Origin of the sequence: Paenibacillus sanfengchensis, from assembly GCF_036864765.1 — a bacterium.
Taxonomy (GTDB): Bacteria; Bacillota; Bacilli; order Paenibacillales; family Paenibacillaceae; genus Fontibacillus; species Fontibacillus sanfengchensis.
Genome location: NZ_JBAGJC010000002.1, coordinates 1 through 115,343 on the forward strand (window position 1 = coordinate 1; position 115,343 = coordinate 115,343).

Sequence of the window (115,343 nt, forward strand, 5' to 3'; positions counted from 1 at the left end):
CAGTGTGGCCGTTCACCCTCTCAGGTCGGCTACGCATCGTCGCCTTGGTGAGCCGTTACCCCACCAACTAGCTAATGCGCCGCAGGCCCATCCGTAAGTGACAGATTGCTCCGCCTTTCATTATCCCGCCATGCGGCAAGATAAATTATCCGGTATTAGCTACCGTTTCCGGTAGTTATCCCAGTCTTACGGGCAGGTTGCCTACGTGTTACTCACCCGTCCGCCGCTAACCATCAGAAGTGCAAGCACTCCATCAAGTCCGCTCGACTTGCATGTATTAGGCACGCCGCCAGCGTTCGTCCTGAGCCAGGATCAAACTCTCCAATAAAGTTGAAACTCATTGAATAAGCTGATAGCTCATTTTGAATCTGACGATTTTAAAAATCATCTAAATTGACGTGTTCCATTTGTTCAGTTTTCAAAGAACTTGACTGGTTCGCTAAAAGCGATTTAATGATCAATCAACTTTTGTCGAACAGTTACCTATTATATCAAAGATTAACTTCGCTGTCAACTTCTTTTTTTAAATCGCAAGCTGTTCAGCAAGCATTCTCTCGAAGCGACAAATAATAATTTATCACGACCTCGCCAGTTTGGCAACAGGTATATTTTACCACATAAATAAAAGAAGGCCGATCCCGCAACTCCCCCGGGACCAACCTTCCGATAATGCTCTTTCAACTTATTTTACTTTGTGCCTTCTCCTGCGCCAGCCGCGCCTTCTTTGTCTTTCTTCGCTTCTTTATCTTTGACCGCCTTGTCCAGTGTGACTTGGGCTTCCTGTTGCGCAGCCTTCAAGGCGTCATCCAGCGACTTTTTCTTGTCTTGAACCAAGCCAAGTTCACGCTGCATGATCGAATCAAATTGTTGGTAGAACTCAGTCGGAACTTTTTCCGACAAAGAATAGTCATCGTCCGAAACTTTCGGTTTCAACTTATAGAAAACATCAAGGCTATGTCCATCGAATTCCTTGCTGAAACCCATACGGGAGAGCAGCCCGTTATTTAAAGATCTCGATTTCACCTTCGCGTAATCTTCCCCGTTGATAAACTTGATAAAATCCCAGGCTGCATCCGCATTCGGCGAGCCGGCGCGGATACCTAAAATTTCGTTGAAGTAAATGCTCCGGGTCGTTTCCGGGTTGGCCGGATCAACCGGTCCTGCCACCATTCCGAGCTCAAATGGCTTATAATCCTTCAATGCCCCTTTGACTTCTTTAATGCTTTGAAGGATATACGTGTTGCCCACCGTGAGCGCGATGCGACCCATCAAGAACATTTGGCTCTTATAGTACTCTTCCATAGATCCACCTTGGAAACCGCCGTCTTTCGGGTTATATACCGCCCCCGAATTCGTGGCGTCCAAAGCAGTCTGATAAGCCTTTTTCCAGGAATCCGTGTCGATCGTCACTTTTAATGTATCCTTATTAAAGACTGACAATCCTTCCGCAGCCGCGATCTGCTGACCCAATTGGACAAACGTTGTGGCATAATCCGCACCGTAACCGTAAACCCGGGTCTTCTCATCTCCCTCCGCAGGGAAACGGCGCGCAAGCTCAAGTACTTCTTGCCAAGTCATCCCATCGTGAGGTGGCTCAACCCCATATTTTTTGAAAAGATCGGCATTATAAAAAATGGCATTTCCACTAAATGTCGGACTCAAGCCGTACAGCTTACCGTTGCCCTTTTCCTTCAGCATCTCGAGCAGCGCGGGATAAATCGTTTCGGTATTATATTTGTCCCGGTCGATCAGCGTGTCCAGTTCCATTAATTTGCCTTCATTGGCCATCTTGCCATAGGTTTCAGGATTCAACATCACCACGTCAGGTTGCTCTTTTTCGATGAAGTCCATAAGTGCCTTGTTATAATCCTTAACTTCCTCGCCGCTGTAAATGGATTGCGTATTAACCACTTCAATATCAACATTAGGATGCTCCATCGTAAACAGATCCCCATACTGCTGAAAAAAATAGCTCTCATCATAATACATCACTTTGATCACACGCTGGGTTTCCGCCTGTTTGCTCGGCCCCGGATTACAACCACTCACCAGCACCATTACAGCACTCAAAGCCAGCAGCAGAAGCTTGTTAAATTTTTTACCTTTCAAGTTACACCCTCCTTATATTTAACTTAATTGCCTTCTTTGTTCTTCTTGTTCTGCTTATCCTTGAGCGCTTTGTCCAACTGAACCTGACCTTCCTGCTCAATGGTTTTCAGCACGTCATCCACGGATTTGCTCTTCTTCTCAAGCAGTCCGATCTCCCGTGAAAGGATAGAATAGTATTGCTCGTAGAACTCCGAAGGAATCTCATCTTCCGACGACAGCGGCGTGCTCTCGGCGCTTGGCTTCAGCTTATAAAAAGCATCCAGGCTGACACCGTCAAATTCTTTCGTATACCCCATCCGGGTGAGCATCCCCTCATTCAATGTTCGCGACTTAATTTTGGCAAATTCCTCGCCATGGACGAACCCCATAAAATCCCAGGCCGCTTCGACATTTGGTGTGTTCGCCCGGATCGATAAAATGCGGTTGAAATAGACCCCCCGCGTTTCATCCGGTCTGGCCGGATCCACCGGTCCCGCAACGATGCCAAGCTGGAACGGTTTATAACCCTTTATCCGGCCTTTGGCTTCTTTTAAGTTTTGAAGAAAATTAGAGCTGTCCGTGGTCATTGCCATGCGTCCCATGAGAAAAGGTTGGCTCTGATAGAACTCTTCCATGGTTCCGCCTTGAAAGCCTCCATCCTGCGGATTGTATATCGCTTTGGATTCCACGGCATCCAGCGCGAGTTGATAGGCTTTCTTCCAGCCTTCCGTATTCACGGTGACTTTCTTGGTTTTCGGGTCCACTTCCTTGATTCCATGGGTACGCGCGATCATGCCGACCATGTCTTGGAGCTGAAAGCCATAATCGCCTCCGAAACCATAGACCCGGCTTTTCTCGTCCCCATCGGTCGGGAACCGGCGGGCGGTATCGATAATATCCTGCCAGGTCATGCCATCATGCGGCACTTCAACACCGTATTTCGCAAACAGGTCCGCATTGTAGTAAATCACATTCGCACGAAAGGAAGGGGACAGGCCATAAAGCTTACCGCCGCCTTGTTCCCTCAACGTCTCCACCATCCCCGGGAAGAACGATGCCGTGTCAAATTTTTCACGGTCTATCAACGTCTCTAAATCCATCAAAAGCCCCTCGGAAGCCAGGGTACTGTAACTGTCGTTGTCGAGCATTAAAATATCGGGCTGCTCCTTTTCCACGAGCTCCTTCAGAGCCTTTTTCGGATCTTTCTCTTCGCCGTTATAGAGACTTTGCATGCTTACAACTTCTATGTTCACATTCGGATATCTCATGGCAAACAAATCGCCGTAGGTTTGATAGAAATAGCCTTCATCCCCGAACATGACTTTGAGCGTTCGCTGCTCACTTTTCGCCTGATTCCCCGTGTTCGCACAACCCGCCGCCAACAAGCACACGATGAACAGGATCAGCGGCTTATGTAGCTTTCTAAAAATTATCATTACCCCCTGTAAAATAGATTCGAAATGATAGCATTCCAACCTTATAACGCTTGAAAGGAAATGAAAGTTACACTTTTCGTAATATTTTTCCAATACTAAATAAAAAAATCCCCTGCCGCGAAGGCAGAGGATGCTGAGCAGTAAGAAGGGACATCAGCTCAAATTTCCCGGTACCGACTTCGATACACGGCCCGTTTTTACAAGCGCAGGCTGGGCTGCGGGACGGATAACTTTCATGGCTCTCACCTCCTTTTATTAGATGCTGGCGGCTTACTTCATGAAGCTCGCCTGCTTGCTTTCGTTTTGCAGCCAGATCGTGCGCAGCGTCTGTTTGATCTGCCTTTTCTCGTAAGAACAGGGACGCTGACCGGTACGCATTCGATAGAGCGGACAATGATTCCCCTGGCAAGCAGGTCGGAAAAAGCACGCACGGCAGGCTTCATCCGTTTCCTCCCCCGAGGTCGTCCACAGGGCCAGCTTGTCGTAATCCAGTTCAAGCGCGCCGTCCCGGTAAATCCGGCCAAGCTGATTGTTGTCCTGATCCAGCGCAACGGAGCATTTGTACAGCACACCATCGGAACCGACAATTAAAGAGTTCGGTTTCGCCGCGTAGCAAATGGCCCCGGTCGGCAGCAAAATATCCGAGATAAACGAACTGACTTCCAGCCCTTCGGCAAGGGCTATTTCGTTGAACTCCCATATCTTTTGGTCCTTGGTACGCTCGTCGCATACCGGAAGATTAAGATCGTTCTCTCCCCCCATACAGCCGACGGGACGAAAATAAACTTTAAACCGCGAATCGTCCGCAAACAGATCGCGCAGTACGGGGATAAAGCTGGAAACCGCTTCGAGATTGCTGTTATCAAAATTAACGCGGAGATTGATTTCAAAGGGGCGGTCAACGTCCTTCAGCGAGAGCAGGTTGTTCACAATTGTGCGGTATGTTCCGCCGCCGCCATGAAGCCCCCTGCGACGATCATGGACCTCCTCTTCCCCGTCCAGCGTGACCATAAAACGCCCAACATGCAAATCCAGCATCTGTCTCAGCCGTTCACGCGTGAGGAAGTACCCGTTGGTGGACATTTCCGCCTCATAAACGGCGCCGTTCGCTTCACAGGATGCGATAAAGGAACGCGACAGCCTCTCGATGAGATGCGGGACCAACAGCGGTTCGCCGCCATGCCAGCTGATCGTCAGCCGGCTTAACGTTTTGCTCCGGTTCGCGATATAAGCCTCCAAGCCTTCCAACACTTCCTGGCGCATCGCTCCCCGCGGGAAGGATTCATAGCAATAGGTGCAGCGGAAGTTGCACGCCTCGGTGGCCAAAAGAACCAGGTGCATCGCATCCGCCGCATGCAGGGATTGATGCAGAAACAAGGCTCTGCGCTGCTCATCCGTGTCCTCCCTGACCAAAAAGCCCTGCTCGACGAGCAACGCGTGCAGCTCCGGAACCGGGCCGGATGGCGGCTCCCCCGGCCGAAGGCATGCCAATACCCCGCCGCGTTCCTCCGCGGAGAAGGAGGCTACCGCCCCGGTATAACTGTTGTACAGCACCAATCCTCCGTCATCGCATTCGCTTTGCGCATTAAACCGTGAAGGCTTCCATCCGAGACCGATTTCCATCAACAACATCCCATCCTTCTTCATCTTCATTTCGAGAGAAAGACTCGCTAACTCCCCGATCTAATCATCATGAAAGGAAAAGGGCCGATAGTTCAATGACCAGTATCACTATAAGGCAACAAACTTTAGCAAAAAAAATCCCGGGCGGTCGGCACATATGACATGCACCGTCTCCCGGGATTTATCCCCACACTTCGATATGGAGTTATTCGCTCTGTCCGTTCAATAGCTTGATAAATTCATTCTCGTCTTCGATCACGGGAATGCCCAGTTCCTGGGCTTTGGCCAGCTTGCTGCCGGCCTTCTCCCCGGCGATGACCAGGTCCGTCTTCTTCGATACGCTGCCGGTCACTTTGGCGCCTAGCGCTTCAAGCCGCGCCGTGGCTTCGTCCCGGCCGAGCTGATGAAGCGTACCTGTGAGTACGACGGTTTTGCCGGTGAAGAACGAATCCGTCACCGGAGCCGCCTGTTTCGGAGGTTTCGCCTCTACGCCAAGGGACAGCATCTTATGGATACCGGCCTGCATAAACGGATCGGCAAAAAAGGACACAATGCTCTCGGCCACAATCCCGCCGATATCCGGCAGCTCCGTCAGTTCCTCTACCGTGGCGTTCATAATTTTGGTCAGATCCCGGTAATGATCGGCCAATACTTTGGTCGTCGATTTTCCGGTGTTCGGGATGCCGAGCGCATACAAGAACGAAGCCAGGTCCCGTCCCTTGCTCTCCTCAATCGCCTTCAGCAGGTTGTTAGCTTTCTTCTCGCCGAACCGCTCCAGCTTGATCAAATCCTCAAATGCAAGCGTGTAAAGCTCGGCGGGCTCGTGGACGTTCAGCTCATCGTGAAGTTGTTCGGCGGTTTTCTCACTGAACGTTTCGATGTCCATCGCGTCGCGGGACGCGAAGTGCGTAATCCGGCTGACGATCTGCGGCTTGCAGTCCAGCCGGTTGTTGCAGAACAGGTGGGCGCCGCGCTGTTCCAGCGGGAAGCCGCAGGCCGGGCAGTTTACCGGGTAGACGATCTCCCCGCCGTCCTGTTCTTCGGTCACCTTTCCGAGGATCTCCGGAATGACATCGTTCGAGCGGCGGATAAATACCCGGGTGCCCAGGGCAAATTTCAAGTTTTTGCGCTCGATATCGCCGACGTTGTTGAGCGTGCAATTTTGCACGGTAACCCCCGCGAGTTCGACCGGTTCGACTCTGGCCAGCGGCGTGATTTTGCCGGTGCGGCCGACGTTCCAGGTCACGGACTCCAGCACCGTGGTCGTCTCCTCCGCCTCAAACTTGAAGGCGACCGCCCAGCGCGGGAATTTATCCGTATAGCCGAGCACTTCGCGGGTGCGCATGTCGGTGATTTTGATGACGGCCCCGTCGATCAGGTAATCCAGCGAGGAACGTTTTTCCACAATGGTATGGAGGATGTCGATGACCTCTTGAAAGCTGTCGTGATACGTGACATGCGGGTTGACCTTGAATCGGTTCTCCTTGAGGAAGGCCACCATTTCCTGATGACTGGCAAACCGAATCCCATCGGAATAACCGACGTTATAGAAAAAAGCGTTCAGCTTCCGCTCCGCCGTCGTCCGCGGATTCAAATTGCGCAGCGCCCCGGCTGCGGCGTTCCGCGCATTCTTTAAAGGCTCGGCGGCCGTCTCGTTATATTTGGCGAGCACGGACAAATTCATAATGCCTTCGCCCTGAACTTCGATCGTCCCCGTGGTGAATGGAATGGTCAACGGTACCGATTTTATCGTTTTGACCTGGGCCAGAATGCCTTCCCCGACCACCCCGTTGCCCCGGGTCGAGGCTTGAACCAGCTTGCCGTCCGTGTAAGTGAGATTCAACGTCAGGCCGTCGAATTTAAGCTCCACGACATAGGTTGGCGCCGGCAACGGCGTATCGGGGTTCTTGCTGTTGTAGTCGGCAATCAACCGCTGCACCCGATTGTTCCAGTTGATCAGCTGCTCCTCGTTCTGCGCTTTATCCAGACTCCACAGCGGGGCCAGATGGCGATGGGGCTTAAAGCCCTGCAGCAAATCGCCGCCGACCCGTCCCGTGGGCGAATCGGGAAGCGTTATCCCGGTTTCTGCCTCCAGCGCGGTCAATTCGTCGTACAGCAGATCGTACTCCTTGTCGCTGACGAGCGGCTGGTCCAGGGTGTAGTAATGATAGTTATACTGGCTTAACTGCTCTACAAGCTGTTCCATTCTTTGCATTTTATCCATGCAGGGACAACCCTCCTTATATGTAGGACGGAGGGACCGACCTGAAATTCGGTTCAGGGGCCCTCCGCGTATTGATGATGGCTCCTTAGCCCTCGGTCACCTTCGTGATCGGGGCAAAGCTGGCGAGCAGGCGCTTCAAGCCGATCGGCGCCGGAAAAGCGATCGTCAGCTCCGTATTATTGCCGGAGCCGTTGATCGAAACGATGGTGCCGATGCCCCATTTGCCGTGCGACACTTTGTCGCCGGCCTGGAATTCGCCGGGATCGGTTGACCCCGGCGGCTTAGCCATGGCGGACGACCCGGAGGCGCCCACCGTCATGGTGACGCCGCTGCGGCCGCCCGCCGCCGGCCGCGAGGCGGGAGCTTCGGCCGCGCCGCGGTGGCCGAAGTTGCTTCCGCCGCCGCCGCCGAAGCCGCGGCCGCTGTACGCGCCGCCGATCCCCGCCCCCCGGCGGTACCGATCGCGCGCGATGCCCGTATCTTCCTTGAGTTCCTCCGGAATCTCATCCAGAAACCGCGAAGGCGGGTTGGCGGTGGTCCGGCCGAACAGGGTGCGCATCTGGGCGCAGGACAGGAACAGCTTCTCCTCGGCCCGGGTAATACCGACATAAGCCAGCCTGCGCTCCTCCTCCAGCTCCTCGTTGTCGAGGAACGCCCGGCTGTGCGGGAACACGCCTTCTTCCATCCCGACGATGAACACGACCGGGAACTCCAGGCCCTTGGCGCTGTGCATCGTCATGAGCACGACCGCGTCGTCGTTCTGCTTCTCGGCGTCACTGTTATCGTTCATGCTGTCGATATCGGCGATCAGCGCGAGGTCGGTCAGGAAGGAAACGAGCGACTTATCTTCATTATTATTCTCAAATTCCATGGTTACCGACAGGAATTCATCAATATTTTCGAGGCGGGACCGCGATTCGATCGTATTCTCGTTCTGCAGCTCCAGCCGATACTGCGTCATCTCCAGCAATTTCTCGGTCAGCTCGGTGACGGAGAGATACTCCACCATTTGATGCAGCGCCGCGATCATATCGTAAAACTCGACCAGCGCGTTGCGCGTACGCCCCGCGATGCCGAGATCGTCGACCGTCTCCAGCACGCGGAAAATGGATACTCCCCGCTGTGCCGCCGCGTCGGCCAGTTTGCCGACCGTCGTATCGCCGATGCCTCTTTTGGGCACATTAATGATCCGGATTAAGCTGATATCGTCGTCAGGGTTGGACAACAGCCGCAGGTAAGCGAGCAGGTCCTTGATTTCTTTGCGATCGTAGAACTTGATGCCCCCGACAATCTGGTACGGGATATCCGATTTGATGAGAATTTCCTCGATGACCCGGGATTGCGCGTTGGTCCGGTAGAGGATGGCGTGATCGCGGTATTTTTTGCCCGCCTTGATGTTGTTGGATATCTCCGATGTGACAAAATACCCCTCATCATGCTCCGAATCCGCCCGGTACACCTTGATCTTGTCGCCTTCACCTTTGTCGGTCCACAGCTTCTTCGGCTTCCGTCCCGTGTTTCGCCCGATCACCCCGTTGGCCGCGTTCAGAATCGTCGCGGTGGAACGGTAGTTCTGCTCGAGCATGATCGTCGTCGCTTCCGGATAATCCTGCTCGAAATTGAGGATATTGGTGATATCCGCCCCGCGCCAGCGGTAAATCGACTGGTCGCTGTCCCCGACGACGCAGATGCGGTGATGTTTGTCGGCCAGCATCCGGCACAGCATATATTGCGCCCGGTTGGTGTCCTGGTATTCGTCGACGTGGATGTACTGAAATTTTTTCTGGTAAAAATCCAGCACCTCCGGCGTTTCCTTGAACAGCTCGATCGTCTTCATGATCAAATCGTCGAAATCGAGCGAGTTGTTGCTGCGGAGCCGCTTTTGATACATCGTGTAGACTTTGGCGACGATCCCTTCGAAAAAGTCTCCGATCTTCTGTTCATACTGCTGCGGTGTGATCAGTTCGTTCTTGGCGGTGCTGATCATCGACTGAACGGCCTTCGGCTCGAATTTCTTCGTGTCGATGTTCAGCTCCTTCATAATATTGCGGATCACGGAGAGCTGGTCGGTTGAGTCCAGGATGGAAAAATTCGACGTAAAACCGATGCGCTCGATATCGCGCCGCAAGATCCGCACGCACATGGAGTGGAAGGTGGACACCCAAATGTCCCGGCCATCCGAGCCGCCGACGAGGCGGGATACGCGGTCCTGCATCTCGCGCGCGGCCTTGTTGGTAAAGGTGATCGCCAGAATGGCCCAAGGCGGCGCCTTGCGGGTGGCGATCAGGTAAGCGATGCGGTGCGTCAGCACGCGCGTCTTGCCGCTGCCCGCGCCGGCCATGATCAGCAGCGGCCCTTCCGTCGTGATGACGGCTTCCCGCTGCTGCGGGTTCAGACGGGCGACCGCCTCTTGTATATTAACAGGTTGCATAGAAATAATGCTCCTTTCTTGATTTGCGTTCCGACTGCCGGAACAGCCGGGAAGTTGAATACGATCCCGCGTGAATTTTAACGGAAGCAGTAGCCGCTATTTTGTATTAAAACGCCTTTTCTAAATTTTAACGGAAATAATAGCGCCTAATTACCTTCATCCGTGTCAGAGTAACCCAGTTTCAAACAAATAGCGGCTGTTATGTCCGTTAGAGTGGGAAAAAGCCCTTTTGAGGGGGAATAGCAGCTATTATGTCCGTTGCTAGAAAGCCTCAGCGTTGCTTTGCACCGCCCGCACCGTTTCAAGCGCCCGGTCTAGATCGGTGTACACCGCGTTGCCGACGACGATCGTGTCGCTGACGGCGGCCGCCCTCCGAGCCGACTCCGCATCCGCAATGCCGCCGCCGTAAAACAGGCGGGCTTCATCCAGCGAGCGGCGGACGTCCGCCACCAGCTCAAGATCGCCGAACGTCCCGCTGTACTCCACGTACACGATCGGCAGGTGGAGCAGCTTGTCCGCGACCTGCGCGTAAGCGGCGGCTTGCGCGGCCTCCAGCCGCGTATCCGCGGACGTGATCCGGGCGACGGTGGAATCGGGATTCAGCACGATGTAGCCTTCCGGCACGAGCATGTCCCACGGGATCATGTAACCGTATTGCTCCACCGCCCGGGCATGCTGTCCGACCAGCCAGTCGCTTTGCCCGGTGTTCAGGACCATCGGAATCAGGTACAGATCGAATCCCGGCACGACGGCCTCCAGGTCGGACACCTCAAGCACGCAGGGGATCTCGTATTGACGAATCCGGGACAAAAGATCCACGGTATTCTCATAGGTGACCCCGCTGGATCCACCCACCATGATCGCATCGCTTCCGGACAAGCATACGGCTTCCAACGCTTCGTCCGTCAGTATGCGATCCGGATCCAATTTAAAAACATGCCGCCAGAATGGCCGGCTTTGCTGCTGTTTTAACACCCCATCCACCAAGCCTTTCCAACCGATTCAGCTCCCTATATGGTCGCGAAAAACGGGGCCTCTTTCCCGCCCCGCATGCAGTTTATGCCGCTTTTTTCACAGTGCTGTATATCATAACATTTCTAGTCTAAGTTACCCCAGGGGGACTGTCAATGTTCGCATCGGAGGCGAACAAAAAAAGATGCGCCCCTCGCGGCAGCGCACTCTTAAAATCCAAGATAAGCGGTCCACCCGGCACGGGCGGCATCCTGCTCGCTCAAAAAATCGGAATAGAATCCATACACGCCCATCCGCTTAAATTGGGCAATGCTTCGGGGGTCATTCACGGTGTGCACATAGGATGGGACCCCGATGCTGTTCAGAGCGGAGACGAGTTTTTCGGTGGCCCGGGTTTCCGACATCGTGACGGCGGCGAGCCGCTTTTCCTTGGCAAATTCGACGACCTGCTCATCCGTATCCTCGGATTGATAGAGCGTATAAATCACCTGCTCAAAAGAATGCAGCCGCTCCACCTCCTCCCACATCGCCCGACTGTAAATTTGCGGTACAATGCGATCCAGCAGGGATGCATCCCGTTTTTTGGCGCTTTGGACAATTTTGCTGTATATCCGCTCAAACTCCTCCGGTTCAATCTGTTTGGTATCGGTGACCACGTATATATCGGGATAGCGCTCCATCAAATCGAGAATATCTTTCCAGCCCAAAGGTTCATATCGGCCCAGGATTTTGGCCTCCTTGAATTCATGGTAACTCCACACCGCCCCGCGGTCGGAGGGATCGACTATTTCCTCCTGGCCCAGCATCTCCGTAAATTTCTCGCCCCATTCATGCCGGGCAATCAGTTGGTCATCCTTGCTGATCAGAAGGTCCGCTTCGAAGACGCGGGTGCCCTTTTCATAGTTGGCAATAAAAGCTTCATAGCTGTTCGTATACGTCAGCCCCTCGATTCCGCCCATGGCGTGCGCCACCACCCGATGCGCCTGAAACCCCGGGGTCGACGGTGTCGGTGTTGCAGCCTGCGGCCGGGAGAGGGTGAAAAGCAAGAGTATAGCGAGGCCCGCAAATAATAACGCGTAATGCAGGGGTTTTCGGGTCATGTTGTGTTGCCCCCTTTTATGGTGATATTGTCCGGGATTGGGCTTGAGCCTTATTAACTAATAAACGTAAAAAAGCCCGCAGACTCAGGGGAGAGTCTTGCAGGCTTTTAAAGTGCGGTCGGTTATTCAATAAGCTCCCGTACCTTTAATGACGATCGGCAGGGTTTTAAAGAGGATTTTCATTTCCAAGCCAAAGCTCCAGTGTTCAATATAGTATAAGTCCAGCTTCACCCATTCTTCAAAAGGCAGGTCGCTTCTGCCGTTAATTTGCCAAAGCCCCGTAATTCCGGGTCGGATATCCAGACGGCGCCATTCGTAGTCCGTATATTTCTCCACTTCCTTCGGAAGCGGGGGACGCGGGCCGACCAGACTCATATGGCCGAGTACGACATTGAGGAGTTGCGGCAACTCATCAATGGAATATTTGCGGATAACTCGCCCCACTCTTGTCACGCGAGGATCGTTTTTTATTTTAAACACCGGGCCATCCGCCTCATTTTGCGTTATCAACTCTACCTGGAGCTGCTCGGCATTCTCCACCATGGATCTGAATTTATACATGTTGAACGGAGCACCATTTTTACCGATACGCCGCTGTTTAATAATCACAGGTCCCTTACTGTCCAGCTTGATACATATAGCTACAACGAGCAGTAAAGGAGAAATCAGAATCAGGCCTAATGCGGAAAGTACCAAATCCGAAGCTCTTTTTAAAATCAGATTAAGCCCCCGCAAAGGTGTCTTAACGATCTCAATGCAGGGATACTCATAGGCTTGGTCAAACACGACACCCGACGTAACCATTTCGAACATTTCCGGAATGATTTTGATGCGAACATCATACTTGCGGATTCTTGTGATCATATTGTTAATGACATTTCGTTCGGAGGGAATCGTAATGTAAATTTCATGGATTTCGTACTGCTGAAGCAGCCTCTCCACCTGATCAATCGCTCCGATAACCTGTTCCGAATCCTTTTTATAATCATCCAAAAAACCAATAAACCGGTATCCGTTCGTCTTCCCGCTAAACAGGTTATCTCTGATTTCCTCGCCTATCCGCCCGGCGCCGATAATCAACACATTCTTGCTGTAAATATTATTGCGGGTTAAGAGTATCATAACTCCCTGGCGCAACAGGCGCGAAATAAAGGCGCTGACCACGATCAAGACCGCAAAAGAGAAAATAACCAAGCGAGAGTAGTTGACCCCTGTTTTCAAGAAAAAGATGAGGCCGAGGGCAATTAAGAAGGAAAAGAAGACGGCTTTTCCCGCTTGGATGGTGTCATCGATAATTCTGATATCCCGATCCCACTTGTAAAGCCCGTGATGGGTCGTATAAATGGCGTAGATGGTAAAGATTACACCCAACAAAAGCAGATAGTCTCTTCCCACCGGCAGGGTTTCCCAGTGATTGAACAGATCAGTGATGCTGTCGATTTTATAATCGGGAAGAACCCGGATAAAGAACAGCAGCAAAAAACTGCAGATATAGAAGAGGTATTCCAGTCCAATCAAGACCACATTGAGAAACATCTCCAAACGAAGGGTCCGTTTTTTGTACATTGAAATATTCTCCGCAATTAACAGGTTGGTTGAATTTATTTTATTATTCATGGATACCGACGAACTCATTTCTACACTCCCCAAAAAGCATTGCTAAACAAATGGATTGCCTGAAGGCGTTAGTTCATCCCCACCCCTGAATCCTTATCCGATCTTGTCGCCAGGGATTCCGGTTTCTTGCTTCCCTTGAGCGGGAATGAAAGCGCGGATTTGACAACCGCCATCATAAATTGTACACCAATCCCCGCGTAGATGGTTGCACTTACCAAAGGATTGTATTTCTTCCTATAATGTTTATTATAGAACAACACCATGGATCGATGAAATTCGTAAATGATTTTTAACGGTCTGCGAGGCGCGCTGCCTCCCTTGTAGTGAACGATCGTGGTTCGCGGATAGTAATAATTGACCCATCCGGCCTCCTTGATCCGATAACACCAGTCCGTATCCTCCGCATACATAAAAAAATCCTCGTCCAACATGCCCACTTGCTCGATCGCCTCCCGGCGTACCATCATAAAGGCGCCGACCAGACAATCGATAGGATATTCCTGATCCGGATCCAAATAAGCTAGTTGGTATTGGTTGAATCTGGGGTTATCCGGGAACCATTTCGAAAACCCGAAGGCATAATAAAATGAGGCGGATGGCGTAGGAAAGCCTCGTTTGCAGGCCTTATCCAACGACCCGTCGGGCAAAATCACCTTGCAGCCCGATGCCCCCACTTCCGGGTGGCTGTCCATAAACTCCAGCATGATCTGTAACGTGTCCTTTTGAATAATCGTATCGGAGTTGAGCAGCAAAATATAACGTCCGCCGGAGATTTTCATCGCTTGATTGTTCGCATAAGAGAAACCCGTATTTTCCTGATTAACGATAAGGTTGACCTGAGGAAACTGCTCGCGAATCTGCTCCACCGAATCATCATGCGAGTGGTTGTCCACCACAATAACCTCAAAGCGATACCCCGTTTCAGAGGCATATACGGATTGCAGACAATCCAACGTCAATCGGCACGTGTTGTAATTGACAATAACTATGGATAAATCCACCAGCAACGCTCCTGACAAAAATAGTAATCTATCGACATTATAGCATAATGTGAGAGGGGGAGGGGAATTATGGAGTGGGAAATGGTGGTTGAGGCTTAATAATAACGAAAAGGAACCGGTTCAACCAGTTCCTTACTTCGAAGTCTCATAAGCCTTGTTTTTTTCCCGTTCAGACACTTTCTCCTTAAGTTTCTTTCGCTTCGCCTTCAGATTCGGCAGTTGCCGCCAAAAATCGATCCAGGCACCAAGCACTTTAGGCTCTCGCAGCAGCATATATCCGTGTACCATAATTTCATAGGCAAATAATTGAGGGATGTTTTTCATCCAACTTGCGCCGGAAAGGTTTTTATAGATCATTTTATACCGGTTTATGAATGAGCGTTGGCGTATAAACAACGGTCTGGAGCCTCTGCCGCCTTTCTTCCAGCCCCGCTTGTGAATGCCGAGCGCCTCGGCGCAATAATAGGCCTTCCAACCAAGCAGCCCGGCGCGCCAGGCCACATCTACATCTTCTTTGTATGCAAAAAAATCCTCATCAAAGAACTGTCCCTGTATCGAAATGTCATCGATCATGTTTCGCGAGTAGATCGCCGCTGCCCCGGAGACGCCGAATACCTCTCCCGGATCGCTCCATTGCTGTCTCGGTTCCCCCGCCCCTCGGTCAAACGCTCTCCAGATCCGGTTCATCACAAGACCTGTACTGTCGATGATGTCCTGATGATCCTGAAAAACGAGCATTCCCGTGGCACTACCTACATCCGGTTTTTCTTCCATGACCTCTACCAACAGCGTAATGTAATCGGGAGCTAACACGACATCCGGATTTAGTACCAAAATGTAGTCGGATTGGGAAAGCCGGATTCCCTGGTTATGGGCAGGAGCAAAACCGGTGTTAAGTTCGTTTTGGACCAATCGAATTCGGGATTCACTCTTTGATAAAAATGCCTTTACTACCTCTACCGTATTGTCCGAGGAGGCATTATCCACGACGATTATTTCATCAACAGGATGCGTTTGACGGATCACCGCATTCAGGCACATCTCTATGTCATGAGAACTGTTATAGGTGACGATTTGGACAGTAACTTTGGGTGGCATAAAAGCACGCTTCCTTTATCAAAAATAAAAAAGAACACTATCACTTAGATAATGTTCTTTTAGCATACCATGTATTTATATAATCGTCAGTTTATACTAACTATTTCTGGGGATGATGTTGCAAGTACTGGGTCAAAAAATCCCGAAGCCCTTCCTTCCACGGCCGCAAATCCTCGAATCCATTGGTGCGAATCGCCAAATGCTCCATAACCGAATTCATCGGGCGAGGCGCCGGACGCGGAAAATCCGCCGTTGTACACGGATGAACCTGCACCGGAAAAGCCCCCGGATGCATTTTTTCAGCCTCTGCGAAAATTTCTTTGGCGAATTCATACCAGGTACAAGCCTCCGCATTGGATGCATGATAAATCCCGTATTTCTCTGTCTGAACCAGCTGTAAGAGAAAACCAGCCAAATCCACCGTATATGTCGGTGATCCCTTCTGATCATTAACCACCTTAATTTCAGGTCTTTCCTTCCCCAGCTTAAGCATGGTTTTGACAAAGTTATTGCTCTGCAGGCCATAAACCCAAGAAGTACGCACAATAAAAAAAGCGGATGACAAGCTCTGAACCAACACCTCACCAGCACGCTTCGATTTTCCATAAATGCTCTGAGGATTTGTATTATCGTACTCATGATAAGGACTTAGCGAGGTTCCATCAAACACGTAGTCGGTGCTGATATAGCAAAACTTCGCCCCTACCCGCTCGCTGGCCAAAACCATATTTCGGGTGCCCACAGCGTTAACGGAATATGCGGCCTCCACTTGTTGCTCTGCTTGGTCGACCGCCGTATAAGCCGCACAATGAATCACCGCGTCCGGTTTCGATTTATTTAATCTCATGAAACAAGCGTCCAGATCCGTAATATCGAGCGAGTCTCGATCATAAGGTTGAACCGTATGACCCGCCTTCTGAAATAGAGCCACCACGTCTTTACCTAACTGTCCGGCTGCTCCCGTCACCAGGATGTTCATGCTTGATCACCCAGACGTTCGCCATATTGCCTTGCATAGTACTCCTGGTAAGCTCCCGACTGAATCCGTGTCCACCATTCTTTATTGTCCAAATACCAAGAAATCGTTTCTTTGATCCCCGTCTCAAAAGAGTGCTTCGGCTTCCATCCCAACTCGTTCATCGTCTTCGTAGGATCAATGCCGTAGCGACGGTCATGACCAGGACGGTCTTGGACATGGGTAATTAGAGACTCAGGCTTCCCTAACTGCTGTAAAATCGTTTTAACGATTTGCAAATTTGTTCGCTCGTTATTACCACCGATATTGTAAACCTCGCCGTTACGGCCTTGATGGATCACCAGATCTATCGCGCTGCAATGATCCTCAACGTATAGCCAATCGCGAATATTCAGCCCGTCTCCGTAAACCGGAAGAGCCTCATTGTTCAAAGCCTTGGAGATCATTAACGGAATTAATTTTTCCGGGAACTGATAAGGTCCGTAGTTGTTGGAGCAGCGCGTAATATTGACAGGCAAACCGAATGTTTCATGGTAAGCCCGGACTAACAGATCTCCGCCTGCTTTACTTGCAGAGTATGGGCTGTTCGGAGCAAGTGGCGTCTCTTCCGTGAACAGGCCGGTTTCCCCAAGTGTGCCGTATACCTCATCTGTGGAAACTTGAACAAACTTGGTAATGTTATGCTTTCTTGCCGCTTCCAGCAGCACCTGAGTTCCGAGCACATTCGTCTTCACAAAAATATCCGGCTCCAGAATACTCCGGTCCACATGCGATTCCGCCGCAAAATTGATTACGACATCGACGCCTTGCCCAATCAACTCGTTCATTTTCTCGGCATCCGTAATGTCCGCCTTAACAAATACGTGATTCGGGTTATTCTCAACGGATTTCAAGTTCTCCAAATTCCCAGCGTAAGTAAGCGCATCAACGTTGATGATTTGGTATTCCGGATACTTTTGAAGCATATATAGCACAAAGTTGCTGCCGATAAATCCGGCGCCCCCGGTAACGAGCAGTTTCATGACTTAAATCCTCCTAATTGAAGTTCATCTCGGCATCTGCAAATAACGGATGACGTCGGTCCTTGTCCGACAGCTGCGGTTCACTCACAGGCCAGTCAATCTGCAACGCCGGATCATTCCATAATATGCCGCGATCATGCTCAGGGGAATAATATTCATCCACTTTATATAAAACTTGGGTGTTCGGAACAAGGGTACAGAAGCCGTGCGCAAATCCTTTTGGTACCAACAATTGCCGTTTGTTGTATTCACTCAGGATCACTCCAACCCATTGTCCAAACGTTGGCGAACTGCGCCGGATATCCAGAATCACATCATAAATCGCCCCTGACAAAACCCGAACCAGTTTGGTTTGCGCTTTGGGATTTAATTGATAATGCAGCCCTCTTAGCACCCCTGGCTCCGCCGAAAGGGAGTGATTGTCTTGAATAAATTTATAATTTACTCCTAAACCATGCATTACAGCTTCATTATAACTTTCCATAAAAAAACCCCGGTGATCCCCATGTACCACCGGTTCAAGCAATGCCGCGCCTTCCAACTTAATTGAGGTGAGTTTCATCTCAGTGCATCCTCCCTATCTATTTAAAGCTTAAGATTCCCAAACTCTTCCAAAACACTAGATCCTTGGCGAATTCACTAAACGCACCAGCGACGCGTGGGTTCCCCGCATCCGTCCACCAGCCTCGCAAGACATCAAAAGAAAGCTCTCCACGTTAAATATATGCATTATTGACATCAGTGATTTCCAGTTCGCCCCGGCGGACGGTTTTAGAGTCTGAATAATTCTCGAAAACATGATGATCGTACATGTACATCCCGGTTACAGCATAGTCTGATTTAGACTGCTTTGGTTTTTCCTCGGTAGAAACAATTCGGTTCGCTCGAAATTCGGGGACGTCAAAACGAGGCGGATCATGTACTTATGAATAAAAATTTTACACCAGTTTGTTGATTTCTGAAATTAACAAGGTATGAAGTAATATCATCAGAAAACACATAAGCACTTGCTCGCTTCCTAAAAACTACTCGCCCAGGCCCAGCCGCCTGCGCAATCCCCCCTGCTTCGTCCTGAACCTTGTAAGTGAAGCCCCCCATGTCGATGCCAAGTAGGCTCACGACATCGCCCATGTGCTATTGTCGGTGACTACGAGAACAGCGGTAAGCCCTTGCTTACTTCAGCTTATGAACGACATGAAAAACCATAGGGTATTTTCCGAGGAGATGCTTGTCAGTTACTTTAGTTAAAGGATAAAGGCGTGAGCCGGTACCGCCGAACAGGATTATGGCTTTTTTTGGGCACGCCCTTTAGGAACGTTTGATATCATCTTCGTGATTCACAAAATTTATTCGCTCTTTCTCAACTACTAAAGGACGTTTAAGGACTTGAGTATGAATGGAACCAATATATTCTCCCAATATACCAATAAAAAAAAGCTGAACTGACGAAAACAAAAAAAGTCCGATAATCAAAGGCGCCATTCCCATGGTAAAGGAATTCCAAAAAAACAACTTTGCTATTAAGTACCCTAAAGCTACGACCAGACTTAACGCAGACATCACAAATCCAAGCATGGCAGCTAGCCGCAAAGGAATTTTGGAGTGATTCGTAATCCCTAACATCGCCATGTCATACAAGGTATAGAAATTATTTTTTGTTATGCCTCTTTTTCTAGCTGGCTGCACATAATTAATTTTGTAGCTCTCAAAGCCGATGTCGGAAATCAGCCCTCTAAAATAAGGGTAAGGATCGTCAATTTCCCTAAGTATTTCAATAATTTTTTTATCGTACAGGCCAAATCCGGTGTTGTTTTTCGTCAATTCAATTTCAGAAACTCTGTTGATAAAATTGTAGTACATTTTTCGAATCGCGAACATAGCCGGACTTTCTTGACTTTCATTCTTAACGCCTAGGACAACCTTATAGCCCTCTTTCCATTTTTCAATAAAATCTTTGATCAAGCCAGGAGGATCTTGTAGGTCTGCAACCAGCAAAATAACCGCATCCCCTTCAGCCTGCAGCAGTGCATGGTAAGGAGAGCGGATATGTCCAAAGTTGCGCGAATTAAGGATAACCTTAACATTGTTGTCATTTTTGGCCATTTTTTTCAAGATAGAAACAGTGTTGTCTTTGGAGGCATTGTCAATAAATACATGCTCATAAAAACAATCATCGATTTGGCTAAAAACTTTTTTTACCTGTTTGTATAACTCCTCCACGTTTTCTTCTTCATTATAGCAAGGAGTTACAATACTTATCTTATGCATTTGATTTCCCCGTTTTCAATAGGTTAACAACATCAGCAATACATTGCATTGAACTGTAATTTGGTGTATATCCTATCTCTGCCGCACTTTTGTTAATCGAGTAGTAATTGTTTTTTGCCCCAGTAACCGATTGCGATTGGCTGGGTTCATCATGTCGATATTGGACATGCAGATTATGTTCTGAAATAAAGTAGTCCAAAAGCTCGAACTTAGTAACAGGTTCTAACGAGTAGGCATCATACGCTGCATTGATTGAATGCTTATGAATGCAAAGTTCCATCAATTCTTTCAAATCAGATGGGTGCACATAATCACGAACCATGTCTTGCGAGTTGGTCATCAATGCTTTATTATCATTCAAGCTATTAACGACATCGGTCAGAAAAAAACGGGATCCCATATCGATGTATCTGCTAAAGAAGCCAAAAATTCTGATATCGACAATATAATGATCCGGCAAACTACGGTGTTTGGCTTCCATATGCAGTTTGGAAATTCCATAATAATCTTTGATTCCCAATTGATTAACATCGATGGAAGCACATTTTGTTTGTGAGGCTGCTTCTGCAAAGTCAGTACCGTAAATAGCTCCGCTACTGAAATTAATATACAGCGTTTTGGGATGCTTTCGAATATAGTCGAGAACTAGATTATCAAATTCCTCCGTCACCTGAAAGATACGGTATGGCTCTAAAGTTAGTTCGTTCGGATTACCGATACCTACGCAATTAATGACCACATCATATAACCCGTTCCTGAAGTCCTCAAACGGCAATACTTTAAGGTTGCTTCTCGGGAAAGACCCATTATTTCGCAAATAATCGACCATTTTTCCCCGAGATCTAACGAATAAATACAATTGATACTCAGGGTCTTCTCTAAGAAACTCCGTAACATTCTTTCCAATATGCCCTGAAGCTCCTAAAACGGCTACTTTTTTAGGCAAATCATTCATCATTGCTTACAGCTCTCCTACTTTGGAATCTCCATTTCCTCGACTAAATCGATCTGCATTAGCTTTTTAAGTTCGTCACGTTCCAAATAAGGAAACATATCCTCAATCGGTCTATTCACTACTAGTTTAGGATGGACCTCCGTATTCTTCTTTAGTATGACTTCCAAGAACGAGGGGCCTTGTATAGAAAGAAAGTCATCGATCACAGTCAGATCCTCTTTAGAATCGACCCGATAGGAAGGAATGCCGTAGGCCCTTGCAATGTCAATAAACGACGGATTTTTGTTCACTGTCGATTGTTGCCTTCCATCCATATATAAATCTTGGAACTGTCTTACCATCCCTAAAGAGCTATTGTTAAGGACGACAATCTTCACGGGAAGATTCAATCGCGTAATTGTATCCAGCTCCTGAATGTTCAATTGAATTCCGCCGTCTCCAGCAATAACCAATACTTCCCGTTTATCCGCCAAAGCAGCTCCGATGGCCGCAGGTAAGGCAAACCCCATCGCACCCATGCCTCCGGAATTTAACAACCGCTGTCCTTTGGAGATTTTATAAGATTGCGACGCCCACATTTGATGTTGACCTACATCCAAACAAATGGATCCAAAATCCTTGCATTTCGAAGAAAGCAATTGCATAAACCGATTAGGCTCAATCTCATTAGCGATCGGGTCAAAAGAATATGTTGGATATCTTTCTTTTAAAACATTAATTTTTCCATACCATTCACTGATATCCGCTCTCTCATAGCTGTCCAATGCATCGTTAAGACTGGTTAAAAAGCTTCGCAAATCGGCCTGGATTGAAACATCGACCTGGACCTTACTATTAAGTTCCAAGGAATCTATATCAACATGGATTTTCTTAGCGGCACGCGCAAACGTATCAGGCCTGGTTCCGGTCTGTCTGCTATCTAAACGGGATCCCAGGATGATCAATAAATCGGAATTTGCTAGAACCAGGTTGCTGTATCGATTTCCATACGATCCGATCAACCCGACGTATTGCGGATTGTCGTGAGGAATCACATCAAGGCCCATTAATGAACTTGCCAGCGGCAAGCCTGTCTTATCCAGGAATTGCTCCAGTTGTTCACAGGCATTGCTCAGACGAATTCCGCCACCGACAAGAACCAGCGGCCTCTTAGCATCTTTGATTAAAGAAATGATATACTCAAGTTGCTCGAAAACTACCGGCTCTTCGTTCATCTGATTAAGATATTCCTGACTATCAAAAAAGCTTTCCAGCTCATCTGGATTAATATTCGCTCTTTGAATATTCATGGGAATATCCAATAAAACAGGACCTGGCCTTCCATTTTGGGCCAAGTATACCGCCTTTTCCAGATAAAATCTAATTTTTTCGGGATCGGTCACAAGTTCGGCGTATTTGGTTAAAGACTTTGCAACGCTTACTATATCCGTCTCCTGAAAGCCAATTTGTCTAATAGGCCTATCAAATTTGTATTCATAGGTGTTAACTTGACCTGTAATAAATAGACATGGAACCGAATCAAAATAACAGCTTCCGATCCCAGTCAATAAGTTTAAGGCACCGGGACCGCTTGTTGCCATAGCGACCCCTAATTCCCCATTCATTCTAGCATATGCTTCCGCGGCAAATGCGCCAGCTTGCTCGTGTCTTACCGAAACGCATTCAATATCATCTCTCAAGGAAACCGAATCCAGCAGATGAACGATCGCTCCACCTATGAACTCGAAGACATGAGAGACGCCTTTTTTTTGAATAAACTCGATCACGTAGTCCGAAAGCTTCATTCAATGTTGCCTCCTTCTATGAGTTCTGGTAGTCATTGATCTGTTTAAGGCATATTTTTTTGATATCGGCAGCATTTCTCTCATAGGCCGAAGTAAAATCAATAATTTTATCAATCGCTTGTTCCAGACTCCATCTTGGTTGCCACCTTAAATAAGTTATTGCTTTCGAGCAATCTAACTTTAAATAATTGGCTTCGTGCGGCTGAGGGCTCGTATCGACTTGGTAAGATGCTCCTTCGCCCCACTTCTCGCAAATTTTCTTCACGATCCACTCAACGGATTTCGCATCTTCATCACGTGGACCAAAGTTCCAAGCACTTGAATACTCTCTTCCGTGATGATATAAATTTTGAGCCAGCAGTAGATAGCCGCTTAACGGTTCAAGGACATGCTGCCACGGCCTGATGGAATTCGGATTTCTAATGACGATCGACTCTCCCGACAAAATAGAACGTATACAATCAGGAACCAGACGATCTTCCGCCCAATCCCCTCCTCCAATGACATTTCCTGCTCGGGCCGAGGCTACGGCTACAAATCTATCCCCATGATTGAAAAACGAATTGCGGTAAGCACTGGTCACCAGTTCCGAACAAGCCTTGCTGCTTGAATAAGGATCATAGCCGCCAAGCGGCTCATCTTCTCTATATCCCCAAACCCATTCCTTATTGTCGTAGCATTTATCCGTGGTTACATTCACGACAACAGAAACACTGGTACAGGTTCTAACGGACTCAAAAAGGTTGACTGTCCCCATCACATTGGTAGCATAAGTATCAACGGGATTTTTGTAGGATTCCCTAACCAGAGGTTGGGCAGCCATATGGATGACTATATCGGGTTCCGCCTCCTGCAATGCTAATTGGAGCGAAACTCCGTCTCTAATATCCCCGATCACATGTTTTGCAATTAGTCTGTCTATATTCAGCAACTCAAAAAGACTAGGCTTTGTGTTTGGTTCTAAAGAATAACCGATGACATACGCGCCCATTGACGTTAGCCATAGAGAAAGCCATGAACCTTTAAAACCAGTGTGTCCAGTTAGAAATACCTTTTTGTTTTTCCAAAAATCCACATCGATCATAGCGCATCCACCGATTCTTTCCCCCATGTCTTCCACGGAGCTTTCCCGGTTTTCCACAGCTCTTCAAGGTAATTTTTATCCCTCAAAGTATCCATCGGCTGCCAAAAACCATCATGTTTAAATCCCATTAATTCGTTATCTTTTGCCAGGTTCTCCAAAGGCTCTTTCTCAAGAACTGTTTCGTCAGAGGAAATATAATTGAAGATCGTCGGTTCTAATACGAAGAAACCAGCGTTAATCCATGATCCATCCCCTTTTGGTTTTTCCTGGAACCCTCGAACCTCATCGTTTAAAGTAATATCTAGAGCCCCAAATCTCCCACTTGGTTGAACTGTAGTCACAGTGGCAAGTCGGCCATGCAGCTTATGGTGCTTAACTAATTCAGTAATGTTAACATCTGATACTCCATCCCCGTAAGTCAGCATAAATGGCTCATTACCAATGTAATCCTGCACCCTTTTCACCCTACCGCCAGTCATGGTATCGACACCGGTGTTGACCAGAGTTACTCTCCAAGGCTCAGCCGTATGCTGATGAGTAATTAATTGGTTGTCGTTCCTGAAGTCAAACGTCACATCAGATTCATGAAGAAAATAATGGGCGAAATATTCCTTGATATAGAATCCTTTATAACCTAGACAAATAATAAAGTCATTGAAGCCGTGATGAGAGTACAGCTTCATAATATGCCATAATATCGGCTTCTGACCGATTTCAATCATTGGCTTTGGTCTGAGATGAGACTCTTCGCTTATACGGGTGCCGTAACCACCGGCAAGAATAACAACTTTCAATGCAGGACCCTCCTGTAGACTATTTTCCTAGCACAAACCCTCTAATCTTCTCCACTACATAATCGATCATTGAATCGGTTAGTCCTGGATAAACACCTACCAAGAAGGTGTCATTTAAAATTTTGTCGGTGTTCGTTAGCTCTCCATGTACCCGATAATTCACGCCTTGAAAGGCTGGCTGACGAGTCAAGTTACCGGCAAACAACATTCTTGTCTGAATTCTTTGAGACTCCAGGTAACCGACAATTTCATTTTTCGTAAAAGGTGCTCCATCTTTAACCGTTAAGATGAAACCAAACCAGCTTGGATCGGAATTTCTAGTCGCTCTAGGTAAAACAAAAAATGGTTCCAAGTCTTTAAGCCCCTCATAAAGTCGCTGGAAATTGTATTTTCTGGCTTGCACAAAACCCGGAACTTTTTTTATTTGTTCCACGCCAACCGCCGCCTGCATATCGGTAACCCGAAGATTGTAGCCGATATGCGAGTAAGTATATTTATGGTCATATCCGTAAGGTAAAGAGCCCAATTCCCAGCCAAAACGTTTATTGCAAGTGTTATCGCAGCCGGAAGGACACCAGCAATCCCTGCCCCAATCCCGGAATGATTCAATAATCGTCTTAAGAAGCGCATTATTGGTATAGACAGCGCCGCCTTCCCCCATGGTCATATGGTGAGGAGGATAAAAGCTGGAGGTTCCAATGTGTCCATGCGTCCCTGTCAATTTCCCGTTGAAAGTAGAACCTAGCGCATCGCAATTATCTTCAACAACCCAAAGACCGTACTTTTCGGCGATTTCCATAACCTTATCCAATTCAAAGGGGTTCCCCATCGTATGGGCAACCATAATGGCTTTCGTCTTGGGCGTTATGGCACTCTCGATCTGATCCGCCAGGATATTGTAAGTGCCCAATTCCACATCGATAAATACCGGAATTGCCCCATTTTGGACAATGGGTGCAACCGTTGTCGGAAAACCCGCAGCCACCGTGATTACTTCATCCCCCGGGAAAATCCGTTTTTCTTTCAACTTCGGCGATGTTAATGCGGAGAAAGCCAGCAAGTTAGCAGATGATCCGGAGTTCGTCAGCAGAGCATATCTAACACCAAGATATTCGGCGAATTCCTTTTCAAATTGTTTATTATATCTTCCGGCAGTTAGCCAGAAATCTAAAGACGAATCTACCAAGCTTCTCATTTCTTTTTCGTCGTATACACGTCCACCGTATACGACAGGGGATTTCTCAGAGTCGAAATTTTTGCCACGATCGGAATGGAATAAGTCATAATACTCTTCGACTTGGGACAGAATTTCGAGTCTTTTAATTCTCTCTAGATTCTTGTGCTGTAACTTTGATACCGTCTCTACTTCTTTTAAATCTATGTTTATCTTCATGCGAATATCAAGATAAAAGCGGGTGTTAAGGTTAATATCAATTATCTCGACATGATATTTTTCTACAAAATTCTCCTGCAACTTTTGGCTCAGCTCATATCCCTGCGTTTGATCTTGTCCGTTGCTAATTAATGCATAACTTTGTCTAGCCTTATTAAAGACAATATCTCCTTGCTTTAGCATTACCGCACCCCTCTTGAACTTGCTTTATTTTGAAAACTCCAATACTTATGAGCAAAAAAACTGATTAAAGTTGTGATAACCAAGGCAATTCCTTGAGCAATCAACTTATTTGTACCCATTGTATCAACTAATATGAATAATAGGAACAAATTCACCAAAAACGTAAATATATAAACCAACACAAATTTCACAGCACTCTTAGCTTGATGTTTTTTTTGACTGAAAGTCCATTTATTATTCCAAAGATAACTATGGACAACTCCGACAATATGGGAGAAAACAAGCGCAACAAAATAATTGCGGTTTACAAATTGAATAAATCCCGCATAGGTTATAAAACCTACTATAGTGTTTAACACTCCAACTATAATAAACTTCATTGATTGGTTCATTTCCCACCTATAATCTTCCATCTATTCGCAATTGCTTCTTGCGACAAAATTTCATTACTTATCACTGCCTCCCTGATCTCACCACCACTAAATGCTCTATCTTGATTCGCCCAATTACCAATCGATAGCGGCGTCTCACTATTTTCAATAATGATAAACTGCTATTCAATTGCTCTTGTAATACTCCATTTTTAAATAAGTGTACATTTCCCTGGTCGTAAGTACCCCGTTAGGTAATTCCATTTAGCAGTGTCTAGCTGGACACTTACTGAATGTGATCCATCCTTTTCATCGGGGTAGCTATAGAGAACGCATTAAGAATAAAATTCTATCAATAAGCGATCAATAGTTTCCATCGGATGCTTATTGATTCGCTTCATAAACTGGTCGAATTACATAACTATCCAAAATTCAGACTATACGTCGGCAGGAAGACTAAGTGAAGGCGTAGATGTTTCTTCAGAAAAGGCTGCAACCCGGTGGTCTGATGAATCCGACTGTTATCTAAAATCTTGGGAATTTTTCCGTTCGGATACGCCGTCAGAAGATCCTCGAGGAAGCGAATAAAGGCGTCCACATCAGCCTTTTCCTCTTCACGATGATGTACCTGTCCGGTTTCATCTTTCTCCAGTTTCCACCTACTTTTTCAACTGTACAAAGATGTGCTTACGGAAAAATGCCTGGGCCTCTCATCGGCTTGGGCAAATGTATAGTTGCTTTGGTTAAACTAAAGTTCATTCGTCCCCGCATCGCACTGATTCCGCACTTACTGATCGTGACGCCAATCTCTCGCTTAATCCATTCCGCCACAAACGGGAGCGGCCAAGTATATCACCGATCTCTGCAAACGTATGTCCTTCCCATCGGGGCCGCACGTGACTCATCTAAACCCTTGTTGCTTTTGGACTTTTGATTTTTCAGCAAGCCATTTTTATTTATAATTATTCAACTGTAATTGTATCCTTAATATTCTTTAATGTTCTGCCATTGGGGGTATCAAATATTAAAACAACATCATACTTTCCCTTTTCAAGGGTACCCGTAGGAAGAGACAGAACACGGTAACCAGATTTTAAATTCAAAATTTCTTCATCATTGTCCTCTTTTCTTGAATCTGTTGTTAATAAATACTGCCGTTTGTCACTTACTAGAGCAACTTTAATTATAGTATCTTTTGGGCTAACCCCATCTATACTTCCCCATCCACCTATACTAAGAATATTATTTTGATAAGCAAACCAATCTATTGTATATTCTATGTTGAAATCACTAGTATTGAATTTCTTATAAAATTCTTGGCGAGAAAGTTCACTTATCTCATAAGGAGTTGGTCCTAATTTAACTAACAAATAATCTCCAAAATCCTTTACATATCCCTCTTTAGGGTAATAACTCATAGCCCCTGCTCTCGCAATAATCTCCTTATCATCAAAATTTTCAAATTCTTTGACATCGTAACCATGTAAATTCATAAAGCGAAAGATTCTACTGGAATTTCTCAATTCACTTTCAAGCCCCCAAGTTCGATCCCATTGGAACATAGAATAGCCTTCTGTATCCCCAAGTTTTAAATTGAAGCTTGGAGGTGCACCAATAAACACCAATTTTTTCCGAACACCATCATCTGTCTGATACTTATCGATCTCTGTAACAATTGAATTCATTTTAGCGATATCTATCTGATACCGTAAATAATCCGTGTAAAAAACTTGGTTCATTGACTTCGTCTGAATTAGTATAACAAAAATGATTAACAAAATGGTTGCGCCGCGAAACTTAATTTTCAGATAATGTTTATGATAAAAAAACATGTACAGTAAAGCAGCGACAAATCCAACAAATACACTATTTGTTATGAAAATCCGATTTACGAGGTAAACATTACCAGTTAAAAAATACATAGAATATGCTGCCAAAATACATCCCAAACCTAAGAACATATACATGAATCGTTTATATTTTATTGAAACGCCTACACTATATATAAATAAAAATATACTCGCACTAAAAGCCATAAGTGAGCCGATTTTTTTTATTAGAAAAGATGGATGAGCAAAATTCGAAATAAACTCAAGTAGAGAGCCCAAAAGACTTTTAAAACTACTTAAATCATATTTAATATAGTTGGCTGTATAACCTGAAGGTTCAACGGAAAAAAACAGTTGTAAAAGCAATACTACATTACTATTCAAAAATATAACAAAAGCAATAAGGCCTAATGCTTTTAATAACACCAAGAAAACACCCTGAAATTTATTTAAATCTTTATTTTCTGTATACAGTGCTGTAACAAAGCAAGAAATAAAAATTCCTATTAAAAAATAAACCACTGCAAGTTCAGAAAAGGAGAGTGCATACAGTAACGAAACTATCGAAATAAAAATATATTTAAGTGATTTTTTATTAAAGGCATATTCATAAAAACTATTAAGTGAAATTGGAACTAGACACAACACTAGCCCAGTTTCTACTGTCGTCGTCATAAAAATAAAAATATCTGCTATATAAGGAGCACTAACCGCAACGCAAGAGAAAACTATTATAGATGCATTATTAAAAAAATTCCCTGAAAATTTTTGAATAATGTACCCCCAAAGAGTTACCCCTGTAGTAATAAGCAAAACTCCTATAAAATCACGCCAAAAAGGTAAAAATTCATAAGTATTGAATATAAATTTCGTGATATGAGCGCCCCATCTTCCTTGAGCCAAAAGCATGCCTTCAAAAAAATATCTCTCAAAACTCTCATCATCGACGCCCATGGAGAAATTTGTTAATGTAAAACCATATGCTAACAAAACAGTTAATGTGATTGCTATCCAATAATATTTATTCCGGCTAAAAGCTTCTTTAAACATCAAGAGATTTCCCCTTAAAATTATTATCCTTCTTTAAATCATTTGCTCCTTACATACTTAATAGCCTTTCTAAAGAAAGTTCTGTATCCATAAGTACGGATAACTTCTTTACTTTTCAAAAAAAGACTACCTAATTCACCAAGAAATTTGGATTTTTTTAACTTTTTATAAAAAAACTTATTACTCATTTCAAAAGGATTCTCTAGACTAAACATAACATCGTAATCTTTTCGATATGCTATTCTAATCGAATCATCAATCTTTTCATTTGAATCATATCTGCCATAAGACCAGGGAGTTTTGGATATATTATCTGAGTCGTTACTATCATGGATTTTTGAATATTCAGCGTATAAATTTCGAAAAGGATGTGAGCCCTCCGGCAGCCAATCTCTCATACATTTTTCAGCGGAATCTCCATAACCAGAAAAATGGATAAATCGCAAGGGATCTCCCTTAACAAAGTAGTTCCTATTTTGTTCTGTCATTCCACAGTCCAGCAGTGACCAAGGAGCAAAATCATAGCCTCTATGCCTAAATATTTCAACATCAAAGAAACAAGGAGCCAAATCAATCCACTTTTGATCAGTAAAAATTCCATTAACAATGTCATCATAACAAAAAAGGTAGAGCCTTTCAGCCCACCAATCAATAAATTTTCGGGCTTCCTCACTACGATTAACTCCTAAAAAGCCAAGATTATACACGCCATGAGCTGTACTAGAGAGCTCCATATCAATATTCCCAGGATCAAGTAGGTGAGGACATAATATGATCGGACGTGTATCTAAAATAGAGCGTAATTCTGTAAAATCTGAGTAAACATACACATCTGGATCCAGATAAATAATTTTATTTTCGTTTGGATATTCCGTATATAAGTATCGAAAAAATTGGCCTTTAACAGCAGTCGAGGCTTCGACTATAGTATGTTTAAAGATAAAACGATCAAAATTACCCTCCCAAGCATCCTTGGATAAAACAATTCGATCAAAATAAGGAGATTCATACTGAGGCAATAATTCTTTTTCTGTTAAACAAATTATAAAAGTAGCATCAGGAATATTATCTTTTACCGATTTTGCAAGAGTTCTAGCCTTGTGTAGATAATTTGCACAAATAGATGTAAAAATGATCATAAATATACCTCTATTATTTAATAATATATTTTTTTATGATGGATTTTAGTAAAGGAATTCTTTTGATCTTCTCTAAAATTGTAATACTATCTTGGAGCGCCCTGTTCAAAAATATCTGTTCTATTAGAGCATCTCTTATGATTAGTGGATATAAATGTTTATATTTTTCATAAAGGGCCGGATGTTGAGAAAAAATATCACTATAGGTTTTTTTAACAACATTGATATTTGTTAAGAATTCGGTTGTACGTGAACTAGCTTTAATTCTGTAATGAAATAAAACTTCGGGAATTTGATATATTTCCCGGCCTAATTCTAACAGAGATAGCCAGAAATCGTAATCTTCCATTCCATGCTCCATATTAGTATTGAATCCGCCAACCTTCTCCCAGTCTTCTTTATAGAACATTGCGGTAACAAAAACAATGTTATCTAGAAGCATTTTTTCTAGTGAATAATTCGGGAGGTCCCATCTACCACTCCTTTCCCCGAATAAATCCGCGTAACAATAAACTACACCAACATGATTATTTGTATTTAATATGTTAACCGCTTTCTCCACATAATCCGGCTCAATAGTATCATCTGAATCCAAGGGTAATATGTATTTTCCCGTGGCTTCCGCAATTCCGGCATTTCTTGCCCCTGCCGGCCTAAGGCGAGTGGTACGTATAAGTTTAATATCCGAATCAGTTACTTTGTCATTTAACACCTTCAGAGTGTGATCATCATTAGAGCCGTCGTCAACAACAATTAATTCTATATCCTTATATGTCTGTGCTTTTACAGAAGCAATGGCCTCTTCAATATAGGCACCATCATTGTAGCAAGGCATGATAATACTTACTTTACTCATCAAGCGTCCCCCTAGTTATCTCACCATGAAACAGAATATTCTTAACAGCTTTAAACTTATGATCTCTCGCAAAATTAGTTAAATGACCAAGGTGTCTTTGTGTATTTTCTAGGGTGTGTTCAACAAATTCCAGTTTATCTTGGGTACTATTTAAAGTGGCTCTAGTATCCCCTAGTTCTATTTCAGCATTTTTTTGAGCAGAAATAGCCTCATCAAGATTAGCTTTAGTTGATATAAGTTCATTTGCTGTTGAAGCTAATTGATTTTCCGTTTCCTCATGGTTCTGCTGAATTGTAATAATCCTGCTTTGTAAATCAGTAACAAGTTCTCTTAATTGACTCATTTCTAATGTTAATTGACGATTAACCATAAATTGCTCATTTAATTGATCTCTAAAATGATAAACTTCTTTTTCTCGTTCTTGATACCCCTCTGTCCAGTCGATAATACTACAGAAAAAATCAATCGTTAAAAACGTTGCATTTGTAAAATCTCCAAAAATTTCAAACTGTGGATCGAAGGTAAAGAACTTAGCCCCCTTTTCCTCTGTGTTCTCTTCAGCATTAATTGGCTTAATATCTGAGACGATTCCATCTGTCTCAATACTTTTTATTTTTATCCAACTAGCATTTCCTTCTAGAGGATCCCATCTTAACAATTTTGCTTTCTGTAATGCATCCTCTTGAAAAGACACTCTGAAAGAACCAGAAACAGGAACTGCGTATTTACTTTCAATATTAGAATCGGTATAACCCTCACCAACGTCAAAAAACAAAGTGGTTTTCAATCTGCTTTCCTTCAAGTAATGAGTTACAGCTCTCTCGATATTTAGCGGAATAACATCCTTTGAAAGTCTATAAAGCTCTTTTATTCCGACATACTGACTTGCAAAATAAGTTTCCCAGCTAATAAAACACTCCTCAGTTTGCTTATTGATATGAATTAAGTCATTTATTATAGATGGTGTCAGGGACGAATCCAGAGAATGATCCGTCATAAATTGTCTAAGCATTCTCCAGATTATAAACTCTAGCGGTAATTTGCAGCCAATGTGCCACTCGTAGTCAATTACCTTATAACTATCTCCGTCTACAAACACATTGCCAGATATCATGTCAAGGTTTTGATTTGAAGCCCAATGAAGTTCCTGTTGACAACGTAATTCTCCAAAAATCTCTTTAAATTCCGAAGAATGTGGTTGATGTTCTTTAGGAACATTTTCGAACAAAATATCTCTAAAACGAGAAACTTCTTTAAAGAAAAGGTCTCGATCAGCCCCATAAGATTCAATCAAACATTCTTCTAAACTTATCTCTGAAAGAAAGGGATATGAAAGGCCCATGGATTCTTTATTACAAGTAATATTCTTCATAGTTTCATCATAGGAATATACAAACCCACTGTACCGTTCCATATTGCTCAAGTGCTTTAATGCCTCAGAGTTCAAAGCATTCTTATATACACAATTCATAGCATCATCAAAAATTGTGCAAATGCGAAATTGTTCTTTCCTATTCGCGCTTAATTTTGCATAAGAAATATTTGCTGCTTCTTCATTTGGTGTTAAAGCTATCTCAACAAGAAAAGAATTGGCGAAATTATCAACAATATTTTGCTTCATAAAGGACTGATAGACTTTTTGTTCTTCAAACAATGTAACTCTGGACATATCCATAGGATAATTGGGAACCGAAGGTACCATCTTATTCACTGTTTTATCTGTAAAAATTTCTGCAGGGAACTTGTAATCAGGATAAGGGTAATAGTATTTCAAAACATGAAGATTTGTTTGTTTAACTAATTCACCAAGTTCTACCTTAGAAAAAGTCTTTACCTTCTCGCCATACATGTACCCGTTAATTCCAGAAAAATACTCACCAGTATGATCTTCCTTGGCACCTGAAAAATATTTAAGTCCTATTCTGTTCTCAATAGAGAGCAGTATTCTCCCCTTTTCATTCAAGTGAGAACTAGATATCTCCAAAAATTTTTTATATGGATTCGCACTATCAAACATATAAGCAGCATATTCCAATACACCATTCACAATAACGTAATCAAACTTCCAATCTGAAGGAATACTTTGAATATCACCCACTACAATTTCTAAATTTTCATAATGTTTGTGACGTTGATAATTTATCTCTGCTCGCCGTTTTGTTAACTCAACTGCAACTACTTTCTTTGCCTTTTCACAAAACAACCCTGTTATTGCCCCGCAGCCCGCTCCAATTTCTAGAATGCTGCAATTTTGCTTAAATGGAAACCAGTTTAATATATTTTGCCGGAGATGAGAAAAATGATAAACCACTGGCCATCTCCCATCCTGAAACCAATCGTATTCATTTATTGATTGAGAAATCTCAAATAGCTCTTGTTCGATATCTCCATCAGAGTAGAGGTTGTCATTACTCGATATATAGTAATCAAGATTTAACTTTGCCATTTTAATCCCCCCAACTCATAATTTAAAACCTTACTTAAGATCTCGTCTATTTAACGAATACATATCAGGGCGGCCTACATCAAAATGCACCTGGATATCAGTAATTTCACCCTCTATTACCCTAAAGGATTTAATTGTTGAATACGAGTCAATTTCTGTCAAAAAAATTCGATCATCTAGGCTAGTCAAGCCATAAGGTATTCCTCTTACGTCCAATAATCCCATAATATCCTCATAGGATTCTTCTATATTGTGTAGGTCTTTGACTCTGATTAATCCTGGCGTAATATCGCCAGCACCATTTTGGTAAATACTAATATAAAAAAATGAACCCATTTTTATAATTTCGTTCATTCCTTGAAAATCAAAAGGAACGGTGTATTCATTAACCAAATCAAATGATAAATCCTTATGGTTGACCACAGTTATCTTACCAGGTCCTGAAACTATATAAAGACTGTCATCTATTAAGCTTATGGATCTAACATACGATGATTTCAGAAAATCCAGCTTAACTACTTTTTCAACTTCAACAACATTATCAACATTCCTTAATACGAATATTTGCTGCGATGACGCAGATATTCCATAAAATCGATTTGTGTTGCAGTCATAAACAATTTTATTAGGTTGTCGACCAATCCCGGAAATTGTCTGTGTTTCCACAACATCTCCGGATCCTAGTATCTTTAAAACTTTTACCGCGTCATTCCCAGTATCTTCAATTAAAGTCACCGAACCATCTGATGCAATGGAATGAGGATTATTTAAATCTACAGGTAGAGTGTCCCAATACTCGATTTCATCTAATAAATTATCATTGTGAATTACACGATGGTGCCAGCAATCTACAATAAAATAACGTTCGTCGATTTTAGTTATGCACGTTGGTGAATATAGTTTAGATTTGTAATTATTAAAATCACTTGTAACCCCTGATTGGGAAGCCACAAGTTCCCTTGTATAGCTTTGATATGCTTTGCAAACTTCATTGGCGTTACCAATCATTTTGACCTCACCATGGTCAAGCCATATAACTCGAGAGCACATTTGTCTTATTTGTTCTATGCTATGAGAAACCATTATAACCGTTGTGCCTCCGCTCATTAACTCGCGCATTCTCCGCGCGCTCTTCTTCTGAAAGCTAGCGTCACCGACTGATAGTATCTCATCTACAATTAAAATATCTGGATCAACGAGTGTTGCAATCGAAAATGCCAATCTCATCGTCATACCAGAAGAAAAATTACGGACAGGGACATTCATAAACTCATGCAATTCTGAAAATTCAACTATCTCATTATATTTTTCTGTTAAATATTTTTTTGAATACCCGAGTACAGCTCCATTAAGAAAAACATTCTCTTTAGCGGTTAGATCAATATCAAATCCAGCCCCAAGTTCTAACATTGGTGCAATGTTACCCATGACTTTTACGTTTCCCTCAGTAGGGGCCAATATTCCCGAAATAATTTTAAGTAATGTGCTTTTCCCTGCACCATTATTGCCAATAATTCCTACAACTTCCCCTTTTTTAATAGAAAACGAAACGTTGTTTAATGCGACGAATTCTTTGTATTCAATTTTACCCGATACCTTTTTAATAACATATTCTTTAAGACTCATAATACGATCATTTGCCATCCGGAACTTCATGGAAACATTATCTACTGAAATCAAATTGATCTCCTCACAAATTAAGAATAAATTTATTTTGTGTCCGTTTAAACACTATTATTCCGATAACCAAAGAGCATACAGCAATAATCCCACAATTTATCCATGCTTTCGCAACCGGTATACCACCTTCTAAAATTATAAATCTAATGAATCTTATAAAGTGATACATGGGATTTAATTTCAGCACGGTCGTCATTGAAGATGGAAGTATGCTTTCAGGATAAAATATTGGTGTTAAATAGGTCCAAATCGTTAGCACAATACTATATAAAAACTGAGTATCTCTGAAAAACACCATTACTGACGCAAGCAAAAAAGATACTCCGCAAATAAATATGAATAGGCATAAAATTCCGTACAAGATCGCGAAGTGAGTCCACGTAATAGTCATTCCGCTAGCTATAATTACGACATAAAGGGCTACTAAAGAAAACAAGAAATTAACGCCAGAAGAAACGACACGAGAAAAGGGGTAGATATATTTGGGAATATAAACCTTATTAATAAGTGATGCATTCTGAATAATACAGGTCATCGATTGTGTTGTTGCATCAGACATATAGTTAAACATAACAATCCCGCTCAACAAATAAACTGCATAGTTGGGTATATCGAATCGGAATACAGTAGAAAAAACCATATATTGCACAACCATTATCAACAATGGATTTAACAGGCTCCACAAAATACCCAAAACCGATCTTCGATACTTTGTTTTAAAATCCCGTTCAACTAACTGAGAGAGCAAAAAACCATATTTTCCATATAGAGTAAATACTTTATTAATCATCGAACAACCCCACAATTATTTCTTAATATTTTCAACTCACAATTGACCGTTAACAATTTCAGTTAAATAAACCCCGTAATCGGTTTTAAGCAACGGGGCTGCCAATCTTTCCAACTCTGTTAACGTTATATATCCCATTCTGTAAGCAATTTCCTCGATGCAAGCAATGTATAACCCCTGCCTTTTCTGTACTGCCTCAACATAGTTACTTGCTTCCAGTAGCCCCTGATGGGTCCCGGTATCAAGCCATGCCATACCTCGACCAAAAAGTTCCACTTTTAAGTTATTCATTTTAAGATACTCTTGATTTATAGAAGTGATTTCGAGCTCACCTCTTGGAGACGGAGTTACAGACTTCGCTATTTCCACCACCTTATTGTCATAGAAATAAAGCCCTGGGATAGCGTAATTAGATTTAGGCTTTTTGGGTTTTTCTTCAATTGATATCACATTATTTCGCTCATCAAACTCAACTACACCATAATCCACAGGATTTTTTACGTAATAACCGAAGATTAATGCACCGTTTTTGATACAAGAGCCCTTTTTAAGTATTTCACTAAACCTTTGACCGTAAAAAATGTTATCTCCTAACACTAAAGAAACATTTCGGGATCCGATAAATCCCTCACCAAGTATAAATGCCTCGGCTAAACCTTTTGGTTCACTTTGAACTTGATATGAAAAACTCATGCCGAGTTGACTACCATCACCAAGTAACTCCTTAAATATAGGCAAGTCACGAGGAGTTGAGATAATAAGAATTTCCCTAATACCAGCTAACATAAGCACTGAGAGTGGATAATAAATCATCGGTTTATCATAAATCGGCAATATTTGTTTAGATACTGCTTTGGTTAGAGGATATAACCTCGTACCAGATCCACCAGCCAAAATAATTCCCTTCAAAAAACTCACCCTAACTGAAATAAGATAAAAGCAACCCCTATGAGTGGAAATCTAGCTCCATTCCACTTCCTATGCTAAAATACTAACGTATCTATTAGCAAAGGAGAAAAAAACGTGTCGAATCCAGTATACGGGAAAAAAACCGCGACGTCGAGAAATGGGGAAAAATTGCCTGCGGCGTTGTGGGTGTTGTTGATTGGACTGATTGTATTTCTGGTTTGGGCGCCGTTCCAAGCCGGGGTCTTCAACGGACTTGCGCTTAACTTTGAAAAACCGATGTTTTGGTCCGTATTCATCGGAAGCTTGCTCATGCTGGCATGGGTCGCAGCCTACTTCAAGCAGATAAAACTGAATGAGCAGCGGGATTGGTTGGCGGTTTGGGTCCTGCTCATTCCGATCACCTATTGTCTGGCGCTGATCTCGGCGGCCAGTCATTATTTTGCCATGAATATGGTGCTGATTCAGTGCCTTTATGCGATGGTCTTCATTATTGGTCTTTATCTACTGCAAAATAGACAGGCTAATTCTATAATAGAGACTTCCATCGTTACAGTGGCTTACCTCATCGTAATGTTCGGCTTGTTGAATTGGCTGGGCCAAGGGAGAACCGTATCGGCCATGGTAGGCTGGTTTACGAAGTGGGTCATTAATGGCCAATATAAACAAGCCGTCTGGGTGGACTCCAACGGTCCTCGTTTGGCCTCGGTGTTCCAGTATCCGAATACGTATGCCGCCTTCTTGATGGCGTTCTTCTTCGTGGCGGTTTTTGCGATTACACGTTCGAAAAAATGGTACAGCCAGGCGATTCACGCCTTTATGCTCGTACCGATCGTGCTTTCGATCCTACTGACGCTATCGCGGGGCGGTTTGGTGTTCCTGCCGGTCGTTTTCGTTATCCTGCTGCTGTTCCTGAAGCCGGCTAAGCAGATTTTGTGGATCATGTACTGTCTGATCGCCGGTGTTGCGACGATTGCCATCGCCAAACCGGTCACGGACCTGGGGCAGCAGTTCCACCTCGGGCAGATCGGAGATCCTGCCAAGGGCTGGGGGTATATCCTCGTCGTCTCGGCTTTGGTGGCCGTCATCGCCTGGCTTATCCAACGCTTCGTCGCTCCCAAGCTTGAGCAGGTAACAGAGCGCTGGTCAGCAAAAAAACTGGCGAGTCTCTGGCTTCCGCTCATCTCCGTGGTGGCTGTCGTAGTACTAGCCGTGCTTTTGCTCGGAACAAACCTTAAAAATGTACTGCCTGGGAATATTGGGCAGCGCCTCGAAAATATCAATATGCAGCAGCATAGTTTGCTGGAACGTCTCACGTTTTACAAAGACGCTGTGAAGGTCATCAAAGATTATCCGGTAGTCGGAGCCGGTGGCGGAGCATGGGCTAATATTTTCGAAAAATATCAAAACAACCCGTACTCCAGCCGGCAGGCGCACAGCTTTATTATGCAGTATCTCGTGGAAACCGGCATTCTCGGATTTATAGTTCTGGTCGCGTTCCTCGCCTATATTTTCTACAAGTATATTCGAGGTTATATACGTGCCGACGAGACGAAGCGAAACGATTATTTCGTTTACTTTATTGTCGTTCTCTCCTTATTAATTCACAGCTTAATGGACTTTAATATGAGCTATATCTATATCAGCATGCTCGTCTTTCTGGGCCTCGGCGGTATGGCCGCGGCGATGGACAGTAAACCGGTCAAGCGGTTGACCATCAAACCTTCGGGAATCCGCGCGCTCTATAGTGCCGTGATGGTGGTCGGCTCGCTGATTCTGATTTTTGTCTCTGCCATTTACATCCAGGCTAGCGGCGCTGCCGAGAAAGGTATCACTTTAATCAGAACCAGCTCCGACTTCCAGGCCATTCAAGCTCCATTCGTAGAGGCTCTGAAGAAACGCGCTGACCAACCGGACGCGGTGCTCAATTACAACGTTGTCCTGCGTGCCGGCTATGAACAAACCAAAGACGAGGCTTTCTATGAACAAGATCTCAAGCTGTTGACAGACGCTTTGAAAAAGGACTCTTTCAACAAGAGCATGTATAACCAGTTGATCACCCTCTATGAGTCAAAAGGGGAATATGATAAGGCCTATGAAGTATTGAAGGACAACGCTCACCGTTATGTATATGACCAGGATTGGTACGAAAAGCTGATTGCGCAATCCTTTGAGCTCGGGCACCAGGCCTTGGGCAAAGCGGCGGCGGACCAAAAGGACAAATACTTCAGAAGCGGTCTGGCGGCTTATCAACACGTCGTGGACGGCGTAGAGCATTTGAAGACCCTTCCAAAGGGGCAAATGCAGGGCGGTGCGTTCGCAGTGACACCGACCATGGCCCTCAATGCCGGGAAAATGCAGTATATGATGAATCAACCGGCCGAGGCCGCAGCCATCTTGAAGCAGGGACTCGGTCCTGATCTGAACGATTCGACGAACAAGGAAATCGCCAGCTGGTATTTGGCCGCGCTGCAGAAATCCGGCGGCAACGATCAAGCACTTTACGATCAGCTCATCCAACTTGATCCGAGCGAAAAAGAAACGATCGACAACTTGGTAATGTTGAATTTTTAAAAGAAAAAATCGGCTTCTCCGTTAAGAGAGGCCGATTTTTTTATCTGTCAGCAGATCCGCCATGTAAGCCAGCAAATCTTCCCGCAGTTCTTGATTTTGCAGTGCGTAATGAATCGTCGTCTTGATAAATCCGAGCTTCTCCCCAACGTCATGACGCACTCCATCGAAGTGATAGGCAACAATGCGCTCGGTCTCCTTCAGGCGTGAAATCGCGTCGGTTAGTTGAATTTCCCCGCCTACCCCCTCATCCTGTCCTTCCAGAATGTCAAAAATCGTCGGAGTTAAAATGTATCTTCCCATAATGGCCAAATTGGACGGAGCTTGGTCGGCCGGCGGTTTCTCCACCAACTGTTTCGCCTGATAAACGCGATCCCCGATCTCCGTTCCGTCAACAATCCCGTATCTGGACACTTCCTCCCAAGGTACCGGTTGAACACCCACGACCGAGGCTTTTTGAAAATTGTAAACATCGATCATCTGCTTCAAGCAAGGCACTCTCGATTCCACAATATCATCGCCGAGCAGCACCGCAAACGGTTCATTGCCGATAAACTTGCGGGCGCACCATATTGCATGGCCCAGACCCCTCGGCTCCTTCTGACGGATATAATGAATATCGGCCATCTCCGAAGACTTGCGAACCTCATTCAGCAGGTCCCATTTGCCCTTTTCGGACAGGTTTTGCTCGAGTTCAAACGAATTGTCGAAATGATCCTCAATCGCCCGCTTGCCTTTCCCGGTGACGATGATAATATCCTCAATTCCCGAAGCTACGGCTTCCTCCACGATATACTGAATCGTCGGCTTATCCACGATCGGCAGCATTTCCTTCGGCATCGCTTTGGTCGCGGGCAGGAAGCGGGTTCCCAGTCCAGCCGCGGGGATGATCGCTTTGCGAATTTTCATGAAGGTCAGTCTTCCTTTCCAAATACGTAAGATGGTGCCATTATAACATAATCGAACTAAAAAAAAGACAGGCAGATATGCAGTATGACAAAGTATCTCCTGACTTGTTAGAGCAAAGGATATCTAAGACTGATAATCAACAAGAAAGGCCTCCCAGGCAAGCATGCCTCGAGAAGCCTTCAATTCATCCACGATCAATGCATCCAGAATTTAAAGCGCGATGCGAGCGACTGCGGGGTTTCTTCGTACCGTTTCCAGGCGTCCGGGTCCGGTGTATGAAGATGGCGTTCGGTGCCGTACTCGATCTTCCGGTACTCTTGGTCACCGCCGATTTCCAGCCGATTATGAACCTTGGTAACCACCGACTGCATTTCGAGGAATCCTTCAAACATCACTTTCACCCTCCTGAAAATAAATGAATTTCGATTGAACCTTCATTATTTTGGTTACGCTTTCATTATACCACATCACCGATTTTTTGCGTGCTGATAAATCTCGTTTATCGGCCATTTTTTTTGAGTTTTCACAACCTCGTCACAAGCAAAAAAAACTGTAGTGATGCGGCTTCACGGCTTTGTTTGCCTACCGAATACAGCTGTCCTCTCGTAGTGAACTGCTCTTTAACTAGTGGGAATTCTTCCCGTTAATTTGGTGCAATAGATTAGCGGGAGGATTTCCCGTTAATAAGGTGTACTAAAGCAAAAAGATGCCCTCCGAGCACGCAGGCAAATGCGCCGGAGGGCCATCCAAACCGATTTTTGTTTACTTCACCAACTGTCCCCGGGTTACGCCGAGCTGGTTGGTGGCTTTCAGTGTTTTCCAAACCTGGGTGCCGCTGATTTCTCCGCGCAGCGCACGGTTGTACAGGTCAATCACCTGGTGAACCTGCTCCGGTGTTTCCTCCAGGAATTCCACCCGATAGTTCGGTACCCCGAGCTCCAAGAAATGACTCAGGTATTCCGCCCCGGATTGTTCAATCGCATTGTAGACCGTGTTGCGGCAGCCCTCGTCGACCCGCACCGGATGGCTCATACCGATCCGGTCCTGCAGCGAGGCGCGGTGCTCTTCGCACGGGCGGCCGCAGTTGGTGTAGTCGGTGCCTTCGCTCAGGAAGGTACAGTACACACAGTGTTCGGTATGGAACATCGGCAGATGCTGATGGATGACGATTTCCATTTGGGCCGTCCGGCTGCGCCGCAGCAGATCGACCATCTGCTGGACGTTCAGATCGTAGGACGGCGTGACGAGGTCGCAGCCCGCCTCGAGGAACAGTTCCACCGTCTTGTGGTTGGCGATGTTCAGCGAAAAATCGCCGATCAGCCGCGGATGCGAGGCGGACGGGTTTTCCATCCGGTGGCGCAAGTAAAAATACAGCGCGCCGGTATTGCGCACCAGCACCGCGTCCGGCTGGAGGCGCAGAATGTTGTTGTGGTAGCCGTTCTCGCCCGGCATATGAATGCGCGGCGTCGCCAGCGCGATCTGCTTGCCGGCGGCCCGAACGGCCTCCACCGCTGCCGGGAACTGCTTGATAAACTCGAAGTCGGCGTAGATCATGCCGACGCCCGCCTCCAGCGCAGCCTCCACTTGCGGGAGGCTGCGGCACAGCGCGGTGAGCTGTGCCCCACCGCGCGCCACGGGCGCGCCGCCCTGCTTCGCCGGGGTGGCCGCCGGAGCCGCAGCCCGCGTGTACACGGGCGGCTTCGGCCGCGCGCCGGCGAGCAGTTCCACCGCGCGCCGGCGCACCCCGTTCAGCTCTCGCATAGGCAGGATCACGTCGCCTTCCAGCGACGTGTCCAGCCGCTCGAGCTGGAACACCGTGCCGCCGAGACGCCCGAACTGCTCTTCTAGCAGCGCGGCGTCCATCGGCCGTTTTTGCGCGACCTCGAGCGTGAGCTCCGAGTCGACGCGCACGGTCGTGCCCTTCTGGACATCGGTCCAGAAGGTCGTCAGCGGCTCGCCGGCGCGGCCGACCGCCCGCACATGTACCGGGAACACCCGGTACGGCTTGTCGGTCTCGAATGTCTGGCGCAGCCGCTTGTCCATCGCCGGATCACTCGTCTTCCAGATCCGGTCGCCCACATGCACCCGGCGCAAATCCACGTCGTTGCGTCCGGGGACGATGTCGACGATCCACGATTCGCCGGCTTCGCCTTCCAGCTTCACACCCTTGCGCCGCAAATCATAGACGCGGCCGCCTTCTTCCTTCTTCGTCGGATCGCCCGCGTCGAACACGATGCCGTCGCCGCGCTTCAGCGGCGCTTCGAGCTTGCAGACGACCCCGTCGCGAAGCACCTGCTCCACCCGGCCGAGATAAACGCCGCGGCTTTTCGGAAACGTGCCTTCCACCAGCTTCTTGTTGTTCGTTCCTTCCAGGAAGCCATGCGTAAAGCCGCGCGAAAAGCTTTGTTGAAGTTCGCGAACTTCCTCTTTAGAGGGACGGGTATTGTCCCCGTCAAAATATCGGTCAATCGCCTTCCGGTACTTGCTCACCACATTGGCCACATATTCCGGGCTCTTCAAGCGCCCTTCAATCTTAAACGAGGTGACGCCGGCTTCGATCAGCTCCGGCATGATATCGATGGCCGCCAAATCCTTGGGCGACAGCAGATAGGCGATATCCCCCATCGGCTTCGGCTCTCCGTCCACGATCAGATCATAAGGCAATCGGCAGGCCTGCGCGCACTCGCCGCGATTGGCCGAACGGCCGCCCCACATTTCCGAGGTCAGGCACTGGCCCGAATAGGAGACGCACAGAGCACCGTGCACAAACACTTCCATCGGAAGCTTCGCCTGCTCCCCGATCTTTTGGATCTGTTTCAAGTTGTTTTCCCGTCCGAGCACCACTCGTTCCATGTTCCAAGGCTTCGTAAACTCCACCGCTTCGGGCGACGTAATCGTCATTTGCGTCGATCCGTGAATCGGAAAGTCCGGCGACAGTTCCCGGATCAGTTTCACCAGGCCGAGATCTTGTACGATTACCGCGTCGACGCCGGCTTCAATGCAGCGCTCGATCAAGTCCTGCGCATCGGCCAGTTCATTTTCAAACACGAGAATATTGAACGTCAAAAATCCTTTAACCCCATAGCTATGCAAAAAAGCCATAATTTCAGGCAGCTCGTCCATTCGAAAATTATTGGCGCGCGCCCGGGCATTAAACTTCTCTACGCCGAAAAATACCGCGTCCGCCCCGTTCGCCACCGCCGCCCGCATGCAGTCCCAATCCCCCGCCGGAGCGAGCAGCTCCACATCTTGTCTAGTCAATGCCTTCTGGCTCATGATTTCCTCCCGGATGACAGAGAACCCGGTCAGCCGCCGGATCATCTTCATCTATATTGATAATTTCAGGTGCATGCTGCAACCTGAGATGATAAACGCCATAACTAAACCATTTTAACAGACATCGGCCCTACTCTCTAGCCACCTGGCAACGGAAAGCGTTGGTCCCCTTCCCAAATCGCGCATAGCCGCACATAAAAAGACACCCCATCCCGCCCCCGGAATAAAGTGCCTTCCCTTCTTTGTCCCCCGCTTGTCTGCTTAACCGATTAACTAAACCAGGATTTAATCATGATGGCGTCGGATGCCAAAAAGATCAGCAAGCTGAGCAGGCCGAATCCGATCGCAAACAAATTCTTCTTCGGGCGCTCTCTCAGCAAACGAACCACCCCGATAAAAATCACGATCGTAAACAGAATCATAAAAATATCAAAGCCGTTAAAGGTCGTCGTTACTTCCCCCGCTGCAGCGAGTAACATACGCTAGCCCTCCTTGAGAATGTTCACGAAATTTCCATCTTCTTATATGTTAGCTTCTCATGAATGCGGATGCAAGAGAAATGACAAAAAAAATCTACATTTACTTCATTCCGCGTACAGATATCTCATTGACCTTTCATTTCTTCCATTATGAACAGTTTTCAGTTCAAATATAATGTACTCTCCTCAAGGACAAAATCTAAATATGTCTTTCCAAAAGTGGACTAACAGGGTTACCTCCTCTTCGACATTCTCCTTACTCCCCGGATAAAAATAAGACCGCCCCATCAGGTTCATTCAACCTGCCTGGGAACGGTCCTTCAAATTCGAATTACTCGGTTCGATTCAACTTCGATTCAAGGCTTGGTTCCGCTCCGCTTAAGAGTGGACCTTGATTTCTTCCGTACGTTTTCTGTCGCGCTCCAGGATCGGAGCCAGATAACGCCCGGTATAGGATTGCTCGACTTGGACGAGGTCCTCCGGCGTTCCCGTGGCGACGATCGTACCGCCGCCGCTGCCGCCTTCCGGACCGAGATCGATCAGGTAATCGGCGGTTTTGATGACATCCAGGTTGTGCTCGATCACCAGCACCGTTTCGCCGGAATCCACCAAGCGGTGCAGCACCGTAAGCAGGCGGTCGATATCGTCGACATGGAGGCCGGTGGTCGGCTCGTCCAAGATATAAATCGTCTTGCCTGTACTCCGGCGGTACAGTTCGGAGGCCAGCTTCACGCGCTGCGCTTCACCGCCGGACAAGGTCGTGGCAGGTTGCCCCAAGTTAACGTATCCGAGGCCGACATCCAGCAGCGTTTGAAGCTTGCGGTGGATCTTCGGAATGTTCTCGAAAAATTTCGTCGCATCCTCGACCGTCATATCCAGCACATCGGCAATACTCTTGTTCTTGTACTTGACCTCCAGCGTCTCCCGGTTGTACCGCTTGCCTTTGCATACCTCGCAAGGCACATAAACATCGGGAAGGAAGTGCATCTCGATCTTGATAATCCCGTCGCCCCGGCAGGCTTCACAGCGGCCACCCTTGATGTTGAAGCTGAACCGCCCTTTCTTGTATCCGCGAACCTTCGCTTCATTCGTCTGCGAGTACAGATCGCGGATATCATCGAAAACGCCGGTATATGTCGCCGGATTGGAGCGAGGTGTACGGCCGATTGGGGACTGGTCGATGTCAATCACCTTGTCGACATGCTCCAGGCCTTTGATTTCACGGTATTGTCCCGGACGAACCCTGGCCTTGTTCAGATCCCGTGCCAAGGTTTTGTACAAAATCTCATTCACCAGCGTAGATTTGCCGGATCCCGATACCCCGGTGACCGCCGTAAATACGCCGATCGGGAATTTGACATTGATGTTCTTCAAGTTGTTCTCCTTCGCGCCCTTCACTTCCAGCCAGCGTCCGTCCGGTTTGCGGCGCTCCTCGGGAACCTGAATGAACTTCTTGCCGCTCAAATACTGTCCGGTCAAGGAGTTCGGATCGGCCATCACTTCCTGCGGAGTCCCCTGGGCGATAACCTGACCTCCATGCTTGCCCGCGCCGGGACCGATGTCGATAATATAGTCCGCCGCCATCATCGTATCTTCGTCGTGCTCGACGACGATCAGCGTATTGCCCAAATCCCGCATATGCGCAAGCGTGGAGATCAAACGGTCGTTATCCCGCTGATGCAGCCCGATGCTGGGCTCGTCCAAAATATACAGGACGCCCATCAGGCTGGAACCGATCTGCGTCGCCAAACGGATCCGCTGCGCCTCTCCGCCGGAGAGCGTGCCCGCCGCCCGGCTCAGCGTCAGGTATTCCAGACCCACATTGACAAGGAAACCCAATCGGCTGTTGATTTCCTTGAGGATCAGGTGGGCGATCGCTTTTTCCTTCTCGCTCAACTGCAGCCCCTGAAAGAATTCCATGGCTTCGCCGATAGACAGCGAGGTAACGTGGGCCATATTCTGGTCATTAACCGTAACGGCGAGAATCTCTTTCTTCAGGCGGTGCCCCTTACAGGTTCCGCAAGGCTTCGTTCCCATGAACTCCTCGATAAATTCGCGAATGCCTTCCGAGGCGGTGTCCCGGTAGCGGCGCTCCAGGTTGTGCACGATCCCTTCAAAAGTCACATAAGCATCCTTGCTCATGCCGAAATCGTTCTGATAGCGGAACCGGACTTTGGTGTCCCCCGTACCGTACAGCAGCCTATCCATTTGTTCCTTGCTGAGCTCGGAAACAGGCACATTCTGCGGAATGTCGAAATGCTCGCAGACCGACCGTAAAAATTGCGGATAATAGTTCGATGTGCTGCCGGCCCACGCCTCAAACGCGCCTTCTTCGATCGACTTGGATTTGTCGGGAACGAGCAATTCGGGATCGATAATCATCTTGACGCCGAGACCGTCGCATTCCGGACAAGCCCCGAAGGGACTGTTGAACGAGAACATGCGCGGGGACAGTTCCTCCATGCTGAATCCGCAGATCGGGCAGGCATAGTTGGAACTGAAGCGCAGTTCCTCCTGTCCGATAATATCCACCAGAAGCTGTCCGCCGGACATTTTCAGCGCCGTTTCGATCGAATCGGCCAGCCGGCTGCGGACATCTTCCTTTATGACGATCCGGTCCACAATGACTTCGATGGAGTGTTTCTTATTCTTCTCCAGCTCGATGTTCTCCGAGAGGTCGCGCTGTTCCCCGTCCACCCGGACGCGGACAAATCCCTGTTTGGCAATCTCGCTGAACAGACTCTTATGCTCGCCCTTCTTGCCGGAGACGACCGGCGCGAGAATTTGCAGCCGGGTTTTCTCGGGATACTGCATAATCCGGTCCACCATTTGTTCCACCGATTGGGACGTGATCTCGATCCCGTGCTCGGGACAATGCGGATGGCCTACCCGTGCAAATAGCAGGCGAAGATAGTCGTATATCTCGGTGACCGTGCCGACGGTAGACCGAGGGTTGCGGCTCGTCGTCTTCTGGTCGATCGAAATCGCCGGGGATAAGCCCTCGATGGAATCGACATCCGGCTTCTCCATCTGACCTAGAAACTGCCGGGCGTAAGCGGAAAGGGACTCCACGTATCTGCGCTGTCCCTCCGCGTAAATCGTGTCAAACGCCAGCGACGACTTGCCGGAACCGCTCAATCCCGTCAAAACGACGAAGCGGTCGCGCGGGATGGTGATATTGATATTTTTTAAATTGTGCGCTCTCGCGCCTTTGATGACGATATTCTCACTAGCCAAGGTTTCATCTCCCCACTCTTATTCCGCCTTTAGTTCCATAATGGCGTCACGCAGCTCCGCAGCCCGTTCGAACTGCAGGTTTTTGGCGGCTTCTTTCATTTCTTTCTCCATGCGGCCAATCAATGCCTCGCGATCGCGCTTGGACATCTTGCCCTTCGTCGCGCCGGCCAGATAATCGCTCTTGCTTTCGGCCACCCGGGTCGCCTCGATGACGTCACGCACTTTCTTGCGGATCGTCTGCGGCGTGATCCCGTGCTTTTCGTTGTAAGCCATCTGAATGGAACGGCGCCGCTCGGTCTCCTTGATCGCTTTGTCCATCGATTCCGTAATCTGGTCGCCGTACATCAGCACGCGCCCTTCCGAGTTCCGCGCCGCGCGTCCGATCGTCTGAATCAGCGACCGCTCCGAGCGCAAGAAACCTTCTTTATCCGCATCCAGGATCGCCACCAGCGAAACCTCCGGCAAATCCAGGCCTTCCCGCAGCAGGTTGATCCCGATCAGAACATGAAACGTCCCCAGGCGCAAGTCGCGCAGGATGCTCATCCGCTCCAGCGTTTTGATATCCGAGTGCAAATAGCGGACCTTAATGCCGATTTCTTTCAGATAATCCGTGAGGTCCTCCGACATCTTCTTCGTCAGCGTCGTCACCAGCACCCGCTCATCCCGGTCGATCCGTTCCCGGATTTCCCCGATCAAATCATCGATCTGACCCTTCGTCGGACGCACTTCGATGATCGGATCCAACAAGCCTGTCGGCCGGATAATCTGTTCTACCATCGTATTGCAATGCTCGATTTCATAAGGCCCCGGCGTCGCCGAAACATAAATAAGCTGCCCGGCCTTCTCCTCAAACTCTTCAAATTTGAGCGGCCGGTTATCGAGCGCCGAAGGCAGGCGGAAGCCGTGGTCGACGAGCACGTTTTTGCGGGCCTGGTCACCGTTGTACATCGCGCGGATTTGCGGCAGCGTCACATGGGATTCGTCGATCACGATCAGAAAGTCGTCCGGAAAATAATCCAGCAGCGTGTAAGGCGTAGCTCCGCGTTCGCGGAACGTGAGCGGTCCGGAATAGTTCTCGATGCCCGAGCAGAACCCGACTTCCTTCATCATTTCGATATCATAGCGGGTCCGCTGCTCCAGCCGCTGCGCCTCCAGCAGCTTGCCCTGGGACCGGAACAGCTCTAGCCGTTCCTCCAACTCGCGTTCGATATTTATCAGAGCGATCCGCATCGTCTCTTCCTGGGTCACAAAGTGCGAAGCCGGGAAGATGGCGATATGATCGCGTTCCGCGACCAATTCTCCGGTCAGGACGTCGATTTCGGTAATCCGTTCGATTTCGTCGCCGAAAAACTCGACCCGCACCGCCTGCTCGCCCTTCGAAGCCGGGAAGACTTCCAACACGTCGCCGCGGACACGGAACGTCCCGCGCACGAAGTTAATATCGTTCCGCTGATACTGGATATCCACCAGGCGGCTCAAAATCTGGTTCCGCGATTTCTCCATCCCCACACGCAGCGAAAGAACAAGGTTGCGGTACTCCATCGGCGAACCGAGGCCGTAAATGCAGGACACGCTGGCCACAATAATGACGTCCCGCCGCTCAAACAGCGAGCTGGTCGCGGAGTGTCTTAGCTTATCGATCTCTTCGTTAATGCTGGAATCTTTCTCGATATAGGTGTCGGAGGATGGAATGTAGGCTTCCGGCTGGTAGTAGTCATAGTAACTTACGAAGTAGTCTACGGAGTTGTTCGGGAAAAACTCTTTGAATTCGCTGGCCAATTGGGCCGCCAGCGTTTTGTTATGGGCGATGACCAGAGTGGGCCTTCCGAGCTTGGCGATCGTTTGGGCGATCGTGAAGGTTTTTCCTGTACCCGTGGCTCCCAACAGCGTCTGGTGCTTTTTACCCATTTTTACACCCTCGACCAATTCCTCGATGGCCCCCGGTTGGTCGCCCTGTGGCGAAAATTCCGAAATCAGCTCGAATTTATTGTTGCTTAAGACAATTTCACTCATTGTCCACATCACCCTTATCGTCTAAAATGGAAAATGTACTTCTTATATGCAGTAGATTTGGACCAGGCACTTTATATTAACCTGTATTCTCATCTCTTAATTGAAGATATACAGGGAAGTCTCATTTTTTATTGGCTCATCCCCAAAAATAAGAATGAGTGTTCCCATTGATTATACCTTGTTTAGAAATGGGATGCAATCGATAAGTCATGGAATAGGAGTTGTTTAACAGTCGATGGATATTGCAACGATTCTGGGCCTCATTATTGGACTTGCCGCGCTGATCGGCGGATTTATGTGGGAAGGAGGAGAACTCGGCGGGCTCATGCAGATCGCCTCGGCCGTCATCGTGCTTGGCGGTACGCTGGCCGCCGTCATGGTCAGTTACCCGCTCGCCAAACTGAAAACCGTCCCGCGCGCCTTGGCCTTGGCCTTCACCTCACGCAACGAGGACACGACGGAGCTGATCGAGAATCTTGTCGGCATGTCGACGATCGCACGGCGCGAAGGCGTGCTGGCTTTGGAGCAAAAAGCGGCGGAACACCCGAACCCCTTTTTGAAGGAAAGCATTCAACTCGTCGTGGATGGTACGGAGCAGAGCATGGTTAAGCAAATTATGGATTTGGAAATCGACGCCATTCAGCATAAATATGAAGGGTATGCGAAAATCTTTGAATCCGCCGGAGGCTATGCCCCTACAATGGGGATCATCGGGACGGTTATGGGCCTCATTCACGTCCTCGGCAGTCTGAGCGAGCCGACCGCGCTCGGCCCGTCCATCGCCCTCGCGTTTACGGCCACGCTGTACGGGGTAGCCTGCGCGAATCTGATCTTCCTCCCGATCGCTTCCAAACTCAAAGACCGGGGCGAGGAGGAAGTAGCCCGAATGGAAATGATGCTCGAAGGCGTGCTTTCGCTGCAAAACGGGGATCATCCGGTCCTCGTCCGGCGCAAGCTGGAATCCTACATAGCGGGTGCGCGCCACGATGTGGCGAAATCCGGGGAGACGAAAAGCGTATGAGCCGCACTCCGAGACCGCAGCGCCGGGGCCGGCGGGACGGCAAGGAAAATCATGACCGCTGGTTGATCACTTATGCCGATCTGATTACGCTGCTGCTTATTTTTTTCGTTGTCATGTATGCGATGAGCCGCCTGGACGTGGAGAAATACGGTATCGTCACGCAATCCCTGCAGCTCACGTTCAGCAATGGGGACTCGCTGATTGAGAAAGGCACCGGTGTCCTCGGGAGCGAGGATCGCCACGCTTTTAAAAATCCCCCTACGGACTCCGCCGGGCAAGGAGAGCAAGGTCCGGGGCAAGGCGGTCCGAACGGGCAAAACGGGAAGAGTACCTCCGGCCAACCGGAGCAGAACGGCGGCGATCTGTCGCAGAAACCGCTGACCGACCGCGAGCTCGCCTTCCGTAAACAGGAGGAGGAACTGCAAAACTTGATGGGTCTTATCGAAGCCTATGTGAAGGAGAACCAGTTAGAGGATCAAATTCAGGTAGCGGATTTGCCCAAGGGGATCTCCATTACCCTGAGCGACCGCTTCCTGTTTGATATCGGCAAAGCCGCGCTGAAGCCCGACTCCGCCAAAACGCTAACCAAACTGGCCAGCCTGTTCAGCCAGCTCGACACGATGATCAGCATCGAAGGCCATACGGATAACCTCCCGATCGGCAAAGGCTCCGATTTCAAGGACAACTGGGAGTTGTCGGGAGAGCGGGCTTTGTCGGTGCTGCGGTTTTTCCTCGACCGGGAGAAGCTCGACCCGGAAGACTTCCAATACGCCGGGTACGCGGATACCCGCCCGGCCGCCGACAACGCCACCGCGGCGGGCCGGCAAAAAAACCGCCGCGTCGAAATCACCGTACTGCGGCAGCTGCAGCAGTAACGAATATGACCCCCCGTCCAGTTTGGACGGGGGGTTCTAGTTTGGGCAGAATTAACGGGAAAAACTCCCGTTAATTCATGTGTAAGCCGCCTGCGGGGCAGGAATAACTGGAATACCTCCAGTTATTTTTCCGCCGTAAGGCGAAATTCCTTGCCACTGCCCAAATTAGCGGGAGGTTTTCCAGCTAGTTTGGGCAGTGACGCAAAAAACGCCGAATTAGCGGGAGAAATTCCAGCTAATTCGGCGTGAGCGCCCGCGACGCGCGCTAGCGGGCGGCGTCGCTCACGCCCGCCTCGCCTTCGGCGGCGGGCGCCTCCCCGCGCCGGGCGGCGGGCGCGCCGCGGCGCGGCTTCACCAGCTGCAGCAGCGAGAGCAGCTGCAGCCGAACCGTCGCCGGCGCTTGCTCGTCCGGCGCCAGAATCGCGCCGAGCTGGTGATGCTCGCCGGCGTAGATCGCGCGCTGGAGGAACTTGCTCTCGCCCGCGAGATTGCGGACCTCCAGCTTGCAAAAGGCCGACTGGATGCGCAACGCCGCGTGCAGCTCCTCTTTCGTGGGAACCGGCACGCCGTTCACACGCACGATCGTCTCCCCGGCCTGGATGCCGAGCTCCTCCGCCGGACTGCCCGGCAGCACGGCCAGCACTTTCAGCCCGCCCTGCGGGTGCACGAACAGCGGGCTGCGCTGCTGTTCTTCCAGCCGGCTGAACCAGACCAGGGCCTCGTGCAGCCCAAATGCGGCCAGCGCGGCCACCAGCGTCAGCGGTGCCCACCAGTTCGCCAGCAGGGCCAGCGCGATGACGATCAGCCCGTAGCCGAGCAGCCGGCCTGACGTCACCCGCGCCTTCTGCTGCGGCAAGAGGCCGGTCGTCACTTCCGCGAAGCCGATGACGACCGGCAGGGCCATCATGGCGAAGCCGCCCTGCCAGGCTTCCCCCCCGAACAGCGGGGTCCAAGGCAGGACCCCGCCCGCCGTCTGCGCCGGGATCAGCAGAAGCAGCGGCACCGGCCACAGGCTCTGCATCGTGTACCCGCCGACCGGCTTGCCGCGCTTGCCCTCAAAGAACAACGGCCCGGCAAAAGAAGCCCCCTGCCAGCGGATCAGCAGCCCCTCGGCCAGGTGAAGCAGGCCGACCAGACAGAGCAGCGCCGGGATGTTCAGTTCCCGAACCGCGCTTACGCACGCTTCCACCCAGCCTCCGCCCGTAAACCCCGGGAACAGATTCAGTCCGAATTGAACCACACCAAGCAATCCGACCGAGTAAGCCAGGCAAAGATAGCGCACCCGCAACAGCAGCAGCAAAATCGCGGCGACCCAGATGCACAGCATCCCTTCCACGGTCAGCGTCATGCCGATAAACGCGGAAACGAGCGAGACGCCCAAACCCGCGAGCAGGCCGCCGAGTACGGTGCGCCAGGTCTGGCCCAACCAGCCGTGAAGCCGGACATGGAACAGCTTGCGCTCCAACATCACCTGCCTGCGGTATAACAGCATAATTAAAATGATCGAAATATAGTAAAACGGCTGCAAGAGCAGTTGTACTCCCGCTTCCATCAAATTCCACAATCCTTCCAGCCATAGCTCCACAAGAGTTCACTCCCTTTTCCCCGATGATGAGCTTCCGCGATGCCGTTTTTTCCGCCCTGTACACAGAAAAAAAGAAGGCCGGAAAGCAGCCTTCTTATTTCTTCGACACCGGGCTTTCGATTTCCTTCCGAATCTCCTCGATCGCCCGGTTCATTTGGTTGTCATTTTTTGGATCACGGATTTCTTTCACCAAGGCCGCTTCAAGCGTTTCGGCCGTCTTGGCGTCCAGCACACCCGTGGCTTCAAGCTTCTGCTCCTGTTGGAACTTCCTGAGCGCGTTCTCCGTCGCTTTGCTGAAATACCCGTCGGTCCGGCCCGGTTCATAGCCCAGGCCCTGCAGCATCGTCTGTGCGCTCTTGATGTCTTCGCCGAGCATATCGTACTTGAACGTTTTTTCCTTATTGATCGGCGCTACGGAAAAATATCCCGGCTGGGAAACCGCGACATCCGGCTGAATCCCCTTTTTGTGAATCCATTCGCCGTTAGGCGTCAGCCACTTGGCAATCGTCACCTTCAGCAGACTGCCGTCGCCGAACTCCTTGTTGAAGCTCGTCTGCACCGTACCTTTGCCATAGGTGGCTTCACCGATCAGCTTGGCTCCGGCCGATTCCTGCAGCGCGCCGGCCAGAATTTCGGACGCGCTCGCGCTGCCCTTGTTGGTGATGACCGCAACCGGATAGTTCTTTCCGCTTCCGCGGGACTCCGTCTTGCCGCGGCGCTTGTTCTTGTCCTCGACCTGCACGATCATTTTCCCCTTCGGCACGAACTGCTCCGCCATGTCGATGACGATATCGAGCACCCCGCCCGGGTTGTTTCTGACGTCGATCACCAGGCCCTTCATCCCCTGTTTCTCCAGGTTCTCCAGCTCTTTGCGGAAACGTTCCGCGGTGTTCATCGAGAACTCGGTGACCTCAATGACGCCGACGCCGCCCTTCTCCAAGCGGGCGCGTACGGTTTCCAGCGCGATGTCGTCCCGGACGATCGTGTATTCCAGCGTATTGGCCGAGCCGGCCCGCTTCACTTTGATCTTTGCTTTCGTTCCTTTCGGTCCGCGGATTTTGGAGACCGCTTCATTCAGGCTCAAGCCTTCAAAAGACTCCTCGTTCACCGACAGCAAAATATCCTTGGGTTTGATCCCGGCCTTCTCGGCCGGCGAACCTTTGATCGGCGAGACGACGACCACATTGCCGTTTTCCATTGAAACCTCGGCCCCGATCCCGGTAAAAGAACCTTCTATCTGCTCCGAAAACTGCTGTGCGGTCTCCGGCCCCATATAGGAGGAGAACGGGTCGCCGAGGGCGTTCATCATCCCGTCGATCGCGCCGTCCACCAGCTTTTGCTGATCCACGCCTTCCACATAATTGGACTTGACCAGTTCCATCGCGGTCTCGATTTTCTTAATCCCGGCTTTGGTCGTACTTCCCGCCGTGTCGGCAAAAATCCCGCTCCGCGCCGGTCCCGTGTCCGCAAAGCTCAACTGACCCGTTAAAGACAGCGTAAACAAGCAACTGATCAGCATCGATACGACAATGAGAAATACGACTGTTCGTTTCTTATACATGATTAACTTCACCGCCTGTGTTTGTTCGGTTTCTGAATTTCCTGCCAAAAAATAGAACGTCCCATAGTATATGTCCGGCTTGTACGGATTATTTATAAAACTACATGAACGAAAAACGGATGCGCCGCCCTTGCGGACAACGATCCGTTTTTAATCGGCATTTCTATTTTATTATAAATAAGGCATCGGGTCCACCGGATTGCCGTTAATCCGAACTTCAAAGTGGCAGTGCGGCCCCGTGGAGTTCCCCGTGCTGCCGACCTCGGCGATTTTTTCGCCCCGCTTCACCTGCTGTCCCTTTTCCACCTTGATCCCGCCGTTGCGGATATGGCCGTACAAGGTCCATACATTGTCGCCATGGTCGATAATCACCGTATTCCCATAGCCGCTCCACCATTCGGCGACGATGACGACACCGCCCTCCGCGGCGTGGATATCCGTGCCTTGGGGAGCCGCGAGGTCGATCCCCGTATGCGTCTTCCGTTTGCCCGTAATCGGGTGAATCCGGCTTCCGTAACCCGAAGACAGCCGGGCTCCCGTGACCGGCAGCCCCATCGAGCCACCGCTTCCCTGAAATCCGCCGGACGACGAACCCGAAGAAGACGAGGAGGACGAGGATTTTTTACGCTTATAGGTATATACCTGAGCCGCTTTCAGCTTGTTCTTCTCTTTTTCCAGAGAAGCCCGTTTGGTCGCCAGCTCCACGAGCAATTTCTCCTGGTCCTCGCTGATATCGTCGGATTCTTCGATCTCCGCGTAATATTTGGCGATGAGCTGCTGCTTCTCTTCTTCCTTCTGCTCCAGAATGCTCTTCCGCGATTCCGCGTCAGCGTACAGCTTCTTCACCTTGTCGTACTCGTTGTTTAACTGTGCCTTTTGTTGAACGAGCAATTCCCGGTCATGCTTGTGCTCTTCCAGCAGCGTATGATCCTGGTTGGCGATGGCCTGCAGCGAATCGGCCCGCTCCAGGAAATCCGTGAAGCTCGTCGAAGACAGCAGTACGTCCAGATAGGAGACCGCTCCATCCGTGTACATCAGACGGACACGCGAGTCCAACAGATCGGAACGCTCGGCGATCCGCGCTTTGGTCTCCTCCAGCTTGACGGCGGTGTCCCGCAGTTGTTGCTCGGTATTCTCGATGTCCACCGAAATATGGGCCAACTCATTGCTGACGGTGTTGATTTGCTGCAGTACGGTATTCAAGTATTCCTTGTTCTTGTTCACGTAATGCTGGGCGGACTGTTTTTGTTCCACCGCTTTCTCCTGTTGTTTCTTGGCCTGTCTGGCCTGTTCCTGAAGCTGTTTCAGCTCCTTGTCGATCTGGCTGATCGTCTTCGATTTGGCAAAACCCTCAGTAGGTTGAAAAATTGCAGCGGCTAAAGCGATTACGGCAACAATGGATATCCATCTTTTCAAAATCGTTTCCCCGTCCTTTTCTAAAGGTACTAAACTCTATCCGACTACACCTTCAGGAATTTGCGAATGGACATGGTGCTGCCCCAAATCCCGATCAACAGCCCGAGGCCGAGCAACAGTCCGCCCACCTGCAAGCCGATTTCACCGATCGGAATGAGTCGAAACGCCAGCGTTATGTCCGCTTTCACGGAATCCACCAACTGATTGTATCCAAAAAACAATAACACTATGGTAATGGCGGAACCTACGAATCCTATCAAGGCCCCCTCCACGAAAAACGGCCATCGGATGAACATGTTCGTTGCGCCGACCAGCTTCATAATCCCGATTTCCCGGCGCCGGGCCAGAATCGTTACGCGGATCGTGTTGGAGATCAAAAACATCGCCATCAGCGCTAAACCGCCCACAAAAGCGAACCCGATGTTGCGGATGGCTTTCGTGATTTTGAACAATTTCTCAATCGTACCTTGTCCATATCTTACTTTGTAGATAGGGTCGTTCGGATACTGATCGCTCAAGGCGCTGATTTTGCTGGCCACGTAAGGCACCGTCGTCGGTTCAACCACCTCGATTTTGAGCGTATCGGGGATCGGATTGGTCTTATCGTCATATCCTTCGAGCAGATCCTTCATCTCGTTGCCCATTTTCTTCTTGAAATCCTTTAAGCCTTCCGCCTTCGGAATCAAAGTGACCCGGCTGACCTCGGTCATCAAGCCGATGTCGTTCTGCAGCTTCTCCCGGGTCGCCTGATCCACATCCGGATTGAGGTAAGCGCTGATCTCCACCTGGCTGTCGGCCGCGTCGGCAAAAGAATTGACGTTCAGCACGAGCATTATGAATACGCCCAAAATAAACAGAGAGACGATAATCGACGTAATGGACGCTACCGACATCCACCCGTTCCGGAACACGTTTTTGGCGCCTTCCCGCAAATGTCTGAGGAGGGTGTTAAAACTCATAACCGTAATCCCCTCTCAGCTGGTCTCGGACAATGTTGCCGTGCTCGATCGCGATAACGCGCTTGCGCATCGTATTCACGATATCTTTGTTATGGGTGGCCATAACGATGGTCGTTCCCCGGAAGTTGATCTCATCCAGCAACTGCATAATGCCCCAGGAGGTTTCGGGATCGAGGTTCCCTGTGGGCTCGTCCGCGATAATGACGGAAGGGTTGTTAACGATGGCCCGGGCAATCGCCACGCGCTGCTGTTCTCCCCCCGACAACTGGGACGGGTCACGGTTGGCTTTGTTTTTCAACCCGACCAGCTCGAGCACTTCCATCGTGCGCTTCTTGATCACTTTCTTGGGCGCTTCGATCACCTCGAGCGCAAAAGCGACATTCTCATAAGCCGTCAGCTTGGGCAGTAAGCGAAAATCCTGGAAAATAACGCCGATATTCCGGCGAACATAAGGAATTTTGCGAGGTTTCAGCTTACCGATATTAAAACCGTTGACGGAAATCTGCCCTTTGGTGGGGACTTCTTCCCGATATATAAGCTTCATAAAGGTCGATTTACCCGCTCCGGACGGGCCGACCAGGTAGACAAATTCGTTGCGGTCAATCTTGACCGAGACGCCCTTCAAAGCATGCGTACCGTTCGGGTACGTCTTCCATATGTCCTGCATTTCTATCACTAGATCACGTCCTAAACTTGATTCCAAACCCTAGTTGATAATTCGACGAAGCTGTCTTTTTTACCACGTTGTACATTCGACATCATCTCGCCAATTCCTTTAAAAGGCGAGCCATTTCATCAGTCCGTTACCTATTGTAACAAATATGTTACCACTTGAGTACCCGAAAGTTTCCTGAAGTAGAAACATATATATGGTTGTACAACCTGATCGCAAAGAAGTTCGGATCGGAAAAGGAGGTTCCATGCAAAAATCCAAGCGGATATGGATGGCCGCCGCGGGCTTGGCACTTGCCGCCGCTTTGTTCTATGGCGGTCTATGGCTTTATGGATCGCGGGATCTCATACCGCCGGGCACGGCGGTCGGCTCTCTCCGGCTCGGCGGCCTCCCCGCCGAAAAGGCGCTTCACTTGCTGGAAGCCCGAATCGCCGATTTGGAGGAGCGGCAAGTGGAGTTTGTCGATACGGAAATCGTGCTGTCCTGGCGGAAGGCGGGAATCACCTGGAGCGCCCCGGGCTTCCGCGCCGGATTAAGCTCCCTCTCCGAGGGAGGGATATGGCAGCGGGCCCGGGCGCGATTCCATTTTAAAAAAGAATGGGCGCTGCAAACTTCGTTCCATGCTCCCGCCTTAAAACGGACCTTCAGTCCGACTTGGGAAAAACGGCAGTTCGGCAGCCCTGTAAACGCCGTACGCACGATCCACCCGGACGACTCCATCAGCTATTCGCCCGGCACATCGGTCCGGCGCATCGACTGGCCCCTCCTGCAGCGGCGCATGCTCGAAGCCGCAAAGGAGGCCGAAGGCAGCGGCGCCGGACGTTTGGGCACGCCCGGCGACCTCGCGGAAGGCGTGTTCGCTTCGGTACAGCTGCCGCTGACCGAAGTGCCGCCCGCCGTGACGGTCGAGTCCCTCAAGCGGCAGGGCATCCGGCGCAAAATCGCCGAATTCTCGACCGGGCTAGGGGCCAGCGTTGCCGGGCGGGTGCACAACGTGGACGCGGCGGCCCGCGCTCTCGACGGCCTGGTGCTGCCGCCGGACGGCGTGTTCGACTACGCGGCGATCGTCCGCGCCGCCGAGGAGCAGTACGGCTTCCGGGAAGCCCCGGTGATCTTCGGCGGCCGCCTGGTGCCCGGCGTCGGCGGCGGCATCTGCCAGGTGTCCAGCACGCTGTACAACGCGGCGGTCCGCGCCGGGCTGGACATCGTCGAGCGGCGCAACCACTCCGTGCCTGTCCGATACATCCCGCTGGGACAGGACGCTACTTTCGCCGAGGGCCACATCAATTTCCGTTTCCGGAACACGACCGGAAACCACCTCTTGATCGCGGCCCGGACGGACAGCGGCCGATTGACCGTCAAGCTGTTCGGCGACATCCCCGGGAACGTGCTTTACGACATGGAATCCAAGACAGCGAAAATCCTCCCCGCCGGAAATAAATATGTCGTAAATCCCGCCCTGCCCGCCGGAAGCCGCAAGGTCATCGTCAGGGGCAAACCCGGGTTCGTCGTCGACACGTACCGGGTCAAATACGTCGACGGCCGGATCGCCGAGCGCATCCGGCTGTCGCGCGACACGTACCCGGCGCAGCCGAACGTAATCGCCGTGCCGCCCGGCGCGGGCGGCGGCACAGGCGCGGCGCCGGACGACGCGGGCGGTGCTGGCGATGCGCGCGCCGAGCGTGACGCGCAGCGCGGCGGAAACGCCCGCGAAGGCGGCCGCACGCCGGGCAGCGGCAAGCCGCCGGCGGCGGAAGGGCGTCCTCCCGCTCTGCTGGAGGACGGCGTCGGCGCTCCGCAATTCCCCTAGCCGCCACCGCCGCCCGCAATAGCGACGTTTTGGGGCGCTATTGCGGGCCGATTCGGTACCGCCGGAATAATAGCAGTCCAGAACGGCCTTATTTGCCTGCTTCGGCCCCTGAAATCAGGTTCCGGCCCGTATTTTCCAAAAACAAGGCCCCAAAAGGCCGCTATTTCACACTGACGAGCCGAATTCGACAAAATAGCGCCCCAAAAGGCACTTATCCTATTGAATGGCTCCACAAGGGAAACCGCTCGCACGCTCCCTGTTCCACATCAGAAAGTGAGATCCCGCCCCTCCAAACTCAGCCGGTATGAGCGAATTCGCTCCTTGCCGCTATGGGGCTGGATCCATTTTTTTCGGGCCAGGCTGAACAGCACCGCCCTGGTCTTCTTCTCACCGAACCCCATATGCCGGCCTACCTCCCCCGGCGTTAAAGGACGGCCGGTCCGCATAAACAGTCGGACGACCTCCTTTTCCAGCAATCCGTCTCCGGCCCAGCCTTGTCCTCACCGAGCCAGCGCTCGAGAAATTGCTGGATTTTCTGCTGGCAGTGGCGGGGGCTATCTTTGACATCGTATAGGAGAATCTCAGCACCTTCCAGCCATCGATCACCAAATCGTTCTGCCTCCGGCAATGATCGGAAAACTGGATGCGGCTGACATTCCTCCAGTGGGGACCATAACCGCGCCCTTCCAGCAGCCTTCTCTCCCGTTCCCTCTCCCTCACTGCCAAGTGTTCTTTCATATAAACTTCGTGCGCCTCCAGGAATGCCATTCGATTTACCTCCTTTTCGCCATTAAAAAACGCCCCTTGCCCGGGATTTCTATCTCCGCGGCAAAAGGCGTGTGCTCCACGACTCTTCTCCAAATATTCACCATTCTCGATTTAACCTTATTTCACCACAGATTTTACCATAATAGTCTCCCGCAATTCCACAAGCTCACCCTACTCCGTCATTGTCTGAAGTCCCTGACGAGGGATGGAAGCTGCTGTTGATTAATTTTCTTCTCTTGTGGTAAGGTAAACCCACCTGATTTCCGATGTTCGGCTCAGGATCAAGCAGAATTACACAGAAAGGATTTATCTCATAATGAAGTCTAATCCAACGATTCCCGATCTCCTTCAAAAAGAGGAGTCTATTTCGACGAATAGCACAGCAGCACCAGTTTCTCCTTCAGTTACCGCATCGGCCGACAACTCGGCAAACGGTAAAATGCCCGATTCAACGCCGGCCGAGTCCAATCCGGCCCCATCACCCGCAGCGGGCAACCTCCCGCGCGGCGCTGGAACGGCTCTGGCGGTCGCGGCCATCCTGCTCACGGCAGCGACGCTGCGCTCGCCGATCACGGGCGTGGGGCCGCTGATCGGCGAGATCCAGCGCGCCACTGGCCTGTCGCATACCCTGTCCGGGATGCTGACCACACTACCGCTGCTCGCCTTCGCCGTATTCGCTCTGGCCGCGCCGCGGCTGGCGGCGCGCTGGGGCAGCGAATCGACGCTGCTCGTTTGCATGGTCATCATGACCGGAGGGATCCTGCTTCGTTCCCTGCCGTCCGTTCCCGCCCTGTTCGGCGGTACCGCGCTAGTCGGCAGTGCGATCGCCGTCGCCAATGTGCTGGTCCCCGGCGTGATCAAGCGGGATTTTCCGCTGCGGATCGGTCTGATGACGTCGCTGTACACGTCTTTCATGAACATGTGGTCGGCCATTTCCTCGGGCGTCAGCATGCCGCTGGCCCGGACTTTTCTGGGATGGCGCGGGGCGCTCGGCTTCTGGATCCTGCTCTCGGCGGCGACCGCCCTCGTCTGGATTCCGCTGGTGCGCCGGTACGCCGCCAACCGGAAGAGCACAGGCGCCCCGGCAGGACCCTATCGGAAATCCGGAGCGGTCTGGCGCTCCCGGGTCGCCTGGCAAGTCACCTTGTTCATGGGCCTGCAATCGGTCATGTTCTATATCGGCATTTCCTGGCTGCCGGAAATTCTGCATGAACGGGGCATGAGCATGGAGCAGGCCGGATGGATGCTGTCCATCATGCAACTGCTCAGCATGGTCGGCTCCTTTACCATGCCGCTGATCGCGGCGCGTACCCAGAGTCAAAAATGGCTCGCCGCCGCTTCCTCCGCCCTGTTCCTGGCCGGTTTTGCCGGGGTATGGCTCGGCCCCGCATCCTTGGCCATGCTCTTCATCATGCTGATCGGCCTCGGCTGCGGCACAACCTTCAGCCTGGTCATCATGTTCTTCGGGCTTCGCGCCCACTCGGCCGACCAGGCTGCCGAATTGTCCGGTATGGCCCAGTCGATCGGCTACCTGCTCGCCGCGGTCGGGCCGACGCTATTCGGCTTCCTTCACGATCAAAGCGGCGGATGGACAGTCCCGCTTGCGACGATTACTGCCCTCTCCCTGCTCACCATCGTGATGGGATATGCGGCCGGGCGAAAAGGGTATGTTAATCCCGCTTAATTTTTTTGCAGACGGGTATCACAAAAAAACGCCGCTATTCTCACGTCTCTCCGAAAAAGACGAGGGGATTCCGGCGTTTTTTCTCCAATACCTCTATTTTTCGCTGTGCCGCACACTACGCGCCACTTCAGAACACGAATCCTGATGAAATCCGGTGCGGTATTCCACAAGTTCAATCCGGCAGTTCGGACCGATCGTCACCTGTTCGCCGCGGACCGCTTTGGCCACCGTATTTTCCAAATAAACGATATCCCCTTCAATGACGTTAGCCGCAAGCTCCGGAGCGTCCCTGAGAGGCAGCCAGGGCACCCATTTATGCGAGGCATGCAGCTTGATCTCCACGCGGGTTCCGACGATCTCGCCAACTGTACTTCTGCCCAGCAAACGGATATTTACATGCTCGGCATTCAGCATACCCTCGCTTTGGAGCGACCCTTTCAAATGAAATTGTCCCCCCTGGATTCCGGCCTTTACCGCGCATCCCCCAAAAATATGGATCTCTTCTCCGGTGAGTGCACCCTTTACCTCCATGTCCCCGGTAAGCCTGATGCGGGCCGCCTCCAACGAGCCTTTTACCCCCAGATTCCCCGTCGTCTTCAGTTCTCCGCCGCGCAAGCTTCCGTCCACATTGGCATTCCCGATACATTTGAAAGAACGGAAATCGACACCCCCGCCAATCTCCACGTCTCCGGTAATGCTTACGTTCCGGTATACGCCTCCGCTCGCCGTATTGTTGCCGACCAGCTTCATGTCCGCCTGTTGCGGTTCACGGGTGGATTCATGCATCTTCCCCAACCTCCTTTGATAAAAAAAACGTTTATAGTTGCACCGCTCTTCCTACCGCCGCCTTGGGATCCGCCTCAAATACGTGCCTGTACTCGACAACGCCGATTTCGCACCCCGGGCCGATCCGCACTCGGCTGCCCCGTACCACATCCGCCGTGGTATCCTCAAGCACGATATCGTCGCCCTCGATCACATCCGCCCTCAGGCGGGCGCCCAGGGAAGACGAAAACAGCGCGAGCAGTTTCCGGGACCCTTTCTTGGCCTCTACCCGGATCCGTTCCCCTCCAATCTCCCGGGCCTGGCAAACTCCCGCCATCTTGATCTCCAGCGTTCCCGCGTTCAGCATGCCACCGACCTGGATGCCGCCGTACACCTGCACGGTTTCAAATTCCACATTCCCGACCGCTTTCAAGCCGCCATCGATCTCGAGAATTTCACCGACAGCGCCGCCTCCGATCCGCAGCATCCCGTTGATATCCATCCGCTCTGAGCGAACGTCCCCGCCAACCTTGAGCGTGCCGTCCACCCGCAAACGTCCGCCTTCGACCGTACCGCCGACCGAGCTGCTGCCGTTAACGCGGATGTCGCCGCCTTGAATCGATTGCTTCGCCTTCAACGTACCGTTCACCGTCAAGGAATCGCAAACCGTATCCCCGTTTAGAGTCCCGATCCCGTCGATGCTGATCTTTCCGTAGGTTCCTCCAACGGCCTGCCCCAGGCCATTGATTTTCAAGTCGCTCACGCGCCTTCACTCCCGCCCATTCTTAATTTCAATTCTTCGGTGCAAGCCGGCATGGACAACCTTGCTACCGTTTTAACCTCACTGTCGAAATAAACCTCTCCGTCGCCCGGCACCAGCATAAAAGCCGCCACTCCCATCTTCCGGGTTAGCCTGATTCCGCATTCCCTGCCGGTTTTTCCGGGAAAATACGCCTCCAGCGTCCGGATCAGGATCCGCCCCTCATCCAAAGAAATGTCCCCGCTGCGCAGCAGCTTGTCGAGCACATAAATCTTTAATATTATTTCAAAGCCGAGAATAGGCTGTTGTACCGACTCCACAGTTTCCAAATACAGGTTCAAAGAAACCGACGACACAATGTTTCGTTCCAATATTTCCCCAACACTCAGGCTGATTTCTCCCGGGCTGGGGGAAAATACATCCGCCAACGCATCGAGCGACAGGTCGTCCTTCATGTTCAATATCCGGTCAATGCGCCGCATTATTTTCTCCCGGGGAAAAAAGGTCTCCTGGCCCGTGAAGGAAGATTTGCGGATGAACCAATGTTCCGGGATCAGGTTTTTCCGCTTCCAACGGTACAGCTGGCCATAAGAGATTCCTGTGACATCAAGCAATTCCTTCTTTGAGATCAATTCCTCCGTCATCACCAGACTCCTTTCTTGCTTTTTAATGTAACATAACATTGTTACGTTGTAAACGAGCGGTTCTCACTGCCGCTAAATTCACTAGCCGCCCGTCGTAAATAGCGGCCTCTCTCTTAGGGCACTATTGCGGTCCAATTCGACTGCGGCGGAATTACCGCGATCAAAAAGGGGCTTATTTTACGGTTACGAGCCCCAAAATAAGGACCTAAAAATCCGCTATATAGTTTGAACTAATGATTTGCATACTAGTCCCCGTCAGACAACCTTGATAACATAGAATTCCTGCATATGTGTATGTTTTTTTTCTGTTTGGAATAAAAATTTCAGGATTCCTGCAATTCTGCAGGAATTTTACACGAAATAGGCCCGTTTCTCTAAAACCGCTAGAAATACCTGCAGATTTGCATATTTCGGAGTTAGAGTTGGAGTTGGTAGTGCGCTAGGCACCTTGATAGCCGTGGGCTTAATGCGGATTTGGATATCTGTGGGCTTGAGACTGCGTACTTTTCGAGTATCTCACTAACTCCAAATTATAGTTGAAGCAGCGGATTCTCATTTTCTCCTAACGCGATGTCTGATGGAGCACTAGACAACGTTGTAATGGGTTCTTTTCCCACTCTTCACCTGCAACTCATTGAATTAAAGGGAATTCTTCCCGTTAATATAGCACGTATGCGGCTGCAGAGGCGAATTAGCTGGAAAACCTCCCGCTATTTCGCCTGAAATTGTCTATATCGGCAATAGGGCCGCTAAATAGATGGAGTTTTTCCAGCTAAATCAGATCGAAGAGCCAAGAGCGGTACTTTAACGGGAGATTTTCCCGTTAATGATGTGGACTCTGACGCTGGGGCTTTATATCTATAATTGTGGATGTCGGCAACGTAACTCCGAAACCAGTTCATACGAATTCGACAAAATAGCGCCGCATAAGACCCTTATTCACCTGACTGGCTTCAAAGGGAGGGCTGGCCTCCGGCTCATACGAGAAAACGGGAGTTTTTCCCGTAAATTAATTTTCCAGTCAAAAAAAGCGTGCCCCGGGCCCCAAGCTGAGTTGGGACCCCGATAGCACGCTTTTCCCTGAAAACGTCTATTCCAATTTAAAATGATCGATTTGGGCATGCATGTCCGCCGCCATCCGGGCCAAGCCGTCCGACGCGGAGGAGATTTCCTCCATCGAAGCCAACTGCTCCTGTGTGGCCGCGGTTACGCTCTGGAACGATTCCAGACTTCTCGAGGAGGTATCGGCCATTTGGGTCACCGATGCGGCAATTTCGTCGGCGCTGGCCGACATTTGCTCCGTAATGGCCGAGACCTCATGAATCTGTTCGGCGATTTGCTTCGTCGAAGCCTCGATTTGCTGGAACGCGGTTCGCGCCGCCTCCGTGACGGAAATGCCTCGTTCAACGCTCTCGTTGACCTCGCGGTTCATCACCTCGTAGGCTTTGGCCGTCAATTCGGTCATCTGCCCGATGCTGTCCTGAATCCGTTCGGCCGTCCCCCGGGACTGCTCCGCCAGCTTGCGCACTTCGCCCGCCACGACCGCAAAGCCTCTGCCATCCTCGCCCGCCCGAGCCGCTTCAATCGCCGCATTCAGGGCCAGCAGGTTCGTCTGGTTGGCGATCTCGGAGATGGCGCTGCTCATGCCGGCCACTTGAGCGCTCAGCTCATTCATCTGATGCATCAAGCCCGCCGACACCCGCGTGGAACGCCGGATTTCCTCCATTTGCTCGCTTACATGACTAACCTTCTCGCTGCCGAACCTCACGTCCTCCTCCGTATGGCGCGAGGATTCCACGATGTTGCCCGATGCTTCCGCGATTTTGCGGATGCCCAGCGACATCTCCTCCATCGTCTTCGCGCTTTCCAAGGACATCGCGGCCTGTCTCTCCGCATCCTCTGATGTCTCCTGCACCAGGTTCACCACATGCTCGACCGCCTTGGAGTTCTGCTCCGTTCCGGCCGTCAGCTCCTCACTGGAAGCGGCAACCTGGCTGGACAGCTCCGAAATGCCGAGCACCATGGAGCGGATCGAGCTGACCATCTCATTGTAATTGCCCGCCAGTTGCCCGATCTCGTCGCGGCGTTTGGTGATCACCTGCTCGTTCAGATAGCCTTCGCCCACCCGCTTTGCGGAAAGATTCAGCGCTTCGATCGGACGGGTGATGCTGCGGATGACGAAGAACAAGATCACGCCGGCCACCAGCAGGGACACGGCCAATACGACCAGCGAAGTCCAGAAAATCGGCATCGACGCTTCGGTAAACTCATTGGTCTCCAGCAGCCCGACGATTTTGAAGCGGGTCAGCTCGTTCGTCGTATAGTAGCTGCTTTGCGGTTCTCCGGTCAACGGGCTGGTATAATGGAGAAAACCCGATTGGCCGGCCAGAATTTTGGCCACCTGGTCCCCGGTGGCAGGCTCCCCGCTTTTTGCGGTCGGATCGGCCACGATTTTGCCCGTTGCGTCCATGATGTAGATGTAACCTTTACTGCCTAACCGCAAGCTGGCCACTTTTTTGTTCAGCTCCGCCATGTTCAAGGAGACCGTGATCGCCCCTTGTCCATCCGGCAAAGCCCGGCTGATATACAAATTGTAGTTGCCGGTCGTCGCAGACGTGAACGGATCGAGAATCAGCGTCTCATTCGGCGCGGCGAGCGCCTTCTTGAACCAGTCCCGCTTTCGCGGATCGTAATCCTCCTGCCCCGGATCCGGAGCTTTCATCCAGGCTCCGCTCTGCGTGCCTACAGTCATCAGCTCAAGCTCGGGATGCTTCTCCATAAAAAGCTCGATGTGCTTGCGCAGCTCCGGGGATTTATCTTCAATCCCCTGCGAGGTTAGCTCCATAACGAGCTGCTCGACGTTTCTGACCTCAGCTTCCACGATTTGGCCTAGCAAGTCGTTGACCAACTTGACGTTCGATTCGGTGCTTTGATCCATCTTGGCGCGCAGCTGTCCGCTGGCACTGTTCAAGCTGGAATAGGCGATCACCAGATTCGGGATGATCAATGTTACCGCAAACAGCAGAAGCATCCGGTTGCGCAGCGTACGAATTTCCAGCAGAGTTCTCATACGCTTAAATAGCGTCTTCATACTTTTTTCCCTCTCTCTCAGTAAGTCTCTACTTTGTATGTACTTCAGATAAATATAAGGCCGGTAAAGCGGCAATGATTCTTGTAAAATATCCCAGGTGCTACCGCGGTGGTGGCCTCAGCTGGCCCACCTTATAATTACAGTGAGCTATATAACATTATTTCGACAAAAATTGACTATCTTTTTATATATTTTTGAAAATAAAAGTGAAAATTTTATTTCATTTTCATCGCAAAACTAAAAGCAGCCTCCGTCAGCAGCAATGCTGCAGACGAAGGCTGTTCCCCGCCCGATGGATTATTTGCTTTTTTCCATATAGGTCCGAACCCATTCGCCCGTTTCCGCCAGCTTCGTTTCGGCCCGGGCAATCGCCGCCGCCACCTGATCCGAGGCGGTTCCGCCGTATACATTCCGCGCGTTGACGACCGCTTCGGGCTGAAGCACCCCATAAATCGTTTCGTCGAACAGGGGCGAAAACTGTTTGAACTCCTCCAGCGTCAGATCCAGCAAAAACTTCCCGTTCTGAATGCAGTACAGCACCGTTTTGCCGATGACCTCATGCGCCTGCCGGAACGGCAGCCCTTTGCCCGCCAGGAAATCGGCGATATCCGTCGCATTGGAGAAATCCTTGTTCACCGCTTCGCGCATCCGCTCCCCGTTCACCTTCATGGTTGCGATCATCGGGGCGAACAGCTGCAGCGCTCCCTGCAAGGTAGCCACCGTGTCGAACATGCCTTCCTTGTCCTCTTGCATATCTTTGTTATAGGCAAGCGGCAGCGACTTTAACACGGTGAGCAGGCCCATCAGGTTACCGTAGACCCGGCCCGTTTTGCCGCGCACGAGTTCAGGCACGTCCGGGTTCTTCTTCTGCGGCATAATGGAACTGCCCGTACAGAAGGCATCATCGAGTTCGATAAACCGGAATTCGGTACTGCTCCACAGAACCAGCTCCTCGCTAAGCCGCGACAGGTGCATCATCAAGATGGAGGCGTCGGCCAAAAATTCGAGGATAAAGTCCCGGTCGCTGACCGCGTCCAAACTGTTCTCGTAGACCGCGCCAAAATTCAGCTGTTCGGCCACGAAATGACGGTCGATCGGAAACGTCGTGCCCGCCAGTGCCCCGGCGCCCAGAGGCAGCACGTTAATGCGCTTGTAGCTGTCCTGCAAACGCTCGATATCCCGCTGGAACATGGAGACGTAAGCCATCAAATGATGGGCGAACAAGATCGGCTGCGCTCGCTGCAGGTGGGTATACCCAGGAACGATCGTGGTCTGGTTCGCCTTGGCCTGTCCGATCAACGCCTCCTGGAGATCATGGAGCAGTCCCGCAAATTCGACGACCCGTTTGCGCAAGTAAAGGTGCATATCCGTCGCCACCTGGTCGTTGCGGCTGCGTCCGGTATGCAGCTTGCCTCCGACCGAGCCGACTTCGTCGATCAGCTGCTTCTCGATATTCATGTGAATGTCCTCGTCCGAAACGGTGTACTCCAACTCGCCCCGACGGATTTTGTTCAGGACGGCATGGAGGCCGTCCTTGATTTTGTCCACGTCGTCCGCCGGCAGGATGCCGCATTTGCCCAGCATCGTCACATGCGCCAGACTTCCCTGTACGTCCTCCTCCGCCAGCGCCTTGTCAAATCCGATCGAAGCGGTGTACTCTTCCACCAGACGGTTCGTTTGCTTCGTAAAACGTCCACCCCACAGCTTGCTCACCTGATTCACTCCTTAGTTCTATACGCTCTGAAATCAATCTGTTTATCGCCATTGTTAAACGCCCCGTATAGGTTGAACTTATTGAATTGCACATCAGGCAGCGGTCCGAAGGTTCTTTTCACACTCTTGCCTACAGCTAATTCGGTTGTTCAAAATTAACGTGAATTCTTCCCGTTAATTTGGTGCCTATGCGGCTGCAGTGGCAAATTAGCCGGAAAACCTCCCGCTAATTCACTTGAAATTGCGTATATCGATAGTCGGGCCGCGAAATAGATGGAGCTTTTCCAGCTAAATCCGATCCAAGCGCCAGGAGCGGTACATTAACGGGAGGTTTTCCCGTTAGTGCTTAAACTCCGACGGCGGTGCTTTATATCTAAAATTGTGTATAGTAAACGTTGTGAAAAATCTATTGCTTGTTCTGCTCGACACCCGATCCCACTTTTAAACGCAGCGCGTTCAACCGGATAAACCCGGTCGCGTCGCCCTGATCGTAAGCTTGGGTCGGATCGGCTTCCATCGTCGCGATGTCCGGATTATACAAGCTTACCGGACTTTTTACGCCGGCCGCAATAATATTGCCCTTGTACAGCTTGACGCGAACGGTGCCCGTCACGTTCTTCTGGCTCTCGGTAACCAGGGCCTGCAGGGCAAGCCGTTCCGGGGCGAACCAGAACCCGTTGTATACGAGCGTGCTGTAACGGGTAATTAAACTGTCGCGCAGGTTCATGACCTCGCGGTCCATCGTCAGCGACTCCATTTTGCGGTGGGCCGTGAACAAAATCGTGCCGCCCGGTGTCTCGTATACGCCCCGGCTCTTCATGCCGACAAAGCGGTTCTCCACCATATCAACGCGCCCGATCCCATGCTTGCCGCCCAGTTCGTTCAGCTTCTCCATGACGCGGAGCGGATCCAGCCGCTCGCCGTTCAGCGCGACGCAGTTGCCCTGCTCGAATTCCAGCTCCAGGTATTCCGGCTGGTCCGGCGCATCCTCCGGGGAGGCGCTCAGCAGGAACATCTCCTTGTTCTCCGGCGCCGACGGGTCAAACCAAGGATCCTCCAACACGCCGCTCTCGTAACTGATATGCAGCAGGTTGCGGTCCATCGAGTACGGCTTGGCGGCCGAGGCGGTCACCGGAATGCCGTTCGCTTCGGCGTAGGCGATCATTTCCGCGCGGCCCGGGAACCGGTCGCGGAACTCGCTGAGCCGCCAAGGGGCGATCACGGCGATTTCCGGCGCCAGCGCCGCCGCCGCGAGCTCGAAGCGCACCTGGTCGTTGCCCTTGCCCGTAGCGCCGTGAGCAATCGCCGTCGCGCCTTCGGCCCGCGCGATCTCCACCATGCGCTTCGCGATCAGCGGACGGGCGATGCTCGTACCGAGCAGATACTGCCCCTCGTAGAGCGCTCCAGCCTGGAACATCGGATAAATGAAGTCCTTGGCGAATTCTTCGCGAAGGTCATCGATGTATACTTTGGAAGCTCCGGTGGCCAGCGCCTTTTCCTCCAACCCGTCCAGTTCTTCCTTCTGTCCGATATCCGCCGTAAAGGCGATGATTTCCGCGTCGTAAGTCTCTTTTAACCATTTCAAAATCACCGACGTATCCAGGCCGCCCGAATACGCCAATACGATTTTTTCCTTTGCCATGATCGTAAATCCTCCTTTTATCCCATCAAAGCCGCCATCAGCGCTTTTTGCGCATGCAGCCGGTTTTCCGCCTGGTCAAAAATAATCGAATGCCCGCCGTCGATGACGCCCTCGCTGACTTCCTCGCCGCGATGCGCCGGCAGGCAGTGCATAAACAAATAATCCGGCTTGGCGTACCCGGCAAGTTTCTCGTCCACCTGGTAAGCAGCGAATGCCGCCTCGCGGGCCTTCTGCTCTTCCTCAAACCCCATGCTGGCCCAGACGTCGGTGTAAATCACATCGGCATCCTTCACCGCTTCCCGGGGATCGCGCAGCACCTCGATGACCGCTCCCGTCGCTTGGGCAATTTCCCGCGCGGCCGCCACAACTTGCTCATCCGGCTCATACCCTTCCGGACTCGCCACCGATACGTGCACGCCGAGCTTGGCTCCACCGATCATGAGCGAGTTCGCCATATTATTGCCGTCGCCGATATAGGCCAGCTTGAGCCCTTTCAGCACGCCTTTATGTTCATAGATCGTTTGGTAGTCCGCCAGCACCTGGCACGGATGAGCCAGATCGCTGAGTCCGTTAATCACGGGAACCGTGGAGTACCGCGCCAAATCCACCACTTTATCATGGCCGAAGGTGCGGATCATAATCCCGTCCAGGTAGCGGGACATGACGCCCGCCGTATCTGCGATCGTCTCACCGCGGCCCAACTGGATATCATTTTTGCTCAAAAAGAGCGCATGGCCGCCGAGCTGGTACATCCCCACTTCAAAAGACACGCGAGTACGGGTCGACGATTTTTCAAAAATCAGCCCGATCGTTTTCCCCTTCAGCGACTGATAAGCCTCACCGCGCTTCTGCTTGGCTTTGATTTCGATCGCCAGCTCGATCAAGTATTGAATCTCCTCGGTGGAGTAGTCATCCAGCTCCAGAAAATCGCGTCCGGTAAGATTGAATTTTTTCTGTTCCGTCAGGCTCATAATTTCATTTCCTCCTTTACGGCATCCTTGGCGGCATGGTCGGCGATCAAATCGGTCAGTGTCCCCACCGCCTGGTCGATTTCCTCCCGCGACACGAGCAAATTTGGCAGCAGCCGGATGACGTTCGGCCCGGCGGTCACGAACAGCAGCTTGTTTTGCTGGCCCGCGATCACGATCTCTCCGACCGGACCGGCACACTCGATGCCGATGATCAAGCCAAGGCCGCGAATGTCTTTCACGAACGGCTGATCCGCCAAGGCCCCGCGCAGCTGTTCCATCAAATAGGCGCTCGCCTCCGCCGCCCGTTCCGGCACGCGCTCTTCGCGCATCGTCTCGATCGTGGCGATCACCGCCGCCGCCGAAACCGGGTTGCCGCCGAAGGTCGAGGCATGCGTTCCCGGCGTGAACGCTTCGCGCAGGTAGTCCTTCGCCAGCATCGCGCCGGCCGGAAGTCCGCTGGCAATCCCCTTGGCCGTGGTGAAAATATCCGGCTCCACGCCGTACTGCTGATGCGCGAACCAGGTTCCGGTCCGGCCCATGCCGGTCTGCACCTCGTCGAGGATCAGCAGCAGCCCTTCCCGTTTGCAGAGCGCCGCAAGCCCCTGAACAAACTCGCGCTCCACCGGGTACACGCCGCCCTCGGCCTGCACCAGTTCCAGCATGACGGCCGCCGTCTTCGGCCCGATCGCCGCCCGGAGCGCGTCCAGGTCATGCAGGGGCACCGTTTTGAAACCTTCCGGCAGCGGAAGGAACCCGTCCTTCACTTTCTGCTGGCCGGTGGCGGTCAGCGTGGCCAGGGTCCGGCCGTGGAAGGACTGCTCGAACGTAATGATTTCATAGCGGTCCGCACCCTTCACCTTCTGATGGTAGCGGCGGGCCAGCTTGATGGCCGCTTCGTTCGCTTCCGCCCCGCTGTTGCAGAAAAAGACCGCATCCGCGCAGCTGACTTCCGTAAGCAACCGCGCCGCTTTTTCCTGCTGGGGAATCTGAAACAGGTTTGAAATATGCCACAGCTCGTCGAGCTGGGCTTTGACCTTCTCTTTGACTTTCTCCGGAGCGTGCCCCAGATTAGTGACGGCCAGGCCGCTCATGAAGTCCAGATACCGGTTGCCCTGATCGTCCCAGACCCAGCTTCCGTGCCCTTTGACCAGATTCAGCGGATAGCGGGCATAGGTCGTAAACAATGCGCTTTGCGTCATTTCTCCATCTCCTTCTCCTTGGCATACGTTCCAAGATGCTTACTGCATACGCACGATTTTCGTACCGATCGCCTCTCCGGCCAGCACCTTGCCCAGCACGCCGGGCACACTGCCGTCGACGATAACGACTTCGTTCACTTTACCGCTGATGCAGGCAACGGCCGCCCGGACCTTCGGAATCATGCCGCCGTAAATTTCACCGGTATGAATCATGTCCTCGATCTGCTGGACGGTCACCGTCGGGAGCACTCTTTTTTCCCCGTTCACCGTCTTCAAAATGCCCGGCACATCGGTCACCACGATCATCCGCTGCACACCGAGCACCGAAGCGACAGCCCCGGCCGCCGTATCGGCGTTGATGTTGTAGCGCTGTCCGCCGCCATCCATGCCCACCGGAGCAATGACCGGAATAAAGCCGAGCTCCGCCACACCTTCAATCAGCTCGGCATTGACGCCGGTAACCTCGCCGACAAGTCCGACTTCCGCGGCGTTCACGACCGGCTTCGCCTGAATCAGGCCGCCGTCCACACCGGACAAGCCGACCGCTTTTCCGCCCGCTTGCCCGATCCGGCGAACGATCTTTTTGTTGATGCTGCCCGCAAGCACCATCTCCACCACGTCGAGCACCTCTTCGGAGGTATAGCGGAGCCCGTTCACAAAACGCGACTCAATCCCCAGTTTGCCCAAATTCTCGGAGATCGCCGGCCCGCCGCCATGGACGATTACGGGTTGAATCCCGTCCTCCTGAAGTCCGGCCAAGTCCTCGTAGAACGAATCCGGCAGTTCCTCCAGCGTGCTGCCCCCGCATTTCATGACAAATGTCCGTTTAACCGCGATCCCCGGCGCTCCGGCGGACAATTGACCGCCTTCCAGTACGATTCTCACTCCCGTTCTCCCCCTCTCAAGGTTCACAATATCATTTTTAGCAAAATACACCCTTTATCGGACTGTACGCGACCGCAGCTGCAGCTTTCGCGCACCGAATCACTTATTCACAATAGAATTCCTGCATATCTGCTGTTTTTCCCGAGCAGTACAGTAATTTACAAGATTGCTGCAATTCTACAGGAATTTTCTGAAAAAATAGCTTTTATCAAAAAGGCGCTTAATTCCTGCAGATTTGCATCTTTTCCTGCATGTAACGCTTCCTAATGGGACTCTAGATAGGTTGAACTAGAATCTGCATATTAGACATGCGTGTAAAGGATTCTTTTCTTAATTCTTTGGTTTGAATTAAAGGGAATTCTTCCCGTTAATTTGGTGCCTATGCGGTTGCAGAGGCGATTTAGCTGGAAAACCTCCCGCTAATTCGCCTGAAATTGTGTATATCGGCAATTAGGCCGCGAAATAGATGGAGCTTTTCCAGCTAAATCCGATCCAAGGGTCATGAGCGATATATTAACGGGAGGTTTTCCCGTTAGTGTGTAGACTCCGACGGTGGCGCTTTATATCTACAATCGTGGATGTTAGCATCGTATCTCCGAAACCATTTCACATCCTCGCCTATCGCCAATTCTTTAGTTCAACCTATATAGATTGAATATTTCATTCATCTCCGCCGCCTATGTCCGATAAGCCGCATTGATTCTCACATAGTCATAAGTCAAATCGCAGCCCCAGGCCGTCGCGCGGCCGCTGCCCCCGTGCAGGTCGACGTGAATCGCAACCGTATCGCCCTGGAGATAGGCCAGTGTCTCATCCTCGTCAAAAGGAATCGGGCGCGAGCCGGCCAAAACGACGATGTCGCCCAGCCGGATATCGACGGTATCCGGATTCACCGGCTCCCCGGCGCGGCCGACCGCCGCGATGATGCGGCCCCAGTTGGCGTCGGCCCCGAAAACGGCCGACTTCACCAGGCTGGAGCCGACGATCGTCTTGGCGATGACGCGCGCGGAAGCATCGGTGACGGCGCCTTCCACCGTCACTTCAACCAGGCGCGTGGCGCCTTCGCCGTCGCGGGCGATCGCCTGTGCCAGCGTCTGGCACACATGGCGAAACCCGGCCGCGAAGGCCTCCCAGTCGGGATGGCCCGGCGCCAGCTCCCGGTTGCCCGCCAGCCCGCTGGCCATGGCGACCAACATGTCGTTCGTGCTCGTATCCCCGTCGACCGTGATCATGTTGAACGTCACGTCGGTGGTGGTGCCGAGCAGGCTTTGCAGCGCCTGCGGCTCGACGGCGGCATCGGTCGTCACGAAGGCGAGCATCGTCGCCATGTTCGGATGGATCATGCCCGAGCCCTTGGCCGCCCCGGCGATCCGCACCTCGCGGCCGTCCACCGCCAGGCTCACGCACACCTCCTTCTTCACGAGGTCGGTGGTAAGAATCGCCTGGCAGAACTGCTCGGCGCCGTCGCCGCCGCCGGACAGCACGCCCGGCAAGCCGGCGATGCCGCCTTCGACGCGGTCCATCGGCAGCAGTTCGCCGATGACGCCCGTGGAGGCGACGGCGACTTCGTGCTCGGCGAGCCCGAAGGCCGCGGCCGCCGCGGCGCGCATGGCGTAGGCATCGGCCTCGCCCTGCTGCCCGGTGCAGGCGTTGGCGTTGCCGCTGTTGACGACGACGGCTTTCAGCCGCCGCCCGCCGGACGCGAGACTCTCTCGCGTCACTTTCAACGGGGCGGCCTGGAACACGTTCGTCGTATAGACGGCCGCCGCCACCGCGGGCACCTCGCACACGATCGCGCCGAGATCGTTGCGCGTCGTTTTCTTCAGGCCGCAATGCAGGCCGCCGGCCCGAAATCCCTTCGGCGAGGTAATGGAACCCTCCGGCGCCACGCTAAACAAACTAACTACTCCCATGACGTTCTCCTTTCGATTTGGCACCTTATCTTTTTATTTGGAATGGCCCATAGAACGATTTACGGATACACCGGACTCAATTGAAGGCCCAGCACTTCGTCCCAGCCCATCATCAGGTTCAGGTTCTGGATCGCCTGCCCGGCGGCTCCCTTGACGACATTATCGATCACCGAAATGATCGTCAGACGCCCGGTTCGCGGGTCGACGGCAAAGCCGATATCGCAATAATTGGACCCGAACACTTCTTTGGTCGCCGGCCATTTCCCGGACTCTCTGATGCGGACGAACGGCCGTCCTTCGTAATATTGGCGGTATAGTTCCACGAGGTTTTCCTCGGTATAGTTTCCTTTTAAACTGGTGTACATCGTACTCATGATGCCCCGCGTCATCGGCGTCAGATGGGTGGTGAACGTCACGGTCACCGCTTCGCCGGCCGCCTCCGACAGGCATTGTTCAATTTCCGGGATATGCTGATGCTTGTTGACTTTGTAAACCTTCAGGTTCTCATTGATTTCCGCGTAATGCGTCGTCAGGCTGGTGCCCCGGCCCGCGCCGGAAACGCCCGATTTGGCGTCGATAATGATCGATGCGGGATCGATCCATCCCTCACGCAGCACCGGAATCAGGCCCAAAAGCGTGGCCGTCGGATAACAGCCGGGATTGGAAATCAAGCCGGCCCCCTTGACCTGGGCTCCGTTGATCTCGGACAGGCCGTAGACCGCTTTTTCGAGCAGCTCCGCTTTCGGCGCTTCATGCTTATACCACGTCTCGTATACCGCGCCATCCTTGATCCGGAAGTCGCCCGACAGATCGATTACCTTGAGCCCGGCGTCCAACAGCTGCGGAACCAGTTTCCCGCTGACGCCGGAAGGAGTGGCGGTGAACACCACGTCGGCTTTTTCGGCGATTTCCCGCGGATCGACCCCGTCCAACGGCCGGGTTACGATGTCCGACAGATGCGGAAACCCTTCCGTGATCGGTGCTCCCGCACTGGATGCGGAAATGACCGAGGCAATCTCCACCTGCGGATGTCCCAATAAAAAACGAATCAGCTCCACACCGCCATACCCCGTGGAACCGACAATGGCAACTTTGACTTTCTCCATGCTCACCTTCTGCCTCTCTTTCTCCTCTCAAGGACGCTTGGTATTTAAGAATCGGGCCCCTTCATTCGTAAGTACGTATTATTATACATTCATATTAATATATATACAACGGGAAATTTTCGCGGCATATCAGTCTCTTTCATATTCTTTTCCATTTTATGGTTTGTATTCTTCCCGTCATACTACTATTCTGGAGTTATGTGCCTTATTTCTTGAGGAGGTTGAAATACATATGATTTGTATGCAATGTGGTCAAATTTATGAAAAGGGAAGATTCTGCGTCAAATGCGGAAGTCCCTTGACAGAGGAGTCCGGTCCGTCCAACCCGAGCCAGTCGGCGGCGACCTCGGAAACCGGGGACATTGTCACCTTTACGTTCCCGTCGAATTCGAATTCCGCTGCCCCCGGCTTGGACAACCCTGCCCGGGTACCGGGAACGGCTGCTCCAACAGAACCGGCATCCCATGCCCACACGAACCCAACGCCTGACGGGAGCCCAACCATCCATGGGAACCCTGTAACCAACGCGAACCCGGCATCCCAAGCAAGGCCGGCTTCCGGCGTGCAGCAGGCTGCCTCATCCGGATCAACGGATATTCCCGAGCTGCCGTCGATGGCGAAAAGCTGGGAGCAAGTGAAAAAAAGTCAGGTCGTCCAGCAGGGAACGGTAATCAGCAAGCAGTATTTCGCCTATTATTTGAAGGCGTTGATGAACCCGTTCGGCACGGCCGCCACTTTGGACAAGTCGCATTTTACCAATGGGATCATTACGATGGTACTCACCTCGCTATTGCTCCCGCTCGCGTTTTACCTTACGAGCCTGCGGAACCCGTTTTTTCATCTGCCGTTTATCGGCGGCGTCATCAAGCCGTTTATTTTAATCCTGATCGCCCTGCTTCTGGCCAGCGCGATCGCGTTTGGACTCATCCGGTTGGCCCGTGTGGCCAGCGACTACAGGTCCGTGACCACCAAGCTGGGGACGTTGCTCGTACCGGCAACCGCCGCCTTGGCGCTATGTAATCTCAGCATTATCCTGCAGTTCAGTCCAAACGTTTCGCTCTTCTTTTTCTCGCTTGCCCTGACGTTCATTTTCACAGCGATCATTGCGGTCGTTATTGGCAGCCGGAAGGAATCGGGCGGCGGATTGGACCCACTGTACGGCGCCGTCATCGCCAGCATCGCGTTCGGCTATATTCTCTTCAAATTTGCCGATTTCGGGATTGACGCTTTAATGGGCGGCCTTCTATAACGGAGATTTGGGAGGGAAAACAATCTATGGTGAACTACTGTAGCGAATGTGGTGTAAAGCTTGCTCCGGGCTCGCGATTTTGCCCCGAATGCGGCACTGTGGTGGAAGATCCGGATCTGGCACCGACGGTTCCTGCCGCCGAGTCCGCCGCTGCGCAGGAAATGATGCCGATTGAAGCTCTCGCTTCCGAAGCGCCCGGGATTTCCGGAACGGAGGCTCCGATCCAGCGGAAAAAGAGAGCGGCCTCGGCCATGTCCTGGATCAAACGCCATAAATGGGTCACCCTTAGCGTTCTGGTCTTTGTCGTTATACTCGGCGGCTTGTATGCCGCCGGGGCCTATTTGACCGATGGCAACCGGGTCGTATCCCGTTTTGAACAAGCCATCAAAAAGGGCGACGCCGCTGCGCTCGCCTCCCTCCTCCAGCCGGAGGACAAGGCTCTGACCATCAATAAAGATACCGTTATCCCGCTGCTGAATTACTTGAAAAAAGACGAGTTCAGCCGCACTGCCCTGGTCCAAAGGCTGCGTGATCAAGCGGCGAAAGCCAAAAAGGCCGAGGGCGAATTTACCGATTCGGAGGAATCTGACAGCAACATCGTTCAGGTGAAGAAGTCGGGGAAAAAACTGTGGCTCTTCGATAATTACACGTTGGTTGTGGCGCCCATTTATCCCTATGTCGAAACAACCTTTGAGGGAACCAAAATATCGGTCGACGGGAAAGAAATGATGACTTCAGACGAAGATTACCTCGGCGAGAAAATCGGGCCGCTGATCCCCGGAACGCATGAGATACTTGCGGAATACGAAGGCAAGTTTGCCGCGATCGAAAAGAAAGAGACCGTCACCTTCGGCGATGCTCTCCGCTATTATGACGTCAACCTGGATTTGGAGGGCAGCTACATCACCGTGGTGTCCGATGAGCAGGATGCCGCTATTTTTATCGATGACAAGGATACTGGACTCACCACCGGTAATTTCAAGGAGATCGGCCCGCTCCTGCTGGACGGCAGCAGTGAGGTGTATATACAGAAAGAATATCCGTGGGGCCTGATCCGGAGCGAGAAACTCCCCATCCGGGATTCCTACATCCGGATAGGGCTCGAACCGGAAAATGATGCGTTCCGGCAAACCGTTCAGGCGGCCGCAAAGACGTTTTTTCAAGAGATGGTAACGGCCATGAACACGCAGGACACCTCTAAGGCGGCTCATCTGTCGGAACCGGTCAAACAGGCGATTCATTCGCTGATTCAGGAATTGAAAGCGGAGAAGGCGGTTTACAGTGCAAAGGTGAAGAAAATCGCGTTCGACTTGGACAGCATTAAGCTGTCGGGCTGGGACGGGGAGTATAAAGCGACGGTCAACATGAAGGTGGATTTGAGCGAGTCGGTTCATCCTTCAGCCGACCCTTCAACCAAGAAGACCGAAGATACCAGTATTCAGCAAACGCTTGAACTTACCTATTTGGAGGACGGTCAGTGGATCGTAACCAACTTCTACGACTCCTATAACTTTAATGATGCGAATACGGAGGAAGTCTTGCTGTAATTTATAAAAAAAAGTGCGGGTTAAAAAGGAAAATCCCTTTAACCCGCACTGAGGTTGCATCAAACCCGGTGCCGAATCCAAACACAGGCCCTTATTCACCTGGCCGGCTTGTCAGCCGGGAGCGCGCGCCCATTTCGTGAACCGAAATTCCTGCAAATCTGCAGGAATTTTCGTCGTTTGGAGACCGAATTAAAAAATTCCTGCAAATCTGCAGTTTTTTTCGTCAGAAAAGTATCCATATCCCCGATCTTCCAAAAATTCCCGCACTATCGCATCTTTCCGCTTGATGACTTGCAAATGCCGTGAAATTCCTGCACTATTGCATCTTTTTGCTAATTTTGGCGGTCCGGCAGCTACGGCATTTGCGGCAGTCCGGCGTCTGGCAGCTTTTGCAACAGTCCGGCTTTTGCGGCGGTCCGGCGTCTGGCAGCTTTTGCAACAGTCCGGCCTTTTGCGGCGGTCCGGTGTCTGGCAGCTTGCTGCAGTCCGGCTTTTGCGGCAATCCGGTTGCTGCAGCATTCCGGCTTCTACGGCAGCCCGCCAGCCTTTGCTTGCAGGTCGGCCCACTGGGCTAGGGCCCCGCCTCACAGCTTCCTATGCCTGCTCCGAGCGCTTGAAACCCTTGCCCAACACTTCGTGGGCGTTGGTAATGATGACAAAAGCGGAGGGCTCCAGCTTCTGGACGAGCGTCTTAAGCCGCGTGACTTCGCTCTGGCCGACGACGACCATCAACACGGTCCGGTCATCCCCCGTATAGCCGCCACGGGCGTTCAGCTTCGTCAACCCCCGGTCCAGCTCAGAGAGAACCGCTTGGGCGATAGCCTCGGTATTTTCCGCGATAATATACGCCACTTTCGTGTAATTGAAGCCCAATTCGATGGAATCGATGATTTTGCCGGTGATGTAAAGGCCGATCAATGCGTACAGCGCCTTTTCCGGAGAAAGAACAAACCCGGCCAGGGCGATCACCGTCCCGTCCATCAGGACGACGCAGACCGACAGGCTGAGTCCGCTGTATTTTTGAATGATTTGAGCCAGGGTGGATAGCCCGCCTGTCGAACCGCGGCCCCGGAACACGATCCCGAGTCCCAGACCGACGCCGATTCCCCCGTAGAGAGAAGCCAGCAGCGGGTCGGTGGTCGGAACGGGAAAAACCCGGGTCATTAACACGAACAACGGCAGAATCACCGTGCCGAGCAGGGAGCGGATCGCGTAATTGCGCCCCAGCAGCAGGAAGCCCGCGATAAAAAGCGGAATGTTCAAAGCCCACTGCGTATAAGCGGGCTCGATGCCGAACAGCGACTGGGCGATAACCGACAAACCGGACACCCCGCCGGAAGCGATATGGTTCGGCACGAGAAACAGGTTAAAAGCGAGCGCGGTAATGAACGAACCGACGATAATCATCAGGGTATCCATCGTATGCCTCACCGGGCCGGTAACGGGAATGTATTCATTGAATCTGCGTTTGCGGGTTTTTGGCGGCACCCCTGCCCCTCCTCACTCATCCAAAAAAATTCCTACACCCCGGAGGCGGCCCGGCCGGAGGGAACAGCGGGAATTCCGCTTGTCTCCGGCATAAAGGCTTTCTCTTAGTGTAGGACTGTCGACACTTATCTTTAAATCATTCTCCGACTTAGTTGGCCTCAGTTTTGATCTGGCTCCGCAAATACCCGTCGATAAACGCGTCCAGATCGCCGTCCATGACGGCTCCGACATTCCCGGTTTCCACGGAAGTCCGATGGTCCTTAACCATGCTGTACGGATGAAAAACATAGGAACGGATCTGGCTGCCCCACGCGATATCGGATTGCTCGCCGCGAATCTCGTCCAGTTCCTTCTGCTGCTCTTCCAGCTTGCGCTCGTACAGCTTGGAACGGAGCATCGTCATCGCACGCTCCCGGTTCTTGATCTGCGAACGCTCGTTCTGGCACGTCACCACGATACCGGTCGGCAAGTGGGTAATCCGCACGGCCGAGTCGGTCGTGTTGATGTGCTGACCGCCGGCGCCGCTGGCCCGGTACGTATCGATCTTCAGATCCTCCGTGCGGATCTCGATTTCGACGTCGTCCGTAATTTCCGGCACGACGTCGCAGGAGACGAACGAAGTATGTCTGCGGCCGGAGGAGTCGAACGGCGAAATGCGGACGAGCCGGTGCACGCCTTTTTCCGCCTTCAAGTAGCCGTAAGCATTATACCCCTTGATCAGCAGGGTAACGCTCTTAATTCCGGCTTCATCACCGGGAAGGTAATCGAGCGTTTCTACTTTGAAGCCGCGTTTTTCCGCCCAACGGGTATACATCCGCAGCAGCATTTGGCCCCAATCCTGGGATTCGGTGCCGCCGGCGCCCGGATGGAGCTCCAGGATGGCGTTCATTTTGTCGTACGGCTGGCTGAGCAGCAGTTGAAGCTCGAACTCCTCCAGCTTCTTGAGCAGCGACGCGACCGAGGCGGCGATTTCTTCCGCGAGCGACTCGTCGCCTTCTTCTTCGGCCAGTTCCGCCATCATTTCGGCATCGTCATACTCTTGCTGCAGGGCGCTGTATTGGTCGACGGAAGACTTGACGGCGTTCAGCTCGGCAATAACGCTCTGCGCCTTGTCGTTGTCGTCCCAGAAGTCGGGGGCGGCCATCTTTTCCTCAAAGTTCGCGATCATTTCCTGTTTGAGGTCTAAGTCAAAGAGACCCCCTAAGATTGGATAATTTCTTGGCTATTTCACGCATGTCCTGTTTCACGTTAGCATCGATCATGCTGAGATTCCACCTTTCGTCATCACATAATATGCAAGCAGAAACGGGGATGCCATCCGACGGACGGCCCCCCGCTTTATTCTTAAACTACCCGAGCCCATTCCGGCTGCTTAAGCGTTTTGTCCGTGGCAGTGTTTGTACTTCTTGCCGCTGCCGCAAGGGCAAAGATCGTTGCGCCCGATCTGCTCTCCGCGCTGTACCGGACGCTTCTCGGCCGGCTCGCCGCTGGTGGAGATTTTGTCCTCGTCCACGACCGCCTGACGCTCCTGGTTGCTTTCCACTTGCGCCTTCATGATGTACGTGGCCACTTCCTCCTGGATGCTGGCGACCATCTGGTTGAACATCTCGTAGCCTTCGAACTGGTATTCGCGAAGCGGATCCGTACCGCCGTAGGCACGAAGATGAATCCCTTGACGCAGCTGATCCATGGCGTCGATATGGTCCATCCATTTACTGTCGACCGAACGGAGGGCGATGACCTTCTCGAATTCGCGAACCATTTCCGATCCGAGCGCTTCTTCGCGGACATCGTATTTCTTCATGACACGTTCAAAAATGAACTCGATCATTTCCTCCTGTTCTTTCCCCCATAGATCATCCTTCGTCAGGGCGCCTTCTTCAAGCAGCTTGCTGTTCACATAATCTGCAACCTCTTGCAGCTCCCAGTTCTCCGGAATTTCATCCGCCGTGTGCGCCTGGACAACGCGCTCAATGACCGGCTTGATCATATCGATGATCAGCGGCTTGATGTTCTCCGATTCCAGCAGCTCGCGGCGTTGTTTGTAGATGATCTCCCGCTGTTGGTTCATTACGTCGTCATACTGCAATACGACTTTACGCACATCGAAGTTGTTGCCTTCCACCCGTTTCTGGGCGGATTCGATCGCGCGCGTAATCATTTTGCTTTCGATCGGCTGATCCTCTTCAAAACCCAGGCGGTCCATCATGTTCAACACGTTGTCGGCCCCGAACCGCTTCATCAGTTCATCGCCGAGGGACAGGTAGAACTGGGTCGACCCCGGGTCGCCCTGACGGCCTGCCCGGCCGCGCAGCTGGTTGTCGATCCGGCGGGATTCATGCCGCTCGGTCCCGATAATGTGCAGCCCGCCCAAATCGGCCACGCCTTCGCCCAGCAGGATGTCCGTACCGCGGCCCGCCATGTTGGTAGCGATGGTCACGGCACCCGGCTCACCGGCGCGGGAAATGATCTCGGCCTCTTCGGCATGGTACTTCGCGTTCAGGACTTTATGCTTGACGCCTTTACGCTTCAGCATTTCCGCGACGCGTTCGGAGTTCTCGATCGAGACCGTACCGACCAGCACCGGCTGATTGTTCTTGTGCCGGTTGACGATTTCGTCGACCACGGCTTTGAACTTGCCGTCCTCGCTCTTGTATACCACGTCCGGCAAGTCCTGACGGCGGTTCGGCCGGTTCGTCGGCACCTGCAATACTTCCAGGCCGTAGATTTTCTTGAATTCTTCTTCCTCGGTTTTCGCCGTACCGGTCATCCCGGCCAGCTTGCGGTACATCCGGAAGTAGTTCTGGAACGTGATCGTGGCCAGCGTCATGCTTTCGTTCTGAACATCGATGCCTTCCTTCGCTTCGATCGCCTGATGCAGACCGTCGCTGTATCGGCGGCCCTGCATAATGCGTCCCGTAAATTCGTCGACGATCAGCACTTCATCTTCGGTGACTACGTAGTCTACGTCGCGGCGCATAATGACGTTGGCTTTAAGCGCCTGTACCACGTGGTGGTTCAGTGTAATATGGTTGGGATCATACAGGTTGTCGATGCCGAACGCTTTCTCGGCTTTGGCCACCCCTTTTTCGGTCAGGGCTACGGCTTTCACCTTAATATCCACGGTATAGTCTTCTTCAGGCTCCAGGCGTTTCACAAAACGGTCCGCCGCATAGTACAACTCGGTCGATTTCTGGGCTTGTCCCGAAATGATCAGCGGCGTCCGCGCTTCATCGATAAGAATGGAATCGACTTCGTCAATAATACAGAAATAGAGCGGGCGTTGTACCATCTGTTCTTTGTACAGCACCATATTGTCGCGAAGGTAGTCAAACCCGAATTCGTTATTCGTTCCGTACGTGATATCACAGGCATAGGCTTCCTGTTTCTCGTGATGTTCCATCCCGTTCAGGTTTACCCCGACGGTCATGCCGAGGAAGTTATAAATTTGCCCCATTTGCTGGCTGTCCCGCTGCGCCAAATAATCGTTGACGGTGACGACATGGACGCCTTGACCCAGGAGCGCATTCAAATAAACCGGCAGGGTCCCGACCAGGGTTTTACCTTCACCGGTTTTCATTTCGGAAATTCTTCCTTCGTGCAAGGCCATCCCGCCGATCATTTGCACATCAAAATGGCGCATGCCCAGCGTTCTCTTCGAAGCTTCTCTCACTGTGGCAAAAGCTTCCGGCAGGAGCTCATCCAGCGTTTCGCCCTTTTCGATCCGTTCCCGGAACTCAGTCGTCTTCGCTTTCAGTTGCTCATCCGAAAGGGCTTCAAATTGCGGTTCCAATGTATTGATATAATCTACCGTTTTCATAAGACGTTTGACGTCACGTTCGTTCGTGTCGCCAAATATCTTCTTCATAATTCCCAGCATGGTTTACCCCTTTCACGCAAAAACAGATGATTTGCCTAAATTGTAACAGTTTGTAGAGCGTGCCGCAACAAGCGGCGTCACGGCAAAAAAACCGTCAAACCCTCTTCTATACGAATAAAGAGCCCTATCCGCAGGCGGATAAAGGCTCGTTCCTTTGACTCCAATTGAAAGAATTACCACTGACATTCAAACAATCGTCATGTTTGGATACGCTATAATGGCTGTTTAACCCGTTATTCAGATAGGTTGAAGGCTTAAAGCCGACATTCCGTATTGTTAGGCCTTCTCGATCAACCCGTATTTCCCATCGTTTCGTTTGTATACTACGTTGATTTCCTGAGTATCGATATTGGAGAAAACAAAGAAGTTATGACCCACCATGTTCATCTGCAAAATCGCCTCTTCCACGTCCATCGGTTTAAAATTAAACCGCTTGGTGCGGACCAGTTCCAGCTCCTCGTCGCTTTCTTCCATCGTGGCTACGGTATCGCTGCCATTCTCGACGAACAGCGTCTTCAAGCTGCCTTCCTGGCGGAATTTGCGGTTAATCTTGGTCTTGTGCTTGCGGATCTGCCGTTCCAGCTTGTCCGCAACGGCATCGATCGATGCGTACATGTCATCGCTGCGGTCCTCGGCGCGAAGCACAGCTCCGGTGAGAGGAATTGTAACCTCCACCACGTGCAAACCTCGTACGACACTCAAGGTGACGTTACCATCGGAGATAGGGGGTGCATCAAAGTACTTGTCAAGCCGGCTGAGCTTCTTGTCCACGTATTCTCTCAAGGCCTCAGTCACTTCAATTTGCTGTCCACGAATACTGTAATTCATTGGGCACTCCTCCTTTGCTTTGCACCTTCATTATAGCATAGATGTAAGCCCAAAGTAAAAAATGTTAACAGAGGGTAAATTGCTTTCTAAGTCACTTCCCCATCCTATCTCGCGATCAATACGATCACGCTTAACGCGATTCGGAGGCCCTTCCCGGGCCTCCTTCTTTCCTTTCTTTTTCCGGCGTCCTCTTCCATCGCTCTTGCGCCAGCTTCCGCCCCGTTCTCCATCGCCAAAACAGAATCAAGACCAGCGCGCCGCAGATGGCCCCTGCCGTATCCAGCAAGACATCCTGGACCATTGGGGTGCGATCCGGGGTAAAAGCCTGGTGCACCTCGTCGGAGCAAGCATAGAGGAAGGAGATGAACACAGCCAGAGTAAAGTCTCGCCCCCTCCGCCCGGAATTCAGCGCATAGAGGACGAACATCCCCAATAGTCCGTAGATGGAGAAATGGGCAGCCTTACGGATAAAAAACTCGATAAATCCCCCGATCCCCAAACTCTGTATACTCACTTCATGCCCCGCATAGGTAAACGAGAAGCCGCTTAGACGGTCCTTTACGGAGTGTTGTGTAATGCTTTTTTCAATGTCGGTTTTAAGACTCTGCTGCTGATAGGACTGCGATGAAAACACGAAAAGCAGCATCATGATCATCACGGCCGGAATCCATTTGTAAAATTTGCGGAATTGCACGTCGGGTCACCTCGTAAATACGGCCATACCTCGGCCGGTGTCTATACTTCTAATAGCAGCCGATTGTAATTTGTTTTAGAACTGCTATCTCCATTATAGACGAGCAAAGAAAGACAAAGCCAGGCGGGCTTACCGATTCAAAATATTGACCCTATTTCCTCTATATAAGTATTGATTATGACGCTCCGGTCATATTCCTTGACCATCTTGGCCCGCCCCGCGATTCCCATATACTCCTTCTCCGCATAGGGCAATTCAATGAACCGGTGGATTGCATCCATTAAACTGTTCGCGTTTTTGGCTTCAAAACCGAGCCCGCTGATCCCTTCGTCGAACGTTTCCCGGCACCCCGTCACCCGGGAGGCCAATACAGGCCGGCAAGTGGACGCCGCTTCAAGCAGGACATTGGAGGCGCCTTCGTGATAAGACGGCAAGATCACCGCGTGCGCATTTTTGATGTATGAGCGGACATCCCTCTGTTCGCCGTGGTATTTAATAATCCCGTAATTTTCGTATTCCGCCAGCTTTCTACCGAAATGCTTCTCCTCCATGCCGCCCACGAGATGAAATCGTACGTCGGGATGCTGGCGCCTGATCCGCTTGGCCGCTTCCAGCAGCTCGCCGACCCCTTTCGCTTTCATGATTCTGCCGACGAACAGAAAGTGGGTAAGTCCGTCGGGAGGATACGCCTCGCCCCCGTGCTCCTCCAGGTTGACCCCCGAACCGGGCAGCAGCCGGGTTTTCGAACGGACAATCCCTTTGCTTAAGAAGTACTGCCGGTTCGGTTCATTTTGAAAGAACACGCAGGAAGCATTTTTCAAACCCGCCTTATAAAGCTTTAGCAGGATCTCTTGCAGGAACCCCTTGTTTTCCAAAAAGGCGACTCCCCCCGTGATGTTGGCCAAATAAGATGTGTTCGTCATCCGACAGGCGAGCCCGCCGTAAATATTCGGCTTCATGGAATAAGTCAGCACGGCGTCCGGTCTCAAGCTGCGGATCGTGCGGATATAAAAGCGCAATAGCCCCCCATCCCTTAAAGGATTGGCTTCTCGGCGGTCGATGCGCGTATTGATAAACTTGCAGCCCAGTTCTATCAAACGGGCGGTGTACTCGTCTTCAGGAAGCGAAATGTGCACTTCATAGTTCTCGGCTATGAGCTTTTGCAGCAGTTCTTTTCTGAACCGATACAAGCCCATGCCGGAATCAGCCAATACCAAAATTTTTCTGGCCACCCCTTTAACCTCCTTGCCGGGACTCCCGTATGGGCCCCGCTCTCCGTGATATCTTTGACCACTGCCGCTCGGGCACTGTGCAAAACTGCGACGGAGCGATATGTTATAGATCACCCGTGCCTTCAGTACCTATCCAGGTTCCCTGCCCGAGGTGCTTATCAGGCCTAGGGATCGACTCGCCATCGTAGTTCCTTTCTGAAAAAAAGGATACTTCTTTAGGGGCGCTGAGTTCTGTAGTCTGGGCCACAATTTATGAGAATGGAACTTCCACTCGTCGAAAGTGGGTTATGTATGTGATGACCGACGATTGTCCGGAAGCGAGCCGTGCGTTTCTGATTTATCCGGTGCCTTGGATAACGTGCTTTGAATGGGATTCAGAGCGGTGGAGATTCTTCTGAAAGTTGGGGGATGGTGGTTGGTGGGGTGGAGCGTAACGCCGTGTTAGAGAGCTTCAGTACGGCCGCTGCGGAGCAAACAAATAAAGACCCTAGGTTCCCCCAGGGTCGATGCTAGCGAATCTTCAATTGTTAACCATCGTACCGTTATATGTAGGTCGGCTGTGCCGGATGATTATAATTTGATTACGTTAGCTGCTTGCGGTCCACGAGCGCCTTCAACAATTTCGAACTCGACGGATTGGCCCTCTTCCAAAGTCTTGAAACCTTCGGATTGAATTGCGGAGAAGTGTACGAATACGTCGCCGCCTTCTTCAGTCTCGATGAAACCATAACCCTTCTCTGCGTTGAACCATTTAACTTTACCTTGCATGCACTAACATTCCCTTCATTATCAAATAAGAGTGTGACCCTGTGACCAAGTCCACATTTCTGACTATACCACTCAAACTAATCCAGTGTCAATTACCAAGGAAAGGGTTTTATTGTCAATAAATGCCTCTCCATGTCGAATCGACCTTTTAGTGAGTTAGTAAGCAGCAAATGGTGGGGTTCCACTTTATTATTAACCAGAGTGAGAGGGGGTGAAACAGATGCAACAGAAATCAGTTTAACTTCTGCACGCTATCCTCTATTTTGCCTACAGCCAGTTGATATATTATATTTGTTATTCCTTACATTTAACCCGTCCTTCCAACTCCATCCCAATTCTATTAGTTTTAAAGTACTTGCATATGAATCCACGATTTCCGATTCCCTCTACGGCAAAGCACCGAATTTCAGCTTGGTGCTAGAGTTTGTTAAAAGATGGGCTGACTCAAAAAAGTGTTTTATTGGTACACTCATTCCTCTTCCGATTTCTATTCGATTACTTTGGGCGAATTGTAAAATTATATACCTCTCAATTGGATAAAGTTAATGCTATAATTTACTTAAAAAAGGTGCTGAATTGAAGATGACAGAAAAAGAATTATCTGTAATGGCTCAACAAATCGAGAAGGATCTACATAAAATAGACAGGCTATTGGACAGTCAATTGATTGATGAAGCATACACGGAGTATGTTAATCTTTTACAAAAGATAGAAGGTAAGGAATATAAAGATATTAATCATCAATATAAAGCAAAAGTTTATATCTCTTTTGCTTATTTTCTGTTTAGTGGGTCTCAATTCAATTCTTTTTTTGAGATGCTATTGAAAGCTCAGGAATACGGATATTCAAAAGATGAAATAGAAGAAGTAATTTTAGAAGCTTTTGTTAAGCCTAACATTAAAGAATTTAGAAATCTTTATGAGGCCAATATTAAGTTCTTGCAAAAGAATGATTATTTAGATGTCGAGAAAATCATAGATTTTGAGGATTTACCATTCTGGCTCCTCCCCAATGGCATATCTAATGAATACTATTTATATAATAAGAGTCAGAAACTTATACAAGATAAAATAACATTATTTACTTACAAGCCAGTACAATCTCTCCCGACCTTAGATGTTTTTGCAGATTATTTATTATTAGAGGATTGGGATTGGAGCAATGTCTTAACATATACAAATTCTGCAAAAAAGAGAAACAAGAAGACTTACGTCATAATAAAGGATATTGAAAAATTCCTTTCTTGTTTGCAAGGTTCATTATTAAATAACGCAACTATCTCTAATGCTCTAATATTTGATAACCTTGATCGCTTCAGGCACTATATGTACAACTCTGATTTGTTTCTCCCAAGAAATATAATCAACTTATCTGATAGTAGCTCAATGCCTCAAAATACTTTGGATGAAATTCATAATAACCGGATTCATAAAGACAATCGAAAGAGCAACCACGTTTTACTTAGCGTCTGTATTCCTAGTTACAACAGAGGAAAAAGAGCCTATGAAAATGTAGTTCATCTACTGCAATCCTACTATGATGAAGAAATTGAAGTTATTTTATCTAATAATGGGACGCAAAATGAAACAAAAGTATATTATGATAAAATAGGTGAAATTGATGACGCCAGGCTAAAATACTTTGCCTTTGAAGAGAATCGGGGGTTTTCCATTAACTGCTGCAAAGTCTGCGAATTGGCAAGTGGAAAATTTATATTATTGTTAAGTGATGAGGATTTAATAAATCTAGATAATTTACATTTCATTATGAATAAGTTATACCTCTCGAACAATAAGATATCTGTAATGAGGACCTCCACTACCTCACAATACAACCTATCAAATTTAGTTGCCAATCCCGGAAGGGATGCCTTGTTAAACTTTATGTTATCTTCAAATTATATGTCTGGTATTATTCTAAATAATAACCTTTTCAAAATTTATAGAGGGATCGAGTACATAAAAAAAAACCTGAACAATAGCGTTTGTTACTGGTATCCTCATATGTTTTGGGAACTACTGCTGTGCCAATATGGAAATGTAGAGAGCACGGATCTTATTCTAGTAAACGAAGGTAAAGCTGAAAAGAGTGAAGTCGATAGTATAAAAATTAATAATGAAGTAGTCATACCTTATTATGCATCAATCGAGGGTCGACTAGAGCAACATGAAGGGTTTACCCATATTTTTCGTGATCTAGAAATTTGCACCAGGGAATCCGATTTGCTTAGGGAAATGTACCTTCATCTTTGTGCAAAAACCTTGTTCCTAACAACAGTTTCAATAAACGTATATTATAAAAAAACAGGCACAGACTATCGAAAATTATACGAACAAGCGTATGAATTATGCTCGAATGAAAACTTCTATAAGGCTAATATAAATAATGATAGCGACAACTATCGCAGTGATCTAGAAATACTAGCTCATTGTTATGAGCATTTTAAAAAGTCAATTTAAGCATATAAACGCCAACGCCTCAACCAAGCAACTTAAACAATACTCCTCTGAGTTTTCGTAATTTTCGAAAACCAGGTAAAAAATTTCATGTATAAAAAGTTCAAGCGACCTCAATCGAATGAAATTGAGGCCGCTTGCTTAACTTGCAGTCACTCGCAAGTACTTACCTTTTACTTACCTTTTGCTCTGTCACCGGCAGGACATAATTGACTCATCATTAGCTAAAAGAACATGCCCCTAAGTCGAAATATATCCCTCTAAAATACCGACCAAAGAAGTTTCAGAGGGCACTACAATCGTTTTTGCAGTAATAGATGAATCTCAGAAGAAAAGTGTTGTTTATCCGCTGTCTTTTGTAGATCATCTAACACTTCAGTAAACTTGCTACCAAATAAGTTAATTGCTTCGGAGCTAACATTTAGTTCGTGCATTCTTACCACCATGTGCCTATAAAGATCCATAAAGTCAGTTCCAAATTGCCACTGTCCTACGATATCAAAATTAAATTCATTACAAAGGTATTCTATTGATTCCATAGTATATAAATGAGTATGTCCGCCGGATAAATGACGATTAAACACATCTTGATTTACTAATTCAAAAAAAACGGAATATGAAAACAACGGGAGCGATAAATATAAAAATTCAACATTTGGATTTACTCTTAAACTGGATAAGATATCCCTAGGATTTGTTAGATGTTCTAGTACTCCTATCATTGAAAAAATATTACTAGTAGAATTATCAATAACACTCTGGAGACCCGAAATATTAATGTTATAGATGAACTCGCTTTGCAGCATAATGTTACCCAGCTCGACCTGTTTTGTTGAAACTTCGTAGCCTTTAATTTTATTAATGCCAAATAATTTATTTAAAGCATATATAAAATAGCCTGAGCCAGCTCCTAAGTCACAAAAAGATTTGTTTCGATATTCTATTCCAAGGTTATCAAGACAATGTATTAGAAATTCAGCTTTGGGTTTATAAACTCTATCCATTCTTTCTATATACTTTTGTAAGCTTTCATTAGTGTATGTGACTGAATAATTAGTCACCTCTTCGACATATATTGCACTGGCAAAGTCTTCAGTATCCTCATAAGCGCCATTTAAGTGATTACAATTAGAACACAGATAGTAATCTATTTTTTGTTTTGTAAAATAAACATTATCATTTAGAATATTGTCACAATTTTTACAACGTTCCCTTCTAGGCTGCGATTTATATATTTCCGCCATTTTATAATTGTTCCTAACCAAATTCTCATTTTCTGAAAAAAAATGTCCTTTTATATCTGCAATATCTGTAAATGATTTTCCATATCTCCGTATCAATGTCATCAACCTTTCGTGTTTATCAAACCATAATATAACGAGTCACTCCACTTACCTTCTGACCAATGGCTGTGGCGGTGTCTCCCTTCCAATTCAAAGCCTAATCTCTTAAATAACTTCTGCTTTGAAAGATCTAAATCGTATATTTCACTCCAAAGACGATGAAGGCCAAGTTCATCAAAGCCATAATTGATCATAACTTTCGCGGCATCATCGGCGTAATATTCATCAATATATAGATTATCTTTTCCAATATATATTGAAAAATCTGCGTTTTTATTAACCCAATCAATATAACAAAGGCCACAAGCGCCAATTAATTCTCCTGTTGATAACTCCTCAATAGAAAACATTATGGTGCTTTTATCTTTGAGAACAACATTTTCATACCACGATAATTGATTTGAAAAACTTAATTCTCGATACTCTCGAAAATATCTCCTGAATTCCGGTTGATTCCTCCAATAAAGTAATTTCTTCAAATCTTCCTTTTCAACTGCCCTTAACCCTGCACATGTTCCGATTAACATTAATCCACCAAATCCATTTCATACAAGGCATCGCCTTTTAATTTCGAAACCTTCAACTTCCTGCCTATAGCTAAATTTACTTCATATGGTTGGAGCGCTCCTTTCGGAGCCGGTCTCAACACTTCGATGTCAGCCTCAGTTATAATTTCACCACATGCAACATCTTTGTTAAGGCGAACGCAGCGTCGCTGTATAACAACGGTCTCTAGCTCATTGTCCTCGACATATTTGACTCCTGTTCCTAAGGACGCTTCAAGCTCTCTACATCTCTGCATCATTTCATACCATGTTTGAGGATTCATTGAAAAGGGATGATCTGGGCCAATTCGAAAATTATCATCTGTGAAGTGTTTTTCGATAACTCGTGCACCTAACGCAACGGCTCCTAACACAGTGGAATGCCCTGGTGTATGATCAGATAACCCAAGTATCATTTGCGGGTATCTAACCGCATATGTTTTTAAAACATTTAGATTTACATATTTAAAATTTTCTAGGCTACCTGTGTAATTAGTATTACACTGCATAAGTACTATTTTATCGTTATAGTTCAATATGGCTTCCACTGCCCTTTCCACATCTCGCATTTCAGAGGCACCGGTAGCTAAGAGTACTGGTTTGTTCCTTTTTGCTATCAAGCTGATGAAATCCGTCCAGGTGATGTCTCCCGAACCAATTTTATAAGCAGGAATATAAGGGTCTAATAATTCAACAGCCTCATAATCATATGGAGTTGTCATAAAGTCTATGCCTGCCTTCTGGGCAGTCAGCGCTAATTCCTCATTCCAGTTACGGTTACATTCGTATTGCTTATACGTATCAAATACACTTTGCTTCCATGAAGCCTGGTGACCTACTTGCCCATTTAACTGTCGAAAACCAAAATCACTTACAATCTTATCCGCCTTGAAATGCTGGAATTTCGCAGCATCTGCACCCGCTTCTTTAGCCATCCAAATCAGTTCTTTTGCCCGTGCTAGATCACCATCATGATTGGCAGCAATATCTGCAATGAAGTAAACGGGTTCGCTTAATGAAATCTTTCTGTTATTAATAAGCACCTTATTGGCATAGTCCATTCTTTTGTTCCTCCATGTAATCTTCATACAACTGGTTTATAACATCATCTAAATATGGCATTTCATACCCAACAATCTTTTCAACTCTTGAAACGTTAAGTCCTAAACTATCGGCTCTTTGAACCCCCGGCAAATCATGAACGCTTCCGCTATATGAATGAACTAAACCATAACCAAAGCACCTAGCTAATTTCTCAATAAAATCTTTTTTGCTATAAGCTCCCTTGCTTGCAATATTGAGAGTTCCGTATATTTCCCGCCGATCTATAACATCAAACAGCGTTCTAGATAATTGTTTAGTAGAAATACTCGAAGTATAGAAATCGTCGAATAAGGTCATTTTATGTTCATTCCTCAAGGAATAAATCACCCATTCAACAAAAGTTTGTTGGTCCGCGCGTCCTCTAAAGCCGACAATATTAGTTCGTACGACTAAAGATTTCGGACAGGTTAGGGCATATGTTTCGCCAGCATACTTGGTTCTTGCATATTCATTTAGCAAACGTACAGGATACTTCTCATCATGCAATTGCATGAAATCGCCACTAAAATAGTGATCCGTTGAAATGTGTATATTATAGATCCCTCTGGCACTAGATATATCGGCAAGAATTGCAGCAGGACGAGCATTTACAAGATAAGCTTTACCTGGATCAATCTCACATTCGGTTAAGTTAACAATAGCCGCTGCATTTATAATGATATCGGGGTTAACTTTATCCACAACCACCATAATACTATTAACATCAGTTATATCAATATATAGATCACTTGAAGATCTTGACGCTGTATAAGTGTCATATCCTCTATTTATAGCTTCTGCTGTCAAAGATCTTCCTAGCATTCCGGTTGATCCTATAATAAGCAATTTTCCTTTATGGCCCATAATGAGCTATTCTCCCAATTTTTTCTGTTCAATATGTTGATTGATAAGACAAAGCTCGGGTTTACGTTTCACTAACTCAATTGCTTCAAGCCATGAAAAAATACTACCCGGACTATACAGATCATAGTAAATTCTAGAAATTAATTGATAATCTTCGACAGTGTCTAATGTCCATCTATATTTGGAATAATCAATATGCCATGTGTAATCTGCTACTTTAAACTGATCGGGATGTAAATAGATATAAGGGGTAACATGTTCCCTATGAATCTCATTATATGCGCCCTCATATGATTTTTTTAACGCATTAAAAGTAAATACCTCTGTATCAAGCCCTCTAGGAAAGGTTGTTATCATTTTATTGCTAGCATAGTCTACGTTTGATCTGTTGAACAAATCTATGGTATTTCCTGTGATAACAGGATCTATAAGAGGACAGTCGGAGGTAATTCTTACAATTACATCTGCTGACAGAGCTGAAGCTGCTAGATAATACCTGGACAAAACGTTTTCTTCGCTTCCTCTAAAATAGGACACATTATACTGTTCAGCTTCCGTAACAATTACATCATCTTCTGAATTTGAGGTAGTAGCAATAACAATTTCGTCAATTTGTCCGACCGCTTTAAGTCTTGTAATTACCTGGCCTAAAACCGTTTTATCCTGTAGTTTCTTCATTACCTTTCCTGGTAATCTTGAGGATCCCATTCTTGCCTGAACTATTGCAACTGTTTTCATTTCTAATCAACCTCTCAACGATTTCTGGTAGATAGAAATACGGGTAGACATTATATCATACCCGTCTCTTCAATCCATTTTTTTGTAAGTTCAAGCCCAACTTCTAAGCTGATCTCAGGCTTCCAGTTTAATAATCGTTTTGCTTTATTCGAGTTACATAATAATTTTTGGATTTCACTTTGAGGGTGAATATGATCTACATGCTTTATCTTTGTTTTATCATTAGTAATTATTAATGCCAAATCATTAATAGATATATCTTTCCCAAGACCCGCATTTACAATTTCTCCATTAACAGAGGATGACAATCCCGCTTGGATTACAAAGCGAGCACAATCCTCTACATATAACAAATCACGGGTTTGAGTACCGGTACCATAAATATTCAAGTCGTATCCATTCAAATGATTTTTCAAAAATATTGCAACAACTCCACCTTCGCCACCAGTCTTCTGATAAGGCCCATAAGTATTAAAAGGGCGAATAACTACTGTTGGTAGCCCGTACGCATAGTAATAAGACAGTACCATGTTTTCTGCTGCTACCTTTGCCCCAGCATACGGGGATGCCGGCTTCGTAGGGTGCACCTCACTTATACCTTGATCATCATTACACCGATCATACACCATGCAAGTACTCATAAACACAACTTTAGTATTATGCTTTCGACACTGTTCCAAAATATAAAAGGTGCCTACAGTGTCATTTTTAAATGTCGTACTAGGGTCATCAATCGAATCTTGCACATTAATCGAAGCAGCCAGATGATAGCACAATTCAAATTGATTTTTTTCAAAAAGATCTGTTAACAAGGCTTCGTCCAGAATAGATCCTATAATAAACCTTTTCATTCCTGGATGATCCAAAAACTCTCTGATGTTTTCCTCTCTACCGTTTGAAAGATCGTCCAGTATCCAAAGTTGGTGACCCCCATCTAATAGTTGTTTCGCTACCCAACGACCAATGAATCCGGCCCCGCCTGTTAATAAGATTTTCATTGTCCCACCTCATGAAATAATTTCTACTTTTTATCACTAATTAATAAATGAAGCTGTTGAATATCAACGGGAGTAGAACTATGTGAACTGTAACCTTGAATTTTTGCCGGGAAAGCGCCTGAATAGTCTCGTTTTTCCATAAAAGAATTTTGAATAATAAACATGTCATCAGTTTCTACAGCATATCTAGCTTCCTCTTCGGTCATTAATTCTTCAAACATTTTCTCCCCTGGGCGAAGACCAACTTCCTCTATCACGATACTTGATCGTTCAAGGTTTAATTTAGAACTAGTCTGCTCAATGACAACGTGTGCCAAATCAATAAGTCTAACAACAGGCATCTTTAGAACAAAAATCTCACCGCCTTGGGCGATCTCCATAGCCTTTAAAGTTAGTTCGGTTGCCTGTTTCAAACTCATCATAAATCTTGTCATTTCTTTGCAGGTAACTGTAATTTTTCTTTTTTCTTCAATTTGCCACTCAAACAGCGGGATAACCGAACCTCTGGATCCCATAACATTTCCAAATCGTACAGCAGCAAATTTAGTTTGCTTTGAACCTGCCTGATATTGAGCCGCGGCAATTAACCTTTCAGCCATGAGTTTTGATGCTCCATAAGTATTTGTAGGTGAAATGGCTTTATCCGTGCTCGTAAAAATCACTTTCTTCACATTGCAGGTTAATGCGGCTTGGATGACATTTTGTGTACCCAGAACATTGGTTTGTACGGCTTCAAAAGGGTTATATTCACACGCAGGAACATGCTTCATAGCAGCAGTATGGAATACATAATCTATGTCCTGCATAGCTCTTTCCAATCGATTATAATCACGGATATCTCCAATTAGGTAACGAATATTCGTGTATTCCTTATATTCATGCTGTAACTGAAACTGCTTAAATTCATCCCGGCTCAACAAACGAACAACTTCAGGATTGTCTACTAATATTTCGCGAAGCAAGCTTTGACCAATTGTACCTGTACCGCCTACGATTAATACTTTCGCCCCTCTAAATTGTCCGTTCATAGCTGACATCACCTAATCTATCTTTTAGTAAGTCGACTCGATCCATGCTTTTATTCAGAATTTCATATATCTCCGGAGTCAAGTCGTTCATCGCTTTTACCAGCTTGCCTAGATGTTCCACTATAAGTGCTGCTTTCTGTCGTTGATTTTGAGTTTCGACAATAGTAGTTACATGTCGCATATAAACATCAATGTGGTGTTTTAGTAAAAATGAATAAAATAATTTAAAAACATCTTGTCTGGTAATCGTTGTCCACAATTTGTCCACTTCATTTAATCTTTTTGAAAGTGTGTTTATATTTCCGCTTTCCGATTTATCCGCTAACTGTTTAATCAGATCCGCCATTCGGTTAATTCGTTTGTTTTGTTCTTTTGTTTTCACATATAGGGATTGAATATCGGTTTTAACCTTAGATAAATGTTCTAATTTCTCTTCAGAAGAAGATGATGATGCGAATCTTTCAATTCTAAAATCTTGGTCTTCTTTCTTTAACCACTGAGGCAATAACTCCTCCATTGTTCTCCATTCCGTGCCTTGAATTAATGCTCCGTGTTTGGAAGCATTGATTACCTTAACCCCCTGCATATGAATTAATTGAACTAATAACCCAAGATCATTTAAGGTTACTTTCATTTTCAAAGTAGTCGGGTTTTCTCCACCATCCACATTTGGCACTAACTCTTTAGCTCCATTTAGTTCCCGTTCTATTATGTTGGAAGAGATATGATTCACACCTGAAGAATAATATTGGTGTCCAGGGTAGGAAAGATCCTGTCCTGTTAAAACAATTTCAGAAACTCCCATGTAAACTGCCAACTGCATCGCAGTACCTGTGACCGATGTAGTTGATTGAAATTTAGGTAGTGATTCTTGGCCGACGACATATGGGGTTACTTCGTCCGTATCTAATGCCGAACAGAATAATGGAGCCTTGTAATTTTCAACGATTTGGTAATTGATCTGAGAACAAAATACCAGAGGAACCCTCCCTGTATCAATGTTTTGGAAGACCTTGTAATTAGGGAGGCCTCCATCCATAGACACGACAATATGAGGGGTAATTCCATGGTGTTCCAAGGCTTGAATACTTGAACCCGCCGCTATAATAAGACACTTAGATTCCGCAGATTTCAGATAATCGATATCATATTTTAAGGAGGGGCCAGATCCAACAATAATGGCCGTTGCTCCCTTGGCACGATCTTTAAGCTTAGCTGCCGAGTCTACTTGTCTAGCATAAGGTAAATTATACAATACATTTTCAAGCCATTCTTTATTGAAAGTACTAAGCGTTGCCTGATTCGTTCTATGAGCATGAAGAGCATCTCTCGTTTTCTGCTGTAATTCAACTACCATGTTTGGATACATTCTTTTATATACAGGTGGAGAAACAATGCTGATCGTGTTTATTACATAAGAAGAAATACTATGAGCCACCACGGTTTGAAAAAACTCGTCCTCCCCGACCACAAATAAACGAACTTTCGGATTAGATAAAGCCTTCGACATATCTCTGCTCTGAGCCCACTCTTTCAAAACTTGAATATTCGGTTCATAAACATAAATTGAAGAGGACTTCGAATGATCAAGCAGTTGCTCTAAAAAAAACCCCAAACCGCAGCCTACAATTAACAAGTGTTCGGAATAAATATCTTGTTCATCAAGAGAAAGAGCCCATTTTCGCGCTTCTTCCTCGGCGTTATATTTGCTATGAAGATAGACTTCCGCTCCTTCCGTATTCAAAATGATGTTTGGCTCTTGCTTTTTGGTGAAAACTCGGGTACAGGAACCCATATCGTTTCCCTGAATAACCGGAAGTAACTGGGGATAATTCTGCTCAAGGAATTTCAAATTTTTATCGAATACGTCCATATCCACGAACCTTCCTTATTTTTCTTCAGACAAAAAATCATTTAGACAAGGCAATAGCTCATACTGCAACAGGTCCGCTACACCTACTAAATTGTTACTTTGCATCTCCTTATCAAGCTCTTTCACGATTTGGGATAATCGAGAGCAATAATCCTGAATATGTGCACTTTTTTCCGATCCTGGTGTATATAAAAACCTTAAAAACTCTAACGAGCTCACGATCCATTGGAGACCTTTTAACCCGGCAGCAAATTCTTCCCATGTTTCAGGAGACACGTCTCCGTAAAGCTTGTTCGTAATTTCCTCCATCCCGGGAACGTACTTGACCAAATATTCTGATAAAGCAGTTTCAGTTTCGGCTATACTTTCTAGCCTCGAAAAAGTAATAATGTGAATTTCTTTAATCAAGTCCACATTACTCTTAATGTGGTTTTCGTAATCGCTATAATAAATTTGTCCATCGATATCCACATGATGAATTAATCTATCCTCATGATATATATCTGTCAAACAGCTCATCCACGATTTCTCAAATTCTTCCTTAAAATTCACTACGGAGATCTGCTTGGCTTGATCTACTTTTATATTCATGAACTACACACCTTTTTTCGAGTATTACTTATTTTATCGGTTTATCCAGCAACGGTCTGTATAGAACAATAAAAAAAAAGGCCTCCAAATTTTGGAGGCCTTTTTCCCGGTTATTAACCAAGAAGCTTAAGAACTGCTTGAGGTGCGGAGTTAGCTTGTGCCAACATAGCCGTACCCGCTTGAACCAGGATTTGGTTCTTCGTGAATGCCGTCATTTCAGTTGCCATATCGGCATCCTTGATCCGGGAGTTAGCAGCCGACAAGTTCTCGGAAGTTACACCCAAGCTGTTGATGGTGTGTTCCAAACGGTTTTGGTAAGCACCAAGTTGCGCACGGTTTTGAGATACTGTATTGATTGCTTTGGAGATAACCGCCATTGCACTTCTTGCACCCGTTACTGTAGCAACATTCAAAGTTGCTGCACTAAAGAGAACCGCAGTATTGTTGTCAGCCAATTTCGCATCCAATGTCTCGTTGTTATTAACACCAATTTGGAAAGTAACAGTAGCGCTTGCGTTCAGCAAGTTAACTCCGTTAAATTTGGAGTTGTCAACAATACGGTCAATTTCTTTAACAAGTTCTGCAACCTCAAGTTGGATCTTATTACGGTCTTCAGTTTGGTAAGTACCGTTCGCCGATTGGTTAGCCAGCGTGTTCATACGTTGCAGCATGGAGTGAACTTCAGTCAAGTCACCTTCAGCCGTTTGCAAGAGGGAGATGCCGTCTTGCGCGTTGCGTTGCGCCTGGTTCAAACCGTTGATTTGATAAATCATCTTTTCAGAGATTGCCAAACCTGCAGCATCGTCAGCAGCACGGTTGATGCGGTAGCCGGAAGCCAGCTTTTCCATCGTCTTGCTCATATTCGTGTTGTTGAAGTTCAGGTTGCGGTTAGCGTTAATCGCGCCAACGTTAGTGTTGATAAACATTCCCATCGTAATCATCCTCCATGATTGGTTTATATTGGCTACATCCTTGTGGCCTATTATTTATATCGGCGGAAGAAACTAATTGTTTAGGTCTTTAGGAGAATTTTTTATTTTTTTTCATCGAAATAAAATGAAATTGGTGTTTTGCGGGTAATTCCATAGTAAGCGTTCATCAGGGTTCTTTGATCTCTGATATTTTGAAAGTCCCCATTTAAACTCTCCTTGTAGGTTGTCAACTTCTGTTGCAGCAGACTCATATTCTCGATGCACTCTTGCATAATCTCTACCAGTCCCGAGTCTTGAATACCCTGTTCCGGTGCCGTTTCTTCCAACTTCTTCTGTATCTCATTAATATTCGACGAAGTACTCTCCCACTGGTCCTGTAATTCCAGGAACTCGACAGGAAGTTCCTCTTCACTTCTTAATCGGTCAAATAGGCCAAGCTGTGCTCTAGAACATTGCAGCAACTTGCCATACAGACTTTTTCGCTCTGCCAACAGTGAAATCACCGACTCAAGATTGTCCAAGTGTACCTCCTTTTCCAATCTGGTCCCAAGCTTCTCTTAGCTCGTTCAGCAGATCTATAACTTCCTTAATCAAATCTACACGTTTCTTTATATTTGCGTCGATCAGCTTGTCTATCATATAAAAATATAACTGCCGCAAATTTCGTGCAATTTCCCCTCCCTCTTTCATGTTAAGAGAGGAGATCAACTCATAGATGATATCCTGAGTCTTTTGGATATAAGTATTTGTATCCACAATGTTATTTTGCTGAATAGCAGCCCCGGCCTGACCAGCAAATTGGATGGCACCATTGTAAAGCATTAGTGTTAACCGATGAGGGGAAGCCGTCTGGTATTTATTCTTCTGATATGCTTGGTAACCTGCTGTGTTAAAAGCCACTAGCTCCAACTCCCATTAATTGGATGATGAAGATTTAGTCAGGGATGCTACCTGACCTTTAATCCATGTCAATTGATTGTTCAAACCCGACATCACTTTTTCCATGTTCACAAATTTGCTTTCCAGTGTCGCTTGTCTCTTTTTTAATCTCAAATCCATATTGTCCAATTGTTCTGTAATAAATTTGATATCCGATTCGTACGCGGTGATTCGTGATGCCATATAGCCGTCGGTACTCCGAGTCCAAGGTGTCAGATTTTTTTCAAAAAGGGCACCTATTCCATCAACTGCATCCCCATTAGTTGTACTGGCCGTGAACATCTTCTGCACGGCTTCCGGATTCTCGGCCAACTTACTCTTAAACAGTTCGGCATCAAACTTGATTTCACCTGTCATATCAGCAGCAGTTTTAACGCCTTTATCCACTTCCAGTCCAATATCACTTAGCAGTTTGAAACCTTGGACATTCCCTACAATGCTGTCCATCCAAGAACCAAGCTCATTGCGCAGCGACCTTAAAGTCGAATCACCTTGTAATGTCAAAGTTAAGGATCCATCACTGTTCTTACTGGACTTAGGTGTATTTGCTTTTATTGTCTTAACAATATCATTATAGGCATTCACGAATGCTTGTACTTTGCCCACGATCTTATCCGTGTCTTGGCTGACCTTTACTGTCGAATCTCCAATGGCGGTCAATTGCATCGTTACACCCGGTATTGCGTCCTTAATCGAATTGGAAGCACTGCTCACGGCTACTCCGTTAATTGTCAATTGCGCATCACTGGCTGTTTGAATATGTGCATCAGCGGCGTCGAAACCCAACGCCGATTTTACGGCACTCGACATGAAAATTACAGGGTGATCCCCTGTCGGCTGCAAAACCTGTTTTCTGTCTTCTGGAGTCAATGTGCTCCAATTCGTAATGGGATCCATAAAATTGATTTCATGAGCCGCACCGGTTTCTTTGGAGGTAAGGACCAACCTCTTTTCAGTAGATGAAGTTTGCACGATCGAAGCGGAAACTCCGGATTTAGTATTGCTATTGATGCTTTTAGCCAAGTTATTTAGTACTTCGTCGATATTTGCACCTGTCAATTCAATTTCCGTAATTTCCGAATCCGACAATTTCAACTGAATTTTCTGACCGACTAAGCCACTAATATCAGCATTCTGTTGCATGACTTTACTTTGATAGACCCCTTGCTTAGCCAGATTACCCACCTTAATTGCATAACTGCCCGCTAAAGCAGACTCACCCGCGGTTACCGTCATTTTCGTAGCATCCGATACCGTGGCATTGTTCACCGTAAAACTGCCGGCTAACTTTAAGTCCGCAGCAGCATCCTTAAACTTATTTAACTTAGTTCTCAGGTTGTCAAAAACACCTTTATAAGCTGTCGTAATTTCCTTCTTTTCTTCCAGCTTGTTATAGGGAATTCTCTCTGCTTTCATAACCGCATCAATGTATTCTTTCGAGTTAAACCCGGAGGCTAAGCCGGGAAACGTAACTGTTGGCATAAGTATCATCCTTTCCGTGACTTAAATTTTTTTATCAAAAAACATGCCTATCATTTCCTTCATTTTCACAGACAGCTCAATCAAAAACTCCGGAGGGAGGCTGGTCAGGACCTCCTTCGTTTTCGAATCGATGATTTCCACATACAATTCTTCGGCTTCATCGTTGTATTTAAACTTTAGCTCTTTGCCGGTCGACGCGATCGATTCGTTTAATTTTTTAGCTTGCTTTTCAAGTTCTTCTTGCTGCTCTTTTAAAAACTTTTGCGCTTTCAGCTCATTGATGTTAGCACTGTTGTCTGACAGAGACGGTGCGCTTTTTTTGATTCCAAGTTCCGCTGATCTTACGGTGTCTGAAAAATTAGCATCCACGCGGTTCACGTTGATATTCATCCAAACCCACCTGCCCTAAAAATGAATTTATATTTTAAAATTTTTCAGCAGGTTCAGGATTTGTTCTTGTTGTAATTGAGTTGTGTGTTCCTTAGCTGCCAAATTCTCGGCAACAATACCTTCGTATAGTTCTTGCCTTAAAATCTGTACATCTTTGGGGGCCAAAAACCCTAGCTTGATCTGATCCCCTTCGATCCCCAAAATTTGCACTTGAATATCACTGCCGATCATCACCGTCTCGCCGACTTTTCGTCTCAGCACCAACATTTAGGCTTCCCCCTTCGGCACCAATGGATGACGGACCGGTAGCTCCTGATCCTTGATAATATATTGGCAACCTTTCTGGGAATGTGGAGAGAGGAGAATCGGAGCCATCAGGTTAACATAGAGCTCGTCCTGATTAATGTTCACAATTAACATCACCCCGACATCTTCCGGTGATTTCAATTCAAGCAGGCCGATGGTCTCGTCGGTAATGCGGAAGCTGTAATCCTCCACAGCCTCGTGCGATGGCAGCAAAATAAAGCTGACTTCTTCCCCAAGCGCGTGCAGAACAAAAAAAGGAGTGCCTTCCATCGGAAGCAGGGCATACTGCCGGATATCGGGAATTCCCAGAATTCCCGATTCAAACAGATAGATCTGGCTGTCTTCAACTTCAAGCATTCCATATGCCTCACTATGCATTTTTTTCATTTTGGAAGGGCCCCTCTCGGATCGATCGAAATTTCGGGTGGATAGATGCGAAAATCTATAACAACGCCCTGGTGAGGAATGGCCTCAACCGTCACTTCCTTTTGTCCATTGCGCATGTAACGATCGTGGGCGATCCTTCCAAAGACATTTTTCTCCCCGGCGGCAATGTTCATCATTCGGTCGCCTTCCTGAGCTTTGATGGCCACATTCTCAATTGCCATTGACCAGGCTTGCTGTTCTATTTCTTTTGCTAACGTCATCGGTCGCTTTAATTCCAGATCGTTAAACACGCTAGTCCAATCCGTATCCATTTCGGCCGATTTCATCCGAATATTCAGTTCAGCTGGGCGATAAGCTCCCCAATCACTTGACAGCATAGGTTGAATCCCTGGCATATTTCCTCCTTCGCTTCACAGCCGCACCTATTATCTTAGGAAGTCAACAAGCGAGGTCTGCATAATTCTTGCTCCCGTTGAAAGAGCGGCCTGCAGTACCGTCTCCTTGGACTTTAGATCAATAATCGCGGTAGGGACATCCACGTCGGCCACATGCGCACGCTGCTCTTTTAAACTGACTTGATCATCGGAAATCCGATTCTCCATCAACTCAAACCGATTCATCCGGGCCCCGATTTCCGCCCAGCTTACCGATAAACGGTCCGCCGACGCATCAATCTTCCCTAATGCGGCACTTATACCAGTACGGTTATCCGTATTGAGAGCAGTAGCAAGATCATCCAACACCTTAAATACGTTGTCCGTCCCGGCAGCTCCGAATACAACCTCACCCGTTATACTAACCGGTACCTTTACGGAAGGACTTACATTCAGATAGAACAAGCCCGGATCCGTCTTTTCGCCGGATGCTCCAGCAGCTGTGTATGGCGCCTGATCCGTTTTTTGTCCATTAAACAGGTATCTTCCGTTATAGGTACTGTTACCGATCGTCACCATCTGTTCTTTCAATTGCTTAATTTCAGCGGCAATGGTTTGTCTCTGTTCCAGAGCATAAGTTCCGTTAGCCGCTTGCATGGTCAACGTACGCGCACGTTTCAAAACATCCGAAGCCTGCTGCAGCAAGGAATCCATCGTTTTCAGGATTTCCGAACCTGTCTTGGCATTCGTCAAAAACTCCTCGCTTCGCGCAAGGTCGGTGTCATAACGCATTTGATATCCCGTGCCGATCGGATCGTCACTCGGTCTGCTGATTTTTTGACCGGTAGTCAGCTGCTGCTGCCCTGTGGTCATGGATGTATTAATGTTGCGCAAGTTTTTCAAAAGCTGAATATTTTGCATCATGCCTGTTACGCGCATGGATGAACCTCCTTCGTAAAGCTAGTCAGCTAACTTTGATTTTATAACCCTACCCGTCCCATCTGATTGATAACCCGATCCAGCATTTCATCGACGGTAGTCATGTTCCGGGCGGCCGCATTATACGCTTGCTGAAAACGAATCATATCGGCAAGCTCTTCATCCATGGAAACCCCGCTCACGGATTGACGCTGCATTTGCAAATTATCGGTCATCGTTTGTTCGTTCTGATGGTTCCGTTCCGTATTGCTGGCCCGAATCCCGAGATCGGCCGTCAACGCGCGGAAATAATCATCCGTCGATCCCTGGGACATGGAGGTAAGCGCATCTGGGAAAGTAAAGATCGCGTCTCGCATACTCGCCAATGCGTTGGCCACGTCGCTGTTCCCGCGAATAACTTTGTTTACGCCGTTCACGGTCTCATATTGCGAGGATGCGGCAATTTTATTCGTGTCCGCCAGAATCTCCGGATTCACTTGAATGCTGTCGATCGTAAAATTCCCGCTAGCGGACGTAAAGAAAGGAATGCCGGAGGTCGTCGGTTGCGTTAAGGTATATCCCAATTGATGCAGTCCATTAAAACCTTTAACCATGACATCCATAGAAGACGTAATCTTTGACCCGGCCGGAATAGATTGGCCCGCAGGAATAACGCCCAGTCCATCCACCGTCACATCGTTTAAAGCCACCATATTATTCGTAGTAATGTAGCCGTTACTCAAGGTCACCTTAACTTCGCCCGTTACCATAGTGCCTACCAAACCGTTCAACTGGTTGCGGATCAGATCGGTTTCTTGAAGGGACCGTGTGTATCCGTGAAGTTGCCCCGCGGTAGCTGTGGCGGCGTTCGCTACAGTCAAAGGCGTAACGTTCTCGCCTTCCAATACATTCGCACCTGCGGAGATAATATTAACCATACCGTTCTCGTCCTCGACATACTGGACATCTACAATCGTCGACAGCTTATCCAGCAGCAAATCGCGCTGGTCCCGGTAATCATTGGCGTTATCGCCGAAACTCTCGTTGTCGCGAATCAGAACATTCAATCTTGCAATATTTTCGACGATATTGTTGGCTTCCATTACCTTCTTATCGATGTTGTTGTTCAAGTCATTCGTCAGGTTGGTTAAAGCCTCGCTGATATGTTTCAACGTATCCACCATGTTGCTGGCCGCACCGGCTACAGCCACACGTGCACTGAGCAAGGAAGGGTCCCGGTTCAAAGTCTCCCAGGAATTCCAAAAATCGTCCATCACCGCGCTAAGCCCGCTGCCCGATGGTTCGTTCAAGATATTCTGGATGGCGGTCATACTGGCGTTCTGGATTTCCCAAGAACCCAGCAACTGGTTCTCGCGCCGGAATTGGGTATCCAGGAAGCTGTCCCGAATCCGCGTAATGCTTGTGTACTCGACGCCGGTTCCCAATTGTCCGGGCTGCTGGCTCTTCGTCATCCCCATCGCCCAGATCGGGTTAGCCTCTCTCAGGTTCACCCGCTGCCGCGTGTATCCCTCGGTGTTGGCATTGGCGATGTTATGCCCCAACGTTTGCATTGATACGGTATTTACAAACAGAGCGCGCTTGCTCGTTTCGATGCCATGAAAAGTGGAGGTCATCTGCAATTCTCCTTTAACGTTTCGTAATAATTAAGCTCTCGTGTCAAACATACTTCTCGTTGCAGGCTTTCTGTCCTGGCCTTGAGGAGGCGAATAGGTCGCTCCATCGTCCTCTCCACCGATCATCAGGTTCAAAGAAAAATCGATGAAGGAGAGCGATTGTGTGATTAAATCCTGATTTAAAGCGTTCGCGTGCTTCAATTCCACCAAGCGCTTCCCTAATCTCACTCTTGCCTCATCCAGCGCTCGCTTCTCTTCGGGGTCGAACACCAGTCGGAGAATTTCCGATATCGTCAGTTCAAGCCGCGATTTAATGCCCTTGGACTGCAAAAATTCCTGCGCCGCGACCAAAAGCTCCTTCTCGCTCTCTTCAATAACTTTGACCAACTTCGACTCCCGCGACAGAGTCCCCACCAGTTCTTCGTAGTTTCGGTTCAGAATGGATTGTTTCTTCTGCTCCATAATTTCCAGCAACTTGACATGGAGCTCATCCATTTGGGTGAGACCATCGATTAATTTTTGAACTTCCATAGCCGCCCCCTATTATTTATCGGTAAAAGACTTGAAGTACGGAACGAGCTTCTCCGCCAGCTTGCCGGCGTCCACATGATAGGTTCCCGAGGAAACCTGGGATTTCAGTTCAGCGATCCGCTCCGCGCGAGCGGAGTCCTGAACGTTGCCCTGAGCTTTCAGCATCTCCATCCCTTCCGTGGAAATCGATACCTCATCCTTGCGGCGGGTCTTATTGTCAGCGTCTTTACGATACGTATCCACTTGCCGTTGATAATTATTTATGGCACCAAGCCGTCCGGTCTCATTGATTTTCATAAGGGCTCCACCTTTCTTTCCAAATAAAAAAGCCGATAATCTTTACTAAGTTTATCGGCGTGGATTGAATCATATTTAATAGCGAACCGTTGGATTATAAAGAATATTATGCCAAACTTTCGGGATTTTTATCTCGAAGGACCACGGAATTTGTCGATAACGCCGTAAGCTCCGCCGGTTTTATTCCCCTCTTCACCGGCTTTCCTTTCTTCCCGGGCAGCGGCGGTCAAATCCCGGGTAAGCCGTCCCCGGCACCCGTCACACATATTGCCTTCACGAATGAGCACACCGCAAACTTCACAGGGATACATCATATTTGGATTATTGGCGATGGAGATCCGGCCTTCTTTAATGAATTTCGTTATCTGCCGAACCGAGACCCCCGTAGCGTCGGAAACCTCCTGAATCGTCGCGGTCTTCTCCTGACGCAGGTATTCAAGACACTTTTCGTATTCCTTCTCGATGTCCTTAATGCAAACCGGACAGATATCTTTGAAATTCTTGGCAAACAGCCTTCCGCAGCGCGGACAATTTTCTACATTTAGAGCCATTCGACCGTTCGTCCTTTCAATATTACGTTATGCTGTTAGATTACCTTATTTAGGGAAGTTCGTCCATGGGTTTTAAAAATATTCCCAGATTTCCGACTAGGATCTCGCCCACGTCAGGCAATAGATTTCCGCCGAACGCCCCTCGGATTCGCATAACTCGCGGAGCAAACCGGCACAGGTATCGACCGTACTTCCGGTGGTATAAACATCGTCAATCAACAGCAGCCGGATCGGTCTAGCACGAGAGGTTTCGGCAACCATAGAATCATGAAGTGAAAAAACCGACCACGGAAAAGTTTTGGCCCCAGGGCGATCGAGCGCCGGTTTGAGCTGATCCCACGCGTCCTCCGCCGGGCAAAAGATCCCCTGCAGGTCACGCAGGCGCTGCCACCGGCTTTTAAAACTCTGCTTCTCGGTATGGCGGACACGCTCGAGCAAAGGGAGCAGCGGGGAACCGAGAATGGAGGCCGCCTCCAACGCTAACGTTCTGGCCTGGTTGAACCCGCGCTCCAGCAGCCGGTCCTCGCTGACCGGCACAAAAGTTACGGCATCGAAACGAAACCTGTCGCCTGTCCCGCCATTTTTTTCACTCAATTCCCGAAGCATTCGCTGTGCGGCAAATCCGGTCATGCGTGCCAGAACGGGGCCCAACGCCTCATTGCCTCTGAATTTATATTGGGCAAGCCACTCCCGCATCGTGGCATTGTAGGAAACCGCACTGCGGTTCAGCACAAAATTTCGCGCCGGCGCCCCTTCCCGGGTACAATCGGGGCAGCCTACCGGGCGCCCGCATTTTTTACATTTCAAAGACGTAATCCAAGGGATGGCTGCGTAGCAGGAGGAGCAAATTTCCGGGTAGCCTTTTGCGGTGCCGGAGATCATTTTGCCGCAGGTCAGACAAGGAAGAGCGGGAGGAGCAAGCAGATTATGCAGCGGAGACAGCACCGCTTCCTTGGCTGTGCTCCAATCGATTCTCGCATAGGAAACGGATCGTTCTTCGTTTACCACGGCTCCTTCTCGGCTGCAACCGACCAAACGGTCAGGCACCGCTCCTGTATCTTCTCCACCATCCCGGTGATACCCGCCGGGCCATACCCGATTTCTCAGTCTGACCAGGCGTTGCAACTCTTCACAGGCACAAGACGTATTTTTCATTTCTTCACGACCTCCTCATCTTCTTTTAAAAAGCCTTGTTTACGAGCCATCTCATTCATCTCGCGGATTTGGCGGACGGCTCCTTTTTGGGACCGGGTCCATTCCGGGGAAGCGAACACCACCCGTCCTTTCGGATCATCCTTGGATCTTCCCGCCCGTCCGGCCATCTGGACCAGGGAGGCCTCATCGAACAGATCGCTGTCGGCATCCAGTATGTATACATCGCTTTTTGGCACGGTTACTCCACGTTCCAGAATGGTGGTCGTCACTAAAATTCGGGTTTGGGCAGCGCGGAACTCGAGCACATGATCGCCCCGCTGCTTGTCCTGCGATGACGTTCCTTCAACAGCCTCAGCAGAGAAGTGCCTCCGCAAAAGCGCGACGACAGGTTCGATATGGCGAATGCGCGCCACAAAAATAAAGATCTGCGCGCCTCTTTTCATCGATGTCTCCAAAGCGGAAAGCAAGGCTTTTGGAAGCTCCCCCCGGCGCAAGCAGACATCGACCGGCTTTATGACGATTCGCCGAGGCAGCGGGAGCGGGTGACCATGAAACCGCGCCGGAACTTTAGCATGGGGCAACCGGCCGCTCCGAACCTCACGCTGCAAGGGAGCGGGGGGCGTAGCCGAGAGAAAGACAAATCGTCCGCTCGGCTTGCACGACTGCTCTGCGGCATACTCCAGCATTGGATGGTTATGGTAAGGAAAAGCGTCAATTTCGTCGATGATGACCAGATCAAACGCTTGGTAAAAACGCATGAGCTGGTGGGTCGTCGACAGAAACAGCCTCGCCTCCTCCCAGCGCTGCGGGCTGCCTCCGTAAAGAACGGCGGTGGGCACCTCCGGGAACGCCTGGGCGATCCGCGGGCCCAGTTCCAGGACCACGTCGCGCCGCGGGGTCGCGACGAGCACTTTACCGCCGCGGTCCAGGCTGTAGCGGAGCAGCGGAAAGATCATCTCCGTCTTGCCCGCCCCGGTCACCGCCCAGAGCAAAAAGCGGGGCGGTCCCGGCGCCGGCCCGGACGGAGCGGCCCGGCGCGGCCGCAGCCGGGCGGGGAGCAGGCGCAGCGGGCCGCCGGCCTCGGGGGAGGCGGCCCTGGGGATTGGCGCAGCCACCGGTCCCGGCTGCGCCAAAAACCGCAGCGCGGCGCCCGCCGCTTCGCGCTGCGCAGGGCTGAGGCCCCACCGGTCCAGCAGGGACCCGGTGGGGCTTCCCGTGCCGCCGCCTGCGGCGGGCGGCACATCGGCGCTGCTGCCGCGCAGCAGCAGCGCACAAGAGCGGCTGCGCCCCAGCGCGAGGCAGGCCTCGCAGTAGGCGCAGCCGCCGCAGCCGCACGACCCGCAGGGCGTGCGGCGGTGCACCCCGCTGCCGCAGCGCCGACAGCGGAGCTCCGGGGCCCGCCGCGCGAGCGGGCGGGCCGCCCCGCCCCGGGCGTCCGCTCGCGCGACGCCCGAAGTGAGCTGCACGCGCCCCTGCAGGTGCGCGAGCTGCAGCGCGGAGCGCCAGGCCGGGCCCAGCTCCGGCAGGCGTTCCGCCAAAAGCTGCTGGAGCTCCGCCTCCAGCAGCGACCGCCCCGTCAGCGCGTCCGCGAGTCGCGCCGCCTCGCGCGGCCCTGCTTCGGGGTGGCCCCGCCCCCGAAGCAGGACCGCTCCCGAGGTCGTCACTCCCCGCCCTCGGGTCCACAACCATTGCGGGTTCGCCACCTCATTCAGCGAACGGATTCCCACCGGCTCGCCGCGCCCTCCGTCTTTTACAATACCCTTCCGTTCCTCCTCCAGTTCCGCGGCTAAGGCTTCCTCCATGTATCGCATCCAATCGCGAGCCGTCCATCCATCCAATGTTTCGACCGGACGAAGACCGAACCCGTCACGAAGGGTCACCGCCCATCCCAGCGGCATTCCGGAGGACAACTGCAGCAACCCTTCCGCCTGCCCTGCTTCGGAAAATTTCCCCTTTCCCTGATCTGGCCGATGACCATCTTCCTCTTTCGTTTCCATCCCGTTTGACCACCAATAAAGATCGGTATGCATATCCAGCGTAATCCTCAATGCCCAACGCAAACTCCCCCTGACCGCATACAGCCCGACTTTCATTTGTTAACCCCCTCTTCAAGGTACTCCCGATTATGGAAGTAAAAAAATATAAATTAGAGGAAAATTATTGAATTTTTCAGCTTGCTGCAGAATCCGAAACAGCCCAAACAACGCAAAAAAGCACACTCCCCGGCCTATAGCCTGAAAAGAGTGTGCTTCACACTTTCAACTCATGTTCTCTATAAATTAATTCATACCTGGACATAGGGGATTTTTGCCGCCTCCTGCGGCTTGCGAAGATCCACATAAATCAGGGTCTCTTCTTCCGCCAGCGCGCCAGACCCGCTCATCCCGGCATCGCCTGACGCTCTCCATGACCGCAGCGCCAGTTCGATCCCCGGCTGATTCCGCAACCTTTGCACGATCCTACGGGTATCATCTTGAGAATATTCGTCCAGCACCGTCACTTTAACGGACTCGCCACGAATCCGCGCATACCATGATAAAGCTCTTAAATACCATTCCATTTGATCCCCGTGATTCCGGGTGACCAAAATATAGTGCGTTCTTCCGGAGTCCTCCGGCGGTTGCCGCCGAAGCCTGCCGTAAGAAAGGTGCACGAGCAGTGCTGCCATCACATAGCCGAGCAATATCCAACCCATGTGAACAACCATGGCCATTCCTCCTTGTAGAGCCCTTCGGCGGCGGGCCTTTCCCACGGCTGCCGAACACCCCTATATAGCGACAATATATGCCGCATCAAGGAAGACGGTTCCAAACGCACTTTGCTCAATTCCGTTCTGCACCACTTGCTATATAAGTTGAACTAGAAAATTAGCTTTAGGCAAGAGTGTGAAATGATTCTGGAGAAGCTACAAGCTTTCTGTAAGAAAGCTGCTTCGGAAGCGTAGGCTGCGTTCGCCTTTGTGACTGGATTTCTACCGACTTGTTTTACTTAACCCAGAAATCCGGGAACAACAGCGATCGGAAGAACATTCCACACGGCTGCCTCCTAGCAAATTCAAGTTCAATTTATATAGCCACATTAACTATTTTAATCTTATGTACGCGCCCCGGCAAACCCTCTTACTCTAATTTTTACGAACAAGAGGGCAGTCCTCTTATTTCATGTTCCAACAAAAATTGGAACACGAGACCGAAAAAGATCCCTAATTCGTGCTGTAAGACCTAACTGTTACATCCTTCCTTACAGGGTTACCCAGCCGAATTTAATCGCATTGATTACCGCTTGCGTCCGATCATCGACATCCATTTTTTGCAGGATGCTGCTGACATGGTTCTTGACCGTTTTTTCGCTAATAAACAAATGCTCCCCGATCATTTTATTGCTGCGTCCTTCCGCCATCAATCGGAGCACTTCCGCTTCGCGGCGCGTGAGCGGATTATCTTCGCCCGCCACAAATTTGACGCCTGCTTCGCGAATCGCATGATCCTCGGCGATCGCGCCCGTTTCACTCAGGTACTCCATCCGGCGAAGCTGCTGAATCAATTTCCCCGTTACCTTCGGATGAATGAAGGCATTGCCTTCGGCCACGGTGCGGATCGCGTTAATCAGCGATTCGGCTTCCATATCCTTCAGCAAGTAACCGGTAGCCCCTTTGCGCAGGGTTTCAAATACATAACTTTCATCATCATGAATCGATAAAATAATGACCTTGACTTCCGGAAGCGAGTCGCGAAGCTCGGCCGTCGCATCCACTCCGTTTAAGAGCGGCATGTTGATGTCCATGAGCACGATCTCCGGTTCTAACTGGTGGCAGCACTCCAGAACCTGAGAGCCGTCACCGCATTCCCCAACGACCTCAATATCTTCCTCCATATTCAAAATCCGTTTCAATCCCTCGCGAAACAGCTGGTGATCATCTGCCAAGAGAACTTTAATTGTTTGTCTACTGTTGGTAACAAGGTTATCCATCCTGGTGCTCCTTTCTCTTCTCTGCATTTGTCGGAATGTGGATAATGATTTTGGTGCCTATGTTCGCTGTCGACTCTATTTCCATTCTTCCTTCCAGCAATTCTACCCGTTCCCGCATCCCAATCAGACCGAAATGGGTATGCTCCTTTGTCTTCTGCTCCAATTGATCGACCTTGAATCCCAGTCCATTGTCTTGAACTACGATTTTGACCATTTGGGCCTGATAGGTGATATCGACACCGACATAAGTAGGAAAGGCATGCTTGGCTGCATTGGTGAGAGCTTCCTGAACCAGTCTGAATACCGCCGCCTCCATGGGTGAAGACATGCGATGTTCTTTCCCTCTCGTTTCGAAGGTCGTTCTAATTTTGGTCTTCTCTTCGAAATCATGTACATACTTGCGCAAAGTCGGAATCAAACCTAGATCATCTAAAGCCATGGGACGCAAATTAAAAATGACTTTCCGCATTTCTTCCAGACTGGAACGGACTTGACTCTTCAAGTCTACTATTTCGTCCTGTACCATCTTAAATTCCTGCTTGGCAAGCATTCTTTCCACAATTTCCGTCCTAAGAACTAGATTCGCCAAAAGCTGAGCCGGTCCGTCATGAATCTCCCGCGAGATCCGCTTTCTTTCTTCTTCTTGCGCTAAAATAATCTTTAAACCGATTATCTGTCGGTTTTTGGCCGACTCCAGAATTCGGGACACTTGACCCAGTTCACCCGACAGGTATTCCAGCACAACCCCCATCTGCGAACTGACGGTTTCCGCCCGTTCCACGGATTTTTCGACATTTCGCGCCCGCTTCTGTAATTCATCCCGGCGTGCTTTCAAATACATTTCTTTTTCCCGGTAAATCAATAGATCCAACTGAAGCTGGGTGGCTTTCTCATAGGCCTGTTTAATGTCTTCTTCCTTATACCGCACAAAATCCCGGCTGACTTCCGTCAGCCGGATGCGGGAACGCCGGTAATTAATTTCCAGTTGATCGACCTTTTCCACAGTCTCTGCGGTTTCTTTAACGACCTGCTGCAACTCATTGTTGAGCGTCTTGAGCTCATTCCGCGCTGCGTCCAGAATTTCAAGGATCTGCAGCTTGCTATTCTCCATAACGCCTACGGCGTTTTTAATAACGCGGTCAATTGCATCAGCTTGATAGTCTGCCACTTCACCCTTCTCCATTCCCTGTGTCCGTATACTCCGAACTTATCATATCATGATTCGAGGGTAATGGATTTGGTTTTCTTTTCCCAATTTACGGATATCCCTAGTTGCTCCGAAACCAAGCGAAGAGGGACCAAAGTCCTATTGTTATCGATAATCGGGGAAACCTCGGCTTTTTTCGTAGCCCCATTCAGAATAAATTCTTTCTTCCCTACGGTTAACTCAAGCACGGTGGTACCGCGCGTGACGGTGATTTTCTTCGCGGTTTTGTTCCATAACGCCTCCCCGCCAAAAGCATCCACCACATACTTGATCGGGATATACGTCGTTCCGTCCTTCAACAGCGGAGCCACGTCCATATTTTGTTTTTGCCCGTTTACGGTCATCGCTTTCTGCCCGGCGATCATCGTCACCGTAGCGCTTGGCAGGCCCGTATCTCCACCCGTCACCGGGGCAGTAAACCGG

The 115,343-nt window shown here is 49.2% G+C and carries 94 protein-coding genes, 1 rRNA gene and 1 pseudogene (1 of these 96 running past the window's edge); 8 read left to right on the forward strand and 88 right to left on the reverse strand.

Annotation, left to right across the window (positions count from 1 at the left end; genetic code table 11):
• The 30 genes and pseudogenes from V4U84_RS03525 to rfbA all read right to left on the reverse strand — a co-directional run.
• A 16S ribosomal RNA gene (locus V4U84_RS03525) occupies positions 1-328 on the reverse strand; the annotation flags it as partial.
• A gap of 359 nt (positions 329-687) precedes the next feature.
• Entirely contained in the window at positions 688-2,109 is a 1,422-nt protein-coding gene (locus tag V4U84_RS03530) for an ABC transporter substrate-binding protein (RefSeq protein WP_334072079.1), read from the reverse strand.
• Positions 2,110-2,132: 23 nt separating this feature from the next.
• Positions 2,133-3,524: an ABC transporter substrate-binding protein gene (locus V4U84_RS03535; RefSeq protein ID WP_334072080.1), complete on the reverse strand. Its 1,392-nt coding sequence runs from the start codon at positions 3,522-3,524 to the stop codon at positions 2,133-2,135.
• 270 nt (positions 3,525-3,794) lie between these two features.
• Complete coding sequence (locus tag V4U84_RS03540; protein WP_334072081.1) at positions 3,795-5,177, reverse strand: radical SAM/SPASM domain-containing protein; 1,383 nt, start codon at positions 5,175-5,177, stop codon at positions 3,795-3,797.
• Positions 5,178-5,352: 175 nt separating this feature from the next.
• Positions 5,353-7,371, reverse strand: coding sequence for an NAD-dependent DNA ligase LigA (gene ligA / locus V4U84_RS03545; protein WP_334072082.1), 2,019 nt, complete (start codon positions 7,369-7,371; stop codon positions 5,353-5,355).
• A gap of 85 nt (positions 7,372-7,456) precedes the next feature.
• On the reverse strand, positions 7,457-9,802 hold the full coding sequence (pcrA, locus tag V4U84_RS03550; protein ID WP_334072083.1) for a DNA helicase PcrA: 2,346 nt from the start codon (positions 9,800-9,802) through the stop codon (positions 7,457-7,459).
• Between the two features lie 261 nt (positions 9,803-10,063).
• A complete protein-coding gene (gene pcrB, locus V4U84_RS03555; RefSeq protein WP_334076781.1) occupies positions 10,064-10,777 on the reverse strand; it encodes a heptaprenylglyceryl phosphate synthase in 714 nt (237 codons plus the stop codon).
• Positions 10,778-10,983: 206 nt separating this feature from the next.
• Positions 10,984-11,874, reverse strand: a complete 891-nt coding sequence (locus V4U84_RS03560) for a phosphatidylinositol-specific phospholipase C/glycerophosphodiester phosphodiesterase family protein (protein WP_334072085.1) — start codon at positions 11,872-11,874, stop codon at positions 10,984-10,986.
• A gap of 126 nt (positions 11,875-12,000) precedes the next feature.
• On the reverse strand, positions 12,001-13,440 hold the full coding sequence (locus V4U84_RS03565; protein ID WP_334072086.1) for a sugar transferase: 1,440 nt from the start codon (positions 13,438-13,440) through the stop codon (positions 12,001-12,003).
• 119 nt (positions 13,441-13,559) lie between these two features.
• Positions 13,560-14,492, reverse strand: coding sequence for a glycosyltransferase family 2 protein (locus tag V4U84_RS03570; RefSeq protein ID WP_334072087.1), 933 nt, complete (start codon positions 14,490-14,492; stop codon positions 13,560-13,562).
• Positions 14,493-14,624: 132 nt separating this feature from the next.
• Positions 14,625-15,590, reverse strand: coding sequence for a glycosyltransferase family 2 protein (locus V4U84_RS03575; RefSeq protein ID WP_334072088.1), 966 nt, complete (start codon positions 15,588-15,590; stop codon positions 14,625-14,627).
• A gap of 100 nt (positions 15,591-15,690) precedes the next feature.
• Positions 15,691-16,569 (reverse strand): dTDP-4-dehydrorhamnose reductase, encoded by an 879-nt coding sequence (gene rfbD / locus V4U84_RS03580; protein WP_334072089.1) that lies wholly within the window; start codon positions 16,567-16,569, stop codon positions 15,691-15,693.
• Positions 16,566-17,588: a dTDP-glucose 4,6-dehydratase gene (gene rfbB / locus V4U84_RS03585; protein ID WP_334072090.1), complete on the reverse strand. Its 1,023-nt coding sequence runs from the start codon at positions 17,586-17,588 to the stop codon at positions 16,566-16,568. The genes rfbD and rfbB overlap by 4 nt, the downstream gene beginning before the upstream one ends.
• Before the next feature lie 13 nt (positions 17,589-17,601).
• Positions 17,602-18,150: a dTDP-4-dehydrorhamnose 3,5-epimerase gene (gene rfbC / locus V4U84_RS03590; RefSeq protein WP_334072091.1), complete on the reverse strand. Its 549-nt coding sequence runs from the start codon at positions 18,148-18,150 to the stop codon at positions 17,602-17,604.
• 23 nt (positions 18,151-18,173) lie between these two features.
• Positions 18,174-18,875 (reverse strand): annotated as a pseudogene (locus V4U84_RS03595) (sugar phosphate nucleotidyltransferase).
• A gap of 21 nt (positions 18,876-18,896) precedes the next feature.
• Positions 18,897-19,856, reverse strand: a complete 960-nt coding sequence (locus V4U84_RS03600; RefSeq protein WP_334072092.1) for a glycosyltransferase — start codon at positions 19,854-19,856, stop codon at positions 18,897-18,899.
• Positions 19,849-20,814, reverse strand: coding sequence for an NAD-dependent epimerase/dehydratase family protein (locus V4U84_RS03605; RefSeq protein ID WP_334072093.1), 966 nt, complete (start codon positions 20,812-20,814; stop codon positions 19,849-19,851). Before V4U84_RS03605 ends, V4U84_RS03600 begins: the two co-directional genes overlap by 8 nt.
• A gap of 14 nt (positions 20,815-20,828) precedes the next feature.
• A complete protein-coding gene (locus V4U84_RS03610) occupies positions 20,829-22,595 on the reverse strand; it encodes a thiamine pyrophosphate-binding protein (protein WP_334072094.1) in 1,767 nt (588 codons plus the stop codon).
• 16 nt (positions 22,596-22,611) lie between these two features.
• Entirely contained in the window at positions 22,612-23,679 is a 1,068-nt protein-coding gene (gene rfbG, locus V4U84_RS03615; protein ID WP_334072095.1) for a CDP-glucose 4,6-dehydratase, read from the reverse strand.
• The gene (rfbF, locus tag V4U84_RS03620; RefSeq protein WP_334072096.1) at positions 23,676-24,473 is read right to left on the reverse strand and encodes a glucose-1-phosphate cytidylyltransferase; all 798 of its coding nucleotides are present in this window, start codon (positions 24,471-24,473) and stop codon (positions 23,676-23,678) included. The genes rfbG and rfbF overlap by 4 nt, the downstream gene beginning before the upstream one ends.
• Before the next feature lie 19 nt (positions 24,474-24,492).
• Positions 24,493-26,049, reverse strand: a complete 1,557-nt coding sequence (gene rfbH, locus V4U84_RS03625; RefSeq protein ID WP_334072097.1) for a lipopolysaccharide biosynthesis protein RfbH — start codon at positions 26,047-26,049, stop codon at positions 24,493-24,495.
• Positions 26,049-26,429 (reverse strand): GtrA family protein, encoded by a 381-nt coding sequence (locus tag V4U84_RS03630; protein ID WP_334076782.1) that lies wholly within the window; start codon positions 26,427-26,429, stop codon positions 26,049-26,051. Before V4U84_RS03630 ends, rfbH begins: the two co-directional genes overlap by 1 nt.
• Before the next feature lie 412 nt (positions 26,430-26,841).
• Positions 26,842-27,072: a transposase gene (locus tag V4U84_RS26895; RefSeq protein ID WP_416367209.1), complete on the reverse strand. Its 231-nt coding sequence runs from the start codon at positions 27,070-27,072 to the stop codon at positions 26,842-26,844.
• Positions 27,073-27,382: 310 nt separating this feature from the next.
• On the reverse strand, positions 27,383-29,299 hold the full coding sequence (locus V4U84_RS03635; protein ID WP_334072099.1) for a glucosyltransferase domain-containing protein: 1,917 nt from the start codon (positions 29,297-29,299) through the stop codon (positions 27,383-27,385).
• A gap of 38 nt (positions 29,300-29,337) precedes the next feature.
• Positions 29,338-30,438 carry a glycosyltransferase gene (locus tag V4U84_RS03640; protein ID WP_334072100.1) on the reverse strand — a complete coding sequence of 367 codons (1,101 nt, stop codon included), beginning with the start codon at positions 30,436-30,438 and terminating at the stop codon, positions 29,338-29,340.
• Between the two features lie 13 nt (positions 30,439-30,451).
• The gene (locus V4U84_RS03645; protein ID WP_334072101.1) at positions 30,452-31,294 is read right to left on the reverse strand and encodes a glycosyltransferase; all 843 of its coding nucleotides are present in this window, start codon (positions 31,292-31,294) and stop codon (positions 30,452-30,454) included.
• Positions 31,287-33,740 (reverse strand): methyltransferase domain-containing protein, encoded by a 2,454-nt coding sequence (locus tag V4U84_RS03650; RefSeq protein WP_334072102.1) that lies wholly within the window; start codon positions 33,738-33,740, stop codon positions 31,287-31,289. The genes V4U84_RS03645 and V4U84_RS03650 overlap by 8 nt, the downstream gene beginning before the upstream one ends.
• A gap of 30 nt (positions 33,741-33,770) precedes the next feature.
• Positions 33,771-35,420: an ABC transporter ATP-binding protein gene (locus V4U84_RS03655; RefSeq protein ID WP_334076783.1), complete on the reverse strand. Its 1,650-nt coding sequence runs from the start codon at positions 35,418-35,420 to the stop codon at positions 33,771-33,773.
• A gap of 10 nt (positions 35,421-35,430) precedes the next feature.
• Positions 35,431-36,210 carry an ABC transporter permease gene (locus V4U84_RS03660; RefSeq protein ID WP_334072104.1) on the reverse strand — a complete coding sequence of 260 codons (780 nt, stop codon included), beginning with the start codon at positions 36,208-36,210 and terminating at the stop codon, positions 35,431-35,433.
• A 36-nt stretch (positions 36,211-36,246) separates the two neighbouring features.
• Entirely contained in the window at positions 36,247-37,119 is an 873-nt protein-coding gene (rfbA, locus tag V4U84_RS03665; RefSeq protein WP_334072105.1) for a glucose-1-phosphate thymidylyltransferase RfbA, read from the reverse strand.
• Between the two features lie 114 nt (positions 37,120-37,233).
• On the opposite strand from rfbA, the gene V4U84_RS03670 reads away from it, so the two are divergent.
• Positions 37,234-39,690: an O-antigen ligase family protein gene (locus V4U84_RS03670; RefSeq protein ID WP_334076784.1), complete on the forward strand. Its 2,457-nt coding sequence runs from the start codon at positions 37,234-37,236 to the stop codon at positions 39,688-39,690.
• Between the two features lie 21 nt (positions 39,691-39,711).
• Here V4U84_RS03670 and galU read toward each other — a convergent pair whose 3' ends face one another.
• The 6 genes from galU to uvrB all read right to left on the reverse strand — a co-directional run bounded on the left by galU (position 39,712) and on the right by uvrB (position 49,601).
• A complete protein-coding gene (galU, locus tag V4U84_RS03675; RefSeq protein ID WP_334072107.1) occupies positions 39,712-40,596 on the reverse strand; it encodes a UTP--glucose-1-phosphate uridylyltransferase GalU in 885 nt (294 codons plus the stop codon).
• Positions 40,597-40,790: 194 nt separating this feature from the next.
• A complete protein-coding gene (locus V4U84_RS03680) occupies positions 40,791-40,988 on the reverse strand; it encodes a hypothetical protein (protein WP_334072108.1) in 198 nt (65 codons plus the stop codon).
• Between the two features lie 370 nt (positions 40,989-41,358).
• On the reverse strand, positions 41,359-43,872 hold the full coding sequence (locus tag V4U84_RS03685) for a U32 family peptidase (RefSeq protein ID WP_334076785.1): 2,514 nt from the start codon (positions 43,870-43,872) through the stop codon (positions 41,359-41,361).
• Between the two features lie 269 nt (positions 43,873-44,141).
• Positions 44,142-44,351, reverse strand: coding sequence for a DUF2759 family protein (locus V4U84_RS03690; RefSeq protein WP_334072110.1), 210 nt, complete (start codon positions 44,349-44,351; stop codon positions 44,142-44,144).
• 378 nt (positions 44,352-44,729) lie between these two features.
• Positions 44,730-47,588, reverse strand: a complete 2,859-nt coding sequence (gene uvrA, locus V4U84_RS03695) for an excinuclease ABC subunit UvrA (protein ID WP_334076786.1) — start codon at positions 47,586-47,588, stop codon at positions 44,730-44,732.
• A gap of 18 nt (positions 47,589-47,606) precedes the next feature.
• A complete protein-coding gene (gene uvrB / locus V4U84_RS03700; RefSeq protein ID WP_334076787.1) occupies positions 47,607-49,601 on the reverse strand; it encodes an excinuclease ABC subunit UvrB in 1,995 nt (664 codons plus the stop codon).
• A gap of 235 nt (positions 49,602-49,836) precedes the next feature.
• Between uvrB and V4U84_RS03705 the strand changes: the two genes are divergently transcribed.
• Both V4U84_RS03705 and V4U84_RS03710 read left to right on the forward strand, forming a co-directional pair.
• A complete protein-coding gene (locus V4U84_RS03705) occupies positions 49,837-50,622 on the forward strand; it encodes a flagellar motor protein (RefSeq protein ID WP_334072113.1) in 786 nt (261 codons plus the stop codon).
• Complete coding sequence (locus tag V4U84_RS03710; protein ID WP_334072114.1) at positions 50,619-51,497, forward strand: flagellar motor protein MotB; 879 nt, start codon at positions 50,619-50,621, stop codon at positions 51,495-51,497. The genes V4U84_RS03705 and V4U84_RS03710 overlap by 4 nt, the downstream gene beginning before the upstream one ends.
• 265 nt (positions 51,498-51,762) lie before the next feature.
• Here V4U84_RS03710 and V4U84_RS03715 read toward each other — a convergent pair whose 3' ends face one another.
• The 5 genes from V4U84_RS03715 to ftsE form a co-directional block, all read right to left on the reverse strand.
• Positions 51,763-53,049, reverse strand: coding sequence for a PDZ domain-containing protein (locus V4U84_RS03715; RefSeq protein ID WP_416367210.1), 1,287 nt, complete (start codon positions 53,047-53,049; stop codon positions 51,763-51,765).
• 127 nt (positions 53,050-53,176) lie between these two features.
• Positions 53,177-54,643, reverse strand: a complete 1,467-nt coding sequence (locus V4U84_RS03720; protein ID WP_334072116.1) for a S41 family peptidase — start codon at positions 54,641-54,643, stop codon at positions 53,177-53,179.
• 171 nt (positions 54,644-54,814) lie between these two features.
• Complete coding sequence (locus V4U84_RS03725; protein ID WP_334072117.1) at positions 54,815-56,059, reverse strand: murein hydrolase activator EnvC family protein; 1,245 nt, start codon at positions 56,057-56,059, stop codon at positions 54,815-54,817.
• A 44-nt stretch (positions 56,060-56,103) separates the two neighbouring features.
• Positions 56,104-57,018, reverse strand: a complete 915-nt coding sequence (gene ftsX, locus V4U84_RS03730) for a permease-like cell division protein FtsX (protein WP_334072118.1) — start codon at positions 57,016-57,018, stop codon at positions 56,104-56,106.
• Entirely contained in the window at positions 57,008-57,694 is a 687-nt protein-coding gene (gene ftsE, locus V4U84_RS03735) for a cell division ATP-binding protein FtsE (RefSeq protein ID WP_334072119.1), read from the reverse strand. The genes ftsX and ftsE overlap by 11 nt, the downstream gene beginning before the upstream one ends.
• 244 nt (positions 57,695-57,938) lie before the next feature.
• Between ftsE and V4U84_RS03740 the strand changes: the two genes are divergently transcribed.
• Entirely contained in the window at positions 57,939-59,501 is a 1,563-nt protein-coding gene (locus V4U84_RS03740; protein WP_334072120.1) for a VanW family protein, read from the forward strand.
• Positions 59,502-59,767: 266 nt separating this feature from the next.
• Here the strand turns inward: V4U84_RS03740 and V4U84_RS03745 are convergent, their stop codons facing one another.
• Positions 59,768-59,977 carry a hypothetical protein gene (locus tag V4U84_RS03745; protein ID WP_334072121.1) on the reverse strand — a complete coding sequence of 70 codons (210 nt, stop codon included), beginning with the start codon at positions 59,975-59,977 and terminating at the stop codon, positions 59,768-59,770.
• A 608-nt stretch (positions 59,978-60,585) separates the two neighbouring features.
• Here V4U84_RS03745 and V4U84_RS03750 point away from each other — a divergent pair.
• Positions 60,586-61,953: a CynX/NimT family MFS transporter gene (locus tag V4U84_RS03750; RefSeq protein WP_334072122.1), complete on the forward strand. Its 1,368-nt coding sequence runs from the start codon at positions 60,586-60,588 to the stop codon at positions 61,951-61,953.
• Positions 61,954-62,046: 93 nt separating this feature from the next.
• Here V4U84_RS03750 and V4U84_RS03755 read toward each other — a convergent pair whose 3' ends face one another.
• The 11 genes from V4U84_RS03755 to argC all read right to left on the reverse strand — a co-directional run bounded on the left by V4U84_RS03755 (position 62,047) and on the right by argC (position 76,642).
• Entirely contained in the window at positions 62,047-62,739 is a 693-nt protein-coding gene (locus V4U84_RS03755; RefSeq protein WP_334072123.1) for a hypothetical protein, read from the reverse strand.
• A gap of 31 nt (positions 62,740-62,770) precedes the next feature.
• A complete protein-coding gene (locus V4U84_RS03760; protein WP_334072124.1) occupies positions 62,771-63,481 on the reverse strand; it encodes a bactofilin family protein in 711 nt (236 codons plus the stop codon).
• The gene (locus V4U84_RS03765) at positions 63,478-64,122 is read right to left on the reverse strand and encodes a YhbD family protein (protein ID WP_334072125.1); all 645 of its coding nucleotides are present in this window, start codon (positions 64,120-64,122) and stop codon (positions 63,478-63,480) included. The genes V4U84_RS03760 and V4U84_RS03765 overlap by 4 nt, the downstream gene beginning before the upstream one ends.
• Before the next feature lie 1,090 nt (positions 64,123-65,212).
• A complete protein-coding gene (locus V4U84_RS03770; RefSeq protein WP_334076788.1) occupies positions 65,213-67,213 on the reverse strand; it encodes a methyl-accepting chemotaxis protein in 2,001 nt (666 codons plus the stop codon).
• Positions 67,214-67,510: 297 nt separating this feature from the next.
• Positions 67,511-68,926: an argininosuccinate lyase gene (gene argH, locus V4U84_RS03775; RefSeq protein WP_334072127.1), complete on the reverse strand. Its 1,416-nt coding sequence runs from the start codon at positions 68,924-68,926 to the stop codon at positions 67,511-67,513.
• 406 nt (positions 68,927-69,332) lie between these two features.
• Positions 69,333-70,568 (reverse strand): argininosuccinate synthase, encoded by a 1,236-nt coding sequence (locus V4U84_RS03780; protein ID WP_213507776.1) that lies wholly within the window; start codon positions 70,566-70,568, stop codon positions 69,333-69,335.
• A 17-nt stretch (positions 70,569-70,585) separates the two neighbouring features.
• Entirely contained in the window at positions 70,586-71,539 is a 954-nt protein-coding gene (gene argF / locus V4U84_RS03785; protein WP_334072128.1) for an ornithine carbamoyltransferase, read from the reverse strand.
• Entirely contained in the window at positions 71,536-72,738 is a 1,203-nt protein-coding gene (locus V4U84_RS03790) for an aspartate aminotransferase family protein (protein ID WP_334072129.1), read from the reverse strand. The genes argF and V4U84_RS03790 overlap by 4 nt, the downstream gene beginning before the upstream one ends.
• A 39-nt stretch (positions 72,739-72,777) precedes the next feature.
• Complete coding sequence (argB, locus tag V4U84_RS03795) at positions 72,778-73,551, reverse strand: acetylglutamate kinase (RefSeq protein ID WP_334072719.1); 774 nt, start codon at positions 73,549-73,551, stop codon at positions 72,778-72,780.
• A gap of 749 nt (positions 73,552-74,300) precedes the next feature.
• Positions 74,301-75,536, reverse strand: coding sequence for a bifunctional glutamate N-acetyltransferase/amino-acid acetyltransferase ArgJ (gene argJ, locus V4U84_RS03800; RefSeq protein WP_334072130.1), 1,236 nt, complete (start codon positions 75,534-75,536; stop codon positions 74,301-74,303).
• 59 nt (positions 75,537-75,595) lie between these two features.
• The gene (gene argC / locus V4U84_RS03805) at positions 75,596-76,642 is read right to left on the reverse strand and encodes an N-acetyl-gamma-glutamyl-phosphate reductase (RefSeq protein WP_334072131.1); all 1,047 of its coding nucleotides are present in this window, start codon (positions 76,640-76,642) and stop codon (positions 75,596-75,598) included.
• 232 nt (positions 76,643-76,874) lie between these two features.
• On the opposite strand from argC, the gene V4U84_RS03810 reads away from it, so the two are divergent.
• Together V4U84_RS03810 and V4U84_RS03815 are read left to right on the forward strand one after the other, a co-directional pair.
• Positions 76,875-77,891 (forward strand): hypothetical protein, encoded by a 1,017-nt coding sequence (locus V4U84_RS03810; protein WP_334076789.1) that lies wholly within the window; start codon positions 76,875-76,877, stop codon positions 77,889-77,891.
• Positions 77,892-77,917: 26 nt separating this feature from the next.
• On the forward strand, positions 77,918-79,438 hold the full coding sequence (locus V4U84_RS03815) for a zinc ribbon domain-containing protein (protein WP_334072133.1): 1,521 nt from the start codon (positions 77,918-77,920) through the stop codon (positions 79,436-79,438).
• Between the two features lie 594 nt (positions 79,439-80,032).
• Here V4U84_RS03815 and V4U84_RS03820 read toward each other — a convergent pair.
• The 7 genes from V4U84_RS03820 to V4U84_RS03850 all read right to left on the reverse strand — a co-directional run bounded on the left by V4U84_RS03820 (position 80,033) and on the right by V4U84_RS03850 (position 88,328).
• Positions 80,033-80,926 carry a YitT family protein gene (locus V4U84_RS03820; protein WP_334072134.1) on the reverse strand — a complete coding sequence of 298 codons (894 nt, stop codon included), beginning with the start codon at positions 80,924-80,926 and terminating at the stop codon, positions 80,033-80,035.
• A gap of 148 nt (positions 80,927-81,074) precedes the next feature.
• Positions 81,075-82,188 (reverse strand): peptide chain release factor 2 gene (prfB, locus tag V4U84_RS03825; protein ID WP_334072135.1). Its coding sequence is split into 2 segments (ribosomal slippage): positions 81,075-82,115 and positions 82,117-82,188, totalling 1,113 coding nucleotides; the frame shifts between segments, so codons are not numbered across the junction.
• 110 nt (positions 82,189-82,298) lie between these two features.
• Positions 82,299-84,806, reverse strand: a complete 2,508-nt coding sequence (gene secA / locus V4U84_RS03830; RefSeq protein WP_334072136.1) for a preprotein translocase subunit SecA — start codon at positions 84,804-84,806, stop codon at positions 82,299-82,301.
• Positions 84,807-85,082: 276 nt separating this feature from the next.
• Positions 85,083-85,634, reverse strand: coding sequence for a ribosome hibernation-promoting factor, HPF/YfiA family (gene hpf / locus V4U84_RS03835; RefSeq protein WP_334072137.1), 552 nt, complete (start codon positions 85,632-85,634; stop codon positions 85,083-85,085).
• Positions 85,635-85,764: 130 nt separating this feature from the next.
• On the reverse strand, positions 85,765-86,328 hold the full coding sequence (locus V4U84_RS03840) for a VanZ family protein (RefSeq protein WP_334072138.1): 564 nt from the start codon (positions 86,326-86,328) through the stop codon (positions 85,765-85,767).
• A gap of 137 nt (positions 86,329-86,465) precedes the next feature.
• Positions 86,466-87,560 (reverse strand): glycosyltransferase family 4 protein, encoded by a 1,095-nt coding sequence (locus V4U84_RS03845; protein WP_334072139.1) that lies wholly within the window; start codon positions 87,558-87,560, stop codon positions 86,466-86,468.
• 570 nt (positions 87,561-88,130) lie between these two features.
• Entirely contained in the window at positions 88,131-88,328 is a 198-nt protein-coding gene (locus V4U84_RS03850; RefSeq protein WP_007132290.1) for a cold-shock protein, read from the reverse strand.
• 582 nt (positions 88,329-88,910) lie between these two features.
• Here V4U84_RS03850 and V4U84_RS03855 point away from each other — a divergent pair.
• On the forward strand, positions 88,911-90,788 hold the full coding sequence (locus V4U84_RS03855) for a glycosyltransferase (RefSeq protein ID WP_334072140.1): 1,878 nt from the start codon (positions 88,911-88,913) through the stop codon (positions 90,786-90,788).
• 290 nt (positions 90,789-91,078) lie between these two features.
• On the opposite strand, the gene V4U84_RS03860 is transcribed toward V4U84_RS03855, so the two are convergent.
• From V4U84_RS03860 to V4U84_RS03995, 28 genes are all read right to left on the reverse strand, one after another.
• The gene (locus tag V4U84_RS03860) at positions 91,079-92,125 is read right to left on the reverse strand and encodes a methyltransferase domain-containing protein (protein WP_334076790.1); all 1,047 of its coding nucleotides are present in this window, start codon (positions 92,123-92,125) and stop codon (positions 91,079-91,081) included.
• A 5-nt stretch (positions 92,126-92,130) separates the two neighbouring features.
• A complete protein-coding gene (locus tag V4U84_RS03865; protein ID WP_334072142.1) occupies positions 92,131-92,655 on the reverse strand; it encodes a GNAT family N-acetyltransferase in 525 nt (174 codons plus the stop codon).
• Positions 92,655-93,734, reverse strand: a complete 1,080-nt coding sequence (locus tag V4U84_RS03870) for an N-acetylneuraminate synthase family protein (protein ID WP_334072143.1) — start codon at positions 93,732-93,734, stop codon at positions 92,655-92,657. The genes V4U84_RS03865 and V4U84_RS03870 overlap by 1 nt, the downstream gene beginning before the upstream one ends.
• Positions 93,718-94,620, reverse strand: coding sequence for an SDR family oxidoreductase (locus V4U84_RS03875; protein WP_334072144.1), 903 nt, complete (start codon positions 94,618-94,620; stop codon positions 93,718-93,720). The genes V4U84_RS03870 and V4U84_RS03875 overlap by 17 nt, the downstream gene beginning before the upstream one ends.
• A gap of 6 nt (positions 94,621-94,626) precedes the next feature.
• Positions 94,627-95,358 carry a glycosyltransferase family protein gene (locus V4U84_RS03880; protein ID WP_334072145.1) on the reverse strand — a complete coding sequence of 244 codons (732 nt, stop codon included), beginning with the start codon at positions 95,356-95,358 and terminating at the stop codon, positions 94,627-94,629.
• Positions 95,359-95,408: 50 nt separating this feature from the next.
• Positions 95,409-96,356 carry a dTDP-glucose 4,6-dehydratase gene (locus V4U84_RS03885; protein ID WP_334072146.1) on the reverse strand — a complete coding sequence of 316 codons (948 nt, stop codon included), beginning with the start codon at positions 96,354-96,356 and terminating at the stop codon, positions 95,409-95,411.
• 23 nt (positions 96,357-96,379) lie between these two features.
• Entirely contained in the window at positions 96,380-97,384 is a 1,005-nt protein-coding gene (locus V4U84_RS03890) for a UDP-N-acetylglucosamine 4,6-dehydratase family protein (RefSeq protein ID WP_334072147.1), read from the reverse strand.
• The gene (locus tag V4U84_RS03895; protein ID WP_334076791.1) at positions 97,368-99,257 is read right to left on the reverse strand and encodes a motility associated factor glycosyltransferase family protein; all 1,890 of its coding nucleotides are present in this window, start codon (positions 99,255-99,257) and stop codon (positions 97,368-97,370) included. The genes V4U84_RS03890 and V4U84_RS03895 overlap by 17 nt, the downstream gene beginning before the upstream one ends.
• A gap of 15 nt (positions 99,258-99,272) precedes the next feature.
• Positions 99,273-99,848 (reverse strand): hypothetical protein, encoded by a 576-nt coding sequence (locus V4U84_RS03900; RefSeq protein WP_334076792.1) that lies wholly within the window; start codon positions 99,846-99,848, stop codon positions 99,273-99,275.
• A 113-nt stretch (positions 99,849-99,961) separates the two neighbouring features.
• The gene (locus tag V4U84_RS03905; RefSeq protein WP_334076793.1) at positions 99,962-100,780 is read right to left on the reverse strand and encodes a flagellin N-terminal helical domain-containing protein; all 819 of its coding nucleotides are present in this window, start codon (positions 100,778-100,780) and stop codon (positions 99,962-99,964) included.
• 101 nt (positions 100,781-100,881) lie between these two features.
• Entirely contained in the window at positions 100,882-101,301 is a 420-nt protein-coding gene (locus tag V4U84_RS03910; RefSeq protein WP_334076794.1) for a hypothetical protein, read from the reverse strand.
• Positions 101,288-101,680: a flagellar export chaperone FliS gene (gene fliS / locus V4U84_RS03915; protein WP_334076795.1), complete on the reverse strand. Its 393-nt coding sequence runs from the start codon at positions 101,678-101,680 to the stop codon at positions 101,288-101,290. The genes V4U84_RS03910 and fliS overlap by 14 nt, the downstream gene beginning before the upstream one ends.
• Positions 101,681-101,695: 15 nt before the next feature.
• Complete coding sequence (fliD, locus tag V4U84_RS03920) at positions 101,696-103,201, reverse strand: flagellar filament capping protein FliD (RefSeq protein WP_334076796.1); 1,506 nt, start codon at positions 103,199-103,201, stop codon at positions 101,696-101,698.
• Between the two features lie 21 nt (positions 103,202-103,222).
• Entirely contained in the window at positions 103,223-103,591 is a 369-nt protein-coding gene (locus V4U84_RS03925; protein ID WP_334076797.1) for a flagellar protein FlaG, read from the reverse strand.
• Between the two features lie 27 nt (positions 103,592-103,618).
• Positions 103,619-103,858: a carbon storage regulator CsrA gene (gene csrA, locus V4U84_RS03930; RefSeq protein WP_334076798.1), complete on the reverse strand. Its 240-nt coding sequence runs from the start codon at positions 103,856-103,858 to the stop codon at positions 103,619-103,621.
• Complete coding sequence (gene fliW, locus V4U84_RS03935; RefSeq protein ID WP_334076799.1) at positions 103,859-104,254, reverse strand: flagellar assembly protein FliW; 396 nt, start codon at positions 104,252-104,254, stop codon at positions 103,859-103,861.
• A 26-nt stretch (positions 104,255-104,280) separates the two neighbouring features.
• Positions 104,281-104,679, reverse strand: a complete 399-nt coding sequence (locus V4U84_RS03940) for a DUF6470 family protein (protein WP_334076800.1) — start codon at positions 104,677-104,679, stop codon at positions 104,281-104,283.
• Between the two features lie 30 nt (positions 104,680-104,709).
• Positions 104,710-105,597, reverse strand: a complete 888-nt coding sequence (gene flgL, locus V4U84_RS03945) for a flagellar hook-associated protein FlgL (RefSeq protein ID WP_334076801.1) — start codon at positions 105,595-105,597, stop codon at positions 104,710-104,712.
• Between the two features lie 41 nt (positions 105,598-105,638).
• On the reverse strand, positions 105,639-107,210 hold the full coding sequence (gene flgK, locus V4U84_RS03950) for a flagellar hook-associated protein FlgK (RefSeq protein ID WP_334076802.1): 1,572 nt from the start codon (positions 107,208-107,210) through the stop codon (positions 105,639-105,641).
• Between the two features lie 30 nt (positions 107,211-107,240).
• A complete protein-coding gene (locus tag V4U84_RS03955; RefSeq protein ID WP_334076803.1) occupies positions 107,241-107,741 on the reverse strand; it encodes a flagellar protein FlgN in 501 nt (166 codons plus the stop codon).
• A 12-nt stretch (positions 107,742-107,753) separates the two neighbouring features.
• The gene (gene flgM, locus V4U84_RS03960; protein WP_148452931.1) at positions 107,754-108,038 is read right to left on the reverse strand and encodes a flagellar biosynthesis anti-sigma factor FlgM; all 285 of its coding nucleotides are present in this window, start codon (positions 108,036-108,038) and stop codon (positions 107,754-107,756) included.
• Between the two features lie 128 nt (positions 108,039-108,166).
• Positions 108,167-108,589: a TIGR03826 family flagellar region protein gene (locus tag V4U84_RS03965; protein ID WP_213507729.1), complete on the reverse strand. Its 423-nt coding sequence runs from the start codon at positions 108,587-108,589 to the stop codon at positions 108,167-108,169.
• 96 nt (positions 108,590-108,685) lie between these two features.
• Positions 108,686-109,744, reverse strand: a complete 1,059-nt coding sequence (locus tag V4U84_RS03970; protein WP_334076804.1) for a ComF family protein — start codon at positions 109,742-109,744, stop codon at positions 108,686-108,688.
• Complete coding sequence (locus tag V4U84_RS03975; RefSeq protein WP_334076805.1) at positions 109,741-111,837, reverse strand: ATP-dependent helicase ComFA; 2,097 nt, start codon at positions 111,835-111,837, stop codon at positions 109,741-109,743. Before V4U84_RS03975 ends, V4U84_RS03970 begins: the two co-directional genes overlap by 4 nt.
• A gap of 191 nt (positions 111,838-112,028) precedes the next feature.
• A complete protein-coding gene (locus V4U84_RS03980) occupies positions 112,029-112,451 on the reverse strand; it encodes a hypothetical protein (protein WP_334076806.1) in 423 nt (140 codons plus the stop codon).
• Between the two features lie 533 nt (positions 112,452-112,984).
• On the reverse strand, positions 112,985-113,713 hold the full coding sequence (locus V4U84_RS03985) for a response regulator transcription factor (protein ID WP_334072166.1): 729 nt from the start codon (positions 113,711-113,713) through the stop codon (positions 112,985-112,987).
• On the reverse strand, positions 113,706-114,881 hold the full coding sequence (locus tag V4U84_RS03990) for a sensor histidine kinase (RefSeq protein WP_334072167.1): 1,176 nt from the start codon (positions 114,879-114,881) through the stop codon (positions 113,706-113,708). Before V4U84_RS03990 ends, V4U84_RS03985 begins: the two co-directional genes overlap by 8 nt.
• 47 nt (positions 114,882-114,928) lie before the next feature.
• Positions 114,929-115,343: the 3' end of a stalk domain-containing protein gene (locus V4U84_RS03995; RefSeq protein ID WP_334076807.1), read on the reverse strand. It continues 2,276 nt past the right edge of the window; the window shows 415 of its 2,691 coding nt (coding positions 2,277-2,691); its start codon lies off the right edge, out of view — the gene reads right to left on this strand; it ends in the stop codon at positions 114,929-114,931.

Coding starts and splice junctions, on each gene's coding strand:
- V4U84_RS03535 (WP_334072080.1), bottom strand. CDS start 3,524: ATGATAATTTTTAGAAAGCTACATAAGCCGCTGATCCTGTTCATCGTG.
- V4U84_RS03540 (WP_334072081.1), bottom strand. CDS start 5,177: ATGAAGATGAAGAAGGATGGGATGTTGTTGATGGAAATCGGTCTCGGA.
- ligA (WP_334072082.1), bottom strand. CDS start 7,371: ATGGATAAAATGCAAAGAATGGAACAGCTTGTAGAGCAGTTAAGCCAG.
- pcrA (WP_334072083.1), bottom strand. CDS start 9,802: ATGCAACCTGTTAATATACAAGAGGCGGTCGCCCGTCTGAACCCGCAG.
- V4U84_RS03560 (WP_334072085.1), bottom strand. CDS start 11,874: ATGACCCGAAAACCCCTGCATTACGCGTTATTATTTGCGGGCCTCGCT.
- V4U84_RS03565 (WP_334072086.1), bottom strand. CDS start 13,440: ATGTACAAAAAACGGACCCTTCGTTTGGAGATGTTTCTCAATGTGGTC.
- V4U84_RS03575 (WP_334072088.1), bottom strand. CDS start 15,590: ATGCCACCCAAAGTTACTGTCCAAATCGTCACCTATAACAGTTCTCAT.
- rfbD (WP_334072089.1), bottom strand. CDS start 16,569: ATGAACATCCTGGTGACGGGAGCAGCCGGACAGTTAGGTAAAGACGTG.
- rfbB (WP_334072090.1), bottom strand. CDS start 17,588: ATGAAACTGCTCGTTACCGGGGGCGCCGGATTTATCGGCAGCAACTTT.
- rfbC (WP_334072091.1), bottom strand. CDS start 18,150: ATGAAACTCACCTCAATTAAGTTGGAAGGCGCGGCATTGCTTGAACCG.
- V4U84_RS03600 (WP_334072092.1), bottom strand. CDS start 19,856: ATGCATAAGATAAGTATTGTAACTCCTTGCTATAATGAAGAAGAAAAC.
- V4U84_RS03605 (WP_334072093.1), bottom strand. CDS start 20,814: ATGATGAATGATTTGCCTAAAAAAGTAGCCGTTTTAGGAGCTTCAGGG.
- V4U84_RS03610 (WP_334072094.1), bottom strand. CDS start 22,595: ATGAAGCTTTCGGACTACGTGATCGAGTTTATTCAAAAAAAAGGCGTC.
- rfbG (WP_334072095.1), bottom strand. CDS start 23,679: ATGATCGATGTGGATTTTTGGAAAAACAAAAAGGTATTTCTAACTGGA.
- rfbH (WP_334072097.1), bottom strand. CDS start 26,049: ATGCTAAAGCAAGGAGATATTGTCTTTAATAAGGCTAGACAAAGTTAT.
- V4U84_RS03630 (WP_334076782.1), bottom strand. CDS start 26,429: ATGAAGTTTATTATAGTTGGAGTGTTAAACACTATAGTAGGTTTTATA.
- V4U84_RS03635 (WP_334072099.1), bottom strand. CDS start 29,299: ATGTTTAAAGAAGCTTTTAGCCGGAATAAATATTATTGGATAGCAATC.
- V4U84_RS03640 (WP_334072100.1), bottom strand. CDS start 30,438: ATGATCATTTTTACATCTATTTGTGCAAATTATCTACACAAGGCTAGA.
- V4U84_RS03645 (WP_334072101.1), bottom strand. CDS start 31,294: ATGAGTAAAGTAAGTATTATCATGCCTTGCTACAATGATGGTGCCTAT.
- V4U84_RS03650 (WP_334072102.1), bottom strand. CDS start 33,740: ATGGCAAAGTTAAATCTTGATTACTATATATCGAGTAATGACAACCTC.
- V4U84_RS03660 (WP_334072104.1), bottom strand. CDS start 36,210: ATGATTAATAAAGTATTTACTCTATATGGAAAATATGGTTTTTTGCTC.
- galU (WP_334072107.1), bottom strand. CDS start 40,596: ATGAAAATTCGCAAAGCGATCATCCCCGCGGCTGGACTGGGAACCCGC.
- V4U84_RS03680 (WP_334072108.1), bottom strand. CDS start 40,988: ATGTTTGAAGGATTCCTCGAAATGCAGTCGGTGGTTACCAAGGTTCAT.
- V4U84_RS03685 (WP_334076785.1), bottom strand. CDS start 43,872: ATGAGCCAGAAGGCATTGACTAGACAAGATGTGGAGCTGCTCGCTCCG.
- V4U84_RS03690 (WP_334072110.1), bottom strand. CDS start 44,351: ATGTTACTCGCTGCAGCGGGGGAAGTAACGACGACCTTTAACGGCTTT.
- uvrB (WP_334076787.1), bottom strand. CDS start 49,601: ATGAGTGAAATTGTCTTAAGCAACAATAAATTCGAGCTGATTTCGGAA.
- V4U84_RS03705 (WP_334072113.1), top strand. CDS start 49,837: ATGGATATTGCAACGATTCTGGGCCTCATTATTGGACTTGCCGCGCTG.
- V4U84_RS03710 (WP_334072114.1), top strand. CDS start 50,619: ATGAGCCGCACTCCGAGACCGCAGCGCCGGGGCCGGCGGGACGGCAAG.
- V4U84_RS03715 (WP_416367210.1), bottom strand. CDS start 53,049: ATGGAAGCGGGAGTACAACTGCTCTTGCAGCCGTTTTACTATATTTCG.
- V4U84_RS03720 (WP_334072116.1), bottom strand. CDS start 54,643: ATGTATAAGAAACGAACAGTCGTATTTCTCATTGTCGTATCGATGCTG.
- ftsX (WP_334072118.1), bottom strand. CDS start 57,018: ATGAGTTTTAACACCCTCCTCAGACATTTGCGGGAAGGCGCCAAAAAC.
- V4U84_RS03740 (WP_334072120.1), top strand. CDS start 57,939: ATGCAAAAATCCAAGCGGATATGGATGGCCGCCGCGGGCTTGGCACTT.
- V4U84_RS03750 (WP_334072122.1), top strand. CDS start 60,586: ATGAAGTCTAATCCAACGATTCCCGATCTCCTTCAAAAAGAGGAGTCT.
- V4U84_RS03755 (WP_334072123.1), bottom strand. CDS start 62,739: ATGCATGAATCCACCCGTGAACCGCAACAGGCGGACATGAAGCTGGTC.
- V4U84_RS03765 (WP_334072125.1), bottom strand. CDS start 64,122: ATGACGGAGGAATTGATCTCAAAGAAGGAATTGCTTGATGTCACAGGA.
- V4U84_RS03770 (WP_334076788.1), bottom strand. CDS start 67,213: ATGAAGACGCTATTTAAGCGTATGAGAACTCTGCTGGAAATTCGTACG.
- V4U84_RS03780 (WP_213507776.1), bottom strand. CDS start 70,568: ATGGCAAAGGAAAAAATCGTATTGGCGTATTCGGGCGGCCTGGATACG.
- argF (WP_334072128.1), bottom strand. CDS start 71,539: ATGAGCCTGACGGAACAGAAAAAATTCAATCTTACCGGACGCGATTTT.
- V4U84_RS03790 (WP_334072129.1), bottom strand. CDS start 72,738: ATGACGCAAAGCGCATTGTTTACGACCTATGCCCGCTATCCGCTGAAT.
- argB (WP_334072719.1), bottom strand. CDS start 73,551: ATGAAATGCGGGGGCAGCACGCTGGAGGAACTGCCGGATTCGTTCTAC.
- argJ (WP_334072130.1), bottom strand. CDS start 75,536: ATGGGAGTAGTTAGTTTGTTTAGCGTGGCGCCGGAGGGTTCCATTACC.
- argC (WP_334072131.1), bottom strand. CDS start 76,642: ATGGAGAAAGTCAAAGTTGCCATTGTCGGTTCCACGGGGTATGGCGGT.
- V4U84_RS03810 (WP_334076789.1), top strand. CDS start 76,875: ATGATTTGTATGCAATGTGGTCAAATTTATGAAAAGGGAAGATTCTGC.
- V4U84_RS03815 (WP_334072133.1), top strand. CDS start 77,918: ATGGTGAACTACTGTAGCGAATGTGGTGTAAAGCTTGCTCCGGGCTCG.
- secA (WP_334072136.1), bottom strand. CDS start 84,806: ATGCTGGGAATTATGAAGAAGATATTTGGCGACACGAACGAACGTGAC.
- hpf (WP_334072137.1), bottom strand. CDS start 85,634: ATGAATTACAGTATTCGTGGACAGCAAATTGAAGTGACTGAGGCCTTG.
- V4U84_RS03850 (WP_007132290.1), bottom strand. CDS start 88,328: ATGCAAGGTAAAGTTAAATGGTTCAACGCAGAGAAGGGTTATGGTTTC.
- V4U84_RS03855 (WP_334072140.1), top strand. CDS start 88,911: ATGACAGAAAAAGAATTATCTGTAATGGCTCAACAAATCGAGAAGGAT.
- V4U84_RS03865 (WP_334072142.1), bottom strand. CDS start 92,655: ATGTTAATCGGAACATGTGCAGGGTTAAGGGCAGTTGAAAAGGAAGAT.
- V4U84_RS03870 (WP_334072143.1), bottom strand. CDS start 93,734: ATGGACTATGCCAATAAGGTGCTTATTAATAACAGAAAGATTTCATTA.
- V4U84_RS03875 (WP_334072144.1), bottom strand. CDS start 94,620: ATGGGCCATAAAGGAAAATTGCTTATTATAGGATCAACCGGAATGCTA.
- V4U84_RS03880 (WP_334072145.1), bottom strand. CDS start 95,358: ATGAAAACAGTTGCAATAGTTCAGGCAAGAATGGGATCCTCAAGATTA.
- V4U84_RS03885 (WP_334072146.1), bottom strand. CDS start 96,356: ATGAAAATCTTATTAACAGGCGGGGCCGGATTCATTGGTCGTTGGGTA.
- V4U84_RS03890 (WP_334072147.1), bottom strand. CDS start 97,384: ATGAACGGACAATTTAGAGGGGCGAAAGTATTAATCGTAGGCGGTACA.
- V4U84_RS03895 (WP_334076791.1), bottom strand. CDS start 99,257: ATGGACGTATTCGATAAAAATTTGAAATTCCTTGAGCAGAATTATCCC.
- V4U84_RS03900 (WP_334076792.1), bottom strand. CDS start 99,848: ATGAATATAAAAGTAGATCAAGCCAAGCAGATCTCCGTAGTGAATTTT.
- V4U84_RS03905 (WP_334076793.1), bottom strand. CDS start 100,780: ATGGGAATGTTTATCAACACTAACGTTGGCGCGATTAACGCTAACCGC.
- fliD (WP_334076796.1), bottom strand. CDS start 103,201: ATGCCAACAGTTACGTTTCCCGGCTTAGCCTCCGGGTTTAACTCGAAA.
- V4U84_RS03925 (WP_334076797.1), bottom strand. CDS start 103,591: ATGAATATCAACGTGAACCGCGTGGATGCTAATTTTTCAGACACCGTA.
- csrA (WP_334076798.1), bottom strand. CDS start 103,858: ATGTTGGTGCTGAGACGAAAAGTCGGCGAGACGGTGATGATCGGCAGT.
- fliW (WP_334076799.1), bottom strand. CDS start 104,254: ATGCTTGAAGTTGAAGACAGCCAGATCTATCTGTTTGAATCGGGAATT.
- V4U84_RS03940 (WP_334076800.1), bottom strand. CDS start 104,679: ATGCCAGGGATTCAACCTATGCTGTCAAGTGATTGGGGAGCTTATCGC.
- flgL (WP_334076801.1), bottom strand. CDS start 105,597: ATGCGCGTAACAGGCATGATGCAAAATATTCAGCTTTTGAAAAACTTG.
- flgK (WP_334076802.1), bottom strand. CDS start 107,210: ATGACCTCCACTTTTCATGGCATCGAAACGAGCAAGCGCGCTCTGTTT.
- V4U84_RS03955 (WP_334076803.1), bottom strand. CDS start 107,741: ATGGAAGTTCAAAAATTAATCGATGGTCTCACCCAAATGGATGAGCTC.
- flgM (WP_148452931.1), bottom strand. CDS start 108,038: ATGAAAATCAATGAGACCGGACGGCTTGGTGCCATAAATAATTATCAA.
- V4U84_RS03965 (WP_213507729.1), bottom strand. CDS start 108,589: ATGGCTCTAAATGTAGAAAATTGTCCGCGCTGCGGAAGGCTGTTTGCC.
- V4U84_RS03970 (WP_334076804.1), bottom strand. CDS start 109,744: ATGAAAAATACGTCTTGTGCCTGTGAAGAGTTGCAACGCCTGGTCAGA.
- V4U84_RS03975 (WP_334076805.1), bottom strand. CDS start 111,837: ATGAAAGTCGGGCTGTATGCGGTCAGGGGGAGTTTGCGTTGGGCATTG.
- V4U84_RS03980 (WP_334076806.1), bottom strand. CDS start 112,451: ATGGTTGTTCACATGGGTTGGATATTGCTCGGCTATGTGATGGCAGCA.
- V4U84_RS03985 (WP_334072166.1), bottom strand. CDS start 113,713: ATGGATAACCTTGTTACCAACAGTAGACAAACAATTAAAGTTCTCTTG.